The 112,835-nt window shown below is 70.9% G+C and carries 104 protein-coding genes, 5 tRNA genes, 3 pseudogenes and 1 riboswitch (1 of these 113 running past the window's edge); of the genes and pseudogenes, 78 read left to right on the forward strand and 34 right to left on the reverse strand.

Annotation, left to right across the window (positions count from 1 at the left end; translation table 11 throughout):
• Window positions 1–44: 44 nt before the first annotated feature.
• Window positions 45–365, reverse strand: coding sequence for a hypothetical protein (locus ACFTZC_RS22585; RefSeq protein ID WP_382892422.1), 321 nt, complete (start codon window positions 363–365; stop codon window positions 45–47).
• A 135-nt stretch (window positions 366–500) separates the two neighbouring features.
• Here ACFTZC_RS22585 and ACFTZC_RS22590 point away from each other — a divergent pair, with 135 nt between their 5' ends.
• Window positions 501–1,352: a helix-turn-helix domain-containing protein gene (locus ACFTZC_RS22590; protein WP_382892424.1), complete on the forward strand. Its 852-nt coding sequence runs from the start codon at window positions 501–503 to the stop codon at window positions 1,350–1,352.
• Window positions 1,353–1,364: 12 nt separating this feature from the next.
• A complete protein-coding gene (locus ACFTZC_RS22595) occupies window positions 1,365–1,565 on the forward strand; it encodes a DUF397 domain-containing protein (protein WP_382892426.1) in 201 nt (66 codons plus the stop codon).
• Window positions 1,566–1,584: 19 nt separating this feature from the next.
• Here ACFTZC_RS22595 and ACFTZC_RS22600 read toward each other — a convergent pair whose 3' ends face one another.
• From ACFTZC_RS22600 to ACFTZC_RS22610, 3 genes are read right to left on the reverse strand one after another with little or no spacing between them, the layout of a single operon-like run.
• A complete protein-coding gene (locus ACFTZC_RS22600; RefSeq protein ID WP_382892428.1) occupies window positions 1,585–2,253 on the reverse strand; it encodes a response regulator in 669 nt (222 codons plus the stop codon).
• Window positions 2,250–3,422 (reverse strand): sensor histidine kinase, encoded by a 1,173-nt coding sequence (locus ACFTZC_RS22605; protein WP_382892430.1) that lies wholly within the window; start codon window positions 3,420–3,422, stop codon window positions 2,250–2,252. Before ACFTZC_RS22605 ends, ACFTZC_RS22600 begins: the two co-directional genes overlap by 4 nt.
• A gap of 36 nt (window positions 3,423–3,458) precedes the next feature.
• Window positions 3,459–4,076 (reverse strand): hypothetical protein, encoded by a 618-nt coding sequence (locus ACFTZC_RS22610; RefSeq protein ID WP_382892432.1) that lies wholly within the window; start codon window positions 4,074–4,076, stop codon window positions 3,459–3,461.
• Between the two features lie 146 nt (window positions 4,077–4,222).
• On the opposite strand from ACFTZC_RS22610, the gene ACFTZC_RS22615 reads away from it, so the two are divergent.
• From ACFTZC_RS22615 to ACFTZC_RS22640, 6 genes are all read left to right on the forward strand, one after another.
• Window positions 4,223–4,942 (forward strand): HAD family hydrolase, encoded by a 720-nt coding sequence (locus ACFTZC_RS22615; protein ID WP_382892434.1) that lies wholly within the window; start codon window positions 4,223–4,225, stop codon window positions 4,940–4,942.
• Between the two features lie 88 nt (window positions 4,943–5,030).
• Window positions 5,031–5,102 (forward strand) — tRNA-Gln (locus ACFTZC_RS22620).
• Window positions 5,103–5,121: 19 nt separating this feature from the next.
• Window positions 5,122–5,194, forward strand: a tRNA-Glu gene (locus tag ACFTZC_RS22625).
• Window positions 5,195–5,255: 61 nt separating this feature from the next.
• Window positions 5,256–5,328: transfer RNA gene (locus ACFTZC_RS22630), tRNA-Glu, on the forward strand.
• Between the two features lie 20 nt (window positions 5,329–5,348).
• Window positions 5,349–5,420, forward strand: a tRNA-Gln gene (locus ACFTZC_RS22635).
• A 16-nt stretch (window positions 5,421–5,436) separates the two neighbouring features.
• Window positions 5,437–5,512: transfer RNA gene (locus ACFTZC_RS22640), tRNA-Glu, on the forward strand.
• Between the two features lie 89 nt (window positions 5,513–5,601).
• Here ACFTZC_RS22640 and ACFTZC_RS22645 read toward each other — a convergent pair.
• Entirely contained in the window at window positions 5,602–6,273 is a 672-nt protein-coding gene (locus ACFTZC_RS22645) for a MerR family transcriptional regulator (RefSeq protein ID WP_382892436.1), read from the reverse strand.
• 101 nt (window positions 6,274–6,374) lie between these two features.
• Here ACFTZC_RS22645 and ACFTZC_RS22650 point away from each other — a divergent pair, with 101 nt between their 5' ends.
• On the forward strand, window positions 6,375–6,857 hold the full coding sequence (locus ACFTZC_RS22650) for a DUF4188 domain-containing protein (protein WP_382892438.1): 483 nt from the start codon (window positions 6,375–6,377) through the stop codon (window positions 6,855–6,857).
• A gap of 123 nt (window positions 6,858–6,980) precedes the next feature.
• Here ACFTZC_RS22650 and ndgR read toward each other — a convergent pair whose 3' ends face one another.
• The gene (ndgR, locus tag ACFTZC_RS22655) at window positions 6,981–7,697 is read right to left on the reverse strand and encodes an IclR family transcriptional regulator NdgR (protein ID WP_329823068.1); all 717 of its coding nucleotides are present in this window, start codon (window positions 7,695–7,697) and stop codon (window positions 6,981–6,983) included.
• Window positions 7,698–7,906: 209 nt separating this feature from the next.
• Between ndgR and leuC the strand changes: the two genes are divergently transcribed.
• The 4 genes from leuC (at window position 7,907) to ACFTZC_RS22675 (ending at window position 11,093) form a co-directional block, all read left to right on the forward strand.
• On the forward strand, window positions 7,907–9,346 hold the full coding sequence (gene leuC, locus ACFTZC_RS22660; protein ID WP_382892442.1) for a 3-isopropylmalate dehydratase large subunit: 1,440 nt from the start codon (window positions 7,907–7,909) through the stop codon (window positions 9,344–9,346).
• Window positions 9,347–9,348: 2 nt separating this feature from the next.
• Entirely contained in the window at window positions 9,349–9,957 is a 609-nt protein-coding gene (gene leuD / locus ACFTZC_RS22665) for a 3-isopropylmalate dehydratase small subunit (RefSeq protein WP_382892444.1), read from the forward strand.
• Between the two features lie 104 nt (window positions 9,958–10,061).
• Entirely contained in the window at window positions 10,062–10,289 is a 228-nt protein-coding gene (locus ACFTZC_RS22670) for a hypothetical protein (protein WP_365812287.1), read from the forward strand.
• Between the two features lie 144 nt (window positions 10,290–10,433).
• Window positions 10,434–11,093, forward strand: coding sequence for an HU family DNA-binding protein (locus ACFTZC_RS22675; RefSeq protein WP_382892446.1), 660 nt, complete (start codon window positions 10,434–10,436; stop codon window positions 11,091–11,093).
• Between the two features lie 151 nt (window positions 11,094–11,244).
• Here the strand turns inward: ACFTZC_RS22675 and ACFTZC_RS22680 are convergent, their stop codons facing one another.
• Both ACFTZC_RS22680 and cofC read right to left on the reverse strand, forming a co-directional pair.
• Window positions 11,245–11,460, reverse strand: a complete 216-nt coding sequence (locus tag ACFTZC_RS22680; RefSeq protein ID WP_382892448.1) for a hypothetical protein — start codon at window positions 11,458–11,460, stop codon at window positions 11,245–11,247.
• A 31-nt stretch (window positions 11,461–11,491) separates the two neighbouring features.
• Window positions 11,492–12,286, reverse strand: coding sequence for a 2-phospho-L-lactate guanylyltransferase (cofC, locus tag ACFTZC_RS22685; protein ID WP_382892450.1), 795 nt, complete (start codon window positions 12,284–12,286; stop codon window positions 11,492–11,494).
• 252 nt (window positions 12,287–12,538) lie between these two features.
• Between cofC and ACFTZC_RS22690 the strand changes: the two genes are divergently transcribed.
• The 3 genes from ACFTZC_RS22690 to ACFTZC_RS22700 are packed head-to-tail and all read left to right on the forward strand — an operon-like array spanning window position 12,539 to window position 15,550.
• Window positions 12,539–13,285, forward strand: a complete 747-nt coding sequence (locus tag ACFTZC_RS22690; RefSeq protein WP_382892452.1) for a lysophospholipid acyltransferase family protein — start codon at window positions 12,539–12,541, stop codon at window positions 13,283–13,285.
• Window positions 13,282–14,283, forward strand: a complete 1,002-nt coding sequence (locus tag ACFTZC_RS22695) for an NAD(P)H-dependent glycerol-3-phosphate dehydrogenase (protein ID WP_382892454.1) — start codon at window positions 13,282–13,284, stop codon at window positions 14,281–14,283. Before ACFTZC_RS22690 ends, ACFTZC_RS22695 begins: the two co-directional genes overlap by 4 nt.
• 34 nt (window positions 14,284–14,317) lie before the next feature.
• Entirely contained in the window at window positions 14,318–15,550 is a 1,233-nt protein-coding gene (locus ACFTZC_RS22700) for a D-alanine--D-alanine ligase family protein (protein ID WP_382892456.1), read from the forward strand.
• A gap of 36 nt (window positions 15,551–15,586) precedes the next feature.
• Here ACFTZC_RS22700 and ACFTZC_RS22705 read toward each other — a convergent pair whose 3' ends face one another.
• Window positions 15,587–16,030 carry a DUF3515 domain-containing protein gene (locus ACFTZC_RS22705; RefSeq protein WP_382892668.1) on the reverse strand — a complete coding sequence of 148 codons (444 nt, stop codon included), beginning with the start codon at window positions 16,028–16,030 and terminating at the stop codon, window positions 15,587–15,589.
• 84 nt (window positions 16,031–16,114) lie between these two features.
• On the reverse strand, window positions 16,115–16,348 hold the full coding sequence (locus ACFTZC_RS22710) for an Lrp/AsnC ligand binding domain-containing protein (RefSeq protein ID WP_329823058.1): 234 nt from the start codon (window positions 16,346–16,348) through the stop codon (window positions 16,115–16,117).
• Between the two features lie 316 nt (window positions 16,349–16,664).
• Between ACFTZC_RS22710 and ACFTZC_RS22715 the strand changes: the two genes are divergently transcribed.
• The gene (locus ACFTZC_RS22715) at window positions 16,665–17,633 is read left to right on the forward strand and encodes a thiamine-phosphate kinase (RefSeq protein WP_365812275.1); all 969 of its coding nucleotides are present in this window, start codon (window positions 16,665–16,667) and stop codon (window positions 17,631–17,633) included.
• 10 nt (window positions 17,634–17,643) lie between these two features.
• Window positions 17,644–18,447, forward strand: a complete 804-nt coding sequence (gene thiD / locus ACFTZC_RS22720; RefSeq protein ID WP_382892459.1) for a bifunctional hydroxymethylpyrimidine kinase/phosphomethylpyrimidine kinase — start codon at window positions 17,644–17,646, stop codon at window positions 18,445–18,447.
• 134 nt (window positions 18,448–18,581) lie between these two features.
• On the opposite strand, the gene rpmB is transcribed toward thiD, so the two are convergent.
• A complete protein-coding gene (rpmB, locus tag ACFTZC_RS22725; RefSeq protein WP_028426177.1) occupies window positions 18,582–18,767 on the reverse strand; it encodes a 50S ribosomal protein L28 in 186 nt (61 codons plus the stop codon).
• A 215-nt stretch (window positions 18,768–18,982) separates the two neighbouring features.
• On the opposite strand from rpmB, the gene ACFTZC_RS22730 reads away from it, so the two are divergent.
• From ACFTZC_RS22730 to mutM, 9 genes are all read left to right on the forward strand, one after another.
• Window positions 18,983–20,653, forward strand: coding sequence for a DAK2 domain-containing protein (locus ACFTZC_RS22730; protein ID WP_382892461.1), 1,671 nt, complete (start codon window positions 18,983–18,985; stop codon window positions 20,651–20,653).
• Between the two features lie 81 nt (window positions 20,654–20,734).
• Complete coding sequence (recG, locus tag ACFTZC_RS22735; protein WP_382892463.1) at window positions 20,735–22,972, forward strand: ATP-dependent DNA helicase RecG; 2,238 nt, start codon at window positions 20,735–20,737, stop codon at window positions 22,970–22,972.
• Between the two features lie 146 nt (window positions 22,973–23,118).
• On the forward strand, window positions 23,119–23,703 hold the full coding sequence (gene rsmD, locus ACFTZC_RS22740; RefSeq protein ID WP_382892465.1) for a 16S rRNA (guanine(966)-N(2))-methyltransferase RsmD: 585 nt from the start codon (window positions 23,119–23,121) through the stop codon (window positions 23,701–23,703).
• A gap of 26 nt (window positions 23,704–23,729) precedes the next feature.
• Window positions 23,730–24,209 carry a pantetheine-phosphate adenylyltransferase gene (coaD, locus tag ACFTZC_RS22745; protein WP_365812483.1) on the forward strand — a complete coding sequence of 160 codons (480 nt, stop codon included), beginning with the start codon at window positions 23,730–23,732 and terminating at the stop codon, window positions 24,207–24,209.
• 99 nt (window positions 24,210–24,308) lie between these two features.
• Entirely contained in the window at window positions 24,309–25,568 is a 1,260-nt protein-coding gene (locus tag ACFTZC_RS22750; RefSeq protein ID WP_382892467.1) for an ATP synthase F0 subunit B, read from the forward strand.
• Window positions 25,569–25,729: 161 nt separating this feature from the next.
• Window positions 25,730–26,368 carry a YceD family protein gene (locus tag ACFTZC_RS22755; protein WP_382892670.1) on the forward strand — a complete coding sequence of 213 codons (639 nt, stop codon included), beginning with the start codon at window positions 25,730–25,732 and terminating at the stop codon, window positions 26,366–26,368.
• A gap of 2 nt (window positions 26,369–26,370) precedes the next feature.
• A complete protein-coding gene (rpmF, locus tag ACFTZC_RS22760) occupies window positions 26,371–26,544 on the forward strand; it encodes a 50S ribosomal protein L32 (RefSeq protein ID WP_053675094.1) in 174 nt (57 codons plus the stop codon).
• A 19-nt stretch (window positions 26,545–26,563) separates the two neighbouring features.
• Window positions 26,564–27,535, forward strand: coding sequence for a ribonuclease III (gene rnc, locus ACFTZC_RS22765; RefSeq protein ID WP_382892469.1), 972 nt, complete (start codon window positions 26,564–26,566; stop codon window positions 27,533–27,535).
• Window positions 27,536–27,683: 148 nt separating this feature from the next.
• On the forward strand, window positions 27,684–28,568 hold the full coding sequence (mutM, locus tag ACFTZC_RS22770; RefSeq protein WP_382892471.1) for a bifunctional DNA-formamidopyrimidine glycosylase/DNA-(apurinic or apyrimidinic site) lyase: 885 nt from the start codon (window positions 27,684–27,686) through the stop codon (window positions 28,566–28,568).
• On the opposite strand, the gene ACFTZC_RS22775 is transcribed toward mutM, so the two are convergent.
• Together ACFTZC_RS22775 and ACFTZC_RS22780 are read right to left on the reverse strand one after the other, a co-directional pair.
• Window positions 28,517–28,942 carry a winged helix-turn-helix transcriptional regulator gene (locus ACFTZC_RS22775; RefSeq protein WP_382892472.1) on the reverse strand — a complete coding sequence of 142 codons (426 nt, stop codon included), beginning with the start codon at window positions 28,940–28,942 and terminating at the stop codon, window positions 28,517–28,519. The genes mutM and ACFTZC_RS22775 overlap by 52 nt on opposite strands.
• A gap of 84 nt (window positions 28,943–29,026) precedes the next feature.
• Complete coding sequence (locus tag ACFTZC_RS22780) at window positions 29,027–29,965, reverse strand: CAP domain-containing protein (RefSeq protein WP_382892474.1); 939 nt, start codon at window positions 29,963–29,965, stop codon at window positions 29,027–29,029.
• 133 nt (window positions 29,966–30,098) lie between these two features.
• Between ACFTZC_RS22780 and ACFTZC_RS22785 the strand changes: the two genes are divergently transcribed.
• The 4 genes from ACFTZC_RS22785 (at window position 30,099) to ACFTZC_RS22800 (ending at window position 36,559) form a co-directional block, all read left to right on the forward strand.
• A complete protein-coding gene (locus ACFTZC_RS22785) occupies window positions 30,099–30,380 on the forward strand; it encodes an acylphosphatase (RefSeq protein WP_365812258.1) in 282 nt (93 codons plus the stop codon).
• A gap of 391 nt (window positions 30,381–30,771) precedes the next feature.
• Entirely contained in the window at window positions 30,772–30,990 is a 219-nt protein-coding gene (locus ACFTZC_RS22790) for a hypothetical protein (protein ID WP_365812256.1), read from the forward strand.
• Between the two features lie 199 nt (window positions 30,991–31,189).
• Window positions 31,190–34,894 (forward strand): chromosome segregation SMC family protein, encoded by a 3,705-nt coding sequence (locus ACFTZC_RS22795; protein ID WP_382892476.1) that lies wholly within the window; start codon window positions 31,190–31,192, stop codon window positions 34,892–34,894.
• 243 nt (window positions 34,895–35,137) lie between these two features.
• Window positions 35,138–36,559 carry a sugar porter family MFS transporter gene (locus ACFTZC_RS22800; protein WP_382892478.1) on the forward strand — a complete coding sequence of 474 codons (1,422 nt, stop codon included), beginning with the start codon at window positions 35,138–35,140 and terminating at the stop codon, window positions 36,557–36,559.
• A gap of 78 nt (window positions 36,560–36,637) precedes the next feature.
• Here ACFTZC_RS22800 and ACFTZC_RS22805 read toward each other — a convergent pair whose 3' ends face one another.
• Window positions 36,638–38,185, reverse strand: a complete 1,548-nt coding sequence (locus ACFTZC_RS22805) for a purine-cytosine permease family protein (protein WP_382892480.1) — start codon at window positions 38,183–38,185, stop codon at window positions 36,638–36,640.
• A 211-nt stretch (window positions 38,186–38,396) separates the two neighbouring features.
• On the opposite strand from ACFTZC_RS22805, the gene ftsY reads away from it, so the two are divergent.
• Window positions 38,397–39,605 carry a signal recognition particle-docking protein FtsY gene (ftsY, locus tag ACFTZC_RS22810; protein ID WP_382892482.1) on the forward strand — a complete coding sequence of 403 codons (1,209 nt, stop codon included), beginning with the start codon at window positions 38,397–38,399 and terminating at the stop codon, window positions 39,603–39,605.
• A 75-nt stretch (window positions 39,606–39,680) separates the two neighbouring features.
• On the opposite strand, the gene ACFTZC_RS22815 is transcribed toward ftsY, so the two are convergent.
• A complete protein-coding gene (locus ACFTZC_RS22815; RefSeq protein WP_382892484.1) occupies window positions 39,681–40,340 on the reverse strand; it encodes a bifunctional DNA primase/polymerase in 660 nt (219 codons plus the stop codon).
• Between the two features lie 428 nt (window positions 40,341–40,768).
• Between ACFTZC_RS22815 and ACFTZC_RS22820 the strand changes: the two genes are divergently transcribed.
• From ACFTZC_RS22820 to ffh, 5 genes are all read left to right on the forward strand, one after another.
• Window positions 40,769–42,247, forward strand: coding sequence for a hypothetical protein (locus ACFTZC_RS22820; protein WP_382892485.1), 1,479 nt, complete (start codon window positions 40,769–40,771; stop codon window positions 42,245–42,247).
• 481 nt (window positions 42,248–42,728) lie between these two features.
• Window positions 42,729–44,021, forward strand: a complete 1,293-nt coding sequence (locus ACFTZC_RS22825) for an ammonium transporter (RefSeq protein ID WP_382892487.1) — start codon at window positions 42,729–42,731, stop codon at window positions 44,019–44,021.
• A complete protein-coding gene (locus ACFTZC_RS22830; protein ID WP_365814097.1) occupies window positions 44,018–44,356 on the forward strand; it encodes a P-II family nitrogen regulator in 339 nt (112 codons plus the stop codon). Before ACFTZC_RS22825 ends, ACFTZC_RS22830 begins: the two co-directional genes overlap by 4 nt.
• A gap of 16 nt (window positions 44,357–44,372) precedes the next feature.
• A complete protein-coding gene (locus ACFTZC_RS22835; protein ID WP_382892489.1) occupies window positions 44,373–46,964 on the forward strand; it encodes a [protein-PII] uridylyltransferase in 2,592 nt (863 codons plus the stop codon).
• Between the two features lie 234 nt (window positions 46,965–47,198).
• Window positions 47,199–48,755 carry a signal recognition particle protein gene (ffh, locus tag ACFTZC_RS22840; protein ID WP_382892491.1) on the forward strand — a complete coding sequence of 519 codons (1,557 nt, stop codon included), beginning with the start codon at window positions 47,199–47,201 and terminating at the stop codon, window positions 48,753–48,755.
• A gap of 140 nt (window positions 48,756–48,895) precedes the next feature.
• Here ffh and ACFTZC_RS22845 read toward each other — a convergent pair whose 3' ends face one another.
• The 8 genes from ACFTZC_RS22845 to ACFTZC_RS22880 form a co-directional block, all read right to left on the reverse strand.
• Window positions 48,896–50,077 (reverse strand): alanine racemase, encoded by a 1,182-nt coding sequence (locus ACFTZC_RS22845; protein WP_382892493.1) that lies wholly within the window; start codon window positions 50,075–50,077, stop codon window positions 48,896–48,898.
• A 2-nt stretch (window positions 50,078–50,079) separates the two neighbouring features.
• Window positions 50,080–51,192, reverse strand: a complete 1,113-nt coding sequence (locus tag ACFTZC_RS22850; protein ID WP_382892495.1) for an aminotransferase class V-fold PLP-dependent enzyme — start codon at window positions 51,190–51,192, stop codon at window positions 50,080–50,082.
• Window position 51,193: 1 nt separating this feature from the next.
• Entirely contained in the window at window positions 51,194–52,192 is a 999-nt protein-coding gene (locus tag ACFTZC_RS22855; RefSeq protein ID WP_382892498.1) for a phosphotriesterase, read from the reverse strand.
• 49 nt (window positions 52,193–52,241) lie between these two features.
• On the reverse strand, window positions 52,242–53,612 hold the full coding sequence (locus ACFTZC_RS22860) for a YhfT family protein (RefSeq protein WP_382892499.1): 1,371 nt from the start codon (window positions 53,610–53,612) through the stop codon (window positions 52,242–52,244).
• 37 nt (window positions 53,613–53,649) lie between these two features.
• Window positions 53,650–54,006: a DUF2620 family protein gene (locus ACFTZC_RS22865; protein WP_382892501.1), complete on the reverse strand. Its 357-nt coding sequence runs from the start codon at window positions 54,004–54,006 to the stop codon at window positions 53,650–53,652.
• The gene (locus ACFTZC_RS22870; protein ID WP_382892503.1) at window positions 54,003–54,410 is read right to left on the reverse strand and encodes a transcriptional antiterminator; all 408 of its coding nucleotides are present in this window, start codon (window positions 54,408–54,410) and stop codon (window positions 54,003–54,005) included. Before ACFTZC_RS22870 ends, ACFTZC_RS22865 begins: the two co-directional genes overlap by 4 nt.
• A 111-nt stretch (window positions 54,411–54,521) precedes the next feature.
• Window positions 54,522–55,460, reverse strand: a complete 939-nt coding sequence (yhfZ, locus tag ACFTZC_RS22875) for a GntR family transcriptional regulator YhfZ (RefSeq protein WP_382892505.1) — start codon at window positions 55,458–55,460, stop codon at window positions 54,522–54,524.
• Between the two features lie 106 nt (window positions 55,461–55,566).
• Window positions 55,567–56,460 carry a class I SAM-dependent methyltransferase gene (locus ACFTZC_RS22880; protein WP_382892507.1) on the reverse strand — a complete coding sequence of 298 codons (894 nt, stop codon included), beginning with the start codon at window positions 56,458–56,460 and terminating at the stop codon, window positions 55,567–55,569.
• A 538-nt stretch (window positions 56,461–56,998) separates the two neighbouring features.
• Here ACFTZC_RS22880 and ACFTZC_RS22885 point away from each other — a divergent pair.
• The 17 genes and pseudogenes from ACFTZC_RS22885 to ACFTZC_RS22965 all read left to right on the forward strand — a co-directional run bounded on the left by ACFTZC_RS22885 (window position 56,999) and on the right by ACFTZC_RS22965 (window position 70,119).
• Window positions 56,999–57,592: a hypothetical protein gene (locus ACFTZC_RS22885; protein WP_365814109.1), complete on the forward strand. Its 594-nt coding sequence runs from the start codon at window positions 56,999–57,001 to the stop codon at window positions 57,590–57,592.
• A 268-nt stretch (window positions 57,593–57,860) separates the two neighbouring features.
• Window positions 57,861–58,301 (forward strand): 30S ribosomal protein S16, encoded by a 441-nt coding sequence (rpsP, locus tag ACFTZC_RS22890; RefSeq protein ID WP_365814110.1) that lies wholly within the window; start codon window positions 57,861–57,863, stop codon window positions 58,299–58,301.
• Window positions 58,302–58,303: 2 nt separating this feature from the next.
• Window positions 58,304–58,543 carry an RNA-binding protein gene (locus ACFTZC_RS22895; RefSeq protein WP_329823028.1) on the forward strand — a complete coding sequence of 80 codons (240 nt, stop codon included), beginning with the start codon at window positions 58,304–58,306 and terminating at the stop codon, window positions 58,541–58,543.
• Between the two features lie 186 nt (window positions 58,544–58,729).
• The gene (gene rimM, locus ACFTZC_RS22900) at window positions 58,730–59,287 is read left to right on the forward strand and encodes a ribosome maturation factor RimM (protein WP_382892510.1); all 558 of its coding nucleotides are present in this window, start codon (window positions 58,730–58,732) and stop codon (window positions 59,285–59,287) included.
• Window positions 59,284–60,105 (forward strand): tRNA (guanosine(37)-N1)-methyltransferase TrmD, encoded by an 822-nt coding sequence (gene trmD / locus ACFTZC_RS22905; RefSeq protein ID WP_382892512.1) that lies wholly within the window; start codon window positions 59,284–59,286, stop codon window positions 60,103–60,105. Before rimM ends, trmD begins: the two co-directional genes overlap by 4 nt.
• Before the next feature lie 128 nt (window positions 60,106–60,233).
• Window positions 60,234–60,584, forward strand: coding sequence for a 50S ribosomal protein L19 (gene rplS / locus ACFTZC_RS22910; protein WP_365814113.1), 351 nt, complete (start codon window positions 60,234–60,236; stop codon window positions 60,582–60,584).
• 94 nt (window positions 60,585–60,678) lie between these two features.
• Entirely contained in the window at window positions 60,679–61,473 is a 795-nt protein-coding gene (gene lepB / locus ACFTZC_RS22915; RefSeq protein WP_382892514.1) for a signal peptidase I, read from the forward strand.
• A pseudogene (gene lepB, locus ACFTZC_RS22920) lies at window positions 61,466–62,546 on the forward strand (signal peptidase I); the annotation flags it as partial. The gene lepB (ACFTZC_RS22915) and the pseudogene lepB (ACFTZC_RS22920), both read left to right, overlap by 8 nt.
• Window positions 62,452–63,372, forward strand: a complete 921-nt coding sequence (lepB, locus tag ACFTZC_RS22925; RefSeq protein ID WP_382892516.1) for a signal peptidase I — start codon at window positions 62,452–62,454, stop codon at window positions 63,370–63,372. The pseudogene lepB (ACFTZC_RS22920) and the gene lepB (ACFTZC_RS22925), both read left to right, overlap by 95 nt.
• A gap of 42 nt (window positions 63,373–63,414) precedes the next feature.
• Window positions 63,415–64,176, forward strand: a complete 762-nt coding sequence (gene lepB, locus ACFTZC_RS22930) for a signal peptidase I (RefSeq protein WP_382892518.1) — start codon at window positions 63,415–63,417, stop codon at window positions 64,174–64,176.
• On the forward strand, window positions 64,166–64,687 hold the full coding sequence (locus ACFTZC_RS22935) for an NUDIX hydrolase (RefSeq protein WP_382892520.1): 522 nt from the start codon (window positions 64,166–64,168) through the stop codon (window positions 64,685–64,687). Before lepB (ACFTZC_RS22930) ends, ACFTZC_RS22935 begins: the two co-directional genes overlap by 11 nt.
• 54 nt (window positions 64,688–64,741) lie before the next feature.
• The gene (locus tag ACFTZC_RS22940) at window positions 64,742–65,050 is read left to right on the forward strand and encodes a DUF2469 domain-containing protein (RefSeq protein WP_014675276.1); all 309 of its coding nucleotides are present in this window, start codon (window positions 64,742–64,744) and stop codon (window positions 65,048–65,050) included.
• A gap of 184 nt (window positions 65,051–65,234) precedes the next feature.
• Entirely contained in the window at window positions 65,235–65,612 is a 378-nt protein-coding gene (locus tag ACFTZC_RS22945) for a YraN family protein (protein ID WP_382892522.1), read from the forward strand.
• On the forward strand, window positions 65,612–67,237 hold the full coding sequence (locus ACFTZC_RS22950) for a YifB family Mg chelatase-like AAA ATPase (RefSeq protein WP_382892523.1): 1,626 nt from the start codon (window positions 65,612–65,614) through the stop codon (window positions 67,235–67,237). The genes ACFTZC_RS22945 and ACFTZC_RS22950 overlap by 1 nt, the downstream gene beginning before the upstream one ends.
• Complete coding sequence (dprA, locus tag ACFTZC_RS22955; protein ID WP_382892525.1) at window positions 67,234–68,409, forward strand: DNA-processing protein DprA; 1,176 nt, start codon at window positions 67,234–67,236, stop codon at window positions 68,407–68,409. Before ACFTZC_RS22950 ends, dprA begins: the two co-directional genes overlap by 4 nt.
• Before the next feature lie 254 nt (window positions 68,410–68,663).
• On the forward strand, window positions 68,664–69,500 hold the full coding sequence (gene whiG / locus ACFTZC_RS22960) for an RNA polymerase sigma factor WhiG (protein WP_382892527.1): 837 nt from the start codon (window positions 68,664–68,666) through the stop codon (window positions 69,498–69,500).
• Between the two features lie 79 nt (window positions 69,501–69,579).
• The gene (locus ACFTZC_RS22965; protein ID WP_382892672.1) at window positions 69,580–70,119 is read left to right on the forward strand and encodes a TetR/AcrR family transcriptional regulator; all 540 of its coding nucleotides are present in this window, start codon (window positions 69,580–69,582) and stop codon (window positions 70,117–70,119) included.
• Between the two features lie 427 nt (window positions 70,120–70,546).
• On the opposite strand, the pseudogene ACFTZC_RS22970 reads toward ACFTZC_RS22965, so the two are convergent.
• Window positions 70,547–71,149 (reverse strand): annotated as a pseudogene (locus tag ACFTZC_RS22970) (peptidoglycan DD-metalloendopeptidase family protein); the annotation flags it as partial.
• Window positions 71,150–71,394: 245 nt separating this feature from the next.
• Here ACFTZC_RS22970 and rpsB point away from each other — a divergent pair.
• The 10 genes and pseudogenes from rpsB to ACFTZC_RS23020 form a co-directional block, all read left to right on the forward strand.
• Window positions 71,395–72,294, forward strand: a complete 900-nt coding sequence (gene rpsB, locus ACFTZC_RS22975) for a 30S ribosomal protein S2 (protein ID WP_382892529.1) — start codon at window positions 71,395–71,397, stop codon at window positions 72,292–72,294.
• Window positions 72,295–72,387: 93 nt separating this feature from the next.
• A complete protein-coding gene (gene tsf, locus ACFTZC_RS22980; RefSeq protein WP_382892531.1) occupies window positions 72,388–73,224 on the forward strand; it encodes a translation elongation factor Ts in 837 nt (278 codons plus the stop codon).
• Between the two features lie 179 nt (window positions 73,225–73,403).
• Window positions 73,404–74,168: a UMP kinase gene (gene pyrH, locus ACFTZC_RS22985; RefSeq protein ID WP_382892533.1), complete on the forward strand. Its 765-nt coding sequence runs from the start codon at window positions 73,404–73,406 to the stop codon at window positions 74,166–74,168.
• 129 nt (window positions 74,169–74,297) lie between these two features.
• Window positions 74,298–74,855: a ribosome recycling factor gene (frr, locus tag ACFTZC_RS22990; protein WP_351393766.1), complete on the forward strand. Its 558-nt coding sequence runs from the start codon at window positions 74,298–74,300 to the stop codon at window positions 74,853–74,855.
• Window positions 74,855–75,922, forward strand: coding sequence for a phosphatidate cytidylyltransferase (locus ACFTZC_RS22995; protein WP_382892536.1), 1,068 nt, complete (start codon window positions 74,855–74,857; stop codon window positions 75,920–75,922). The genes frr and ACFTZC_RS22995 overlap by 1 nt, the downstream gene beginning before the upstream one ends.
• Window positions 75,923–76,137: 215 nt before the next feature.
• Window positions 76,138–77,244, forward strand: a complete 1,107-nt coding sequence (gene rlmN / locus ACFTZC_RS23000) for a 23S rRNA (adenine(2503)-C(2))-methyltransferase RlmN (protein WP_365814126.1) — start codon at window positions 76,138–76,140, stop codon at window positions 77,242–77,244.
• Window positions 77,245–77,283: 39 nt separating this feature from the next.
• A riboswitch (TPP riboswitch) is annotated at window positions 77,284–77,409 on the forward strand.
• A 90-nt stretch (window positions 77,410–77,499) separates the two neighbouring features.
• Window positions 77,500–78,624 (forward strand): thiamine ABC transporter substrate binding subunit, encoded by a 1,125-nt coding sequence (locus ACFTZC_RS23005; protein ID WP_382892538.1) that lies wholly within the window; start codon window positions 77,500–77,502, stop codon window positions 78,622–78,624.
• 170 nt (window positions 78,625–78,794) lie between these two features.
• Window positions 78,795–80,408, forward strand: a complete 1,614-nt coding sequence (locus tag ACFTZC_RS23010) for an ABC transporter permease (protein WP_382892674.1) — start codon at window positions 78,795–78,797, stop codon at window positions 80,406–80,408.
• Complete coding sequence (locus tag ACFTZC_RS23015) at window positions 80,408–81,499, forward strand: ABC transporter ATP-binding protein (RefSeq protein ID WP_382892540.1); 1,092 nt, start codon at window positions 80,408–80,410, stop codon at window positions 81,497–81,499. Before ACFTZC_RS23010 ends, ACFTZC_RS23015 begins: the two co-directional genes overlap by 1 nt.
• A gap of 45 nt (window positions 81,500–81,544) precedes the next feature.
• Window positions 81,545–81,790: pseudogene (locus tag ACFTZC_RS23020) on the forward strand (glycosyltransferase); the annotation flags it as partial.
• A gap of 18 nt (window positions 81,791–81,808) precedes the next feature.
• Here the strand turns inward: ACFTZC_RS23020 and ACFTZC_RS23025 are convergent.
• From ACFTZC_RS23025 to ACFTZC_RS23045, 5 genes are all read right to left on the reverse strand, one after another.
• On the reverse strand, window positions 81,809–82,936 hold the full coding sequence (locus tag ACFTZC_RS23025) for an LOG family protein (protein WP_382892542.1): 1,128 nt from the start codon (window positions 82,934–82,936) through the stop codon (window positions 81,809–81,811).
• Between the two features lie 331 nt (window positions 82,937–83,267).
• The gene (locus tag ACFTZC_RS23030) at window positions 83,268–84,653 is read right to left on the reverse strand and encodes a hypothetical protein (protein WP_382892544.1); all 1,386 of its coding nucleotides are present in this window, start codon (window positions 84,651–84,653) and stop codon (window positions 83,268–83,270) included.
• Window positions 84,635–85,363 carry an ABC transporter ATP-binding protein gene (locus ACFTZC_RS23035; RefSeq protein ID WP_382892546.1) on the reverse strand — a complete coding sequence of 243 codons (729 nt, stop codon included), beginning with the start codon at window positions 85,361–85,363 and terminating at the stop codon, window positions 84,635–84,637. Before ACFTZC_RS23035 ends, ACFTZC_RS23030 begins: the two co-directional genes overlap by 19 nt.
• A 294-nt stretch (window positions 85,364–85,657) precedes the next feature.
• Window positions 85,658–87,037, reverse strand: coding sequence for an aspartate aminotransferase family protein (locus tag ACFTZC_RS23040; protein WP_382892548.1), 1,380 nt, complete (start codon window positions 87,035–87,037; stop codon window positions 85,658–85,660).
• Window positions 87,022–87,573, reverse strand: a complete 552-nt coding sequence (locus ACFTZC_RS23045) for an Lrp/AsnC family transcriptional regulator (RefSeq protein ID WP_382892550.1) — start codon at window positions 87,571–87,573, stop codon at window positions 87,022–87,024. Before ACFTZC_RS23045 ends, ACFTZC_RS23040 begins: the two co-directional genes overlap by 16 nt.
• Before the next feature lie 179 nt (window positions 87,574–87,752).
• Here ACFTZC_RS23045 and ACFTZC_RS23050 point away from each other — a divergent pair, with 179 nt between their 5' ends.
• Complete coding sequence (locus ACFTZC_RS23050) at window positions 87,753–89,192, forward strand: gamma-aminobutyraldehyde dehydrogenase (RefSeq protein WP_382892552.1); 1,440 nt, start codon at window positions 87,753–87,755, stop codon at window positions 89,190–89,192.
• Between the two features lie 177 nt (window positions 89,193–89,369).
• The gene (locus tag ACFTZC_RS23055) at window positions 89,370–89,927 is read left to right on the forward strand and encodes an HXXEE domain-containing protein (protein WP_382892554.1); all 558 of its coding nucleotides are present in this window, start codon (window positions 89,370–89,372) and stop codon (window positions 89,925–89,927) included.
• Between the two features lie 190 nt (window positions 89,928–90,117).
• Here ACFTZC_RS23055 and ACFTZC_RS23060 read toward each other — a convergent pair whose 3' ends face one another.
• Both ACFTZC_RS23060 and ACFTZC_RS23065 read right to left on the reverse strand, forming a co-directional pair.
• Window positions 90,118–90,921, reverse strand: coding sequence for a glycerophosphodiester phosphodiesterase (locus ACFTZC_RS23060; RefSeq protein WP_382892676.1), 804 nt, complete (start codon window positions 90,919–90,921; stop codon window positions 90,118–90,120).
• A 17-nt stretch (window positions 90,922–90,938) separates the two neighbouring features.
• A complete protein-coding gene (locus tag ACFTZC_RS23065) occupies window positions 90,939–91,964 on the reverse strand; it encodes an adenosine deaminase (protein ID WP_382892556.1) in 1,026 nt (341 codons plus the stop codon).
• A gap of 190 nt (window positions 91,965–92,154) precedes the next feature.
• Between ACFTZC_RS23065 and ACFTZC_RS23070 the strand changes: the two genes are divergently transcribed.
• Window positions 92,155–92,931, forward strand: a complete 777-nt coding sequence (locus tag ACFTZC_RS23070; RefSeq protein ID WP_382892558.1) for a DUF4190 domain-containing protein — start codon at window positions 92,155–92,157, stop codon at window positions 92,929–92,931.
• Between the two features lie 240 nt (window positions 92,932–93,171).
• Here the strand turns inward: ACFTZC_RS23070 and ACFTZC_RS23075 are convergent, their stop codons facing one another.
• On the reverse strand, window positions 93,172–93,744 hold the full coding sequence (locus ACFTZC_RS23075; protein ID WP_382892678.1) for an NADAR family protein: 573 nt from the start codon (window positions 93,742–93,744) through the stop codon (window positions 93,172–93,174).
• A 273-nt stretch (window positions 93,745–94,017) separates the two neighbouring features.
• On the opposite strand from ACFTZC_RS23075, the gene ACFTZC_RS23080 reads away from it, so the two are divergent.
• From ACFTZC_RS23080 to ACFTZC_RS23110, 7 genes are all read left to right on the forward strand, one after another.
• Entirely contained in the window at window positions 94,018–95,538 is a 1,521-nt protein-coding gene (locus ACFTZC_RS23080; protein ID WP_382892560.1) for a gamma-aminobutyraldehyde dehydrogenase, read from the forward strand.
• A gap of 124 nt (window positions 95,539–95,662) precedes the next feature.
• Window positions 95,663–96,928 (forward strand): spermidine/putrescine ABC transporter substrate-binding protein, encoded by a 1,266-nt coding sequence (locus ACFTZC_RS23085; protein WP_382892562.1) that lies wholly within the window; start codon window positions 95,663–95,665, stop codon window positions 96,926–96,928.
• 218 nt (window positions 96,929–97,146) lie between these two features.
• The gene (locus ACFTZC_RS23090) at window positions 97,147–98,415 is read left to right on the forward strand and encodes an ABC transporter ATP-binding protein (RefSeq protein WP_382892564.1); all 1,269 of its coding nucleotides are present in this window, start codon (window positions 97,147–97,149) and stop codon (window positions 98,413–98,415) included.
• Window positions 98,412–99,356 (forward strand): ABC transporter permease, encoded by a 945-nt coding sequence (locus ACFTZC_RS23095; RefSeq protein ID WP_382892566.1) that lies wholly within the window; start codon window positions 98,412–98,414, stop codon window positions 99,354–99,356. Before ACFTZC_RS23090 ends, ACFTZC_RS23095 begins: the two co-directional genes overlap by 4 nt.
• Before the next feature lie 200 nt (window positions 99,357–99,556).
• Window positions 99,557–100,357: an ABC transporter permease gene (locus ACFTZC_RS23100; protein ID WP_382892569.1), complete on the forward strand. Its 801-nt coding sequence runs from the start codon at window positions 99,557–99,559 to the stop codon at window positions 100,355–100,357.
• Between the two features lie 88 nt (window positions 100,358–100,445).
• Complete coding sequence (locus ACFTZC_RS23105) at window positions 100,446–101,870, forward strand: NAD(P)/FAD-dependent oxidoreductase (protein ID WP_382892571.1); 1,425 nt, start codon at window positions 100,446–100,448, stop codon at window positions 101,868–101,870.
• A gap of 286 nt (window positions 101,871–102,156) precedes the next feature.
• On the forward strand, window positions 102,157–102,708 hold the full coding sequence (locus ACFTZC_RS23110; RefSeq protein WP_382892573.1) for a hypothetical protein: 552 nt from the start codon (window positions 102,157–102,159) through the stop codon (window positions 102,706–102,708).
• A gap of 55 nt (window positions 102,709–102,763) precedes the next feature.
• On the opposite strand, the gene ACFTZC_RS23115 is transcribed toward ACFTZC_RS23110, so the two are convergent.
• Entirely contained in the window at window positions 102,764–103,459 is a 696-nt protein-coding gene (locus tag ACFTZC_RS23115) for a phosphatase PAP2 family protein (RefSeq protein WP_382892575.1), read from the reverse strand.
• A 662-nt stretch (window positions 103,460–104,121) separates the two neighbouring features.
• Window positions 104,122–105,456, reverse strand: a complete 1,335-nt coding sequence (gene gabT / locus ACFTZC_RS23120; RefSeq protein WP_382892578.1) for a 4-aminobutyrate--2-oxoglutarate transaminase — start codon at window positions 105,454–105,456, stop codon at window positions 104,122–104,124.
• A gap of 278 nt (window positions 105,457–105,734) precedes the next feature.
• Here gabT and ACFTZC_RS23125 point away from each other — a divergent pair, with 278 nt between their 5' ends.
• From ACFTZC_RS23125 to ACFTZC_RS23140, 4 genes are all read left to right on the forward strand, one after another.
• Window positions 105,735–107,852, forward strand: a complete 2,118-nt coding sequence (locus ACFTZC_RS23125; protein ID WP_382892580.1) for an ATP-binding protein — start codon at window positions 105,735–105,737, stop codon at window positions 107,850–107,852.
• Window positions 107,853–108,085: 233 nt separating this feature from the next.
• Window positions 108,086–109,741 (forward strand): PucR family transcriptional regulator, encoded by a 1,656-nt coding sequence (locus ACFTZC_RS23130; protein ID WP_382892582.1) that lies wholly within the window; start codon window positions 108,086–108,088, stop codon window positions 109,739–109,741.
• A 342-nt stretch (window positions 109,742–110,083) separates the two neighbouring features.
• Window positions 110,084–111,529 (forward strand): aldehyde dehydrogenase family protein, encoded by a 1,446-nt coding sequence (locus ACFTZC_RS23135; RefSeq protein WP_382892584.1) that lies wholly within the window; start codon window positions 110,084–110,086, stop codon window positions 111,527–111,529.
• Between the two features lie 322 nt (window positions 111,530–111,851).
• Window positions 111,852–112,835, forward strand: partial view of an acyl-CoA dehydrogenase family protein gene (locus ACFTZC_RS23140; RefSeq protein ID WP_382892586.1) — the start only. It continues 1,026 nt past the right edge of the window; the window shows 984 of its 2,010 coding nt (coding positions 1–984); the start codon lies at window positions 111,852–111,854; its stop codon lies off the right edge, out of view.

The raw sequence follows: 112,835 nt of genomic DNA on the forward strand, positions 1-112,835 counted from the left end.
GCCCCGTACGTACGGGGCGGGCCGCCGGGCCCTCGCGCATGCCGTCACGGCTGCGGTGTCGGCGCCCCCGGCCACACGAGACTGCCGAAGCTCCCCGGGCGGCGCGAGACCCACGCGGCGGCGCGTTCGGGCGAGGCCAGGAACAGCGGGAGCCCGCCGTCAACGGTGGTGACCTGCGTACCCCCACCATCCGCGAAGGCGAGCCCCCACGCGGCGACCCGGGCGTCCAGCTCGCCGTCGGCGCAGGCGAACTCCTCGACGACGGCGAAGAGGCGGGGTGCGGTGGCGTCGACGAGCTCGCGGATCTCCTGGTCGAACCCTTCTGGACGATCAGGGCGGGGGAGGGGCGGGGATACGGTGTTCATGTGAAGTCTCCTATCCGTCGCAGCAGTTGGCGAGTGATAGGAATGTAGCCGGTCGGGGATAAAGTTATCCTCGATTGCGCGATACTTTTTCAACTTCACCTGTGTGGGTGACAGCTCGTATGGGGAGGGTGGCCAGTGGCGAGGGACATGCCGCCGACGCTGCGACAGCGGAGGCTGGGCGCCGAACTGCGCAAGCTGCGCGAGCGGGCCGGACTCAAGTCAACGGCCGCCGCTGCTCAAATCGGCATCCAGCAGGCCAGGTTGAGCATGATGGAAGCGGGCCGATACGCCGTGGGCGCGGACCGGGTGCGTGCGATAGCGCATACCTATGCCTGCGATGACGCCGAGCTGGTGGAGGCGCTGGCGGGCATGACGGGTGGCCGCGAGCGGGGGTGGTGGGACGAGTACCGCGAGTTGTTGTCCGCCTCACTGGTCGAGTGTGCCGAGCTTGAGAACGACGCCACCTCGCTGCGGGTGGCTGCCGTGATGAATGTGCCCGGCCTGCTCCAGACGGCTGCCCATGCCCGTGTTTCCTTCAAGCAGAGCGTTCCGTCGTTGCGCGCCCACGAACTTGAGCATCGGACGTCGTTCCGGATGAAGCGGCAGGCGGCTCTGTACGGAGAACCGGCGATGCGCTATACCGCGATCGTCCACGAAGCCGTGCTTCGACTTGGATTCGCGGGACCCGAGGTCTCGCGCGAGCAACTGCACCATCTCATCGAGATGGGCGAGCACGACAACGTAAGGGTCTTGGTCATCCCCTTCGGCCTCAGTGACTTCCCTGCTGCCGGCCAGCCCGTCACCTACGCAACCGGCTCTGTGCCGCAACTCGACACCGTCGTGTTGGACACCGATCATGGCTGTGACTTCCTCGACGGTGAGGCGCAGCTTGCGCGATACCGTACTGTGCTGGACCGCATGGAGAGCTGCTCCCTTCCGCCCGGGAAGTCCCGTGACTTCATCCGGCGTGTAGCCAAGAGCCTCTGAGGAAGATTGACCATGCCCCGCTACGAATGGCAGAAGTCCTCCTACAGCTCGGAGGGCGCCAACTGCGTCAACGTCGCCGCCGCCCCCGACGGAACGCTCCGCATCCGCGAGAGTGACGACCCCGACGTGCTCCTGTCGCTCGCGCCGGGGCAGCTGCGCGCGCTCCTGACAGCCGTCAAGGCCGACCGGTTGAGTGACCTGCCACGCCCGTGACCCCCGGTCGGCCGCCGCGCTACGGGGGCGTCGGGCTGCCCGGGAGCACCAGGCCGGTCTCGTAGGCGGCGATCACGGCCTGGACCCGGTCGCGGAGGCCGAGCTTGGTGAGGACGTTGCTGACATGCGTCTTCACCGTGTGCTCGCTCACCACCAGCGCCGCCGCGATCTCCGCGTTGGAGAGGCCGCCGCCGAGCAGCCGCATCGTCTCGCGCTCGCGGGCGGTGAGGACGTCCAGGCGTTCGGTCCGTGGCGGCGGCACGGCGGCGCCCGAGGTGAACGCCGCGATGAGGGAGCGGGTGACGGAGGGGGCGAGCAGCGAGTCGCCCGCCGCGACCACGCGCACCGCGTGCACGAGGTCGTCCCGCCGTACGTCCTTGAGCAGGAAGCCGCTCGCGCCCGCGTACAGGGCGTCGAAAAGATAGTCGTCCTGCCCCCAGGTGGTCAGCATGATCACCCGGGACCCGGTCCCGCCGCAGATGATCCGGGCCGCCTCGATGCCGTCCATCCCCGGCATCCGTATGTCGAGCAGGACGACATCGGGGCGGTGCGCGCGGGCGGCGCCGACCGCCTCGAAGCCGTCCCCGCTCTCCGCGACGACCTCGATGCCGGGTTGCGCCGCCAGGATCATGGCGAATCCGGCGCGTACCAACTCCTGGTCGTCGGCCACCACCACGCGGATCGTCATGCCCGCACCCCCATTTCCGGCGCGGCCAGGGGCAGCCGCGCCCTCACTTCGAATCCCGGGAGGCGGTCCTCCCGGGGCCCGGCCGTCGCGGTTCCGCCACAGGCGGCGGCCCGTTCACGGAGCCCGGTCAGGCCGTTCCCGCCCGACGGAAGGTTCTTCCCCGCGCCGCGGCCGTCGTCCACGACGCGTATCTCCAGTGTGTCGTCCCGCCAGCACAGCCGTACCTCGGCACGGTCGGCCCCGGCGTGCTTGACGACGTTGGTCAGCGCCTCCTGCACGATGCGGTACGCCGCCGCACCGCAGTCGGCGGGCACCGGACGCGGTTCGCCCTCGACGGTGCGGGTCACCGCCAGGCCGGCGCCCGCGACCTGGCGGGTGAGCGCGGGCAGATCATGGATCGTCGGCTGCGGGGCGCGGGGGCCGTCCTCGTCCTTGAGGACGGTCAGCATCCGGCGCAACTGGTCCAGCGCGTCACGGCCGGTGCCGGCGATCGCGCCGAACGCGGCCGAGGCACGCGCGGGGTCCGTGTCCAGCACGACCGGCCCGGCCTCGGCCTGGACGACCATCAGGCTGATCGAATGGGCCAGCACATCGTGCATGTCCCGGGCTATCCGGGCCCGTTCGCGTTCGGCGGCGCGCTCCTCGTCGATCCGGCGTTCGCGTTCGAGACGGGCGGCGCGTTCGGCCAGGGCGGCCGCTTCGGCACGGGCGCCGGCGGAAGCCCGGCCCAGCGCGTACGCGGTGACGTACAGGACGACGCCGCGCGCCGCGGTGTCGGGCGAGCCGACCGTGGCGAGGCCGATCGCGCAGATCGCCAGGAAGACCGGCACCCGTATCCGGAGCGGCGAGACGGACGCCACCCCGTACAGCGCGATGAGGGTTCCGTACCAGAGCGGCTGCCGGGCGAGCGGGGCGGCGAGATCGTAGAGCCCGGAGAACGTGGCGCAGACCAACAGGACCGCCACGGGCGCGCGTTTCCGCATCGCCAAGGGCAGCGACGCCCCGATCGTCACCGCGTATCCCCACCAGTGCCAGGGGCGTCCGTCGCCGCTCCGCAGGAACAGCAGGGGCGCCATCTGGGCGGCGGTCGTGACGAGGGCGAGCGTGATCTCCGGCCACCGTGAACCCGCCGGGCGGCGGAGCGCGAAGGGTACGGACGGCGCACGCATAGGGCCGGATTTTCGCACAGGGTGTCCGGCGGTCCCTCAACCGCGCGCCGCGGCGGGCGAGATGCCGCGGCGCGGGTGCGCGAGTCCGGCGTACAGCAACAGGCCGACCGCCGGCAGCGCGTCCAGCCCCAGGAGGGAGACCAGTACGGCGAGCACCACCGCGACCGCCCGCCACACGGGAACGGCCCGGACCACCGCCAGGTGGCAGTACAGGACGAGCAGACCGAGGTAGAGCAGCACGGGCCCCACCAGGTAGACGACGACATCCACCCCGGGGACGCTCCGCACACCGGCGAACATGCCCCGCATCGCCTCATGGTCGGCGGCGAGCGCCCCGACGACGAGGTCGACGGAGATCTGGACCACGGAGCAGACCGCGCCGACGAGGCCGACGACGGCCGTGACCGTGGCGAACGGCCCGCGGCCCGCCAGGCGGCGCAGTTCCAGAAGGACCGGAACGAAGAGGAGCAGCGCGGCGAGGAACGCGAGGTGACCCGTGGTCCAGGCCGGACCGGGGCCGCGCTCGCCGTCCAGGCCGTCCAGGAAGCGGGCGCTCGCGTAGACGATGACGAGGAGAGGGGCGGCGGTGAAGGCGACGGCTTTGTCCATGCCGTGGATCCTTGCCGCCGCGGTGGGCCCGGACATCGCCGACATGACCCATCTCCTCCCTCCCCCGGAGGAGGGAGACGCCGCGCGTTCCCGTCGGCCGCTCACCCGCGCTCCCGTCGGCCGCTCCCCCGACCGCGCGCCCGGAGTTGCCCTGACCGTCGCCATCCGCCCGCGCGCGGTACCGTCGGCGTATGGCGATCCGTGCCGTCCTCTGGGACATCGACGACACTCTCTTCGACTACACCAGCGCCGACCGCGCCGGCATGCAGCGGCATCTCGCCGCCGAGGGGCTGTCCGGCGGCGGTGAGAGCGTCGACCAGGTTCTCGGGCGGTGGCGGGAGATCACCGATGCCCAGTGGCTGCGGTTCGCCGCCGGGGAGACGGATTTTCTGGGGCAGCGGCGTGACCGGGTGCGGGCCTTCACCGGGGCCGGGCTGGACGACACCGAGGCCGACGCGTGGTTCGACCGGTACATCACGCACTACGAGGCCGCCTGGAGCCTGTTCCCCGACAGTCTCGCCGCGCTCGACCTGCTCGCCGCCGACTACCGGCAGGCCGTGCTCTCGAACTCGTCGATCATCGCCCAGGACCGGAAGCTGCGTGTCCTCGGCGTACGCGATCACTTCGAGGCCGTGCTCTGCGCCGCCGAGCTGGGGGTCTCCAAGCCCGACGCCGCCGCCTTCCACGCCGCCTGCGACGTCCTCGCGCTGGAGCCCGGCGAGGTGGCGTACGTCGGGAACGAGCCGGACATCGACGCCGGCGGGGCGACCGCCGCCGGGCTCGCCGGGGTCTGGCTGGACCGGGGCGGGATCGGCGGGCGTCCCGAGCTGGTGCGGATCACCGATCTCGGCCAGCTTCCCGCCGTACTGCGCGGGGATACTCGTTTTGGAGCGGTGTCCGCGATCGGGTAATGTTCTTCCTGCGCCGCCCGGGAAACCACAAGGTCCGACCGGGAAGCGCACGCCAGACAAGATCCCCCGCACGGGGGTTCAGCTTTGGTGGGCTATGGTGTAATTGGCAGCACGACGGTTTCTGGTTCCGTTAGTCTAGGTTCGAGTCCTGGTAGCCCAGCGCAGACTGTATCTGCAACGCCCCCGTTGTGTAGCGGCCTAGCACGCTGCCCTCTCACGGCAGTAGCGCCGGTTCGAATCCGGTCGGGGGTACAGATCCTTCTCGCCGACGTCTTCGGGTCGCACCCGGATACGTTGATGCAGGATCGCTAGGGCCCCCGTTGTGTAGCGGCCTAGCACGCTGCCCTCTCACGGCAGTAGCGCCGGTTCGAATCCGGTCGGGGGTACTGATTCTCAAGAATCACCATGGGCTATGGTGTAATTGGCAACACGACGGTTTCTGGTTCCGTTGTTCTAGGTTCGAGTCCTGGTAGCCCAGCTTGGCTCAGGGCCATGCCCCCGTTGTGTAGCGGCCTAGCACGCTGCCCTCTCACGGCAGTAGCGCCGGTTCGAATCCGGTCGGGGGTACCACAGCAGAACTGAGCCCGATGAAGACCCTCCCCTCGGGGAGGGTCTTTTCGTTGCCCCGGGCGTGCCCTCGGCCATGCCGCCTCCGGCCCTCAACCGCCGTCCCCGAAGCGCCGGTTGGACTCCTCCGCCTGCGCGAGCCGCCGCAGGCTCAGCAACACCGGTTCGTACAGCACCGTCCCCGCCACCGCCGCCTCGACCTGCCGGGTCCCCGGCTCGTACCGCTCGATCATGTCGAGGTCCACGGCGCCGAGTTGGCCGGCGGAACGCCCGTACGTGAGCAGGTCCTCCATGACGCACGGATACCCGCTCCGCTCCAGGGCGGCGAGGGCGCCGACCAGCATCCGGTACGCGGGGGAGTCGTCCCGCGCCGCGCAGCCGAAGGACCAGCCGAGCCGTTCCAGCAGTTCGAGCGCCTGTCGTTCGGCCGCCTCGTCCGCCGCGTCCCGGGCCGCCTCCGCCGCGTCGCCGGAGGGCCCGGCGGGGGAGCCGTCCGGGAGGGACCAGACCGCCGCGCCGATCCGGGTGTGCCGGTCGAGCGACTCGTCCTCCACCGCCACCAGGACCTCCCGCGCCGTCGCCACCGGCATCCGGCCCACCTGGATCAACGCCCTGACCAGCCGCAGCCTGCGCAGGTGCTCCTCGTCGTAGGCGGCCTGCGTGGCGTTGATCCGGCGGCCGGGCCGGAGCAGCCCCTCGCGCAAGTAGTACTTGATCGTGGCGGTGGGGACCCCGCTCCGCTCACTCAGCTCCGCCATGCGCATCCCGGTTGCACCTCCCGTTGGACAGTGGCACTATCCAATCATGGATAGTGGAGCTATCCAATCCAGCGGGACGTCATTCAGCGGTGAGCGAGGAGATCGGCATGGGTGCGAAAGTGATCGAGGGGCGGATGACCGCCGACGCGGGGCAGGGGATGGTCGTGTTCCTGATCGGGATGCGCGTCAACAACTTCCGCTCGCCGCGCGACTGGTGGCCGGTGGCCCGGGCCATGCCGAGGATGCGGAAGGAACTGCTGCGGGACCCCTCCAGCGGGCTCATCGCCTCCCGGTTCCTGATGGGCGGCCCGCGTCTCGTGTACGCCGTCCAGTACTGGGAGTCCAAGGAGAAACTGCTGGCGTACGCGGCGGCGCCGGACAAGGAGCACCGGCCGGCCTGGGCGGAGTTCAACCGCCGGGTGCGCGAGGGGCGGGGCGGTGTGGGGTTCTGGCACGAGACCTATGTGGTCCCCGCCGGCTCGTACGAGAGCATCTACGTCAACATGCCGGCATTCGGCCTGGGCGCGGCGGCCGGGGTGGTCCCGGTGGGCAGGCGCGGTGACCGCGCGGCCGACCGGCTCGCCTCGTAGCTCCGTGCCGCGTCCCCGACCGGGGATGGCCGGGAAGGTGATCGGGCGGGCCGCTGCGGCGCTGGAGCGGCCCTGGGGAGTGGAATGGCGAACGGGACGGTCGCCGTCCCGGTGGTGGGGGTGTCAGCTCGCGCGGCGCAGGGCCTCGCTCAGCCGCCCCGCCGCGTCTATCACGGCCTGGGCGTGCATCCGGCCCGGGTGACGCGTCAGACGCTCGATCGGTCCGGATACCGAGACGGCCGCGACCACCCGGTTCGACGGGCCCCGTACCGGCGCCGAGACCGAGGCCACGCCCGGCTCCCGCTCGCCGATCGACTGGGCCCAGCCCCTGCGCCGTACGCCCGAGAGCGCGGTCGCCGTGAAACGGGCCCCCTGGAGACCGCGGTGCAGCCGCTCCGGCTCCTCCCAGGCCATCAGGATCTGGGCCGACGAGCCCGCCTTCATGGTCAGGGTGGAGCCGACCGGGACGGTGTCCCGCAGCCCCGAGAGCCGCTCCGCCGCCGCCACACATATCCGCATGTCGCCCTGGCGGCGGTAGAGCTGCGCGCTCTCCCCGGTCAGGTCCCGCAGATGCGTGAGGACCGGTCCCGCCGTCGCCAGCAGGCGGTCCTCGCCCGCCGCCGCGGCCAGCTCGGCCAGCCGGGGGCCGAGAATGAACCGGCCCTGCATGTCCCTCGCCACCAGCCGGTGGTGTTCCAGAGCCACGGCCAGCCGGTGTGCCGTGGGTCGTGCGAGCCCGGTCGCCGCGACCAGCCCGGCGAGGGTGGCCGGACCGGACTCCAGGGCGCTCAATACCAGAGCCGCCTTGTCGAGTACGCCGACGCCGCTAGAGTTGTCCATGAAACGATACTCGCGTCTCACTCTGTGAAACGCAAGTTCAATTTTCCGGGGAAGTTGCCAACCTGTACGTACGGGCCCGCGGAACCGGGCCCGCGGGGTACGGACCCAGGACCAAGGGTTCCCCGCCGACGTCCGGTGCGTGGGGTACGGACGTGGGCCCACATATCTCTAGGAGTGCCGGCCACACGACGCCGGCCGGAGGGAAAGCGATGGGTAGGACACTCGCGGAGAAGGTCTGGGACGACCATGTCGTCCGGCGCGCGGAGGGCGAGCCCGACCTTCTCTTCATCGATCTGCACCTGCTGCACGAGGTGACCAGCCCCCAGGCGTTCGACGGCCTCCGCCAGAACGGCCGGCGGGTCCGGCGGCTCGACCTCACCATCGCGACCGAGGACCACAACACCCCGACCCTCGACATCGACAAGCCCATCGCGGACCCCGTCTCCCGCGTCCAGCTGGAGACCCTGCGCAAGAACTGCGCCGAGTTCGGCGTACGGCTGCACCCGCTGGGCGACGTCGAGCAGGGCGTCGTCCATGTCGTGGGCCCGCAGCTCGGCCTGACCCAGCCCGGCACCACCGTGGTCTGCGGCGACAGCCACACCTCCACCCACGGCGCCTTCGGCGCGCTCGCGTTCGGCATCGGCACCAGCCAGGTCGAGCACGTCCTCGCGACCCAGACGCTGCCGCTGGCCCGCCCCAAGACCATGGCCATCACGGTCGAGGGCGAACTGCCCGCCGACGTCACCGCCAAGGACCTGATCCTCGCGATCATCGCGAAGATCGGCACCGGCGGCGGCCAGGGCTACATCCTCGAATACCGCGGCTCCGCCATCGAGAAACTCTCGATGGAGTCCCGGATGACCATTTGCAACATGTCCATCGAGGCCGGCGCCAGGGCGGGCATGATCGCCCCGGACGCGACCACCTTCGACTACCTCAAGGGCCGCGACCACGCCCCCGAGGGTGCCGACTGGGACGAGGCCGTCGCGTACTGGCAGACGCTGCGCACCGACGACGACGCGGTCTTCGACGCCGAGGTCTTCATCAAGGCCGAGGAGCTGGCCCCGTTCGTCACCTGGGGCACCAACCCGGGCCAGGGCCTGCCCCTCTCCGCGCACGTCCCCGACCCGGCTTCGTACGAGGACGCCTCGGAGCGCCTCGCCGCCGAAAAGGCCCTGGAGTACATGGGGTTGACCGCCGGGCAGGCGCTGCGCGACATCAAGGTCGACACCGTCTTCGTGGGCTCCTGTACCAACGGCCGTATCGAGGACCTGCGCTCGGCCGCCACCCTCCTGGAGGGCCGCAAAGTCGCCGACGGCGTACGGATGCTGGTCGTTCCCGGCTCCGTACGGGTCGCCCTCCAGGCCGTCGCGGAGGGCCTGGACAAGGTGTTCACCGCCGCGGGTGCCGAATGGCGGCACGCGGGCTGCTCGATGTGTCTGGGCATGAACCCCGACCAACTCGCGCCCGGCGAGCGCTCCGCGTCCACGTCCAACCGCAACTTCGAGGGCAGGCAGGGCAAGGGCGGCCGGACGCATCTCGTCTCCCCCCAGGTCGCCGCCGCCACCGCCGTGCTGGGCCACCTGGCCTCGCCCGCCGATCTGTCCGACGCCGGTGCCGGCGACCGTACGCCCGCTGGAGCGCGATAACCATGGAAGCCTTCACCACCCACACCGGTCCCGCCGTCCCGCTGCGCCGCAGCAACGTCGACACCGACCAGATCATCCCCGCCCACTGGCTCAAGAAGGTCACCAGGGACGGGTTCGAGGACGGGCTGTTCGAGGCATGGCGCAAGGACCCGTCCTTCGTCCTCAACCGCCCCGAGTACGCCGGGGCCTCGGTCCTGGTCGCCGGACCCGACTTCGGCACGGGGTCGTCCCGGGAGCACGCCGTCTGGGCCTTGCAGAACTACGGCTTCAAGGCCGTCGTCTCCTCGCGGTTCGCGGACATCTTCCGGGGTAACTCGCTCAAGAACGGCCTGCTGACCGTCGTGCTGGAGCAGTCCGTCGTGGACGCGCTCTGGGAGATCACGGAGAGCGACCCCACGGCGGAGGTCACGGTCGACCTGGAGCAGCGCCAGGTCCGTGCGACCGCCCCCGACGGAGCAGCGCTTGTGGCCGATTTCGAGCTTGACGAGAACGCCCGCTGGCGGTTGCTGAACGGGCTCGACGACATCAGCCTCACCCTTCAGAACGAGTCCGACATCGCCGCGTACGAGGCCGCCAGGCCGTCCTTCAAACCCCGCACAATCGCTGCCTGATCAGCGCGTTTCCCCTACTGCACCCCCTGCCTCCAGGTAGGGGGTGCAGTTGCTTGTTGAGCCCCTGTCGGGCGACAACTCGCCCTAGATGGCACAATCGGCGCATGGAACGCGACAACCAACTCAAGCTCTACGGGTTAGTCGCCGAACAACTCAAAGATGCGCACGCGAAGGTGCGTGCACTGCAGGTCCCGGAGGGTGTGCGGCTTGCTCTCTCCCGGAAGCTGCTGGTCATCACGGCCGCGGCGAAACACGATCTCCCGGACGCGGCACGGCGTCTGGACCGCTTGATGAAGGACCTGGACGAGGGTCGTTTTCCGGAAGGTCCCTGACCCTCCGCGGAACTCCGCCGGGCCGACTTCGTTGCGGCACTAGGGTGATTAGCCCGTTTCGTGTTTGATTTGCGGTATATATCTGCCTAACGTGCGAAAAAGCTTGAACAGTTTCGTTCTGGCAATGCCTCCGAAGGGGAAGACGTGAACAAGGCGCAGCTCGTAGAAGCGATTGCGGACAAGGTCGGCGGTCGTCAGCAGGCCGCCGACGCGGTCGACGCGGTACTCGACGCGATCGTCCGCGCGGTGGTCGCCGGGGACCGGGTCTCGGTCACCGGCTTCGGTTCGTTCGAGAAGGTCGACCGCCCGGCGCGTTACGCCCGTAACCCGCAGACGGGCGAGCGCGTACGGGTCAAGAAGACCTCGGTGCCGCGGTTCCGCGCGGGCCAGGGATTCAAGGATCTCGTCAGCGGGTCGAAGAAGCTCCCGAAGAACGACGTGGCCGTCAAGAAGGCCCCCAAGGGCAGCCTCTCGGGCGGGGTTTCCGCTCGGACGACCGTCAAGGCCGCGGCCAAGAAGGCCACCGCCAAGAAGGCGGCCACGGCGGCGAAGAAGACCGCGGTCAAGAGGACCACGGCCGCCAAGACCACGGCGAAGAAGACCAGCGCCGCTGCGAAGAAGACCACGGCGAAGAAGACCACCGCCACGGCGAAGAAGACCGCCAAGAAGGCCACCGGCACCGCCAAGAAGGCCACCGCGAAGAAGACCGCGCCGGCCAAGAAGGCGACCGCCAAGAAGGCCCCGGCGCGCAAGGCCACCGCGCGCACCACCACGGCGAAGAAGGCCGTCGCCAGGAAGAAGTAGGCAGGAAGCGGTTCAGGGCCGTACGCGCCGGGCCGGGCTCCCCTCGGGGAGCCCGGCCCGCGGCGTTTACGCGGCGTACGGGGCGCTGTGGAGCGCCAAGGGGTGTTGCGGGGCGCTTTCCGCGCGGCGGACGCGGGAGCGGCGCGGAGGCTCAGAGCGTCTGGAGCGTCACCAGCGTGATGCGGAACGGCGCGCCCCCGGCCTCGCCCGTGCCCTCGGTCTCGATCCGTACGCGCTGTCCCACCCGGAGCAGCCGCAGCCCGCCCGCGTCGAAGGCCGCCGCGTCGAACTCCACCGGGGTGCCGTCGTCCAGCAGCACACTCCCGCAACGGGTCTCGGAATCGTATGTGTACGAGGTCGCCTGCATAGCCGCAGCGTATCGCCAGGGCCGCCGGTCCTCAGCAGCCAGGACCGGGCGCCGGGAGCGGCCCGCACGCCTCGCGCCCCCGGTTCTCCCCGTACGTCCGGCGCTCCCCGTCCCCGTACTCCGGGTTCGCCCCGTACGCCGCGTCCCTGCCGCGCCGCTCGTACCGCAGGGCCGTGCGCGGGCCGAGGCCCAGCTCCGCCGCCCGCAGCAGATCCTCGCCGGTATCGACATCCCGCCGTACGGAATCCACCCCGGCCAGAAGTATTTCCACCGCCCCCGTCGACATGTGTCCCATTCGGGACGGGCCGCCGAAAGCCGGATTCAATTCCACGCCGGGTCCCGCAGTCAGCAAAGTCGTACCGATTCCCGCGGCGTCCGTGAGAAAAGCGCGCGGAAAATCCTCCGCCGCGGCGAGGACGAGAGCCAGTTCCGCCGGGCGGAGCGCAGGCAGATCCGCGTTGAGCGCGGCCACCGCCGCCCGTGGCCGTACCGCCCTGACCGCCCGCGCCCCGTGCGCGAGCGCCGCGTTGAGGCCGTCCGCCGGGGTGTCCGGGACGATGCGCGCGCCCAGCGCGGAGAGCTCCGCCGCCGCGGTGGGGTCGTCGGTGACCACCGCGACCTCACGGACGACGGGGCAGGCCAGCGCCGCGGCCACGGTGTCCAGCGCGAACGCGAGGGCGAGCCGCGGGCGCAGCGCGTCGCCCGTCGCCGCGGCGAGCCTGCTCTTCGCGATCCGGAGGGGCTTGAGCGGAACCACCAGGGACCACGCGGCGGCCGGGCCGGTGCGCGTGGCGAACTCCTCGTCCATCTCCGCCTCTCCGTCCATCTCCGCGTCCGTCCCGGGGCGGTCCTCGCGCCCGGTTCCGGTGCCGTCCCCGGGAGGGCTCTCCCGCCCCGCACGGTGGCCCGCGTACAGCCCATGTGTATGCGCCCTCTATTGTGGCCCGGCACCGCGCGAGGCCACAGGGCCGGTCCCCCGACCGGGGCGTACGGTGTTCTCGACAGACCGGAGGAGCGGGGCCACACTTGACCCCCGGCAGCCGGGCAGGGGGCCCGGCGAGAAGAGGAAGGTGTTCGAGTGTCCCGCCGTAGAATCGGCTTCTGGTACCGCCTGGCGGCGGTCATCGCAAAACCGCCGCTGATCCTTCTCCTGAAGCGGGACTGGCGGGGTGCGGAGCACATTCCGGCCGACGGCGGATTCATCACCGCGGTGAACCACAATTCGCATCTCGACCCGTTCGCCTACGCCCACTTCCAGTACAACACCGGCCGTCTTCCGCGCTTCCTCGCCAAGGACGGCCTTTTCACCAAGGGATTCATCGGCGCCGTCATGCGCGGCACGGGGCAGATCCCCGTCTACCGCGAGACCAGCGACGCGCTGAGCGCCTTCCGCGCCGCCATCGACGCCGTCGAGCGGGGCGAGTGCGTGGCGTTCTACCCCGAGGGCACCCTGACCCGCGACCCCGACCTGTGGCCCATGAGCGCCAAGACCGGCGTCGCCCGGGTCGCCCTCCAGACCAAGTGCCCGGTCATCCCCGTCGCGCAGTGGGGCGCCAACCTCCTCCTCCCGCCGTACGCCACGAAACCCGACCTGTTCCCGCGCAAGACCCACCGGATCCTCGCCGGCCCGCCCGTCGACCTGTCGCGCTTCTACGACCGGGAGATCACCCCCGAATTGCTGCGCGAGGCCACCGAGGTCATCATGGCGGCGATCACGGAACTGCTGGCCGAGGTACGGGGCGAGCCGGTACCCGCCGTCTCGTACGACTACCGCAAGGCCAGGGAAGAACAGCGGCGCAAGGCCGCGGAAGAGGGGTCGAAGTGACGCGGGTCGCCGTCTTCGGAGCGGGTTCTTGGGGTACGGCGTTCGCCATGGTCCTCGCCGACGCGGGATGCGAGGTGACGATCTGGGGCCGCCGTCCCGAGATCGCCGACACCATCAACACCACCCGCGCCAACCCCGCCTACCTGCCGGGTTTCGAACTCCCGGAAGGGGTACGGGCCACCACCGACCCGGCCGAGGCCGCGCGCGGCGCCGAGTTCACGGTGCTCACGGTGCCCTCGCAGACGCTGCGCGGAAACCTCGCCCAGTGGGCCCCCGTACTGCCCTCCGACACCGTCCTCGTCTCCCTGATGAAGGGCGTCGAACTCGGCACGGCCAAGCGGATGAGCGAGGTGATCGAGGAGGTCGCCAAGGCGCCGGCCGAGCGCGTCGCCGTCATCACCGGCCCCAACCTGGCCAAGGAGATCGCGGGCCGGATGCCCGCCGCCGCCGTCGTGGCCTGCGTGGACGAGGCGGTCGCCCGGCGGCTCCAGGCCGCTTGCCACACCCCCTACTTCCGCCCGTACACCAACACCGACGTCGTCGGCTGCGAACTCGGCGGGGCCGTCAAGAACGTGATCGGTCTCGCCGTCGGCATCGCCGACGGGATGGGCCTCGGCGACAACTCCAAGGCGACCCTGATGACCCGGGGACTCGCCGAGACCACCCGGCTCGGCCTCGCCATGGGCGCCGACCCGCACACCTTCTCCGGACTCGCCGGAATGGGCGATCTCATCGCCACCTGTTCCTCGCCGCTCTCCCGCAACCACACCTTCGGCACCAACCTGGGCCGCGGCATGACCCTCCAGGAGACGATCGCGGTCACCGAACAGACCGCGGAGGGCGTCAAGTCCTGTGAATCCGTGCTGGATCTGGCGCGGCGCCACGATGTCGACATGCCGCTCACCGAAACCGTCGTGGACATCGTGCACAACGGGAAGCCGCCGCTCGTCGCGCTCAAAGAGCTGATGGCGCGCAGCGCCAAGCCCGAGCGACGCTGACTCGGGCGGTACCAGCAGGTACGCTCATCGCGATATGAGCAGCGAGAACTCCTCCCACAGCCCCGAGCGCAGCCTTGGGCACAGCCCGGAGCCCCGCCCAGAGCAGCCGCTCCGCAAGCCTCGCGTGGCCGTCGTCTTCGGCGGCCGCAGTTCCGAGCACGCCATCTCGGTGGTCACGGCCGGCGCCGTACTGCGGTCCATCGACCGTACGAAGTACGACGTCCTCCCGATCGGGATCACCACCGACGGCCGCTGGGCGCTCACCGCCGACGACCCGGAGCGGATGGGCATCGCCGACCGCGCCCTGCCGAGCGTCGAGCAGATCGCCGAGTCCACGGACGGCTCCGTCGTCCTCTCCGTCGACCCGGGCAGCCGCGAGGTCGTCTACAGCGAACCGGGCGCCGTGCCCAAGGTGCTGGGCGACGTCGACGTGGTCTTCCCGGTGCTGCACGGCCCGTACGGGGAGGACGGCACCCTCCAGGGGCTGCTGGAGCTCTCCGGGATCCCGTACGTCGGCGCGGGTGTCCTCGCCTCGGCCGTCGGCCAGGACAAGGAGTACATGAAGCGGGTGTTCACCTCCTTCGGGCTGCCCGTCGGCCCGTACGTGGTGATCCGGCCCCGCGAGTGGGAGCTGGTGCCCGACGGCGACGCCGGCGGGGACCGGGGCGGGGCGCCGGGCGCCGCCGCCCGGAAGAAGATCGTGGACTTCGCCGCCGAGCACGGCTGGCCGCTCTTCGTGAAGCCCGCGCGGGGCGGCTCCTCCATGGGCATCACCAAGGTCGACGACCTCTCGGGGCTCGACGAGGCGATCGCCGAGGCCCGCCGCCACGACCCCAAGATCCTGGTGGAGTCGCTGCTGCGCGGGCGCGAGATCGAGTGCGGCGTGCTGGAGTTCGAGGACGGTCCGCGCGCCAGCGTGCCGGCCGAGATCCCGCCGGTCACGGAGCACGACTTCTACGACTTCGAGGCCAAGTACATCGACTCGGCCGCCGGTCTGGTGCCCGCCCCCCTCACCCCGGAGGAGACCGCGGAGGTGCGGCGGCTCGCGGTGGCGGCGTTCGAGGCCACGTCCTGCGAGGGGCTGGTCCGCGCGGACTTCTTCCTCACCGAGGACGGCGAGTTCGTCATCAACGAGATCAACACGATGCCGGGCTTCACCCCCATCTCCATGTACCCGCGCATGTGGCAGGAGAGCGGCGTCGGCTACGCGGAGCTGGTGGACCTGCTCATCCAGGCGGCGCTGCGCCGCCCGACCGGCCTGCGCTGAGCGCGTCCGGCGCTCCTTCCGGGCACGGTCGCGGCACTAGAGGCTGGACGGGACCGTCTTCTCGACGGCCTCGGCCAGCCCCGCGAGCGGGGTGGAGTCATGGTTGAACCGCGAGTCCATCGTGACCTCCACATAGGTCCGGCGGTACGTCGTGGTGAACCGCGGCCCCGAGTCCCGCTCCTCCAGCATCCAGTTGACGCCGTCCGCGTCGATGCCCTGTGCCTGCGGATCGCTCATCTCCGCGGGCCGGGGCACTCCGCAGCGCAGTACGATCGCGCCGTCCCCCCACCCGGCGGTCAGTTCGGAGCTCGGCTCGGGATCGCCGCGGCCGAGGTCCGCGAGGGTGTCGGGCAGCTCCTTGTGCAGGGCGCGGCAGAGGGCCGCCTCCTGTCGGGAGGGGGTGGGAACCGTGACCGATGCCGCCGCGTCCGTGGAGGAGCAGCCCGCCGCCGCCGACAGAAGAACGGCGACGGCGGGCAGGCGGGCGAACGCACGGCCGGATAGCCTGCGGCTGGGAAGCGGGCGACGGGAACGTATCACCGGCCAAGCGTAGACGGGGGCGGTCTAGAGATGTACGACCGGGCAGGTCAGGGTGCGGGTGATGCCTTCTACTTGCTGGACCTTGGCGACGACCATGCGGCCGAGCTCATCGACGGTGTCCGCCTGAGCCCGCACGATCACGTCGTAAGGACCGGTGACGTCCTCGGCCTGGATCACTCCCGGAATCTTTGCGATGGTCTCGGCGACGGTCGTCGCCTTGCCCACCTCGGTCTGAATAAGGATGTACGCCTGTACCACGGAACCTCCAGGGCGGCCACGAGGATCATGTGGGGGAAAGAGACGCCACGGTATCGCGTCGCCGCGGGCCGCGGGGAGACCTGGGTGCCCGGTGGCGCCCGCGGGGTGGCGTACGGAAATCCACGTTGACGTGTGCGGGTGCCATGCGCGCGCGACGTACGGGGCGGGGCGCGGCCCACGCGCCGTGCCCCGTGGGCGTGGTCCGGCGTACGGCCGTGTTGACGTGCCCGATGACGATGTCGGCAGCAGTAGGGGACCGCGACCGCAGGCGCGGCCCGGCGAAGAGTGAAGAGAAGCGAAGAGAAGGGGAGACTCGGTGAAGGGAACCGTGGGCGAGTTGGGGGAGTTCGGGCTCATCAGAGAGCTGACGTCCCGACTCACCACCACCCCGGCGGTGCGGCTCGGGCCGGGCGACGACGCCGCGGTCGTGGCGGCCCCCGACCGCAGGGTCGTGGCGAGTACGGATCTGCTCCTCGAAGGGCGGCACTTCCGCCGCGACTGGTCGACCGCGTACGACGTGGGCCGCAAGGCCGCCGCGCAGAACCTCGCCGACATCGCGGCGATGGGCGCGGTGCCCACCGCGCTGCTGCTCGGTCTTGTCGTGCCGGCCGAACTGCCGGTCACCTGGCCCACCGAGCTGATGGACGGCATCCGGGACGAGTGCCAGGTCGCGGGGGCGGCCGTGGTCGGCGGCGACGTGGTGCGCGGCGACTCGATCACCATCGCGATCACCGCGCTGGGAGATCTGCGCAACCACGAGCCGGTGACCCGCTCCGGCGCCCGGCCCGGCGATGTCGTCGCCTACACCGGGTGGTTGGGCTGGTCGGCCGCGGGGCACGCGGTGCTCTCGCGGGGTTTCCGCTCGCCCCGCGCCTTCGTGGAGGCGCACCGCAGGCCCGAGCCGCCGTACCACGCGGGCCCGGCGGCGGCCGGACTCGGCGCCACCGCCATGACCGATGTCAGCGACGGTCTGGTCGCGGACCTCGGGCACATCGCGGAGGCGAGCCAGGTCCGTATCGACCTGCGCTCCGGTCTGATCGACATCCCCTCGCAGATGAACGACATCGGCCAGGCGGTCGGCGTCGATCCGCTCCAGTGGGTGCTGACCGGGGGAGAGGACCACGCGATCGTCGCGACGTTCCCCGCGGACGCGAAGCTCCCGGCGCGCTGGAAGGTGATCGGGGAGGTGCTCAATCCCTCCGCGCTGCCCCAGGTGACGGTCGACGGCGCCCCGTGGACCAGCAAGGGCGGCTGGGACCACTTCGGCGACATCGAGGACACGTAGATTCGTGGGCATGTCGAAAACCGCGTCCGCGCCGCCCCGTGTTCTCACCGTCGCCGGATCCGACTCCGGCGGCGGTGCGGGCATCCAGGCGGACCTCAAGACGATGCTGGCCCTCGGCGCGCACGGCATGAGCGTGCTCACCGCCGTCACGGCGCAGAACTCCCGGGGCGTCCAGGGCGCCTGGGACCTGCCGGTGGAGGCGGTGCGGGCGCAGTACCGCAGCGTCGTCGACGACATCGGGGTGCAGGCCGTGAAGACCGGCATGCTCTCCTCCGCCGTCCTCGTCGACGCCGTGGCGGAACTGCTCGCGGAGACCGGTGTCCCCGTGGTCGTCGACCCGGTCGGGGTCTCCAAGCACGGTGATCCACTGCTGGCCGCCTCGGCGCTGGACGGCGTACGGAACCGGCTGCTGCCGGCCGCGACGGTCGCCACCCCGAACCTGGACGAGGTGGCGCAGCTCACCGGCGTACGGGTGGCGGACGAGGCGGATCTGCGGCGTGCGGCCCACGCCGTCCTGGAGTTCGGGCCCCGCTGGGCCCTGATCAAGGGCGGGCATCTGCCGGGCGACGCGGTGGACCTGCTGACCGACGGCACCGAGGAGCACTGGCTGCGGGCGCCGCGCCACGACAACCGGCACACGCACGGCACGGGGTGCACCTACGCGTCGGCGATCGCCGCGGGGCTGGCCGGCGGGCAGGACGTGGTGGCGGCCGTCGGGGCGGCCAAGGAGTACGTGACGGGCGCGATCGCGCACGGCTTCGCGCTGGGCGCGGGGATCGGGCCGGTGGACCACGCCTGGCGCTTCCGGGGCTGAGCCACCGGGCCGACCGGAAAGGCGGCGCACCGACCTGGAAAGGCGGCGCACCGTCCGGACACGGCAAAGAGCCGGCCCACCGAGGTGGACCGGCTCTTCAAGGCAACCGCAGGGGCTGCGCTACGACGCAGGCGTCAGCGCGAGACCTTGCCGGCCTTGATGCACGATGTGCAGACATTGAGGCGCTTCGGCGTCCGACCGACCACGGCACGCACGCGCTGGATGTTCGGGTTCCAGCGACGGGGCGTACGGCGGTGCGAGTGGGAAATGCTGTTGCCGAAGCCCGGCCCCTTGCCACAGACGTCGCAGTTGGCAGCCACGGGTCACTCCAAAGACTTCAGATGCTCGTACAGAGAAATCCGGCGTGGCTGGATCAACGAAACGAATCAGAACGAATCGATGGCGTCGACGTCGCTTTACCGGGGGATTGGCCCGACTCTCATCGGGCAACCGCAGCAGCATACAACGACTGCCTCGGTAGCCGGAAACTATACCCTTCTCGCATCACCCCAGCCGACGGAGGAGGACCCCGCAGGTGCCGCAGACCCTCGACGCCGCAGCGGTGCGGAGCTGGTGCGCGCTGGCGCTGGAGGCCCTCGGCCGGGAGCGCGAGGAGATCGACGCGATCAATGTCTATCCGGTCGCGGACGGTGACACCGGCACCAACCTCTATCTGACCGTCGAGTCCGCCACGCAGGCGGTCGAGGCGGTGTTCGCCGCGCACGAGACGGGCGCCTCCGTGCCCGCTCCGGTGGACGCCGTACGGGCCATGGCGCACGGCGCGCTGATCGGCGCCCGGGGCAATTCCGGGACGATCCTGGCGCAGCTACTGCGCGGTATGGCCGAGGTGCTGGCGGACGCGGATGCGCTGGGTGAGGGGGACGGGGATCCGGGGAACGGCGGCCGTCGGCTGGCCCTGGCGCTGCGCCGCGCCGCAGCGCTGGCCCGCGAGGCCGTCGCGCACCCCGTGGAGGGCACGATCCTGAGCGTGGCGAGCGCCGCCGCGGACGCCGCGGGGACAGCGGCGCACACGGACGGCGCGCACGGCGCGCATGGCGCGGGGACGGCCGAGGCCGTACGGGCCGCGTACGCGGGCGCTCGCACCGCGCTCGACGCCACCACGGGCCAGCTCGACGTGCTCGGCCGCGCGGGCGTCGTCGACGCGGGCGGCCGGGGGCTCCTCACCGTGCTGGGCGCGCTGGTGCGCTGCCTCACGGGCGACGCGCCCGCGCCCTACCCGGCGGGCCACCGCCGCCGGGAGCACCCCGTCGGGGCGGACTCCGCCGCCGAGGCGTGCGAGGCGGAGGGCGGGCCCGCCTTCGAGGTGATCTATCTGCTGGAGGCGGACGACGCCGCCGTGGCCCGGCTGCGGGACCGGCTCGACGGGCTCGGGGACTCCCTGGTGATCGTCGGCGGCGACGGACTGTGGAACGTGCACGTCCATGTCGACGACGCCGGCGCCGCCGTGGAGGCGGGCGTCGAGGCGGGCCGTCCGTACCGCATCCGCATCACCCACTTCGTCGCCGCCGCGGAGGAGTCGCGCGTCCAGCGCGCCGTCGTCGCGGTCGTCCCCGGCGAGGGCCTCGCCGGGCTCTGCGCCGAGGCCGGCGCGACGACCGTCCTCGCGCGCCCCGGGGAGCCGCCCGCCAGCGGCGAACTGGTCGAGGCGATCCGGCGCGCGCACGCCCGCGAGGTGGTCCTCATGCCGAACGACGAGGCACTGCGGCACACCGCGGCCGCCGCGGCGGAGCAGGCCCGTACCGAAGGCGTACGCGTGGCCCTCATCCCGACCAGGGCCGCCGTCCAGGGGATCGCCGCGCTCGCCGTGCACCAGCCCGAGCGCCGCTTCGACGAGGACGTCGTCGCGATGACCAGCGCCGCCGGTGCCACCCGCTACGCCGAACTGGCCGTCGCGGAGCGTCAGTCCTGGACCATGGCGGGCATCTGCCAGGCCGGGGACGTCCTCGGCCTGATCGACGGGGACGTCGCGGTCATCGGCTCCGATCTCGCCGCCACGGCCGAGACGGTGCTCTCCCGGATGCTCTCCGCGGGCGGTGAACTCGTGACGCTCGTCCTCGGGGAGGACGTACCCGAGACGCTCGCCGCCCGCCTGGAGAGCTACGTACGCGAGGGGCACCTCGCCGTCGACACGGTGGTCTACCGGGGCGGCCGGCAGTCCGCGCCGCTCCTCGTCGGCGTGGAGTGACGCCGGGACCGGTCCCGGCGGCGCGGCCGTGACCTGCGGAAACCCGGGGGTGCGCGACGGCTGTCAGTGGTGTGGTGTGCAATGGATCGCGTGTCCGCGCTGGATGAACCACTCAAGAAGTCGCTCGGCCCCGCCACCGCGAAGGTGATGGCCGAACACCTCGGCCTGCACACGGTCGGTGACCTGCTCCACCACTACCCACGGCGGTACGAGGAGCGCGGCCAGCTCACCACGCTGGCCGAACTCCCGCTGGACGAGGACGTGACGGTGGTCGCGCAGGTCGCGGACTCCCGGATCCTGACGTTCAACCACGGCCGCGGTCAGCGCCTGGAGATCACCCTCACCGACGGCAGCGGCCGGCTCCAGCTCGTCTTCTTCGGCCGCGGGCTCCACAAGCCGCACAAGGAACTGCCGCCCGGCAGCCGCGGCATGTTCGCCGGCAAGGTCTCGGTCTTCAACCGCAAGCTCCAGCTCGCGCACCCCACGTACGTCCCGCTCGCGCCGGGGGCGGACTCCGGCGCGGTGGACGAGGACGCGAGCGCCGTGAACGCCTTCGCGGGCAAGCTGATCCCGATCTACCCGGCCTGCAAGGGGCTGGAGTCCTGGAAGATCACCAAAGCGGTGGACGCCGTCCTGCCGCGCGCCGTGGAGGCCGCCGACCCGCTGCCGCCCGCGCTGCGCGAGGGGCGCGGCTTCGTCCCGCTGCCGGAGGCGCTGCTCAAGGTCCACCGGCCCGAGACGAAGGCCGACATCGAGGACGCCCGGGCCCGGCTCAAGTGGGACGAGGCGTTCGTCCTCCAGGTCGCGCTGGCCCGGCGGCGGTACGCGGACACCCAGCTCCCGGCCGTCGCCCGCGAGCCGGTGGCGGGCGGACTGCTCGACACCTTCGACGCCGGACTGCCGTTCACGCTCACGGAGGGCCAGCGGAAGGTCACCGCCGAGATCTTCGCGGACCTCGCCACCGAACACCCCATGCACCGGCTGCTCCAGGGCGAGGTCGGCTCCGGCAAGACGCTCGTCGCGCTGCGCGCGATGCTCACGGTCGTGGACGCGGGCGGTCAGGCCGCGCTGCTGGCACCCACCGAGGTCCTCGCGCAGCAGCACCACCGGTCCATCACGGAGATGATGGGCGAGCTGGCCCAGGGAGGGATGCTGGGCGGCGCGGAGAACGCCACGAAGGTGGTGCTGCTCACCGGCTCCATGGGCACCGCCGGGCGCCGTCAGGCACTGCTCGACCTGGTCACCGGCGAGGCCGGGATGGTGATCGGTACGCACGCGCTGATCGAGGACAAGGTGCGCTTCCACGACCTGGGGCTGGTCGTCGTGGACGAGCAGCACCGCTTCGGCGTGGAGCAGCGCGACGCGCTGCGCTCCAAGGGCAAGCAGCCGCCGCATCTGCTGGTCATGACGGCCACCCCCATTCCCCGGACGGTCGCCATGACCGTCTTCGGCGACCTGGAGACCTCCGTCCTGGACCAGCTCCCGGCGGGGCGCTCGCCGATCGCCAGCCATGTCGTCCCCGCGCAGGACAAGCCGCACTTCCTGGCCCGCGCCTGGGAGCGGGTGCGCGAGGAGGTCGGCAAGGGGCACCAGGCGTACGTGGTCTGCCCCCGCATCGGCGACGACGAGGACGAGAAGAACGGCAAGGGCGGCAAGAAGAAGGCGTCCGCGGCCAAGGGGAAGGCCGCGGAGGACGCCGAGAAGCGGCCCCCGCTCGCGGTGCTGGAGGTCGCGGAGCAGCTGGTGGCGGGGCCGCTGGCCGGGCTCCGCGTCGAGGTCCTGCACGGCCGGATGCAGCCGGACGACAAGGACGCCGTGATGCGCCGCTTCGCCGCGGGCGAGGTGGACGTCCTGGTCGCGACGACCGTCATCGAGGTCGGGGTGAACGTCCCCAACGCCACGGCGATGGTGATCATGGACGCCGACCGGTTCGGCGTCTCCCAGCTCCACCAGTTGCGCGGCCGGGTCGGCCGTGGCGCGGCGCCCGGTCTCTGCCTCCTGGTCACCGACATGCCGGAGGCGAGCCCCGCCAGGGCCCGGCTCGGCGCGGTCGCCGCCACGCTCGACGGCTTCGAGCTGTCCCGGATCGACCTCGAACAGCGCCGCGAGGGCGATGTGCTGGGTCAGGCCCAGTCCGGGGTGCGGTCCTCGCTGCGGATGCTCGCCGTCATCGAGGACGAGGAGATCATCGCCGCCGCCCGCGAGGAGGCCGTGGCGGTGGTCGCCGCCGACCCGGAGCTGGCCTCCAGCCCCGAGCTGCGGACGGCGCTGGACGCGCTGCTGGACACGGAGCGCGAGCAGTTCCTCGACAAGGGCTGAGCGACGCCGGCCGACCGGACCGTACGCACCGGCAGGGCCCGGCCGGTGCGTACGCGGTCGCGTACGCAATATCGTGGAGTGCGAGCGGGCGTCCGCCGACAGCTCCGTCCGTCCCAGCCCTCCCACCAACCGAGGACCCGACACCCATGACCCGCGTGATCGCCGGTGCCGCCGGCGGACGCCGGCTCGCCGTCCCGCCCGGCACCGGCACCCGCCCCACCTCCGACCGGGCGCGTGAGGGCCTTTTCTCCACCTGGCAGGCGCTCCTCGGCACGCTGGAGGGCGTCCGGATCGCCGATCTGTACGCCGGGTCCGGCGCCGTCGGCCTCGAAGCGCTCTCGCGCGGCGCCGCGCACGCCCTGCTCGTCGAGGCCGACGGCCGCGCCGCCCGTACCGTCCGCGAGAACGTCGCCGCGCTCGGACTGCCCGGGGCCGAGGTCCGTACCGGCAAGGCGGAGCAGATCGTCACGGGGCCGGCCCCGGAGGACCCGTACGACCTGGTGTTCCTCGACCCGCCGTACGCCGTCACCGACGACGATCTTCGGGAGATCCTGCTCACACTGCGGACCGGGGGCTGGCTCGGCGACGATGCCGTCGCCACCGTTGAACGCAGCACCAGAGGCGGGGAATTCGGCTGGCCGGCAGGTTTCGTACCGCTGCGGTCCCGTCGCTACGGCGAGGGAACGCTTTGGTACGGTCGCGCCGCTTCTTGTGACGAAGACGCACCATGACCGGACCGGAGAGCGAGGGAGTTCAGTTGCGCCGCGCCGTCTGTCCGGGGTCCTTCGACCCCATCACCAATGGACATCTCGACATCATCGCCCGCGCCTCCAAGCTGTACGACGTCGTACACGTCGCGGTGATGATCAACCAGTCCAAAAAAGGGCTGTTCACGATCGAGGAACGGATCGAACTGATCCGGGAGGTCACCGCCGAGTTCGGCAACGTCGAGGTGGAGTCCTTCCACGGCCTTCTCGTGGACTTCTGCAAAGAGCGCGACATCCCGGCCATCGTCAAGGGCCTGCGGGCCGTCAGCGACTTCGACTACGAGTTGCAGATGGCCCAGATGAACAACGGGCTCTCGGGCGTCGAGACCCTGTTCGTCCCCACCAACCCCACGTACAGCTTCCTCTCCTCCTCCCTGGTGAAAGAGGTGGCCACCTGGGGCGGCGACGTCTCCCACCTGCTGCCCCCCGCCGTCCATACCGCGATCATGGAGCGCCTCGGCAGGAAGTGACGGACCTGACCGCCCGTCATCCGGTGTCGGACGGACGCGGACTGGCCGTACAGTCGTTGCGTCCGTCTCCAAACCGGCCGAAAGAGTGGCGAGCACACGGTGGACGTGCAGAAGAAGCTCGACGAGATCGTCGACACGGTGGGCAACGCCCGCTCGATGCCCATGTCGGCGTCCTGCGTGGTCAACCGGGCGGAGCTGCTCGCGCTGCTCGAAGAGGTGCGGGAGGCGCTGCCCGACTCGCTGGCCCAGGCCCAGGAGCTGATCGGCGGGCAGGAACAGCTCGCCGAACAGGCCCGCCAGGAGGCGGAGCGCATCATCGAGGGCGCGCACGCCCAGCGCTCCACCCTGATCTCGGACACCGCGGTCGCCCGCCGCTCCCAGGAGGAGGCCGACCGTATCCTCGCCGAGGCCCGCAAGGAGGCCGAGGAGATCCGCGCCGAGGCGGACGACTACGTCGACTCCAAGCTCGCCAACTTCGAGGTCGTCCTCACCAAGACCATCGGCTCCGTCGACCGGGGCCGGGAGAAGCTCCTCGGCCGCTCCCCGGGCTCCGGCGAGCCGGGGTACGCGGGCGGCGATGACGACGACGCCCCGGAGTACAGCGCCGACCCCGGCACCCTGATCCGCCGGGCCGACGAGTACGTCGACGCCAAGATCGGCGCCTTCGAGGCCGTACTGACCAAGACCCTCGAAGCGGTCGGCCGGGGCCGGCAGAAGCTGCACGGCCGTACGGAGTCCGACGAGCTGGGCGCGCACATGGCCGCCCAGGACGCGGCGGGCCCCCAGGCACGCCTCAGCGACGCCGACTACCTGGCCGATCTCGCCGGCACCCCGAGGGAGGCCCTCCAGGCGCCCGTGACGCCCCCGCAGCAGCCCATGGGTCCCACGGAGCCCGCTATGCCTGCCATGCCCCCTGTGCCCACTCAGCAGCCCTTCGCGGACCCCGCCTACGCGCAGCAGCCGGCCGCCGCGGCCTACCAGGACGGCGGCAGTGGTTACGGCACCTCCGGCGGCTACCAGGACCCGGCGTACCCGGCCGCGGAGCCCGGCTACGGGGCGGGCTACCAGCAGGACACGTACGGCTACCAGCAGGACCCGTACCCGTACCAGCAGCAGGGGTACGGCCAGGACCAGGGCCAGGGACAGCTCCAGGGCGCGCAGCAGGCCCAGGGGTACGACCCGAACTACGGCTGGCAGCAGCAGCAGCAGCAACAGCAGCAGCAGACGGACGGGCGCCCCGCGCTCCCGGCCCTGCCCGCCGCCCCCGCCGACCAGCAGGGCTCCCTCGACGAGACCAGCTTCTTCGACACGAGCATGATCGACATGGAGCAGCTCCGCCGTTACGAACAGGGCCGCTGACCCGGCCGGTCCTCCGGGACCGGCGGCAGCCCGATTGGGTCTACGGCGGCCGGTCCAGTACCCTGGTTCTTCGGCCGTGTGCATGTCCGCGGCTCAGGCTGCCCGCTTCGCTCAAGCGACGGTGGCGGCCCCCTCTTCACGATCCGAAAGCGGGAACGGCCCTGAACGCGCGCCTCGACCACCACAACCCCCTCGTGTTCGACACACACGAGCTGGGGCGGCGTCCTGGTGCGCTCCGGAAGCTGACCCGCTCGGCGCCCGCTCCGAAGGACTTCGGTATCGACGGGGTCATCGGAGCGCCCGAGGGCGCCCCGGTGGAGCTGGACCTCCGCATGGAGTCGGTCATGGAAGGGGTGCTCGTCACGGGCACCGCCCGTGTCACGGCCGAAGGGGAGTGCGTAAGGTGTCTGGAGCCGCTCGGCCAGGAAGTGGCGGCGGAATTCCAGGAGCTGTTCTCGTACCACGACACCGACGACCGGGGCCGCGTCCGCGCGGAGCCGGCCGACGATGCCGAGGACGACGAGGACACGCTCTTCATCGAGGACGGCCTGTTCGACCTCGAACCCGTGCTGCGTGATGCGGTGGTGCTCGCACTGCCGATGCAGCCGGTGTGCCGGGAGACCTGCTCCGGTCTGTGTTCCACATGTGGGATCAGGCTGGACGACAACCCGGACCACCACCACGACGCCGTCGACATCCGTTGGGCGGCATTGCAGGGACTCGCCGAGACCGTCAAGGACGGCGAGAAGGACAACATGGGCGGCGCCGAAGCGGGCGTCGACGAGAAGCAGGAGAAGTAGCCGTGGCTGTTCCGAAGCGGAAGATGTCGCGCAGCAACACGCGCCACCGCCGGTCGCAGTGGAAGGCTGCGGTCCCCAACCTGGTTTCGTGCGAGCGTTGCCAGGAGCCGAAGCTCCAGCACATCGCGTGCCCGAGCTGCGGCACCTACAACAAGCGCCAGGTCCTCGAGGTCTGAGCGGCTGGTGAGAGGCTCGATGTCTGAACTGTCCCCTGCCAAGAAGCAGACAGACACTGTCAGTACGGCCTCGTCCCACACGCTTCTGGAAGGGCGGCTCGGGTATCAGCTCGAGACCGCCCTTCTGGTGCGTGCGCTGACCCATCGCTCGTTCGCGTACGAGAACGGCGGTCTGCCCACCAACGAGCGGCTCGAATTCCTCGGGGACTCGGTGCTCGGCCTGGTGGTCACGGACACGCTGTACCGCATCCACCCCGACCTGCCCGAAGGCCAGCTGGCCAAGTTGCGGGCCGCGGTGGTCAACTCGCGTGCGCTGGCGGAAGTGGGCCGCGGCCTCCAACTCGGCTCCTTCATCCGGCTCGGCCGGGGCGAAGAGGGCACGGGGGGCCGGGACAAGGCGTCCATTCTCGCCGACACCCTTGAAGCGGTGATCGGCGCCGTCTATCTCGACCAGGGCCTCGACGCGGCGTCCGAGCTGGTGCACCGGCTCTTCGACCCGCTGATCGAGAAGTCCTCGAATCTCGGGGCGGGCCTGGACTGGAAGACCAGTCTCCAGGAGCTGACCGCGGCGGAGGCCCTCGGCGTGCCCGAGTACCTCGTCACGGAGTCGGGACCCGACCACGAGAAGACCTTCACTGCTGCCGCCCGCGTCGGTGGTGTCTCGTACGGCACCGGCACCGGCCGCAGCAAGAAGGAAGCGGAGCAGCAGGCGGCGGAGTCCGCCTGGCGCTCCATCCGGGCCTCGGCCGACGCACGGGAAGCGGCGGCGAAGTCCGGCGCGGAGTCCGGTGCTGAGTCCGGTACGGACGCCGGCACCGGAGCCGTTTCCGGTGCGGATGAACCGGCTGCCGCGGGTGCGCCCCTCGGCGACGGTGACGGCGCCGCGGCGGCCGTCGATGCCGCCCCGGCCTCGGACGCGGCTCCGGCGGATCAGGCACCGGCGGACCAGGCACCGGCGGATCCGGCCTCGGCGGAGGCGCCGACGTCCTGACCGTACGCCTGTCCGTACGTACGCTCCTTCACGGTGCGCCCCTCGTGTCGTCCGCGGCCCGAGGGGCGTCTCCCGTTCACCGCCCCCTTTCTTTCCTTCGTCTCTTTCCTTCGTCGCCTTTGCCGTTCCGTCGTTCCGAGGAGTCCCCGTGCCCGAGCTGCCCGAGGTCGAAGTCGTCCGGCGCGGACTCGAACGCTGGATCAGCGGCCGGACCGTCGCCGAGACCGAGGTGCTCCATCCGCGCGCGGTACGACGCCACCTCGCGGGCGGTACGGACTTCGCGGCGCGCCTCAAGGGACACACCATCGGTGTCGCGCGGCGCCGCGGCAAGTACCTGTGGCTGCCGCTCGCCGACACCGACGCCTCGATCCTCGGCCATCTCGGGATGAGCGGTCAGCTCCTCGTCCAGCCCGGGACCGCGCCCGACGAGAAGCACCTGCGGATCCGCGTCCGCTTCGCCGACGAGCTCGGCACCGAGCTGCGCTTCGTCGACCAGCGCACCTTCGGCGGCCTCTCGCTCCACGACAACACCCCCGACGGTCTCCCGGACGTCATCGCGCACATCGCCCGCGACCCGCTGGACCCCGCCTTCGACGAGGGGGCCTTCCTCACCGCGCTCAAGCTGCGCCGTACGACGGTCAAGCGCGCCCTGCTCGACCAGTCACTCATCAGCGGCGTCGGCAACATCTACGCGGACGAGGCGCTCTGGCGCGCCCGGCTCCATTACGAACGCCCCACCGCGACGCTGCCCCGGCCGCGCGCCGCCGAACTGCTCGGCCACGCGCGCGACGTGATGAACGCGGCGCTGTCCGTCGGCGGAACGAGCTTCGACAGTCTGTACGTCAATGTGAACGGCGAGTCCGGCTACTTCGACCGGTCGCTCGACGCGTACGGACGCGAGGGCGAGCCGTGCGGCCGCTGCGGGACCCCGATCCGCCGGCGCCCCTGGATGAACCGGTCCAGCTACTTCTGCCCGCGCTGTCAGCGGCCGCCGCGCGCCGTACCGGGCGCGGCGCCGCGCGCCGTGTCGTAACGCTCCCGCGCCGCGAGCACCTCGGGCATCCGCCCCTCCACCAGGTGGATGAGGTCGAACAGCCGTTCGGCGACGTCCCGCCCCAGCGGCGTCAGTTCGTAGTCCACCCGCGGCGGATTGACCGGCTGCGCGTCGCGGCGTACGAGGCCGTCCCGCTCCAGGGCGTGCAGGGTCTGGGAGAGCATTTTCTCGCTCACCCCGTCGACGCGGCGCCGCAGTTCGTTGAAGCGGCAGCCGCTCCGGTGGAGCGCGCCGAGGACGAGGCCGCCCCAGCGGCCCGTCACATGCTCCAGCGTGGAGCGCGAGGGGCACTGCCGCGCGAACACGTCGAAGGCGTACCCGCCGAGCTCGGCGTCAGCGGAAGAAGTGTCCATATCCACACCCTACTACCGGTAAGCGCCACCCAGTGGGTGGCGCTTACTCCTGGTGCGTGTCTTCTGGTGTGTGTACGAAAGGTCTCAGAAGCCGAAGTTCTGCGTCCACCAAGGGCCGCCGGAGCCGGTGTGCACCCCGACGCCGAGCCGGGTGTAGTCGCAGTTCAGGATGTTGGCGCGGTGGCCCTCGCTGTTCATCCAGGAGTCCATCACCGCCTCGGCGGTGGCCTGTCCCCGGGCTATGTTCTCGCCTCCGAGGTTCTTCACACCCGCCTGTTCCGCGCGGTCCCAGGGGGAGTCACCGTCGGGGTTCGTGTGGTCGAAGAAGCCGCGCGCCGCCATGTCCTCGCTGAACGCCTGGGCCAGCGCGTTCAGGCTCGCGTCGGACTTCAGGGCGGCGCAGCCGGCCTTGGCCCGCTCCTTGTTGACCAGCGAGAGCACGGCCGACGCGGCGGACGAGGGCGCCGCCTGGGGCTGCTCGGCCGCGCGGTCCGTGGACTGCGTCGGAGCCGGAGCCTTGTCCTCCTGGGCGGGTGACCCGGCGGAGCCCGCCGACCCGCCGGACTCCGTCTTCTTCGGCGGGGCCTCGGTTTTCGGCTTCGGCGGCGCCGGGGCGGTCGTCGCCTTGGTCGGGGAGGAGGAGGGGGTCGCGGGGGAGGACGAGGCCGACTTCTTGTCCGGTCCCGTCGTCCGCTCCGCGCTGCGGCTGGGCTCCACCGTCGCGTCCCGCGTCGGATCCGCGGACGTGCCGCCCTGCTGCTGGAGCTCGGGCGCGCCCTCGCTGCGGATCTGCTCACCGGTGGTGCCGCCGCCGCTCACCGAGAACTGCCCGCCGCCGGGCAGCAGTCCGGAGGCGACCGCGACAGCGCCGACCGCCATCGCCGCGGAGGCGCCGAGCAGTCCCGTACGGACGGGCTTGGTGACCCGGCCCTTGCGGCGCGGCGTGGCGCCGGGGCCGGCCGTGGGGCCCTCAGGGGATTCGACAGGTGCGCCGGGGGCGGCGGAGCGTCGGTGGCGTCCCATCTGTGGTGCCTTCCTCAGTTTCGACGGCAACGTTACTCACCCGTATGAGTGAGGCTCATTGCGACCGGACTGTACGGCATGGCCCGTGGGGGCGCCGGGCCCGCGGACCAATTGGCCGATTACTTTTGCGCGTATGAAAGAAGATGTACGACTCACTGCTTGGGTACGCGGCCGAGTACAAGGAGTTGGCTTCCGCTGGTTCACCAGGGCGAACGCACTGGAGATCGGAGGCCTCACCGGATTCGCCCTCAATCTGGACGACGGCAGGGTGCAGATCGTCGCGGAGGGGCCGCGTGACAATTGCCACCGCCTGCTGGAGTGGCTGCGCTCGGCCGACACACCCGGGAGAGTGGACGGAGTCACTGAGATCTGGGACACCCCGCGGGGCGGTTACGAGGGCTTCGCGATCCGGTGACGCGATGGCTCCGCCGGGCGGTCCGCATGGCCGGGACATGCCACCGGCATGGGTGACTCTCCGCGATGACCAGCGATGACCTGGTGGTTGCCAGGAGCGGCCCGCTGTGCGAGGCTGCCCGGTCAGTGACGGGCCGGGCGCGCCCCGGGGCTCCGCAGAGAGCCCCCGCCGCCCAGGCCACGGGCCCGCGCCGACGGGCCGCCCGCCGGTACGGGCTGTGATCGTGTTGACCGTCAAACTTTTTGGTGAGACTCTGGAATCCCCGCGCACCTTAGCTGTTTGGCAGTAAGAACCGCAGTGACGAACAAGCACTGCCAGGCACCGCGGGTGCGATTTCCCTCACGACCCACACCGCATTCGGTCGGTCACTCAGTGTGGAGGACCATTCATCATGGCAAAGGCGCTTCTCGGTTATGTCGGCGGTTCCGACCCGCGACTCCTCGCCGAGATGCGACGGCTTCAGCAGCGCGTCCAGGACCTCGAATCCGAGCTCGTACGGATCCAGTCCGAGAACGACGTGCTGAACGCCGCTGTCGCACAGCACCCCGGAGAGTCGCTGCTCAACGGCATGGACATTGACGTACCCCAGGCGGAGCCGGCGCTCACCTGACGGCAGCCCCCGTCGGGGCCGGGTGAGAAAGACTCTCGCAAGATATGCAAGGGACGCTTCGGCGTCCCTTCTTTCTTTCCATCTTCCCCTGTACGAAGCTTTGTTGGCGCTGCCACGCCTTTCTTAACGTCTGATGTGCCCTGCGCGTTCCACGGTGAAACCGCCGACGGACGATCCGGGGCGGGTAGAGTCCGGCGGCGTGCACCTCAAGGCCATGACCCTGCGCGGGTTCAAATCCTTCGCCTCCGCCACGACGCTGCGCTTCGAGCCGGGTATCACCTGCGTCGTGGGCCCGAACGGCTCCGGGAAATCCAATGTGGTGGACGCGCTCTCCTGGGTCATGGGGGAGCAAGGGGCGAAGTCGCTGCGCGGCGGCAAAATGGAGGATGTGATCTTCGCCGGCACGACCGGGCGCCCCGCGCTCGGCCGCGCGGAGGTCTCTCTCACGATCGACAACTCCGACGGAGCGCTGCCGATCGAGTACGCCGAGGTCACCGTTACGCGGATCATGTTCCGCAACGGCGGCAGCGAATACCAGCTCAATGGCGACACCTGCCGGTTGCTCGATATTCAGGAACTGCTCTCCGACTCCGGTATCGGCCGCGAGATGCACGTGATCGTCGGACAGGGCCAGCTCGACTCAGTACTCCACGCCGATCCGATGGGCCGCCGCGCATTCATCGAAGAAGCCGCCGGAGTGCTCAAGCACCGCAAGCGGAAAGAGAAGGCGCTGCGGAAGCTGGAGGCGATGAAGGCGAATCTCGCCCGCGTCCAGGACCTGACGGACGAGCTGCGCCGTCAGCTCAAGCCGCTCGGCCGGCAGGCGGCGGTCGCCCGGCGCGCCGCCGTCATCCAGGCCGACCTGCGCGACGCGCGGCTGCGGCTGCTCGCGGACGACCTGGTGCGGCTGCGCGAGGCGCTGCGCGCGGAGATCGCCGACGAGGCCGAACTGAAGAGCCGCAAGGAGGAAGCGGAGCGCAGGCTGAAGGCCGCGCTGAGCCGCGAGGCGGAGCTGGAGGAGGAGGTACGGCGACTCGCGCCGCGCCTCCGGAAGGCCCAGCAGACGTGGTACGAGCTGTCGCAGCTCGCCGAACGGGTGCGCGGCACCGTGTCGCTGGCCGAGGCGCGGGTCACCAGCGCCACCAGCGCCCCCGAGGAGGAGCGGCGCGGCCGTGACCCCGAGGACATGGAGCGCGAGGCCGCCCGGATCCGCGAGCAGGAGGCCGAACTGACCGCCGCGCTGGAGGCGGCCGAGCACGCGCGCGAGGACACCGTCGCCCACCGCGCCGAACTGGAACGGGAACTCGCCGCGGAGGAACGCCGCCTGCGGGACGCCGCCCGCGCCCTCGCGGACCGCCGCGAGGGCCTGGCCCGGCTGCACGGCCAGGTCACCGCGGCGCGCGGCCGGGCCGCCTCGGCCCAGGCGGAGATCGGCCGCCTCGCCGCGGCCAGGGACGAGGCACGGGAGCGCGCCGCCCTGGCGCAGGAGGAGTACGAGCAGCTCAAGGCCGAGGTCGACGGTCTCGACGCGGAGGACGACGCGCTCGCGGAGCGGTACGAGGACGCCCGGCGCGCGCTCTCCGACGCGGAGACGGCGCAGAGCGCGGCGCGCGACGCCGCGACCACGGCGGAGCGTGAGCGCGCGGCCCTGAGCGCCCGCCATGACGCCCTCGCCCTGGGGCTGCGCCGCAAGGACGGCACGGGGGCGCTGCTGGGCGCCCGCGACCGGGTGACCGGCCTGCTGGGGCCCGCCGCCGAACTGCTCACCGTCGTACCGGGGCAGGAGATCCCGGTCGCCGCGGCGCTGGGCGCGGCGGCCGACGCGATCGCGGTCAGCGGCCCCGCCGCCGCGGCGGAGGCCTTGCGGCTGCTGCGCGAGCGGGACGCGGGCCGCGCCGCGCTGCTGCTGGGCGCCGCGGCCCCGGCCGTTGCCGCCGCCCTCGCCCCCGCCCAGGCCACGCCGCCCGTACCGCCCGCGCCTCCGGCTCCGCCCGCCCCGTCCGCAGGTGTTCCCACGCAGAGCGGGGGCCCCGGTGCGGTGCCGGCGGGCGCGGTGCCCGGCCCCGCCGGCCCCGTACGGACCGCTGTGGCCGCGCCGTATGTCATCGATCTCGTCCAGGGACCCGTCGAGCTCATGGGCGCCGTACGCCGCCTCGTGCGCGACATGGTGGTCGTCGCGACCCTTGAGGACGCCGAGGAACTCGTCGCCGAGCGGCCCACGCTCACCGCCGTGACCGCCGAAGGGGATGTGCTCGGCGCGCACTTCGCGCACGGCGGCTCCGCGGGGGCGCCCAGTCTGCTGGAGGCGCAGGCCGCCGTCGACCAGGCCGCCGCCGAGCTGGCGGTGCTCGCCGTACGGTGCGAGGAACTGGCCGGGGCCCAGCGCGCCGCCACCGGACGCCGCGCCGAACACGCCGCGCTCGTGGAGGAGCTGGGGGAGCGCCGCCGGGCCGCCGACCGGGAGAAGTCCGCCGTGTCCGGGCGGCTCGGCCGGCTCTCCGGACAGGCACGCGCCGCCGCCGCGGAGGCCGAACGGGCCGCCGGGGCCGCCGCCGAGGCACAGGAGGCGCTGGAACGCGCCACGGAGCAGGCGGAGGAGCTGACGGAGCGGCTGCTCGTCGCGGAGGAGGAGTCCCCCTTCGGGGAGGGGCAGGAGGAGCCGGACACCTCCGTACGCGACCGGCTCGCCGCCGACGGGGCCAACGCCCGGCAGACCGAGATGGAGGCCAGGCTCCAGGTCCGTACCCACGAGGAGCGTGTGAAGGGGCTCGCGGGCCGGGCCGACGGCCTCGACCGGGCGGCGCGCGCCGAGCGCGAGGCGCGGGCCCGCGCGGAGCGGCGGCGCGCCCGGCTCCGTCACGAGGCCCGGACCGCCGCGGCGGTCGCGTCCGGCGCCCGGCAGCTGCTCGCGCACGTGGAGGTGTCCGTCGTCCGGGCCGAGGCGGAGCGCGCCGCGGCCGAGGAGGCCGGATCCGTACGCGACCGGGAGCTGACCGCCGAGCGGAACACCGGCCGCGACCTCAAGAGCGAGCTGGACAAGCTCACCGACTCGGTGCACCGGGGCGAGGTGCTCGGCGCCGAGAAGCGGTTGCGGATCGAGCAGCTGGAGGTGAAGGCGCTGGAGGAACTGGGCGTCGAGCCGGCCGGACTGATCGCCGAGTACGGTCCCGGCCAGCCTGTGCCGCCCTCGCCGGCGGCCGAGGGCGAGGAGCTGCCGGAGGACCCGGAGGACCCGCGGAACCGGCCCAGGCCCTACGCGCGGGCCGAGCAGGAGAAGCGGCTCAAGGCTGCCGAACGGGCGTATCAGCAGCTCGGGAAGGTGAATCCGCTGGCCCTTGAGGAGTTCGCCGCGCTGGAGGAGCGCCATCAGTTCCTCTCCGCGCAGCTCGAAGACCTGAAGAAGGCCAGGGCCGATCTGCTGGGCGTGGTGAAGGAGGTCGACGAGCGGGTGGAGCAGGTCTTCACCGAGGCGTTCCGGGACACCGCCGTCCAGTTCGAGGGCGTCTTCTCCCGGCTCTTCCCCGGCGGTGAGGGGCGGCTGATCCTGACGGACCCGGAGAACATGCTGACCACGGGCGTGGACGTGGAGGCCAGACCGCCGGGCAAGAAGGTCAAGCGGCTCTCGCTGCTCTCCGGCGGCGAACGGTCCCTGACGGCGGTGGCGCTGCTGGTGTCGATCTTCAAGGCGCGTCCGAGCCCGTTCTACGTGATGGACGAGGTCGAGGCGGCGCTCGACGACACCAATCTCCAGCGGCTGATCCGCATCATGCAGGAGCTCCAGGAGAGCTCGCAGCTCATCGTGATCACCCATCAGAAACGGACGATGGAGGTCGCCGACGCGCTCTACGGGGTGTCCATGCAGGGCGACGGGGTATCCAAAGTCATCAGCCAGCGGCTCCGCTGAGGGCATCGCCTTCACCGAGGCTCCGGCCACTTTCACATCTTGAAGATGAGGAGAGGGTGATTCACCGACTTTGTCGCACCGTGCCGCGCGTAACCCCCGCCCTGTCCATTCGAAAGGTGAAGGCATACGCTCTTTCGCGTTGCTTTTGCCTTCAAGTGGTGGCTGACGGGACGTTATGTCTCACTTGTAGGGCTCCCCCCACCCCACGCCCGGCGACGCAGCCGGGCGGCTTCAGGAGTACACGTGACCAGCACAGCGCAGGTTCCGCCGACAGGAGGCCGAGCGGCCCACCCCGAACATCTCGGCCATGTCATCTTCATCACGGCCGCCGCCGCGATGGGCGGCTTCCTCTTCGGCTACGACAGCTCGGTGATCAACGGCGCCGTCGAAGCCATCCGGGACCGGTACGACATCGGCTCCGCGGCCCTCGCCCAGGTCATCGCCATCGCACTGATCGGCTGTGCGATCGGGGCCGCCACAGCGGGCCGGATCGCCGACCGGATCGGCAGGATCCGCTGCATGCAGATCTCCGCCGTCCTCTTCACGATCAGCGCCGTCGGTTCCGCCCTGCCGTTCAACATCTACGATCTCGCGTTCTGGCGGATCATCGGCGGCTTCGCGATCGGCATGGCGTCGGTGATCGGCCCCGCGTACATCGCGGAGGTCTCCCCGGCGGCCTACCGCGGCCGGCTCGGCTCCTTCCAGCAGGCCGCGATCGTCATCGGCATCGCCGTCTCGCAGCTCGTCAACTTCGGCATCCTCCAGCTCGCCGACGGTGACCAGCGCGGCAAGCTGCTGGGCTTCGAGGCGTGGCAGTGGATGCTCGGTGTGATGGTCGTACCGGCATTGCTCTACGGTCTCCTCTCCTTCGCGATCCCCGAGTCCCCGCGCTTCCTGATCTCCGTCGGCCAGGTGGGCCGCGCCAAGGAGGTGCTCGCCGAGGTCGAGAGCAAGGGCGTCGATCTGAACGCGCGGATCACCGAGATCGAGCACGCGATGCGCCGCGAGCACAAGTCGACCTTCAAGGACCTGCTGGGCGGTGGCGGCTTCTTCTTCCTGCCCATCGTGTGGGTGGGGATCGGGCTCTCGGTCTTCCAGCAGCTCGTCGGCATCAACGTCGCCTTCTACTACTCGGCGACCCTCTGGCAGTCCGTCGGGATCAACCCGTCCAGCTCGTTCTTCTATTCGTTCACGACGTCGATCGTCAACATCATCGGCACCGTGATCGCGATGGTCCTGGTGGACCGGGTCGGCCGCAAGCCGCTCGCCCTCGTCGGCTCCGCCGGTATGGCCGTCGCGCTCGCCTGCGAGGCATGGGCGTTCTCCGCGCACCTGGTCAACGGCAAGCTGCCCAGCACCGAGGGCACCGTCGCCCTGATCGCGGCGCATGTGTTCGTGCTCTTCTTCGCGCTCTCCTGGGGTGTCATCGTCTGGGTCTTCCTCGGCGAGATGTTCCCGAACAGGATCCGCGCCGCCGCGCTCGGCGTCGCCGCCTCGGCGCAGTGGATCGCCAACTGGGCCATCACGGCGAGCTTCCCGAGCCTGGCCGACTGGAACCTTTCGGGTACGTACATCATTTACGCCTGCTTCGCCACGCTCTCCATTCCCTTCGTGATCCTTTTCGTGAAGGAGACGAAGGGCAAGACGCTGGAAGAGATGGGGTAGGACCTGTCGCGACACGCGGGGCTGCGGAACGGTTCCCGAGCCGACCCCGGCACCGTCCCCGCGTGAAGGCGGCGGAGGTCAGACGGGCAGCGTCGCCGACGCGGAGCCGGCCCCGTCCGTACCCGCCCCCGCTCGCTCGCCGGATCCGGCCCCGTCCGTCCTCGTCCTCGCCTCCGCCCCTGTGCGCTCACCGGCCCCGGCCCCGCTCTCCGCTTCCGCGGGCGCCGGGGTCTTCGCGTGCTCGCGCGGCAGCACCCCGTACAGCCCCGCCGCCACCAGGACTGTGACCACCCAGCCCAGGCCGTTCTCGCCGACCCAGGTCCCGGCGAGGGGGCTGGAGAACCACTCCACCGACGTGAAGAGCACCCCCACCACCAGCGCCGTACCCCAGGCGGCCATGGCCGACGGGGCGAAGCCGCCCCGGTACCAGTAGCCACTGGTGCGGGTCGTGTCCATCAGCGCCGTGGCGTCGTACGTACGCCGCCGCAGCATGTCCACGCCGAAGACGCCGATCCACGCGGAGAACGCCACCGCGAGCAGCGTGAGGAACGAGACGAACGAGCCGATGAAGCTCGTGGCGATCACCATCAGCAGGAAGCCGAGGACCAGGCTGATCACCGCGTTCACGCCGACCGCCCAGGCGCGGGGCACCCTGATCCCCAGGGTCTGCGCCGTGAACCCCGCCGAATACATCGACATCGAGTTGATCAGCACCATCCCCACCAGCGCGATCAGCAGATACGGCACGGAGATCCAGGTGGGCAGCAGTGCGCCGATGAAGGAGACGGGGTCCCGCGCCGTGGCCAGATCGGGGGCGCCCACCGCCATCACCGCGCCCATCAGCACCAGGGGCACCACGGTGATCCCCGCGCCGCCCACCGTCGTGCCGACCATCGCCCGGCCGGAGGCCGACCGGGGCAGATAACGGGTGAAGTCCGGGCCCGAGGGGACCCAGCTGAGGCCGCCCGCCGCGATCGTGCCGATGCCCGCGATCATCATCGCCGTCGGACCGGCCGGCTTGCCGAAGACCGCCGACCAGTCGGTTTCCGCGACGAGATGGACCAGCACCAGCACGCTGAACGCACCGAAGAGATACGCCGACCAGGTGCTGCAGATCCGCAGCGCCTTGATGCCCAGGCCCGAGACCAGGAAGGTCCCGGCGACGAAGAGCAGCAGCGTGACCACGACGAGCGGGGTGCTGCGCTTGATCCCGAAGAGCAGATCGAGCACCGTCAGCACGGCGTACGCCCCGGTCACCGCGTTGATCGTCTCCCACCCCCAGCGGGCGACCCAGATCAGCGACCCCGGGAAGAGGTTCCCGCGCTGGCCGAAGACCGCCCGGGAGAGCGCCATCCCGGGCGCTCCGCCGCGCTTGCCCGCGATGGAGATCAACCCGACCGTGCCGTACGAGACGAGGGGCGCCGCGACCCCGACGACCAGCGCCTGCCAGAAGTTGAGTCCGTTGAGGACGATCAGACCGGCGCCCATCGTGAGGAGCAGCACGCTGATGTTGGCGGCGACCCAGGTGGGGAAGAGTCCCCGCACGCGGCCGGTGCGCTCGGCGTCCGGGACGGGTTCCAGACCGCGGGTCTCCAGCGCGCCTTCGGGGGCGGAGGCGTGGGGCATGAACGGGCTCCGTACAGAGGTGGGGGCTCCTGGGGGTGTGGACTCCGGGCGAAACCGGAACCTCCACCATCGCGCGTTCGGGGTAAAACGTCCAAATCGTCACGAGGGTCTTCGTGCGAACCTCTGAAGTCATGGCCGGGGCGGATCACGCCGGGACGCGCCCCGGCGTGGCCGGGAGCCGCGCCTGGCCGTGGCCGATACTGGGAGAGTTATGGAAATCGTCATCCTTGTTGTAGTCATCGCCCTGGTCGCGGTCGGCGCGATCAGCGGGCTCGTGGTCGGCAGCCGCAAGAAGAAGCTGCCGCCCTCGGCACCGTCGAGCACGCCGACCATCACAGCCCCACCCGCCGAACCGCACGTCGGTGACGAGGCGGAGACACCGCGCGACGAATCGCGCCGCACGATCGAAGAGGTCGGGCTCCCCGACACCACCGGTGCGCCGGTCGCCGTCGAGGAGCCCGCCGGGGCGGTCGAGGCGCCCGCCATCGAGATCCCCGAGCCGTCGGCCGGCCGGCTGGTCCGGCTGCGCGCGCGGCTCGCCCGCTCGCAGAACTCCCTCGGCAAGGGACTGCTCACCCTGCTCTCCCGCGAGCACCTGGACGAGGAGACCTGGGAGGAGATCGAGGAGACCCTCCTCACCGCCGATGTCGGCGTCGCCCCGACCCAGGAGCTGGTCGAGCGGCTGCGCGAGCGCGTCCGGGTCCTGGGCACCCGCACCCCGGCGGAGCTGCGCACGCTGCTCAGGGAGGAGCTGCTGGTCCTCCTCGACCCCGCTCTCGACCGGGTGGTGAAGACGGAGAGCGGTCTGGAGACGCCCGGCGTCGTGATGGTCGTCGGGGTCAACGGCACCGGCAAGACCACGACCACGGGCAAGCTGGCGCGGGTGCTCGTCGCGGACGGCCGGTCGGTCGTCCTCGGCGCGGCGGACACGTTCCGCGCCGCCGCCGCCGACCAGCTCCAGACCTGGGGCGAGCGCGTCGGCGCGCGCACCGTACGGGGCCCCGAGGGCGGCGACCCGGCGTCGATCGCCTTCGACGCGGTCAAGGAGGGCATCGCGGAGGGCGCCGATGTCGTCCTCATCGACACGGCGGGGCGGCTGCACACGAAGACCGGCCTCATGGACGAGCTGGGCAAGGTCAAGCGCGTCGTGGAGAAGCACGGTCCGCTCGACGAGGTGCTGCTCGTCCTCGACGCGACGACCGGACAGAACGGCCTCGTGCAGGCGCGGGTCTTCGCGGAGGTCGTCGAGATCACGGGGATCGTGCTGACCAAGCTGGACGGTACGGCCAAGGGCGGCATCGTGATCGCGGTCCAGCGGGAGCTGGGCGTGCCGGTGAAGCTGGTGGGCCTGGGCGAGGGCCCGGACGATCTGGCGCCGTTCGAGCCGGGCGCCTTCGTCGACGCGCTGATCGGGGACTGACCGATCGGGGACTGATCCGGCCGATTCGCGGGCCGTACGGAACGGCGCGCCGCGCCCCGTACGGCCCGCCCGCCTCTACGGCGGTGGCATCGAGCGGTGGCAGATGTACGCCAGGGTGCCGAGCAGCAGCCGGGCCTGTGGGGGCGGTGCCGCCGTGTCCAGGGACGGTGCCCGCAGCCAGCGGACCGGGCCGAGACCCGCCAGGTCCGACGGCGGCGCCGTGACGTGCGCGCCGGCGCCCAGGCCGTGCAGATCCAGGTCCGCGTCGTCCCAGCCCATCCGGTAGAGCAGCTCGGGCAGCTCCGCCGCCGCGCCCGGCGCCACGAAGAAGTGGGCCCGGCCCGTCGGCGTGGCCAGCACCGGGCCCAGCGGGAGCCCCATCCGTTCCAGCCGTACCAGCGCGCGGCTGCCGGCCGGCTCCGCGACGTCGATGATGTCGAAGCCCCGGCCCACCGGGAGCAGCACCGCCGCGCCGGGCACCTCCGCCCATGCCTTGCCGGCGTCGTCCACCGTGGCGCCCGCCGGCACCTCGGGGCAGAAGTCGAGCGGGTGCGCGCCGGGCGCCGGGCACCGTGGGTCACCGCAGGAGCACTGTCCGCCCGAGGCCCGCGCGCCGGGCACGACGTCCCAGCCCCAGAGTCCGGTGTACTCCGCCACCGCGGTGCACTCTGTGGTGCGACCGCGGCGCCGCGAGCCGGACCGCATCTCCCGGATGCCGCCGATCGTGAAGCCCATGCCCCCTCCAACGGGTCGAACTCGCCGGTGGTTACGAGTCGCAGTCTGCCCGTGACGCTCCGTCGTCACTTAAGCCATTCGAGTGGCGCGAAGTGGCATTGGGGGTAGTGCGATCCGATTCGCGCGCCCCCATATGCATCCTTACGCCACCCCCTGAACGTCGTACGTCAAGTCAATCGCGCCCCGTGCGGGGCGCGTTCATTCGAAGGGGTGGCGAATGGTGGCGTTTGTGGAATCTCCCTCGCCGGACGGGTGATCGTAGGATTACTTTCGGTGCACGAACCTCGGGTAAGACAGTCTCGCGGGTATGCCAAGGGCAACTCGGTTTCCTGTTCGAAGGGGTGCAACTGCCGGACACGGAGCGGTCACCCACGGCATTCTGATAGCGGTTCGCGAGACAACGGCATTCGTCGGATGGGGGCTTTCCAGTGGGCGGCAGCGGCGCAGGCGGTACGGATACCGGCAAGCGTCCGAATGGGCAACTGAACTCGTGGTTCCTGCGCAGCGGCTGGTCGAAGGGCGAGCTGGCGCGCCAGGTCAACCGCCGCGCGCGCCAGATGGGCGCTCATCACATCAGCACGGACACCTCGCGCGTACGCCGCTGGCTCGACGGCGAGCAGCCGCGCGAGCCCATCCCTCGCATCCTCTCCGAGCTGTTCTCCGAGCGCTTCGGCGCCGCGGTGGCCGTCGAGGAGCTGGGACTGCGCTCCGCCCACCGCTCGCCCTCGGTGTCCGGGGTCGACCTGCCCTGGGCCGGCCCTCAGACCGTCGCGCTCATCAGTGAGTTCTCCCGCAGCGACCTGATGCTGGCGCGCCGCGGCTTCCTCGGTACGTCCCTGGGGCTGGCCGCCGGGCCCGCCCTCGTCGAGCCGATGCAGCGCTGGCTGGTGCCCGCCCCCGCCGCCGACCCGGGCGAGCCGGCCCCCGATCCCGTCGCCCCCTCCCGCGCCACCCGCCTCTCCGGCCCCGAGTTGGATCTGCTGGAGTCGACCACGGCCTGTTTCCGGCTGTGGGACGCCCAGTGCGGCGGCGGCCTGCGCCGCAAGGCGGTCGTCGGCCAGCTCCACGAGGTCACCGAACTCCTCCAGGAGCCGCAGCCCCGGGCGACCTCCCGGCGGCTCTTCCGGTGCGCGGCCGAGCTGGCGGAGCTGGCCGGCTGGATGAGCTACGACATGGGCCTCCACCCCAACGCCCAGAAGTACTTCGTGCTGGCCCTGCACGCCGCCAAGGAGGCCGGGGACAAGCCGCTCGGCTCGTACATCCTCTCCTCCATGAGCCGCCAGATGATCCACCTGGGCCGGCCCGACGACGCGCTCGAACTCATCCATCTCGCGCAGTACGGGAGCAGGGACAGCGCCACCCCCAGGACTCAGGCGATGCTGTATGCGATGGAGGCCAGGGCGTACGCCAACATGGGGCAGCCGAGCAAGACCAAGCGCGCCGTGAGAATGGCCGAGGACACCTTCTCCGACGCCGGGCTCGACGGCGGACCGGAGCCCGACTGGATCGGCTTCTTCTCCGAGGCCGAGCTCAACGGGGAGAACGCCCACTCGTACCGCGATCTGGCCTATGTCGCCGGCCGCAGCCCCACCTACGCCTCCCTCGCCGAGCCCGTCATGCGGCGCGCCGTGGAACTCTTCGCCAAGGACGACGACCACCAGCGGTCGTACGCGCTGAACCTGATCGGCATGGCCACCGTCCACCTCCTCAACCGCGAGCCCGAGCAGGCCACGGCCCTGGCGGAGAAGGCCCTCGACGTCGCCCGCAGCGTGCGCTCGGAGCGGGTCAACACCCGGCTGCGCAAGACGCTCGACACCGCCGCCCGGGACTTCGGCGACGTCGCCGAGGTCGTCGATCTCACCGAAGTGCTCGCCAAAAAGCTGCCCGAGTCCGCGGAGGCCGTCTGAACCGCGGGCCTACCCCGGTCGTGGGCGTCCCATCCCGGTCGTACACAGCCGCCCCGCCGTACACCGCCTGACGCCGTACACAGCCCGACCGCGCCCCACCCGGCCCGACGCCGGACCCGGCCCGATCCCGCCGTACCCGGCCCGCCCCAGCTCCGGCCGCGGCAACCACCCCGTACAGCCCGACACGGCTCCCCCGCCGCCAGGACAGCAGGGTGGGTGCCGCGGCCGGTCCCCGCCGTCCGCGAGAAGCCCCGAGCGGACCGTGACACGCCCGCGGGATGTCCGCGGAGGATATCCGCGGCCACCTGACGAGAGGCGCCGGTTCATCGGGGCGTAACACGCGGGACGCCTTCGTCACCACCGCGAAACATCGAGCGGCACTGGCTGAAACCGCGCTGCGTCAATCTCCTGAGCACAGTCGGCCCCATACCCGCTTGAGCATCCGCACGGGCCGTATCCGACCCACGAGGAGACGCTGGCCTTGAATGGCGCAGATACCGCATTCGTACTGATCAGTGCCGCGCTCGTCATGCTGATGACGCCCGGCCTGGCATTCTTCTACGGCGGCATGGTGCGGGTGAAGAGCGCCCTCAACATGCTCATGATGTCCCTGATCTCGCTGGGGATCGTCAGCGTGCTGTGGGTCCTCTACGGATACTCACTGGCTTTCGGTGACGACATCGGCGGCGGTCTCCTGGGCAACTTCGACCACATCGGGTTCCAGGGCATTTCGGTCGACACCCTGACCGGGGGCAAGGAAGGCATCCCCGTCTTCGCCTTCGCGCTTTTCCAGCTGATGTTCGCCGTCCTCACCCCCGCGCTGATGAGCGGCGCGCTCGCCGACCGCGTGAAGTTCAGCGCCTGGGCGCTCTTCATCACGCTCTGGGTGACCGTGGTGTACTTCCCGATCGCGCACTGGGTCTGGCAGTCCGACGGCTGGCTCTTCAAGCTGGGTGTGATCGACTTCGCCGGCGGTACGGCGGTCCACATCAACGCCGGTGTCGGCGCGCTCGCCGCGGTCCTCGTCGTCGGCAAGCGCATCGGCTTCAAGAAGGACCCGATGCGGCCGCACAGCCTGCCGCTCGTCGTCCTCGGCATGGCCCTGCTGTGGTTCGGCTGGTTCGGCTTCAACGCCGGCTCCGCGCTCGCCGCCAACGGCACCTCCGCGATCATGGCCTTCAACACGCAGATCGCCACCGGCGCCGCCATGCTCGGCTGGCTGATCTACGAGCGGATCCGGCACGGCGCGTTCACCACGCTGGGCGCCGCCTCCGGCGCCGTCGCGGGCCTCGTCGCCATCACCCCGTCCGGCGCGAACGTCAGCCCCTTCGGCGCGATCCTCATCGGCCTCGTCGCCGGTCTCGTCTGCTCCTGGGCCGTCAGCCTCAAGTTCAAGCTGGGTTACGACGACTCCCTCGACGTGGTCGGCGTCCACCTGGTCGGCGGGGTCATCGGCACCCTCCTCGTCGGCCTCCTCGCGGTCGACGGCGTCGGCGGCCTCACGCAGCTCGGCAAGCAGGCCACCGGGGCCTTCTCCGTGATGGCGTACTCCTTCGTGGTTTCCTGGATCCTCGCCAAGATCGTCGATGTCACCATCGGTTTCCGGGCCTCCGAGGACGACGAGACCAGCGGTGTCGACATGGCGTACCACGCGGAGTCGGCGTACGACTACAGCGCGGTCGGCGGCTCCCCGTCCGGCCGCAGCAGCGTCGCCGCCCCGCACCACGACGAGACCCACGCCGCCGCGGCGAAGACCAAGAAGGTGGACGCATGAAGCTCATCACCGCAGTCGTGAAGCCACACCGGCTGGACGAGATCAAGGAAGCCCTCCAGGGCTTCGGCGTCCAGGGCCTCACGGTCACGGAGGCCAGCGGATACGGCCGGCAGCGCGGCCACACCGAGGTCTACCGGGGTGCGGAGTACACCGTCGACCTCGTACCGAAGATCCGTATCGAGGTACTGGTCGAGGACGACGACGCCGAACAGCTCATCGACGTCGTGGTGAAGGCCGCCCGCACCGGCAAGATCGGTGACGGGAAGGTATGGAGCGTTCCGGTCGACACGGCGGTCCGGGTCCGGACCGGCGAGCGCGGCCCGGACGCCCTCTAGAGACGGGAACGACTGGGTGACGAGCGTCGAAGAGACCACCGAAAAGGCAGACTCGGGACCCAGCGGCTATGCGGCGGCCCGGCTGCGCCTCCTCCAGGAGAAGGCGCGGCCAGGGCCGCCGCGCCGTACCGCCCTCGCCCGCCTGACCGACGACTGGCTCAACGCGCTCTTCACCGCTGCCGCCCGGGAGACCGGGGTGCGCGGCGCGGCGCTCGTCGCCGTCGGCGGCTACGGACGGGGCGAACTCTCCCCCCGCAGCGATCTCGACCTGCTGCTCCTGCACGACGGCAAGGCCTCCGCACCGGCGGTCGCCGCCCTCGCCGACCGCGTCTGGTACCCCGTCTGGGACCTCGGACTCGCCCTCGACCACTCCGTACGCACCCCCGCCGAGGCGCGCAGGACCGCCGCCGAGGACCTCAAGGTGCAGCTCGGCCTGCTCGACGCCCGGCACGTCGCCGGAGACCTCGGTCTGGTCACCGGAGTGCGCACCGCGATCCTCGCCGACTGGCGCAACACCGCGCCCAAGCGCCTCCCCCAACTCGACGACCTGTGCCGGGAACGGGCCGAGCGCCAGGGCGAGCTCCAGTTCCTTCTGGAACCCGACCTCAAGGAGGCCAGGGGCGGACTGCGCGACGCCACCGCGCTGCGCGCCGTCGCCGCCTCCTGGCTCGCCGACGCGCCCCGCGAGGGCCTCGGCGAGGCCCGCCGGACGCTGCTCGACGCCCGCGACGCCCTGCACCTGACCACCGGACGCGCCACCGACCGGCTCGCCCTCCAGGAACAGGACGCCGTCGCCGCCGAACTCGGGCTGCTCGACGCCGACGCCCTGCTGCGCCAGGTGTACGAGGCCGCGCGCACCGTCTCGTACGCCTCCGACGTCACCTGGCGCGAGGTCAACCGCGTGCTGCGGTCCCGCTCCGTACGCCCCAAGCTGCGCGCCATGCTGGGCGGCAGGCCCGCCCCGGACCGCACCCCGCTCGCCGAGGGTGTCGTCGAGCAGGACGGCGAGGTCGTCCTCGCCCGCACCGCCCGGCCCGAACGCGACGCCGTGCTGCCCCTGCGGGCCGCGGCCGCCGCCGCACAGGCCGGCCTGCCGATCTCCCTGCACGCCGTACGCCGCCTCGCCCGCGCCGTCAAACCCCTGCCGGTGCCCTGGCCGGCCGAGGCCCGCGAGGAGCTCGTCACCCTGCTCGGCGCCGGCGAGCCGACCGTCCCCGTCTGGGAGGCGCTCGAAGCCGAAGGGCTCATCACCCAGCTCCTGCCCGACTGGGAGCGGGTACGGTGCCGGCCCCAGCGCAACCCCGTCCACACCTGGACCGTCGACCGCCACCTGGTCGAAGCCGCCGTCCGGGCGTCCTCCCTCACCCGCCGCGTCGGCCGTCCCGACCTGCTGCTCGTCTGCGCCCTGCTGCACGACATCGGCAAGGGCTGGCCCGGCGACCACTCGGTGGCCGGCGAGGTCATCGCCCGTGACGTGGCGGCCCGGATCGGCTTCGACCGCGAGGACGTCGCCGTCATCGCCACCGTCGTACGCCACCACCTGCTGCTCATCGACACCGCGACCCGGCGCGACCTGGACGACCCGGCGACCGTCAGCTCCGTCGCCGACCGCGTCGGCTCGCTCGCCACGCTGGAGCTCCTGCACGCGCTCACCGAGGCCGACGCGCTCGCCACCGGCCCCGCAGCCTGGTCGTCGTGGCGCTCCTCCCTCGTCGCCGACCTGGTCGCGCGCGTCGCGGCCGTGCTCGCGGGCGACGACCCGGCGGAGCCCGAGCCGGCCGCGCCCAGCGCGGAGCAGGAACGCCTCGCCGTGGAGGCGCTGCGCACCGGGGGCCCCGTACTGGCCCTGCGCGCGCGGCCCGACGCCCCGCGCCCCGAGTCCGCGCGGCCGGAGTCCGCGGAGGGCGGGGCCGTGCGGGACGGGGCCTCGCGGGACGGGTGGGAGGACGGGCCGGAGGACGGCGCGCCGGAACCGGTCGGCGTCGAGCTGCTCATCGCCCTGCCCGACCGGCCCGGCGTGCTGCCCGCGGCGGCCGGTGTGCTCGCGCTGCACCGGCTCACCGTACGCGCCGCCGAACTGCGCGCCGTCGAACTTCCGGCCGGACTGGGTGACCCGCCCGGCGAACCCGGGGACGGAGCGGGCCGCGGACCGGGCGCGGGGGCAGGGCCGGAGCGGAGCGTCGGCGTCCTGCTGCTGAGCTGGCGCGTCGCCGCGGCGTACGGCTCGCTGCCGCAGGCCGCCCGGCTCCGCGCCGACCTCGTACGGGCGCTGGACGGCTCCCTGGACATCCCGGCCAAACTCGCCGAGCGGGAGGCCGCCTACCCGCGCCGCCGTGGCGTCAAGGCCCCGCCGCCCCGGGTGACGGTGGCACCGACCGCTTCCCGGCACGCGACCGTCATCGAGGTACGGGCCCAGGACGCACCGGGGCTGCTCCACCGCATCGGCCGCGCCCTGGACGACGCGCGGGTGATGGTGCGCAGCGCCCATGTGTCCACACTGGGCGCCAACGCCGTCGACGCCTTCTACGTCACCTCGGACCGTGGACGCCCGTTGACGGCGGAGGCCGCGGCCGAACTGGCACGCGCGGTGGAGGCCGCGCTGCGCTGAGGCACGCCACGTACCGCCGAGGATGCCGCCGGGGATGCCAGGGCCTCCCCGGCGGTGACGATTCCGGCCGCCGGGTGGCATCCGGCCGTACGGGGCGCGTACGCCTCCCGTACGGCCGGGCCACCCAGGGGGCAGACCCCACCGCGCGAGGCCGGATACCCTGGGGGACGGTCTGTCCTTCACCGTGCGGGACAGCCCCCTCATCCGCTCCCGACCTGAGGATCCGCGACCGCCGTGTTCGACACTCTCTCCGACCGCCTCGCAGCCACGTTCAAGAGCCTCCGGGGCAAAGGGCGCCTCAGCCCGGAGGACATCGACGCCACGGCCCGCGAGATCCGTATCGCCCTGCTCGAAGCCGACGTGGCGCTGCCCGTCGTCCGCGCCTTCATCGCCAAGGTCAAGGAGCGCGCGGCCGGAGCCGAGGTCTCCCAGGCACTGAACCCGGCACAGCAGGTCGTCAAGATCGTCAACGAGGAACTGGTCGGCATCCTCGGCGGTGAGACCCGCGTCCTGCGCTTCGCGAAGCAGCCGCCGACCGTGATCATGCTGGCGGGTCTGCAAGGCGCCGGTAAGACCACCCTGGCCGGAAAGCTCGGTCTCTGGCTCAAGGGCCAGGGCCACACCCCGCTGCTCGTGGCCTGTGACCTCCAGCGTCCCAACGCCGTCACCCAGCTCTCCGTCGTCGCCGACCGCGCGGGCGTCGCGGTGTACGCGCCGGAGCCGGGCAACGGCGTCGGCGACCCGGTCAAGGTCGCCAGGGACTCGGTCGAGTACGCGAGGACCAAGCAGCACGACGTGGTCATCGTCGACACCGCGGGGCGCCTCGGTATCGACGAGGAGCTGATGAAGCAGGCCGCGGACATCCGCGACGCCGTCAGCCCCGACGAGGTCCTCTTCGTCGTGGACGCGATGATCGGCCAGGACGCCGTCAACACCGCGGAGGCGTTCCGCGACGGCGTCGGCTTCGACGGTGTGGTGCTCTCCAAGCTCGACGGCGACGCCCGCGGCGGTGCGGCCCTCTCCATCGCGCATGTCACCGGCAAGCAGATCATGTTCGCCTCCAACGGCGAGAAGCTCGACGAGTTCGACGCGTTCCACCCCGACCGGATGGCGTCCCGCATCCTCGACATGGGTGACCTGCTCACCCTCATCGAGCAGGCGGAGAAGACGTTCAGCCAGGCCGAGGCCGAGAAGATGGCCTCCAAGCTGGCGAGCAGCAAGGGCGGGAAGGACTTCACGCTCGACGACTTCCTGGCGCAGATGGAGCAGGTCAGGAAGATGGGCTCCATCTCCAAGCTGCTCGGCATGCTGCCAGGGATGGGGCAGATCAAGGACCAGATCAACAACATCGACGAGAAGGACGTGGACCGCACGGCCGCGATCATCAAGTCGATGACCCCGGCCGAGCGCCAGGACCCGGTCATCATCAACGGCTCGCGGCGGGCCCGTATCGCCCGGGGTTCCGGTGTCGAGGTCAGCGCGGTGAAGAACCTCGTGGAGCGATTCTTCGACGCGCGAAAGATGATGTCGAAGATGGCGCAGGGCGGCGGCATGCCGGGCATGCCGGGCGTCCCGGGCATGGGCGGCGGCCCCGGCCGTACGAAGAAGAAGGCCAAGCAGGCCAAGGGCAAGCAGCGCTCCGGCAACCCGATGAAGCGCAAGGCCGATGAGCAGGCGGCGCTGGCGCGGCGCGAGGAGGCGGCGCAGTCGGGCAGCGCGTTCGGACTGCCCGCCGGCGGCCAGGACAAGAACTTCGAACTGCCTGACGAGTTCAAGAAGTTCATGGGCTAGCCGTCCGTGTACGGAGGGTGGTGGGGTCCCGGCGGTGCCCGGCGCACCACCACCGCCCAAGCCGTCGGTGACGGTCGTGCTCATGACGGCCCTGCTGGGGGCGTCCTTGCCCCGGACGCTCTTGCTCACGACGGTCCTGTTCATAAGGCGGCTCCTCCCAGGGCCCGGCCCCGTGCGTCGTACAGCCCCGTCAGCCGGGGCTTTCCGTCGCTGAGACCGGTGACGACCGCGACGGTCGAGCGCGTGACGAAGATCTGCGTACGGAACGCCAGGACGGCGGTGTCCCCGACTCCGACCCCGCCCGATCCCGGGGCGGGCGGATCCAGCAACCGGTAGTAGTCGATGTACTCCGCGGGGACATCGCCCACCCGGAGGCGCAGCCCCGTGCGGGACAGCAGGGCGGAGCGGACACCGCCTCTGGCGTAGAACCCGCCACCGAAGAGCGCGGGCCGGCCGTCCGCGAGCGTGTGGGCGACCTCGGTGACGTACACATAGGCGGGCCGTTCCGGCCGGTGTGGATCCGCCGCGTGCAGTGGCGTGGTGCCGGTGAGGGCGTGGCCCGGCTCACCGTGAGTGGCGCCCAGCCGGGCCAGCAGGGGCAGCGTCGCCATGGAGGTCGCGCCCGGGGCACTGAGGCCCAGCCCCTGATGACCGCGTGCGGTCAGCACCTCACGGGCGTCGAGGGCGTGCCCGAAGCCGTCGGTCGGCGCGGGCCGTCCCGTGTCCGGGTCGCACACCACGCAGGGGAACGCCGTCACCCCGGCGATCCGGACCGACGGCAGCCGCTCGACCGCGGCGGCGAAGCCGTCCAGGGCGGCCGGCGGTACGCCGCCCTCCTGGCCCGGATGGCCGGACCCGGCCGCCGCCTCGATCCGTACGAACACGTCCTGGACGAGGCCGAGCCGGCCCGCCGCCTCCGAGACGGCCCGCGCGTTGGCGAGGTCGAAGACCGTGACCGCCTCGGGCCGCCAGGCCAGCATCTCGGGCAACGCGCGACGCGGGATCTGCACGAGATGGCCCAGGTTGCCCGCCCGGGCTCCCGCCGCGTGCAGCGTCCTGGCCTCGTCGGGGTCGATCGCGGCGAACCGGGGGATGTGCCGGGAGACCGCCCGGACCAGCGCGGGATTGCGGCCGAACTGTTTGGCCACGAACCAGAGCGAGAGCCCCAGCCGCTCCGCCTCGGCCGCCAGCAGCGCCGCGTTGCCCTCCACGGCGTCGGCGTCCAGGACGTAGGTGTCGGGCGGGACGGCGCCCGAGGCGTGCAGCGCGGTCGCCGCGTCGACGAGCGCGGGGTTGCGGGTGAGGACGGTGTCCAGGAACACGGTCAGCCCTTCAGATCGTGCAGCGAGCGGCGGAGGATCTCGATCACCAGGTCCGCGCCCGCCCGCATGGGGTTGATCCGTACGGTCCAGTCGGCGAGTTCGGGTGCGTCGTCGAGCGACGAGGCGGACATCCGGTGGACGAGCGGGGCGATCTCGTAGCGGGAGTCGGAACCCACGGGATACGGCGCGGCTCCGTACCGCGCGGCGACGGCGGGCAGTTGACGGGCCACGGGGCGGTCGAGCCGTACCAGCAGGCAGCGGTCCTGCGCGTTGGCGATCCGTACCTCCGCGACACCCGGCACCTCGCCGGCGCCGAGGCGTGCCGCGACCTCGGCGGACACCAGGGACTGAAGTGCCCACATGACAGGCACGTGGGTGAGGGCACGCAGCGCTTCCAGTGCCTGGGAGCCCTGGACCTGGCCGCCGCCCGAGTAGTTGTCGGCGCGGACCCGGCCGACGAGATCGCGGGCGCCGACGACGGCGCCCACGCCCTCCGGACCGTGCAGCTTGAAGAGGGAGAAACACGAGGCGTCCGCGCCGAGCTGGACGCCGCAGGCGGGCACCCGCAGTACCGCGTAGTTGTCGTCGACGACGGTACGCACCCCCGCGGCGCGGCAGGCTGCCAGGACCTCGCCCGGGGCGTAGGAGTCCCCGAGCCGCTGTCTGCTGTGCTGGACGAACGCCCAGGTGAGGCCGGTGGTCGTCAAGGCCTGCCGCAGGGCCGTACGGTCGTTGAAGTCGGCCTCGGTGGTACGGGCACCGAGTCCGCGCAGGGTGACGGCCGTCGTCCGGTAGGCCGGAGCCCGGTGGATCAGCAGTGGATCGCCGGGGGAGACGGCCGCCTGGAGCGCGGCCCGGATTGCGCCGGTACCGGCCCCCTGCACCAGCGCGGCCTCCTCGGCGCCGAACCAGTCGGCGAGAACGGCTTCGACCCGTGCTGTAGTACGGGGCCGGCCGAGCCCGGTGACTACACCGGCGTCCGCCTCGAAGAGCTGGGGTCCCTCGAAGTGGGCGGCGGTGTGCTCCAGCAGCCGGAACTGGAGCCGGACGGCGTCCTCCAGCGCGATCGTGGGCAGCGGGAAGGTCCGGGGAAGCGGTGGAGGCGGCGGAGGCATCTCAGATCTCCTCGGTGGCGGTGGCGGTGGCGGTGTCCGTGCCGGCGCCGGTCAGGAAACGCAGCGGGTTGCGGCGTGTCATCAGGTCGATCAGGTCGTCGTCCACGCCCGCCGCGCGCGCTGCCGGCAGGAAGGAGCGGAAGAGATGCCCGTACCCCTGGCCGCCCTCCGCCGTCAGATAGCCGTGGCGGGAGATGTCGCAGCTCAGCAGGGCCCGGTCGGCGTGCCCCGCCTCCAGCAGGGCCAGCAGCAGCCGTAAGCGGGTGTCGTCGCTCTGGTAGCGCTCCTTGCCGACGGTGTCGAACGCGACGTACGCGCCGCTTGCCGCGAGCTCACGGTGGGTTCCCGGATCGTCCAGCAGGTCCTGGTGGCCGATCGAGATCCGGTACGGGGGAAGCCCCGTACCGGCGAGCAGCTCCAGCTGGGCGAGCCCGCCGCGGCCGAACTGGGCGTGGGTGGCGAGCGACAGACCGGTGGCGCGCGCGGCATGGGCCGAGGCGAGCAGCGCCCGGCTCTCGCGCCCGCTCGGCCGGTCGCCGTGGCTGCCGATCTCCCCGAGCACGCCGGGTCGGACACCGCTCCCTCCGATGCCCTCCTCGATCTCCCGCACCAGGATCTCCGTGAGCTGCTCGACGCTCGCCTCCGCCGTCTCCCAGGGGTGGAACGGCTCGTAGTACCAGCCGGTGGCGGCGACCACGGCGACGCAGGACTCCTCGGCGATACGCGCCAGGGCGCGCGGATCGCGGCCCATGCCCCGGCAGGTCAGCTCGATGACGAGGGCGAGCCCGAACTCGGCCGACAACGCGGCCAGTTCGGCGACGACCGCGGACCGGTGGCGCCCGGCGTCGAGCACGGCGCCGCCGTCGCCCGCATGGTCGAGATCGAGCACGAGATGCTCATGGGCGAGCACCGGACCGCGCACGGCGGAGGCGGGCAGCGGCCCGGTGACCGTGGTGAGGCACGGGGCGTTGGAGGACGAATCGAGGAGCGGGGAGCGCATGGGTATCTGTGCCTTCCAGACGGGACCGTCCGCGCCGGGACGCCGGCGGTCAGCTCTTCAGCGGTGTGAACAGGTCGAGCCAGTGGAGGACGTTGAGCAGGGCGCCGCCGACGACGACCGCGGCGGGCGCCGCCGCCATCCGCACCACCGGTCTGCCCATCGCCTCGTTGAGGAGGTAGAGCCCGCCGACGACGAGGATCGCCGGTCCGCCGCCCATCACGTGCGCCGCGAGCAGGGAGCCGAAGAGGATGGCCAGCCCCAGCGTCTCCGTGATCGCGGCCCGCAGATGCTCGGAGGAGTCGCGCACGCTCGGGAGCTTGCCGAGGACCCTTCCGATGGAGGAGAGCGCCAGCACTTCGAGCGCGAAGACCACGGCACCGGCAACCGCCGCGAGGAACGGGTTCGGCAGCACATAGCCGAGGGGATACACGAGCGTGAATCCGGCTGTGCCGTACGCGCCGGAGGCGAGCGCGGTCGTCGCGATCAGCGGTATGAAGCCGAACATCCGGTAGAAGTCGACCTGGGCGGCCTCGCTGTACTGGCCCTTGGCGATCAGGAAGCTGGTGGCCTCCCCGCCGCCGAATATGTGCATCTGCGCCAGGACGCAGACCCCGGCGCCCAGCACCATGAAGAGCGGCAGATGGCGGCGCAGCCGCAGGGCGCTGCCGCTGAAGAGGGAGGCCATCGGGTCGTTCCCGGAGTCTTCCCGAGGCTGTCCCTGGGCCGGAGCCTGCGCCTGCCCCAGCTCCCGCTCCCGTTGCTGTTCCTGCTTCCGCTGGAGCAGGTCCTTCCTGACGGCGAACGCGATGAGCAGCAGCACTCCCGCCGCCATCGCGAGGGAACCCGCGAAGATCTTCGGCCAGAGCTTCATCGTCATGAGGACCAGGGCCAGTTCCAGCGCGGCGGCGAGGCCGCCGCGCAGCCGTCCGAACTGCCGGGTGATGGCGAGCACCGGAAAGAGCGTGAAGAGGAAGAGGATCGGCGTCGACATCTGTTGCATAGCGGTCAGGAAGTCGACGGGCAGATCGTGCGCCAGGTCGTTGGCGCCGCCGAGACCGAAGACGACCACGGCGCCCCAGGCGCCGCCCAGCAGCGGCGCTGCCCACTTCCGGGGCGCGAGGATGCCCAGGATGTCGGTGGGAAGGAAGAGCAGCCAGGGGTTGAGGACACCACTGGCGAGGGCCATCGGCGCACCGAGGCCGAAGATGAAGCCCGCGGAGAGTCCGAAGGACACCGCGGTGGTGGCGGAACGCTTGGCACGTCCCTGGATGAAGTCGAGCATGAAGGGACGTACGCCGTCGTTGAAGACGGCCAGCGCCAGGTGCGAGACGAAGGCGGTCAGCGCGCAGAGCGCTATGACGAACAGTTGCTGCGTCAGCGTGAGATCCAGACGCGTACTGGCTGCGAGGACGGTGTGCACAGGGTGGTCTCCTCCGCGGTCCGGCAGGTCGTCGGGGTCAGCCGTGCGCGGCGATCACGTGGGCCATGAGCGGGGCGACCACGTCGATCCGGTCGAGGGCGAATCCGAAGACCTTCCTGCCGTCCGAGAGCAGCGCGGCCACCTGTTCCCGCGTGGGTACGGAGCGGCCGAAGGTGTGGCAGACGGGGCTGCCCAGTAACCCGACGAGAAGGCCGAGCGAGGCACCGGCCCCTGTGTGACAGGTGCCCAGGTAGTAGTGCGCCTGGCCGGCCCGGAGCTTCATGGCGGCGTCCATGTCGTTGGAGACCGTGATCTCCAGGCCGTCGAGGCCGAGCCGGGAGAGGGTGTCCGCGACCTCGGTCTTCCCGATGCCGCCGGTGAGGATCTTCGTCATGACGGGGTCCTTCGCTGTGACGAGTGGTGTCGGGCAGGTGAGTTCTGGGCCAGCACGGCGAGATGCAGGCCCAGGAAGTTGACTTCGGAGCTGGGCAGCGGGGCGCCGAGTGCCTGTTCGGCCCGTATCGCCACCGCACGTGCTCTGGCGACCGCCTCGGGATGTCCGGCCAGTTCGGCCGCGACCTGTTGGTCGGTGGCGAAGGCCGCGACCTGCTCGCCGTTCAGCAGCCGGGTGAGCGCCGCCATCAGGTGGCTGGTGAGCAGCCCCGCCGTGTCCTCGGTGACGGTGAGACCCTCGGCGGCCAGGGTGTCCAGCTCGGCCGCGACGAACGCGACGACCTCGGGATCTGCCTGGCCGGTCTCGCGGAAAAGCCGGATGCGCAGGGCCAGTTGACTGTCCATGGAGCCCCTTTCGTACACAATCCAAATAAATCCAGTAACCAGAATTTTGTATATTGAAGCGGGTGTGATGCGGCGTGGTGGGTGCACTCGTCGGACTCGGGGCGGCTGGGGTCAGTACGAAGGGGTGCGCTCTCCCCGCAGTACCTCGGCCTGGAGGGTGGTGACGACGGACAGGTCGAGCGATCCGCGTACGGCGCCGAGTGCCCCGGCCCCTTCCGCTCTGCCGATGATCGCCGCGCTGGAGTTGCGCAGGGACAGGTCGCGGGTGACCTCGTCGCCGAGTGGCAGGACGTCCACGCCTGTGCCGAGCAGGCCCCACGCTTCGTCCAGGTTCCAGACGGTGGCGTCCGCGCCGTCATGCTCGAACAGCTCACGGAGTTGCATGTGCGAGGCTTCGATCCACTTGATGTCGTCCCGCCCCGCGAACGTGTGCTCCGCGAGTATGCGCTGGTCCTCCGAGGTGTGGTCGACCGCCACGCGCAGCCCCGGGCTCGCCAGGTCCGAGCCGTGCCGCAGCAGTATGCCGTGCGCACCGGCATAGGTGATCGGGCCGAGGTCCGCGACGAGTTCGACCGGATACTCCTCGATCAGCCGGTCGGCCGCGAAGCGGGAGAGCACCACGAGATCGACCTTGCCTTCGAGCAGTGTGGTGGTGCGGGCGCCGGCGCCACGCATGAAGGTGATCGCGAAAGGCGCCCCCGCCTCCTCGAAGGCGGAGCGCAGTCCGGTGGCCAGCCCCTCGTAACGACGGGAGTACGGCAGGGGCATGGCGGCGAGCAGGGTGCCGAGCCCGGAGAGCCGCCAGAGTATCGAGCGGTCGGACCGGACGAGGAACGTGCCGAGGTGGCCCCGCGCCGTCGTCTCGATGGCTTCGGCGTCCTCCAGGAGCTGGAGCGCCGCCTGCACCGTGCCGTTCCCCACGCCCAGCTCCACGGCGAAGTCCCGGACGCGCGGAAGCCGGGTGTCCGGCTCGTGGTTCAGCAGGAGAACCGCGAGCTGCCGGGCCGCGAGGCCGTTGCGGGTCAGGAAGCGCTCGTCGAAGTCTGTCACGGAAACGACAGTAAACAGGATTCTGGATATTGGCAAGGCTTCCGCTGTGCCCTGGCGTCTCTACGCCATTTCGCGTCTCGCGGCGAGCCGTCGTCACCGCCCGCCGTCAGGGCGTGCGGGCGATCAGATACCGGAAGACGTTCGGCATCCAGACCGTGCCGTCCCGCCGCAGATGCGGATGGAGCGCCTCGCCGATCTCCTTCTCCACCTGCCGCTGGTCCGTCGCCCGGATCGCGCCGTCGAACACCCCGGTCGACAGCAGTCCGCGCACCGCGCTCTCCTGGTCCGCGTACCCGAACGGGCAGGCCACCCGCCCCGAACCGTCCGGTTTCAGCCCGGCTCGCGCCGCGACGTCCTCCAGATCGTCCCGGTGTGCGGGGCGCCGGGCACCTTTGCGCAGCCGGTCGGCCAGTCGGCCCGCGACCCGCAGCACCGCGTCCGTCGCGCAGCGCTCCGGCGGACCCCAGCCGGCCAGCACCACCGGAGTGCCGTGCCCGGCCAGCGGTATGGCTGTTCTGAGGGCGGGATCGAGCCCTTTCGCGTCACCCGCCACGGAGCCGATCGGCTGAAAGGCGGTGATCAGGTCGTACCCGGTCCGGTCCGGCCCCGTCGCGGCGTCGGCCATGCGATCGGCGGGGAGCAGCGTCCCGCTCCCTGTGCCGTCCGGCCGGCGCGGAGCTCCGCCCCGTCCGTCCTCCGTGAGCAGCCGCTCGCGGGCCAGGGCCAGCCGCTCCCGGTCCGCCTCGACACCGGTCACCCGTGCGCCCCGTGCGGTGGCCAGCAGCAGCGCGAGCCCGGAGCCGCAGCCGAGACCGAGCACCCGGGTCCCGGCGCGGACCTCCAGACGCTCGTACACCGCTTCGTAGAGCGGCACCAGCATCCGCTCCTGGATCTCGGCCCAGTCGCGGGCGCGCGTGCGGGCTTCGGACGGCGCCGGGTGCGCCGGGTCCGCGGTCGTGCCCGAAGGGAGCTGAGTGTGCTGGGCGAGCGTACGTGTCATGGATAGCGCCCCAATCCGCCGAGAGGTCGTTCGTACCCTGATTGACAGCCCCCCTGTACGTGCGAGCACACATCCCCCGTATGTCAGGGAACTCCCCATCCGTGCCCACGTCCAGTGGGTGACGGGCAAAGCGTGCGTGCCCCGGGCGTACGCCCCCGCGTGGATGGCCGATTCCTTTTCCCGGCTCCGGAACGGGTACCAGGATCTGAGCAGGACGGTCGAGCGGGCCGACGGTGGAGCGGCGCGCGGTCCGGCCCCGATTGAGCCATTCGGGGCAGTAGGGCCCTGCGGGGGCGGTGCGGGAAGAAGGTGCCCGTCCCGGTACTCTCGCCGTCGTGCGTGGGGGTAGACGTAGATCGTCTACGCGTCGATGCGTATCCGACGCTACGTACCACCTTGGTGCGAGCTGTGAGCCTTCTCCGCAGATCGGCGCACCCGCCCTCGTCAGGACGCATCAACGGCAACTGACGGGTACGTGCAAATTATTTGTGATGCCCCGTAATGGAACCCGGGAGGGATCCGGCTCGTTGTTCACGACGTGAGCACGACACCACCTGTTCTCGCCGCAGAGCTGGCACAGGCGTGGGCCGACATTCAGCGGTCCCACCCCGAGCTGCCGGATCTTGCCGCGCCAGAGTCCCTGATCGGAGAGTCGTCGTCCGCCTGCGGCGCCGAGCTCTCTTTCGAACGACTGCTTCACGAAGCGGTCCACGGCATCGCCGCGGCCAGAGGTGTCCGCGACACCTCCCGCGCGGGCCGCTACCACAACCGCCGATTCCTTGCGATCGCCGAGGAGATGGGCCTCGACCATCCCGAGGAGCCGCATCCCAGCAGTGGGTTCTCCCTGGTCTCGCTCAGCCCCGAGGCGAAGCGCCGATACCGCCCCACCATCGAGCGGCTCCAGCGCGCCCTCAAGGCGCACACGGTCGCGACGGCCGCCGACACCAAGCGCAGTTTCCGCGGCCCGGCCGCCCGGCACGGCTCGTCCGGCGGCGGCGTGCGGGTCAAAGCGGTCTGCGACTGCGGCCGGAACGTACGCGTCGTCCCATCGGTCCTCGCCCAGGCCCCGATCGTCTGCGGCGGCTGCGGCAAACCCTTCCGGATTCCGGAAGTGGTCGCCGCCGCGAGCTAGACCCTGTCCCCGGCGGCCACGCGCCGCCGCGGGCCGACGGCTCGTACCGCGGCACGGCCCCGTTCACACACGGGGCCGGAGCCGTACGCCGTACCCCGGCCGGGTCACCCCCGGCGCCGGGGTGTGGCAGAATGGCCAGCCGTACTCGACAGTCGCACAGGACCCCTCTCTCCTCCGGCTGACGCGTCCATCGGGCAGATCGGGTACCGCAACCCCACGCGGCATCCCGCTGTGCCCAACCACGTCAAGACCAGGAGACACCACTCCAGTGGCAGTCAAGATCAAGCTGAAGCGTCTGGGCAAGATCCGTTCGCCTCACTACCGCATCATCGTCGCCGACTCCCGTACCCGCCGTGACGGCCGGGCCATCGAGGAGATCGGTCTGTACCACCCGGTGCAGAACCCCTCGCGCATCGAGGTCGACTCGGACCGCGCGCGTTACTGGCTGTCCGTCGGCGCCCAGCCGACCGAGCCGGTTCTCGCGATCCTCAAGCTCACCGGCGACTGGCAGGCGCACAAGGGCCTCCCGGCCCCCGCGCCGCTCCTCCAGCCGGAGCCGAAGGCCGACAAGCGCGCCCTCTTCGAGGCCGCTGCCAAGGACGCCGGCGACGAGCCCAAGGGCGAGGCCATCACGCAGAAGGCCAAGAAGTCCGACAAGAAGGCCGACGAGGCCGAGTCCTCGGCCGCCGCCGAGTCGACCGGAGCCTGAGCATGCTCGAGGAGGCTCTCGAGCACCTCGTGAAGGGCATTGTCGACAACCCGGACGAAGTGCAGGTCGCCTCGCGCAATCTGCGTCGCGGCCGGGTGCTGGAGGTCCGGGTGCACCCGGACGACCTCGGCAAGGTGATCGGCCGCAACGGCCGCACCGCGCGTGCTCTGCGGACGGTCGTGGGCGCCCTCGGCGGCCGTGGCATCCGCGTCGACCTCGTCGACGTGGACCAGGTCCGCTGACACACCAGAACAGCCGGCACGGGCCGGGAAGGGCCACGGCCCTTCCCGGCCCGTGCTGTTCAGCCCCGCGCTGTGCGGCCCCGTGCTGTTCCGTAGTGACACAACCATCAATTGAGCAAGCACAACGGTGAGCGACCACCTCCGCGGGAGCGCCGGCGGCTCAGCCACACAAAGGGTGGATCGGCAGTGCAGTTGGTAGTCGGGCGGATCGGCCGCGCCCACGGCATCAAGGGTGAGGTCACCGTCGAGGTGCGTACGGACGAGCCCGAGATGAGGCTCGGCCCCGGTGCCGTCCTCGCCACGGAACCGGCCTCGGCGGGGCCCCTGACCATCGAGGCGGGCCGCGTGCACAGCGGCAGGCTGCTGCTGCGTTTCGCGGGCGTACGCGACCGTACGGGCGCCGAGGCGCTCCGTAACGTCCTGCTGATCGCCGAGGTCGACCCGGAGGAACTTCCCGAGGACCCGGAGGAGTTCTACGACCATCAGCTGATGGACCTGGATGTCGTCCTGGCCGACGGTACGGAGGTCGGCCGGATCACCGAGATCTCGCATCTGCCCTCGCAGGACCTGTTCATCGTGGAACGCCCCGACGGCAGCGAGGTGATGATCCCCTTCGTCGAGGAGATCGTCACCGAGATCGACCTGGCGGAGCAGCGGGCCGTGATCGACCCGCCGCCCGGGCTGATCGACGACCGCGCGGAGATCGTGCCCGGCGGGTCCGGTGGAGAGGCCGAGGACCGATGAGGATCGATGTCGTCACGATCTTCCCGGAGTACCTGGAGCCGCTGAACGTCTCACTCGTCGGCAAGGCCCGGGCACGCGGACGCCTCGACGTGCACGTGCGCGACCTGCGTGAGTGGACGTACGACCGGCACAACACGGTCGACGACACCCCCTACGGCGGCGGTCCGGGCATGGTCATGAAGACCGGTCCCTGGGGTGACGCCCTCGACGAGACGCTCGCCGACGGCTACGAGGCGGGCGCGTACGGCCCCGTCCTGGTCGTTCCCACGCCCAGCGGCCGCCCCTTCACCCAGAAGCTCGCCGTGGAGCTCTCGGAGCGTCCCTGGCTGCTCTTCGCACCCGCCCGCTACGAGGGCATCGACCGCCGGGTCGTCGACGAGTACGCGACGCGGATCCCCGTGGTCGAGGTGTCCATCGGCGACTACGTGCTGGCCGGCGGCGAGGCCGCGGTCCTGGTGATCACGGAGGCCGTGGCCCGGCTGCTGCCCGGCGTCCTCGGCAACGCCGAGTCGCACCGCGACGACTCGTTCGCCCCCGGCGCCATGGCCGACCTGCTGGAGGGCCCCGTCTACACCAAGCCGCCCGAGTGGCGCGGACGCGGCATCCCGGACGTCCTGCTCAGCGGCCACCACGGGAAGATCGCGCGGTGGCGCCGCGACGAGGCGTTCCGCCGTACGGCGCTCAACCGGCCCGATCTGATCGAGCGGTGCGACCCCGCGGCCTTCGACAAGAAGGACCGCGAGACGCTCTCCATCCTCGGTTGGGCGCCGGAGCCCGGTGGCCGATTTTGGCGCAGGCCCGGCGACGTGGAAGAATAGGCCGCTGCTGTACGTCCGGCGTGCGCCCCTGCCACAGGGGGACCGACGCCCGCCCGACGCGAACGGCACTCAACACTCTCCCGATCATCCGCTGATGACCTGTGGCATCAGCGAGGAAGCAGACCTTCATGGCCAGCCTGCTCGACTCCGTCGACGCCGCGTCGCTCCGCAGCGACCTCCCCGCCTTCCGCCCCGGTGACACGGTCAACGTGCACGTACGGGTCATCGAGGGCAACCGCTCCCGTATCCAGCAGTTCAAGGGTGTCGTCATCCGCCGCCAGGGTTCGGGCGTCCGCGAGACCTTCACGGTCCGCAAGGTCTCGTTCTCCGTCGGCGTCGAGCGCACCTTCCCGGTGCACAGCCCGATCTTCGAGAAGATCGAGCTGGTCAGCCGCGGTGACGTCCGCCGCGCCAAGCTGTACTACCTCCGTGAGCTGCGCGGCAAGGCCGCGAAGATCAAGGAGAAGCGCGACCGCTGAGCCCTCACGGCCGCGAGCGGGATACTTCTCACGCCCGCGGCCGGGCCTCTTCTCACGCCAGGTGTACAGGGCCGCCGGATAAGATCTGGCCCCGATGGACACCGAAGCACAGCACGAGAAGCGCGACCGCTCTTCCGACACCCCCGCGGGGGCGGAAGAGCGGCCGCGCTTCTCGCGTTCTCCCTGGTTCGCCAGGGACGAGGGTGCCAGGGGGAGTTCATGGCTCTCCTGGCGCCGTACGGGGCTTCTCGGCCTGGTCTGCACGGTCTTCCTGCTGCTCTTCAGCACGTTCGTGCTCCAGCCGTTTCTGATCCCCAGTGGCTCGATGGAGCCCACCCTCCATGTCGGAGACCGCGTGCTCGTCAACAAGTTGGCGTACCGTTTCGGTACTGAGCCGCAGCGTGGTGACGTGATCGTCTTCGACGGCACCGGGTCCTTCGTACAGGAGCCGGCCCGTGAGAACCCCGTCACCGGGCTGCTGCACGGGGCGGCCGCGGCCCTCGGACTCGCCGAGCCCGCCGAGACCGATTTCGTCAAGCGCGTGGTCGGTGTGGGGGGTGACCGTGTGGTCTGCTGCGACAAGGGGGGCAGGGTCGAAGTGAACGGCCGGGCCGTCGACGAGCGGTATCTGCACGCCGGTGACGCACCCTCCCGCGTGCCCTTCGACATCGTCGTGCCCGAGGGAACCCTGTGGGTGATGGGCGATCATCGCAGTAATTCGCGTGACTCCCGGGATCATCTCGGAGAGCCGGGAGGCGGGATGGTGCCCGTGGAGAGAGTGATCGGCAGGGCGGACTGGATCGGCTGGCCCATAGGCCGCTGGTCGGGCCTGGAGTCCACTGACGCCTTCACGGAGGTTCCGGGGCCGGGGAGCGGTGCCCATGGGTAAGCGCGGACGCCCGGCGAATCACGGGTACGACACCAGGCTGCCGACCGGCTCCCGGCCCACCACGGGACGGGCGCTGCCGGGCCGGGCGGAGCGGCGCAAGCTCGCCAAGAAGGTGAAGCGGCGGCGCAGCCGCTCCGCGGCCAAGGAGATTCCGCTGCTGATCACGGTGGCGCTGCTGATCGCCGTCGTCCTCAAGACGTTCCTGGTGCAGGCCTTCGTGATCCCCTCGGGATCCATGGAGCAGACGATCAGGATCAGCGACCGGGTACTGGTGGACAAGCTCACCCCCTGGTTCGGGTCCAAGCCGCAGCGGGGCGATGTCGTGGTCTTCAAGGACCCCGGCAACTGGCTCCAGGACGAGCAACCCCCACCGGACAACTCCCCGGTGGTGGTCAAGCAGCTCAAGGAAGGGCTGTCCGCCATCGGACTGCTGCCGTCGGCCGACGACAAGGACCTGATCAAGCGCGTCGTCGCGGTGGGCGGCGACACCGTCAAGTGCTGTGACGTCAACGGCAAGGTGACGGTCAACGGCATGCCCCTCACCGAGCAGTACCTGAATCCCGGCAACGCGCCCTCGACCATCCCCTTCGAGGTGCAGGTCCCCGCGGGGCGCATCTTCGTCATGGGCGATCACCGTTCCAATTCGGCCGATTCACGTTTCCATCTGCAGGAGGAGTACAACGGGACGGTCTCCGAGGCGGGAGTCGTGGGCCGCGCAGTGGTCATCGCCTGGCCGCTCGACCACTGGAGCGGGCTGGAGCAGCGGTCGACCTTCGCTTCCGTACCCGACGCGCGTGCCGCGCCGACGACGGCGACGGGGCCGTCGAATAGTCTGTCGTCCCAGGATCGAAACGGATTGGTCCGGCTCCCGACCCCTGCGGAACTCCCGCTCGTTATGGGAGTGGTGGGCCTGTCCCTCCTCCGGGGCAGGCGATCACACAGAGTATTCGCGCGGAGTAAGGAGTGGATGTGGGGGATGTGGCGGTCGGCGCACGATCCGGACACGACGATCCCGAGGAGGGACGCGAGCAGCTCGCCGAGTCGCCCGAAGCCGTGACGGACAAGCCGGCGGAGCAGCGGGGCGACAGCGGGGACGGGCCGGACGGAGACGGTGCGACGGCGCCGAGGAAGCCGCGTTCCTTCTGGAAGGAACTGCCCCTGTTGATCGGGATCGCGCTTCTGTTGGCCTTCCTGATCAAGGCTTTTCTGGTCCAGGCGTTCTCGATCCCCTCGGACTCGATGCAGGACACCCTGCAGCGCGGTGACCGGGTGCTGGTGGACAAGCTCACGCCGTGGTTCGGTGCCGAACCGCAGCGCGGCGAGGTGGTCGTCTTCAACGACCCGGGCGGCTGGCTGGACGGCGCCGAGACCCCCGAGCCGAACGCGGTGCAGTGGTTCCTCGGCCAGATCGGCCTGATGCCTTCTTCCGACGAGAAGGACCTGATCAAGCGGGTCATCGCGGTCGGCGGCGACACGGTGGAGTGCAAAAAGGGTGGAAAGGTCCATGTCAACGGCCTGGCGTTGAACGAGACGGACTACATCTACCCCGGCAACACCCCGTGCGACGACGAGCCGTTCGGCCCGATCAAGGTGCCCAAGGACAGCATCTGGGTGATGGGCGACCACCGGCAGAATTCGCTGGACTCCCGCTATCACCAGGAGCTTCCCGGCAACGGCACGGTCCTGAACGAGGACGTCGTGGGCCGCGCGGTCGTCGTCGCCTGGCCGGTCACCCGCTGGTCCCTGCTGCCGGTGCCCGACACGTTCGACCAGTCGGGGCTGAGCGCCGCGGCCTCCGTCGCGACGGCCGCCACACCGGGGGCGCTCGCTCTGGCCGGAGCCGTGCCGATCGTGTTGTGGCGCAGAAGGAGGCTGACCCGCCGGAGTACCGCCGGGTAGGGTGCCGTCCCAGATCGTTCTCCGAACGGGGGGAGTGCTGGGATGAGCACAACAGAACGTAGGAACAGCGGCCACGGCCGGCTCGGCAGCGTGCTGTCGGGGCTGGCCGTGGCCGTCGGCTGTGTGCTCTTTCTCGGAGGGTTCGTCTGGGCCGCGGTCGAATACCGGCCCTACACCGTGCCCACCAATTCGATGGACCCGACCGTGAAGTCGGGGGACCGGGTGCTGGCCCAGCGGATCTCCGGTGGCGACGTGCGCCGCGGCGACGTGGTCGTCTTCAGGGACTCCGAGTGGGGCGACCTGCCGATGGTCAAGCGCGTGGTCGGCGTCGGAGGCGACACGGTCGCCTGTTGCGACGCCTCCGGCCGGCTGACGGTCAACGGCAAACCGGTCGAGGAACCGTACGTGCAGGGCATGCTCGGCGGACGCGCCTCCACGACCGACTTCGACGCGACCGTGCCCGAGGGACAGCTCTTCCTGCTCGGCGATGAGCGCAGCGGCTCGCTGGACTCCCGCGTACACCTCCAGGACCCCACCCAGGGCTCGGTACCGCGCACGGCCGTGGACGCGCGCGTGGACGCCGTGGCGTGGCCGCTGGGCGGCATGATCGGCCGGCCCGCGGCCTTCGCGGCGCTGCCGGGCGGCGTGTCCGCGCCCGGGCCGCTGGAACCGCTGGTCGCGGCCGTGGTGGGCGGCACGCTGCTGATCTTCGGCGGTGCGGCGTATGTGCCGGTGGTGCGGTGGATCTCGCGGCGCCGCCGGAGCGAGCCCCGTGGCGAGGGGGCGTCCGCACATGCCGTCTGACGGACGGCCCGGGGTGAAGGCGGACACGCGCCCGGTCAGGAAGGTGGCGCGGGTGGTGCTGCTCGACCCCGATGACCGCATCCTGCTGCTGCACGGGTACGAGCCGGGCCATCCCGACCAGCAATGGTGGTTCACGCCCGGCGGTGGCCTGGAGGGCGGCGAGAGCCGGGAGGAGGCCGCGCTGCGCGAGCTGGCCGAGGAGACGGGGATCACACAGGTGGAGCTGGGGCCCGTGCTCTGGCGCAGGGTCTGCTCCTTCCCGTTCGACGGCCGCCGCTGGGATCAGGACGAGTGGTACTTCCTGGCACGTACGGCGCAGACCGAGGCCGCCCTCGGTGACCTCACCGACCTGGAGCGACGCAGCGTCGCGGGGCTGAGGTGGTGGACCTCCGCCGAACTGTCGGCGGCGCGTGAGACGGTGTATCCGACCAGGCTCGCCGAGCTGCTGCGCACGCTGCTCGACGAGGGTCCCCCGGGCACGCCGGTGGACCTCGCGCCCGAGCACGTCTAGCGGCGCGGGGGCCGGAGCACAATAGGGGCACGTACGGCTGAAGGGGAACATGCCATGAGCGCCGAGGACCTCGAAAAGTACGAGACCGAGATGGAGCTGAAGCTCTACCGGGAGTACCGCGATGTCGTCGGTCTGTTCAAATACGTGATCGAGACCGAGCGTCGTTTCTATCTCACCAACGATTACGAGATGCAGGTGCACTCGGTTCAGGGCGAGGTCTTTTTCGAGGTCACGATGGCGGATGCGTGGGTCTGGGATATGTACCGGCCGGCCAGGTTCGTCAAACAGGTACGGGTGCTCACGTTCAAGGATGTGAATATCGAGGAGCTGAACAAGAGCGATCTCGAACTGCCCGGCGGCTGAGACGCGCGATTCGTCCGGTCGGCGGCACTGCTTCGCACCGTGCCGTCCCGCTTTGTCCGGGGCTGATCATTCGGAACCGATCACTCTGACGGGTGAGCGAGTTATCCACATCCGATAGGTTTTCCACCAAGATCCACTCATATCGGGAGATCGCGTCAGAGTCGGTGCCGGAGGTGGTGCCGAGATGAACGCGACGGGGGCACTCGGAAGGTACGGCGAGAATCTGGCGGCGCGGCGGCTGGTCGCGGCGGGGATGATCGTGCTGGCCCGCAACTGGCGGTGCGGCAGGACGGGCGAGATCGACATCGTCGCCCGGGACAGCGACACGCGGGGCCGGGAGACGCTGGTCGTCTGTGAGGTGAAGACACGCAGGGCGGGTTCGTTCGAACATCCGATGGCGGCGGTCACACCGGAGAAGGCAGACCGGCTGCGGCGGCTGGCCGCCTGCTGGCTGGACCGTCACGGCGGTCCACCGCCCGGCGGCGTACGGATCGACCTGATCGGTGTGGTGCTGCCCCGGCGGGGCGCCCCCGAGGTCGAGCACGCGCGGGGGGTGGCCTGATGGGGTTCGCACGCGCGTGTTCGGTCGCGCTGGTGGGTGTCGAGGGCGTGGTCGTCGAGGTCCAGGCCGATCTGGAGCCAGGTGTGGCCGCCTTCACCCTGGTCGGGCTCCCGGACAAGAGCCTGGTGGAGAGCCGTGACCGGGTAAGGGCCGCCGTCGTCAATTCCGGCGCGGAGTGGCCGCAGAAGAAGCTCACGGTCGGGCTCAGCCCCGCCTCGGTACCGAAGGGCGGCAGCGGCTTCGACCTCGCCGTGGCCTGCTCCGTACTCGGCGCGGCCGAGCGCATCGATCCCAAGGCCATCGCGGACCTGGTGCTCATCGGAGAGCTGGGCCTGGACGGGCGGGTCCGGCCCGTGCGCGGAGTCCTGCCCGCGGTGCTCGCCGCGGCGGAGGCCGGGTACCACCAGGTCGTCGTCCCCGAGCAGACCGCGGGAGAGGCCTCACTGGTGCCGGGAGTCTCCGTCCTCGGCGTACGGAGCCTGCGCCAGCTCATCGCCGTACTGACCGGCGAGGCGGTCCCGGAAGAGCCGCAGGAGCCCCGGCAGGACCGTCCTGACCCCATGCTGGCCGGGCTCATGATGCCGGGAGCCGGAGTGGGCACCGGTCTCGCCGCGAGCGGGCCGGGTGGCGGGCACCGGCCGGACCTCGCGGACGTGGCGGGCCAGGCCGCGGCCCGCACGGCGCTGGAGGTGGCCGCGGCCGGCGGGCATCATCTGCTGCTCCAGGGGCCGCCGGGCGCGGGCAAGACCATGCTCGCGGAACGGCTGCCCGCCGTTCTGCCGCCGCTGACCAGACAGGAATCCCTGGAGGTCACCGCGGTCCACTCGGTCGCGGGCATCCTCCCGCCGGGCGAACCGCTCGTCCACACACCCCCGTACTGCGCACCGCACCACTCGGCGACCATGCAGTCACTGGTCGGCGGCGGGAACGGACTGCCACGCCCCGGCGCGGTCTCGCTGGCGCACCGAGGGGTGCTTTTTCTGGACGAAGCGCCGGAATTCTCCGGGCGGGCGCTGGACGCCCTGCGGCAGCCCCTGGAGTCGGGCCATGTGGTTGTGGCGCGCAGCGCGGGGGTGGTGCGGCTGCCGGCGCGCTTCCTGATGGTGCTCGCGGCCAACCCGTGCCCTTGCGGCCGGCACACCTTGAACGGCGCGGGATGCGAGTGTCCGCCCTCGGCGATCCGCCGCTATCAGTCGCGCCTCTCCGGGCCACTGCTCGACCGGGTCGACCTGCGGGTGAACGTTCAGCCGGTCACCCGGGCGGATCTGCTGGGGCAGGGCGGCCGGGGCGAGTCGACCGCCGCGGTCGCGGCGCGGGTGCAGGAGGCCAGAGCGCGGTCGGCGGCGCGGCTGGACACGACGCCCTGGTCGGTCAACAGTGAGGTCCCGGGCCATGAGCTGAGAACCCGCTGGCCGGTCTCCCCCGGGGCGCTGGCCGCCGCGGAACGGGACCTGGAACGCGGACTGCTCACTGCCCGCGGCATCGACCGGATCCTGAGAGTCGCCTGGACGGTCGCGGACCTCGCCGGGTGCGACCGGCCGGAAGCCCACCACGTGGACCTCGCCCTGGAACTGCGCACCGGCATCGCCCGAGGCGCCGGCGCCGTGACGGGAGGCACCTCATGACGCCCGTCAGCCCCCAGGAGCGGCTGGCGCGCGCCGCACTCACCCGGATCCTCGAACCGGGAGACGAACAGGGCGGCCGCTGGCTGCGCACCTGGGGCGCCGTGGGGCTGCTCGACCTGCTCTCGTCACCGGCCGGAGCCCGGGACGCCGCGCGCCGGCAGCTCACGGGAGCCACCGAGCGCCGGCTCGACGGCTACCGCGCCAGGGCGGCGCGGGCCGTCCCCGAGCGCGATCTCTCGGCGATCACCGCGGCCGGCGGCCGGTTCGTCTGCCCCGGTGACGCGGAGTGGCCCAGCCAGCTCGACGACCTCGGCGCGGCCCGGCCCATCGGCCTGTGGATCCGCGGACGACCGGATCTGCGGATCTGGTCCCTGCGCTCCGTCGCCGTCGTCGGCGCCCGCGCATGTACTCCGTACGGGGCACATATGGCGGCGAGTCTCGGCTCCGGTCTTGCCGAGCGCGGCTGGGTGGTGACCTCGGGCGCCGCGTTCGGTGTCGACGGCGCGGCCCACCGCGGCGCCCTGGCGGCCGACGGGGCGACCGTGGCCGTCCTCGCCTGCGGCGTCGACGTGGTCTACCCGCCGGGCCACGCCGAACTCGTCGGCCGGATCGCTGAACAGGGCCTGGTCATCGGCGAATTGCCACCGGGCGACCATCCGACCCGCAGCAGATTCGTGCTGCGCAACCGCGTCATCGCCGCGCTCACCAGAGGCACCGTCGTGGTGGAGGCGGAGTACCGCAGCGGCTCGCTGGTCACGGCGCGCTGCGCCCAACGGCTGGGGCGGTTCACGATGGGGGTTCCGGGACCCGTCACCAGCGGGCTCTCGGCGGGCGTGCACGAACTGCTGCGCGGTGAGGGCGTGCTGGTCACGGACGCTGCCGAAGTGGCCGAACTCGTCGGGGACATCGGGGAGCTGGCTCCGGCGCGCCGGGGCCCGGTACTCCCCAGGGATCTGCTCGATCCGGTCAGTGCGCGGGTCCTGGAGGCCTTGCCGGGACGGAGGTCCGCCGAGGGGCGGGAGATCGCTCGGGACGCGGGCACGACGACGGACGAGGCACTCGGCAGGCTGTACGAACTCCACTCGTTGGGGTTCGTCGAACGGCACGGCGACCGGTGGCAGTTGGCCTCCCGGTCCACACCGGAGACCGCCGCGCGGCGAGGCGGTGCTTGACCGGGGGCATTCGGGTGAAAAGGTGAGAGGGATGATCCTCGTACCGCTCTCGGTGACCCCCGTCAGGCCGGCGCCCGGACAGATCCTGGCGGGGTCGGCATCCGATCGAATGTGTGGCCGACGGCATTCACCGGCGCGGGCCCGGCCATCCGCTCCTCGCGCAGCGCGACGCTTCAGTCACGCTACGCTCGCCTGGAATCAGGTCCAGCGAGATGTCCCCCCGCACTTCACGGCAGAACGGCTCAAGGCGACGCATGCCCCAGCACACCTCCGGGTCTGACCGCGCGGCAGCGCCCCCGGCTGCCCGGAGCGCCGTGCGTTCCCCCGCACCCTCGTCTCTCGACGAGTTGTGGCGGTCGTACAAGACCACGGGCGACGGCCGGCTGCGCGAGCAGCTCATCCTGCACTACTCGCCGCTGGTGAAATATGTCGCGGGCCGGGTCAGTGTCGGGCTGCCCGCCAACGTCGAGCAGGCGGACTTCGTCTCCTCCGGGGTCTTCGGGCTCATCGACGCGATCGAGAAGTTCGACATCGAGCGGTCGATCAAGTTCGAGACCTACGCGATCACCCGGATCCGCGGGGCCATGATCGACGAACTCCGGGCGCTGGACTGGATCCCGCGGTCCGTGCGGCAGAAGGCGCGAGCTGTTGAGCGTGCCTACGCCACCCTGGAAGCCCAGCTCAGGCGCACCCCCTCCGAGGGCGAGGTGGCTGCCGAGATGGGGATCGCCCTGGAGGAACTGCACGCGGTTTTCAGCCAGTTGTCCCTGGCGAACGTCGTGGCATTGGAGGAACTGCTCCACGTCGGCGGTGAGGGCGGCGAGCGGCTCAGCCTCATGGACACCCTGGAGGACACCGCCGCCGACAATCCGGTGGAGGTCGCCGAGGACCGTGAGCTGAGACGGTTGCTGGCGCGCGCGATCAACACCCTCCCCGACCGGGAGAAAACCGTGGTCACGCTCTACTACTACGAGGGCCTGACCCTCGCCGAGATCGGCAATGTGCTCGGCGTGACCGAGAGCAGGGTCAGCCAGATCCACACAAAATCCGTCCTCCAGCTGCGGGCCAAGCTGGCCGACGTCGGACGCTGAGGCTGTGCCGCCGCGGCCTCATCCGTAAAGTGGAGGCGTGCCCAGGATTCGAGCGGCCTCCGTGGCCGAGCACCGGACCATGCAACGCGGCGCCCTGCTGGACGCCGCGCGCTCCCTCCTGTCCGAAGGCGGTACGGAAGCGCTGACCTTCCCCGCCCTCGCCGAGCGCACGGGCCTCGCCAGGTCCTCGGTCTACGAGTACTTCCGCTCGCGCGCCGCCGTCGTCGAGGAACTGTGTGCCGTCGACTTCCCGGTCTGGGCGGCGGAGGTCGAGGCGGCCCTGGCCGGCGCGGACACCCCCGAGGCCAAGATCGAGGCGTACGTACGGCAGCAACTCGCCCTGGTCGGTGACCGGCGCCACCGCGCGGTCGTCGCCATCTCCGCGAGCGAACTGGACGCCGGAGCCCGGGAGAAGATCCGCGCCGCGCACGGCGGCCTGGTCGCCATGATCGTCGAAGCCCTGGCCGAACTGGGCCATGAGCAGCCACGGCTGGCCGCGATGCTGCTCCAGGGCGTGGTGGACGCGGCGGTTCGCCGCATCGAACTCGGCGCGGCCGAGGCGCCCCCGGAGATCGCCGAGGCCGCGGTCTCCATGGCGCTGCGCGGCGTACGGGGCTGAACCCGGCGAGCGCGCGGTGCCGGCGTACGGCGCGGCGGATGCTCGCCGCCGTATGCGTGAGCCGTACATGGCGGGGCGCGGGCTCACCTCCATCGCCGGGCGGACGGTGGTGCCCCCGACGACGTGCCCCGACCGCCACCGCCACTGCCAGCAGGGTCAGCGCGCACAGCCCGTACATCGGGTACGGCCCGTAGGAGGCGCCGTACGCACCGACCGGGACCGACTCCCCGGCCGACCGTGCGGGCCGCGTCGGACGCGGTGTTCCGGCCGCGGTCCGGACCGTCGACGCGGGCGGTTCCGGCACTCCCCGCACCGGCAGCAGCCGAGCAGGGCCCCGGCGGAGCAGGCTCGGGGGCAGCAGCGACAGCGGGTCCAGATAGGTCTCACCCCGAAGCAGCCCCCAGTGAAGGCAGGTCGTCGGGCAGTGGGAAGGACCGGCCGCCAGCACTCCGACCACCTGGCCGGCCACGACCTGGTCGCCCTTCTTGACCAGCGGATCCACCGGTTCGTAGGTGGTACGCAGCGCTGGGTCGCCCGTGCCCGGCAGGGTGATCGAGACCACCCCGCGCCCCGCCACCGGGCCCGCGAAGGAGACCTGCCCCGACGCCGCCGCCCGAACCGGGGCACCCGCGGACGCCGCGAGGTCCACGCCGCGGTGACCGGGCCCGTACCCCGTGGCCGGAGGCTGCCAGCCGCGCAGCACGGTGGGGCGCGTCCCCACCGGCCAGGACCGGCGGCCGTCGGGAACGTCGGAGGAAACGCCGGGCGGAACACCGTGCGGCACATCGACGGGCGGCCCGGTCGGGGAAGGTGTCCCGGCCGGAGCGGGTGCCGAGGCGGGTGAGGCGGGAGCGGCCCAGACCAGCCCCACGACGAGTGAGAGCGCCAGCGTGAGGGCAGGGGCGAAGGAGGGCTTGAGGACATGCGCGCCGGCGCGGGAGAGCAGGCGCGGGAACAGCGGACGGCGTGTGGCGCGACGAGTGATCATGCGATACACGGTGGACCCGAGCGGCCCGACCGCGCTGATCATGAACCAGATCTGTGGACAACTGACCGGTTGTGGATAACGCCGTCACCCGAGGGTGCGAAGGTCCCGTACACTTCATGTGGCGATCCGGGTCACCGGGTCGACTTCGCACGCCCCGTCATCGGCCTCTTCGCGCCGGTGCCAGCGCTTCTCGGTCTCGGACTGTCCCGTGGCACAGCGCAATCGGGGCGTCAGGCGCGACTGCCGTCCGGCGGACGCGACAACCGAGTACCTCAAGGAGTACGGCCATGGCCGTCGTCACGATGCGGGAGCTGCTGGAAAGCGGCGTCCACTTCGGTCACCAGACCCGTCGCTGGAACCCGAAGATGAAGCGTTTCATCTTCACGGAGCGCAACGGCATCTACATCATCGACCTGCTCCAGTCGCTGTCGTACATCGACCGCGCCTACGAGTTCGTCAAGGAGACCGTCGCCCACGGCGGTTCCATCATGTTCGTCGGTACGAAGAAGCAGGCGCAGGAAGCCATCGCCGAGCAGGCGACGCGCGTGGGCATGCCCTACGTCAACCAGCGCTGGCTGGGCGGCATGCTGACCAACTTCTCCACCGTCTACAAGCGCCTCCAGCGTCTGAAGGAGCTTGAGCAGATCGACTTCGAGGACGTGGCCGCCTCCGGCCTCACCAAGAAGGAGCTGCTGGTTCTCTCCCGCGAGAAGGCCAAGCTGGAGAAGACCCTCGGTGGTATCCGTGAGATGCAGAAGGTGCCCAGCGCCGTCTGGATCGTCGACACCAAGAAGGAGCACATCGCCGTCGGTGAGGCGCGCAAGCTCCACATCCCGGTCGTCGCGATCCTCGACACCAACTGCGACCCCGACGAGGTCGACTACAAGATCCCGGGCAACGACGACGCGATCCGCTCCGTCACCCTGCTCACCCGCGTGATCGCCGACGCTGTCGCCGAGGGCCTCATCGCCCGCTCGGGCGTCGCCACCGGTGACTCGAAGCCGGGCGAGAAGGCCGCCGGCGAGCCCCTCGCCGAGTGGGAGCGCGACCTGCTCGAGGGCGAGAAGAAGGACGACGCCGAGAAGCCGGCCGAGGCCGCTGCCGCTCCGGCCGCCGAGGCCGAGGCCGAGAAGCCGGCTGAGACGCCCGCCGCCGACACCCCGGCCGCGGACACCGAGCAGGCCTGACCCTCACCAGGTTCGGCAGTTGACGGCGGGGGCCCATCGGCCCCCGCCGTTCACCCGTAGATCTTTCAGACCTTCGAAAGAGAATTACAGATCATGGCGAACTTCACCGCCGCTGACGTCAAGAAGCTCCGCGAGCTCACCGGCGCCGGCATGATGGACTGCAAGAAGGCCCTGGAAGAGGCCGACGGCAGTGTCGACAAGGCCGTCGAGACGCTCCGCGTCAAGGGTCAGAAGGGCGTCGCCAAGCGCGAGGGCCGTTCGGCCGAGAACGGCGCCGTCATCTCTCTCATCTCCGACGACAAGACCTCCGGCGTCCTTCTCGAGCTGAAGTGCGAGACGGACTTCGTCGCCAAGGGCGACAAGTTCCAGGCCGTCGCCAACACGCTCGCCGCCCACGTCGCCGCGACGTCCCCGGCCGACCTGGCCACGCTGCTCGCCTCCGAGATCGAGGCCGGCAAGACCGTCCAGGCGTACGTGGACGAGGCGAACGCGAACCTGGGCGAGAAGATCGTCCTGGACCGCTTCGCGCAGTTCACCGGCGGTTACGTGGCCGCGTACATGCACCGCACCATGCCCGACCTCCCGCCGCAGGTCGGCGTTCTGGTCGAGCTGGACAAGGAAGACGCCCAGGTCGCCAAGGACGTCGCGCAGCACATCGCGGCCTTCGCGCCGAAGTACCTCAACCGCGACGAGGTCCCGGCCGAGACGGTCGAGAAGGAGCGCCGCGTCGCCGAGGCCACCTCGCGCGAGGAGGGCAAGCCCGAGGCCGCCCTTCCGAAGATCATCGAGGGTCGCGTCAACGGCTTCTTCAAGGAGAACGTCGTTCTGGAGCAGGCTTTCGCGAAGGACAACAAGAAGTCCGTCCAGAAGATTCTGGACGAGGCCGGCGTCACCCTGAAGCGCTTCTCGCGCATCAAGGTCGGCGTCTGAGTCCGTACGCGATCAACCAAAGACCCCGATAGGGTCGGAGGCAGTCGCTCGCGTGTGCCTGACGGCATTACTTCGCAGGCGGCCGGGCGACCGCAGATCTGACGAGGAGGCCATTGCCGCACAGGGAACCGTAAGGACCCCGGCAATGGCCTTCTTCGTATGTGCACGAGGAGATCTCCATGGAACAGGCCGACAAGAGCGTCGAGAAGAGCGACGACGGCAAGAAGCGACGCTTCATGCTGAAGCTGTCCGGTGAGGCGTTCGCCGGCGGAGGGGCGCTCGGAGTCGACCCCGACGTCGTCCACGCCATCGCCCGCGAGATCGCCGCCGTCGTCCGCGACGGCGCCCAGATCGCGGTCGTCCTGGGCGGCGGAAACTTCTTCCGCGGCGCCGAACTCCAGCAGCGCGGCATGGACCGGGCCCGCTCCGACTACATGGGCATGCTCGGTACGGTCATGAACTGTCTGGCTCTCCAGGACTTCCTGGAGAAGGAAGGCATCGACTCCCGCGTGCAGACGGCCATCACCATGGGCCAGGTCGCGGAGCCGTACATCCCGCTGCGCGCCGTACGCCACCTGGAGAAGGGCCGCGTGGTCATCTTCGGCGCGGGTATGGGCATGCCGTACTTCTCCACCGACACCACAGCCGCCCAGCGCGCCCTGGAGATCGACGCCCAGGCGCTGCTGATGGGCAAGAACGGCGTGGACGGGGTGTACGACTCCGACCCCAAGACCAACCCCGACGCGGTCAAGTTCGACGCGCTCGAATACAGCGAGGTCATCGCCGGGGACCTGCGTGTCGCCGACATGACCGCGATCACGCTGTGCCAGGACAACCGGTTGCCGATCCTTGTCTTCGAATTGCTGAAGGAAGGCAATATCGCGCGCGCGGTCAAGGGTGAGAAGATCGGCACACTCGTGAGCGACCAGGGCACCCGGAGCTGATCCCGGGCTGCCCCGCACGGGGAGGATGGACAAAGCCCTGCCGGTCGGACACCGTGCAGGACAAGACGCGACGCAGGTTCCGCCGGCCGGCAAGCATGCCGGGCCCACCAAGACACGCAGGAGCAAGTGGTGATCGAAGAGACCCTCCTCGAGGCCGAGGAGAAGATGGAGAAGGCCGTCCTGGTCGCCAAAGACGACTTCGCCGCGATCCGCACCGGGCGTGCGCATCCGGCGATGTTCAACAAGATCGTGGCGGACTACTACGGTGCCCTCACCCCGATCAACCAGCTCGCCTCGTTCGCCGTACCCGAGGCGCGGATGGCTGTGGTGACCCCGTTCGACAAGAGCGCGCTGCGCAACATCGAGCAGGCCATCCGGGACTCCGACCTCGGCGTCAACCCGAGCAACGACGGCAACATCATCCGGGTGGTGTTCCCCGAGCTGACCCAGGACCGCCGCAAGGAGTTCATCAAGGTCGCCAAGACCAAGGCGGAGGACTCGAGGATCTCGATCCGCGCCGTACGCCGCAAGGCCAAGGAGACGATCGACAAGCTGATCAAGGACGGCGAGGTCGGCGAGGACGAGGGACGCCGCGCCGAGAAGGAGCTCGACGACACCACCGCGAAGTACGTCGCACAGGTGGACGAGCTGCTCAAGCACAAGGAAGCCGAGCTGCTCGAGGTCTGATGAACGACTCTTCCCGGGGGGCCTCGCCGACAGCCGGTTACTGGGGACCGACCGACCAGGGGGCCGCCCCGGCGGGTCCCGCATACGATGAGCATCCCGCACAGCAGACTCGGCCCATGCCCATCGTGCCCGACGAACCCGCGAACGGCGGGGACCAGAATGACGACCGGGGGGCTGCTCGGCCGGGCGGCCCCCTGTTCCGTGACGAGACTCCGCAGGAGCCCATGGCCGTCCCCCCGCCGTCCCCGCCGAAGAAGCGGGCCGGTCGTGATCTGCGTGCGGCCATAGGGGTCGGTGTCGGGCTCGGCGCGGTGGTCGCCGCGTCGCTCTTCATCGTCAAGGCCGTGTTCGTCGGCGTCATCGCGATCGCCGTGGTCGTGGGGCTGTGGGAGCTCACCTCACGGCTCGACGAGAAGAAGGGCATCAAGGCACCACTCGTGCCGCTGGCGGTGGGTGGCGCCGCGATGGTCGTCGCCGGATACGCGCGCGGCGCGGAGGGCGCCTGGGTCGCGATGGCCCTCACCGCGCTCGCCGTGCTGATCTGGCGGATGACGGAGCCGCCCGAGGGTTACCTCAAGGACGTCACCGCAGGGGTCTTCGCCGCGTTCTACGTACCGTTCCTGGCGACCTTCGTCGCGATGATGCTCACGGCGGGAGACGGCTCGCAGCGCGTGCTGATGTTCCTCGTGCTGACCGTCGTCAGCGACACCGGCGCGTACGCCGTCGGCTGGCGCTTCGGTACGCACAAGCTCGCGCCGCGCATCAGCCCCGGCAAGACCTGGGAGGGGCTCGGCGGCGCCGTCACCTTCGCGATGGTGGCCGGCGCGCTCCTGATGGAGTTCCTGATCGACGGCGGTGCCTGGTGGCAGGGGCTGCTGATCGGTCTGGCCGTCGCGGCCAGCGCCACGCTCGGCGACCTCGGCGAGTCCATGATCAAGCGCGACCTGGGGATCAAGGACATGGGCACGCTGCTGCCGGGGCACGGCGGGATCATGGACCGGCTGGACTCGCTGCTGCCCACGGCGCCGGTGGTCTGGCTGCTTCTGGTGCTCTTCGTGGGGTCCTGACGGGCAGGGCCCCGGCAGAGCACAGGGGGCTTCCTGTCAAGGCACACGGGCGGCTGTGGCCGGTACGGCACCGGGCGCCCAGTACGGGGCGCCGGCGGTCGTGGAGCGCGCAGCAGAGGAGGGGGTACGTCGCCCACGGGGCGGCGGCCCCCTTTCCCATGTCACCGCATACGGGGAACGGGCCACGGGGCGCCGTCTGCGACACTGGACGGACCATGCCTGCACCCGGAGAACTCACTTTCGTCGCGCCGCGCGGAGCCAAGAAGCCCCCGCGGCATCTCGCCGACCTCACCCCCGCCGAGCGCCGCGAGGCCGTCGCCGCCATCGGAGAGAAGGCGTTCCGCGCCAAGCAACTGTCGCAGCACTACTTCGCGCGCTACGCGCACGACCCCGAGCAGTGGACCGACATCCCGGCCGCCGCGCGGCAGAAACTCGCGACGGAACTGCTGCCCGACCTGATGTCGGTGGTGCGGCACATCTCGTGCGACGACGACACGACCCGTAAGACGCTCTGGCGGCTGCACGACGGCACCCTCGTCGAGTCCGTGCTGATGCGCTATCCCGACCGGGTCACCATGTGCATCTCGTCGCAGGCAGGCTGCGGGATGAACTGCCCCTTCTGCGCGACCGGCCAGGCCGGTCTGGACCGGAACCTGTCCACCGCGGAGATCGTCCACCAGATCGTCGACGGGATGCGTGCCCTGCGCGACGGTGAGGTCGCCGGCGGCCCTGCGAGACTCTCCAACATCGTCTTCATGGGCATGGGCGAGCCGCTCGCCAACTACAAGCGCGTCGTCGGCGCGATCCGCCGACTCACCGATCCTGAGCCGGACGGTCTGGGTATCTCGCAGCGAGGGATCACCGTCTCGACGGTCGGGTTGGTGCCCGCGATGCTGCGCTTCGCCGACGAGGGCTTCAAGTGCCGGCTCGCGGTCTCCCTGCACGCTCCCGACGACGAACTGCGCGACACCCTGGTGCCGGTCAACACACGCTGGAAGGTGCGGGAGGTGCTGGACGCCGCGTGGGAGTACGCGGAGAAGTCCGGCCGCCGGATCTCCATCGAGTACGCCCTGATTCGCGACATCAACGACCAGGCGTGGCGGGGCGACCGGCTCGGCAGGCTCCTCAAGGGCAAGAGGGTGCACGTCAACCTGATCCCGCTCAACCCCACTCCCGGCTCGAAGTGGACGGCGTCGCGCCCGGAGGACGAGAAGAAGTTCGTCGAGGCGATCGCGGCACACGGCGTACCGGTGACCGTACGCGACACACGGGGCCAGGAGATCGACGGTGCGTGCGGACAGTTGGCCGCCACGGAGCGCTAGTGCGGCCTGGGGGTAACCTTGGCCCGAAACACATTGCATATTTTCCGACAGGGGAGCGCCACAGCGCTGAGAGTGCGGCACATGTCCGTGAGAACGGGCAGCGGCCGCAGACCCTCTGAACCTTGCCCAGGTCATTCTGGGTAGGAAGTTCGGACATCACTCAAGCTGTTGCGCCCTGCCCGGGGACCGGTCCGCGCCAGCGGCCCGCCCCGGGTGGGGCCGCGTCTTCTCCTGGACATCCCAGGAGGAAAACCAGTGGGTACCATCCGTATCCGTACCGGCGCCAGAAGCGCGGCGTCCGCCGCGATCGCCGCGGCGATCGGCGTCGCCACCCTTGCCGCGTGCGGCGGCTCCGACGGCTCCGCGTCGTCCGGCGACGGGGGGAGCGACGGTACGAAGTCCAAGACCGTCACCCTTGTCAGTCACGACTCGTTCAACGCCTCCCCCGCGGTGCTGAAAGAGTTCACCAAGGAGACCGGCTACACCGTCAAGGTCCTGAAGAGCGGTGACGCCGGCGAAGCACTCAACAAGGAGATCCTCACCAAGGGATCACCCCAGGGCGACGTGTTCTTCGGCGTCGACAACACCCTGCTCTCCCGCGCACTCGACAATGGCCTGTTCACTCCGTACGAGGCAAAGGGCCTGGACCGTGTCGACGCGAGCGCGCGGCTCGACAAGGAGAAGCACCGGGTGACACCGGTCGACACCGGCGACATCTGCGTCAACTATGACAAGAAGTACTTCGCGGACAAGAAGCTCGCGCCGCCGCAGTCCTTCGACGACCTGATCAAGCCCCAGTACAAGAACCTCCTCGTCACCGAGAACGCCGCGACGTCCTCGCCCGGTCTCGGCTTCCTCCTGGGCACCGTCGCGCGCTACGGGGAGGAGGGCTGGCAGGACTACTGGAAGAAGCTCAAGGCCAACGGAGTCCAGGTCGTCGACGGCTGGGAGCAGGCGTACAACGAGAGCTTCTCCGGCTCCGCGGGCGGCGAGAAGGCCAAGGGCGACCGGCCGCTGGTCGTCTCGTACGCCTCCAGCCCGCCCGTAGAGGTGCTGTACGCGAAGCCGCAGCCCCAGCAGGCCCCTACGGGGGTCGCCACCGGGACCTGCTTCCGGCAGACCGAGTTCGCCGGGCTGCTCGACGGCGCGAAGAACGAGGCCGGTGGCAAGGCGCTGCTGGACTTCCTGATCAGTGAGAAGTTCCAGGCGGACATGCCGCTGAACATGTTTGTCAATCCGGTGGCCAAGGGCGTCGCTCTCCCCGAGCTCTTCACGAAGTTCGGCGCGACGGTCGACCGGCCCGAGACCGTGGCGCCCGACCGGATCGCCGCCAACCGTGAGCAGTGGATCCAGTCGTGGTCGGCACTCGTAGTGAAGTAACCACCGAGGACGAGGGCTGGGCCGTGGAGGACGGCCGGACCCGGCGGGGCGTCCTGCGACGACGGGGCGGCGAACAGGGCGACGTACGGGGCGGTCTGTTGACCTCTTCGCGGTGCCGGGAGCGGCGGGCGCGGCGGCGCGGGCACGGAGGCGCCGTACGCCTCGCTCTCATGGCCGGGCCCGTCGCTTTCTTCGCCGTCTTCTTCGCCTACCCCGTGGCCGCGATCGTCGGGCGCGGCTTCACGACGGACGGTGCGTGGCAGTTCGGCCGCGTCGGCGACGTACTGAGCCGCCCCGACATCCTCGGCGTCCTCTGGTTCACCACATGGCAGGCGCTCGCCTCCACCGTGCTCACCCTGCTGATCGCCCTGCCGGGCGCCTATGTCTTCGCGCGCTTCGCCTTCCCGGGCAAGCAGCTTCTGCGCGCCGTGGTCACCGTGCCGTTCGTGCTGCCCACTGTCGTCGTCGGCACCGCCTTCCTGGCGCTGCTCGGACGCGGTGGACTCCTCGACGAACTGTGGGGCGTACGGCTCGACACCACTGTCTGGGCGATCCTGCTCGCTCATGTCTTCTTCAACTACGCGGTGGTCGTACGCACCGTGGGCGGCCTGTGGTCGCAGCTCGACCCGCGCCAGGAGGAGGCCGCGCGCGTACTGGGCGCCGGGCGTCTCGCGGCGTGGTGGCGCGTGACGCTGCCCGCGCTCGCTCCGGCCGTCGCGGCCGCCGCGCTGATGGTCTTCCTCTTCACCTTCACCTCTTTTGGCGTCGTGCAGATTCTCGGTGGCCCCGGCTTCGCCACCCTTGAGGTCGAGATCTACCGGCAGACCGCGCAACTCCTCGATCTGCCCACCGCCGCCGTGCTGACGCTGGTGCAGTTCGCGGCGGTCGGCGTGATCCTCGCCGTTCACGCCGGAACCGTACGGAGGCGGGAGACCGCCCTCAGGCTCGTCGACCCCGAGCAGACCGCGCGTCGACCGCGCGGCGCCGGGCAGTGGGTGCTGCTGGGCGGCGTACTCGCGACGGTCGCACTGCTGATCCTGCTGCCGCTGGCGGTGCTCGTAGAGCGCTCCCTCGACGGCCCTGGCGGCTACGGCTTCGCCTACTACCGGGCGCTCGCCTCGGTGGACGCGAGCGGCGGCACCTTCCTCGTGCCGCCGCTGGAGGCCATCTGGAACTCGCTGCGGTACGCGCTGGTCGCCACGGCCATCGCGGTGGTGGTCGGCGGCCTGGCCGCAGCCGCGCTGACCCGCCGCGCCGGACGCCTCGTACGGGGCTTCGACGCGCTGCTGATGCTGCCGCTCGGCGTCTCCGCCGTGACCGTCGGCTTCGGCTTCCTGATCACGCTCGACAAGCCGCCGCTGGATCTGCGGGCCTCATGGATCCTGGTGCCGCTCGCCCAGGCGCTGGTGGGCGTTCCCTTCGTCGTACGGACCATGCTGCCGGTGCTCCGTGCGGTGGACGGGCGGCTGCGCGAGGCGGCAGCCGTCCTCGGAGCGTCCCCGCTGCGGGCCTGGCGGGAGGTCGATCTGCCGCTGGTACGGCGGGCCACGCTCGTGGCGGCAGGGTTCGCCTTCGCCGTCTCGCTCGGTGAGTTCGGCGCGACGGTCTTTATCGCGCGCCCCGACCGGCCGACGCTCCCGGTGGCCGTGGCACGGCTGCTGGGCCGACCCGGCGAGCTCAACTACGGGCAGGCGATGGCGCTGTCCACGGTTCTGATGGTGGTGTGCGCCGTGTCGCTGCTGGCGCTGGAACGTATCCGTACCGACCGCGCGGGAGAGTTCTGATGTCCTTGCTGACCCTGTCGGACGTCACGGTACGGTTCGGCACCGCGGCGCACGCCGCGCTCGACGCGGTCGATCTGGAGATCGCCGAACACGAGATCGTCTGCGTTCTCGGGCCGAGCGGCAGTGGCAAGTCGACCCTGCTGCGCGTCGTGGCCGGTCTCCAGGCACCGGACGGGGGGCGAGTGTCCCTCGACGGTGCCGACCAGACCGGCGTGCCGGTGCACCGGCGTGGCGTCGGCCTGATGTTCCAGGACCACCAGCTCTTCCCGCAGCGCGACGTGGCGGGCAACATCGCCTTCGGCCTGCGGATGCGCGGCGCGTCACGCGACGAGCAGGCCCGGCGGGTCGAGGAACTGCTCGGACTCGTGGGCCTGCCAGGGGCCGGACGGCGGGCCGTCGCGGCACTCTCGGGCGGCGAGCAGCAACGGGTCGCCCTGGCCCGGGCGCTCGCGCCGCGGCCGCGGCTGCTGATGCTGGACGAGCCGCTCGGCCAGTTGGACCGGAGCCTGCGCGAGCGTCTCGTCGTCGAACTGCGCGGCCTCTTCGGACGGCTGGGGACGACGGTACTCGCCGTCACTCATGACCAGGGAGAGGCGTTCGCGCTCGCCGACCGCGTCGTGGTGATGCGCGACGGCCGTATCGCGCAGAGCGGCAGACCACTGGAGGTCTGGCAGCGGCCAGCCTCCGCGTTCGTGGCACGGTTCCTCGGCTTCGACAACATCGTGAGCGCGACCGTGGGCGACGGGGCCGCGGACACGGCGTGGGGCAGGATCCCGGTGCCGGACGGATCCGCGCAGGGAGAACGGCTGCTGCTGGTGCGCCCGGCCGGGGTACGACTGGTCGACGCGACGCAGGGCCTGCGCTGCACTGTCGAGGCCCGTACCTTCCGGGGCAGCAGCGTCGCCGTGCTGCTGCGCCCCGAACGGGGCGAGGACGGATCCGTCCTGGAGGCCGAGTGCGGGCTGCACGCCGCTCCCGCGGAGGGCGCCACGGTGGGGGTCGTCTTCATCCGCGAGGATGTGGTGGTCCTGGAAGAGCGGGAGGAGCACCCCGTACCGGAGGAGCGCTCCGTGCCAGGGATCCACGCGTAGAGCAGGCGCGCCCCCTACGGGGCGCGCGGGGCATGAAGGCCGCAGGAGGCAGCGGCGGCGGGACTGCCGGTGCCGACCGGCGACTCGGGCGGCGCGGCCGACGCAGTGCGCGACGGCGAGACGGGACACGTCGTGGACGGTCGTCGCGTCGGGGAAGTGGCCGACCGGCTCGTACGACTGCTCCGTGACCCCGAGACCGCCCGTGAGACGGGACCGAAGGGCCACGACCGGGTTCGGACGGAGGGGGACCGGGTCCGTTCGTACGAGCGACTTGCCGCTCTCCTGGGGTGAACCGACGGCGCCCTGCCCTCAGCTGGCGGAGAGCCTGGCGAGCGCCGCGGGGGCCTCGTCCACCGAGTCGACGAGTGTGATCCGAGCTTCCATCGGGCGTTCCTTCGCCAGTGCTTGGAGCAGCGGCCACGTCGGGAAGCGCTCGGTCCAGTGGGCGCGGTCGACCAGGACCATCGGGGTCGGTTCGCCGCGCGACTCGTAGTAGTTCGGCGTCGCGTTGTCGAAGATCTCCTGGACGGTGCCCGCCGCGCCGGGCAGGAACACCACGCCCGCGTTGGAACGGGCCAACAGGCCGTCCTCACGGGTCGCGTTGGCGAAGTACTTCGCGATGTGGCCCGCGAAGGCATTGGGCGGCTCGTGTCCGTAGAACCAGGTGGGGATGCCGATGGAGTCCTCGCCCTTCGGCCAGCGCGCCCTGACGTCGAAGGCGGCCCGCGCCCACGCCGAGACCGAGGGAGCGAACGACGGCACCTCGGAGAGCACTTCTAGAGCCTTGTCCAGCATCTCGTCCGGGTGCGAGGCGGCGTACGCGCCGAGGTTCGCGGCCTCCATGGCGCCGGGGCCGCCACCGGTGGCCACGGTCAGTCCCGTACGAGTGAGGGCGCGGCCCAAGCGCGCCGCGCCGGCGTACGCGTCGGTGCCCCGCGCCATGGCGTGGCCTCCCATGACGCCGACGACGCGCGCGCCGGTGACGAGTTCGTCCAGGGCGTCCGAGATCGCGTCGTCGTGCACCGAGCGCAGCATGGACGCGAATATGTCGCCGTCGGCCTTGGTCCGCTGGAACCAGGCGTAGGCACGGGCGTCGGGCGTGGCCTCGTAGCCGCCCCCCGTGAGGCCCTCGAAGAGCTGGTCGGGGGAGTACAGGAACCCTCGATAGGGATCGAACGGCAGGTTGGGCACGGGCGGGAAGACCATGGCACCGTCGGCGCGCACCTTCTCCGCGGCGTCGGGCTCCATGGGGCAGCCGAGGAAGACGGCATCGGTGGTGTCGGTACGGAGAAGCTCCGGCGTACGGGCCGTCAGATCGACGGACTGCACCCGGTATCCGCGGAGCGTCCCCGCGGCATGTACGGTGCGGTCGAACTCGTCGAGGGACTCGATCTCGCGGTCCTGGCGGTACGCGGTGGGCTGCTCGTCGTTCGACATGGGCTCACGATAGGGGATCCCTTCGAGCCCGGTCCGGGAGGCCGGTGAGATGGCTGCCGAGGCGAGCCCGGCGAGACGGTGCGGTGCGACGGGGCGGGATCGTGGACGCACCGTGGGTCCGTGCGCGCCGTACGGGGCGGCGTCGCGGAGTGCTCGGCCGCACCGTACGCCGCGGTGGGCGGCGCGTTCCCGCGGGCCGGCCCTGGCGGCAAGGGCGCCGCCCCTGCCGCCGGGGTACGTGTTGGTCGGCTGCCCCCCCACTTCTCTCGCGCCGTCGACTACCCCCGCACAGCCCGCGCCCCGTGGCGCGGCGTGTCCGTCGGCTTTGCTCCTATCTGGACAGCGGAATCGCGGCGAGCGTCGCCACGGCCCAGGTCAAGGGCGTGAAGACCGCGACCACCGCGGCCGTTCTCACCATCACCGTCGTGCGGAGCAGTGAGGCCGGCGTACCCGCGAGGCGGAGGTTCTCGGTGACAGATGCCCGCGCCTGCCGTGCTTCCAAGGTCGCGATCAGCACAGTGGCCGCCGTACACCCGATGACAAGGGTCGCGCCGAGAGCGGTGAGCGGACCGAAGGGGCGCTCGTCGGCGGGGCCGTACAGGGACGCCGCGGCGAACGTACCCGACAGCACGGCGCACAGCACACCCAATGGGCGGCCGATACTTCGGGACTCCGCCATCAGGATCCGTCCCGCGAGCAGCCGGAGCGCGCCGGGGCGCATGACCTGGAGCAGCCAGCCGCAGAGGTACATCACGCCTGGACCTGCCAGCGCCAGGCCGACGGCGGTCAGTGACCAGCCTGCCAGGACCGCGGCGGGGCTGCCGTCGAACTGACCGGGCAGTGGCATCGCGGAGCCGCCTCCGTCCCGGCTCGCGTACGTCTCGACCGCGAGGCCGACCGCCGTGAGCGCGACGCCCCAGGGCAGCCCGCTCGGCGCGGTCGCGGGATAGGGCGCAGCGACGAGCGGGGGCACCGTCATGGGCGCCGGTGCGGACACCGGCGCTGACGTGGACGCAGGCACTGGGGAGGTCGACGAGGTGGACGTGGACGTGAGTACCGCTACGGAGCCGTCCGCGGCGGGTGAGACACCATCCGCGTCCGGTGTGTCCGGGACGGAGACGGAGACGGCCACGGGGGAGGCCCCGTCGCCGGCACCTGCCCCTGCTCGGACTCTCGGAGCGACCCGTACAGCCCCTGCGGCCTTCGCCTCGACGTATCCGCGGCGCCGTAGCACGAGAGCCGTCGCCACGACCGCCACGACCGGAGTGGCCCCCAGCAGGGTGAACACCGCGCCGAGTGGCAGCGGCCGCCCCGCGGCCAGCAGTTCCGCCGCTTCGCCGTCGAAGGGCATGCCCGTCAGATCGCCGCGCAGATGCAGGAAGAGCAGCAGTGCCACCGAGCTGCCCAGTGTGCAGGAGATCGCTGTGGACGTCGCCGCCAGTACCGTGAGCCGCGCCGGGCCGAGGCCCACCGCGGACAGCCCCGACCGTGCGCGGGTGCGCGGCTCGGCACGCGCCACCGCCACGGCCAACTGCACCGCCGCCGCGAGCGGGATCAGACACCAGACCAGCCGGATCGGCGACCCCGCAGGGTGGCCCATCGCCCAACCGAGTGTGCACAGCAACAGGAAGCCGACACCCGCCGACGCCGCGACGACCAGCAGCCGTCGGAACAGGACGAGGGGGTGCGTGCCGCGGCCTAGACGGAGAGCGAGCACGCCGCCCGGCCTTCCGCCTCGGACGATCGCGGCGAGTTGTCGCGCCGTCCGTCGATCAGGGTGACCGTGCGGTCGGCGACCGTCGCGATCTCCGCGTCCAGAGTGGCGAGGACAACGGTGATCTGGTGCGAACGCGCCGCAGTGGTCAGCGTACGGAGCACCTGTGCCCGGTCCGTACGGTGCAGCGGCGCGGTCGGCTCGTCGGCGAAGACGACCGAGGGCTCCGTGACCAGGGCACGCGCGACGGCGACACGCTGCTGCTGGGCCCGGAAGAGGGCGTACGGCCGCTTGCGGGCGCAGGCGCCGACATCGAGGCGCTCCAGCCACTCCAGCGCGGCGGTCTTGGCGGCACGGTGCGGCGTACCGCGCATCAGCAGGGGCAGGGCCGCGTTCTCCCACGAGGTCAGTTCGGGAACGAGAGCCGGCTCGGGGCCGATCCACCCGAAGCGGTCGCGGCGCAGCCGCTCCCGCAGCACCGGGCTCATGGTGTGGACCGGCGAGCTGTTGAACCAGACCTCGCCCTCCTGCGGGACCAGTTGCCCCGACAGGCACTGGAGCAGCGTCGTCTTGCCGCTGCCGCGCGGACCGTTCACGGCGAGGATCTCGCCCTCGCGCACGCCGAGTGAGACCCCGTCGAGGGCGGGTGATCCGTTGTGGGAGTGGTTCAGGGAACGCGCCCAGAGCACGTCGTTGTCCGGCGGGGCCACCATGGCGTACACCTCGTGTTCTGATCGGATGTGGGTGCGCCTCGGCGCTTCCCTGCCATCCGTCGTCCGGCGGAACGAGGACGGCGACGATCGGTCATGGGGCACGCTAGGTTTTCGGGCCGGGGAGTGCGGACAGCACAGGCCCAGGTGGCGCCCTATCTCACCCGAAAGGGGGCACACCCGGCTGCTTGTTCGAAGCTGTACGGGTTGTATGGCGCCGTACGGGGCGAGCGCGGTGAGCACGGCGGACAAGGCTCCCGGGTACCTCCTGCTCCGGGTGGGCCCCGTGCCGTCCGCTCAGAGCTTCGTCCACGCCTCCGTGAGTACGGACCGGAGGATGCCCTCGATCTCGTCGAACGTGGACTGGTCGGAGATCAGTGGCGGCGCGAGCTGCACCACGGGGTCACCCCGGTCGTCGGCGCGGCAGTACAGCCCGCTGTCGTACAGCTTCTTGGAGAGGAAGCCGTACAGGACACGCTCCGTCTCCTCGTCCGTGAACGTCTCCTTCGTGGCCTTGTCCTTCACCAGTTCGATGCCGTAGAAGAAGCCGTTGCCGCGGACGTCGCCCACAATGGGCAGGTCGTGGAGCTTCTTCAATGTGCCGAAGAACGCGCCCTCGTTGTCGAGCACATGCCGATTGAGGCCCTCCCGCTCGAAGATGTCGAGGTTGGCGAGGCCGACCGCCGCCGAGACCGGGTGACCGCCGAACGTATAGCCGTGCAGGAACGTGTTGTCGCCCTGGTAGAACGGCTCGGCGAGCCGGTCGGAGACGATGCAGGCGCCGATCGGGGAGTAGCCCGACGTCATCCCCTTGGCGCAGGTGATCATGTCGGGTATGTAGTCGAACTTGTCGCAGGCGAACATCGTGCCGAGCCGGCCGAAGGCACAGATGACCTCGTCGGAGACGAGCAGGACGTCGTACCGGTCACAGATCTCGCGAACCCGCTGGAAGTAGCCGGGCGGCGGGGGGAAGCAGCCACCCGCGTTCTGCACCGGCTCCAAGAAGACCGCCGCGACCGTCTCGGGCCCTTCGAAGAGGATCTCCTGCTCGATCTGGTCGGCCGCCCAGCGTCCGAACGCCTCCGGATCGTCCCCGTACAGCGGGGCGCGGTAGATGTTGGTGTTCGCGACCTTGTGCGCGCCCGGGACGAGCGGCTCGAACGGTGCCTTCAGGGCGGGCAGTCCGGTGATGGACAGTGCCCCCTGCGGCGTGCCGTGGTAGGCGACGGCGCGCGAGATGACCTTGTACTTGGTCGGCTTGCCCGTCAGCCTGAAGTACTGCTTGGCCAGCTTCCACGCGGTCTCGACCGCCTCGCCGCCGCCCGTGGTGAAGAAGACCTTGTTGAGATCGCCGGGGGCGTAGTGGGCGAGCCGTTCGGCGAGTTCGACGGCCTTCGGGTGGGCGTACGACCACACCGGGAAGAAGCCCAGGTCCTGGCCCTGCTTGTAGGCGGCCTCGGCCAGTTCGTGCCGGCCGTGGCCGGCGTTGACCACGAAGAGCCCCGAGAGCCCGTCCAGGTAGCGCTTGCCCTGGTCGTCGTAGATGTAGGTGCCCTCGCCCCGCACGATGGTGGGCACGGGTGCGTTCTCGTACGACGACATGCGGGTGAAGTGCATCCACAGATGGTCGTACGCGGTCTTGGAGAGGTCCTTGCTCACGGCTATCGGGTTCCCCACATGTAGGTCTGCTTCTTCAGCTTCAGATAGACGAAGCTCTCGGTGGAGCGCACGCCGGGGAGTGCGCGGATCCGCTTGCTGATCACTTCCAGCAGGTGGTCGTCGTCCTCGCAGACGATCTCCACCATCAGGTCGAAGGAGCCCGCGGTCATCACCACGTACTCGCATTCCGGCATCTCCGAGAGCGCGTCCGCGACGGTGTCCAGGTCGCCCTCGACATTGATGCCGACCATTGCCTGGCGCCGGAAGCCGACGGTGAGCGGGTCGGTGACCGCGACGATCTGCATCACTCCCTGATCGAGCAGCTTCTGAACGCGCTGGCGTACGGCCGCCTCGGAGAGGCCGACCGCCTTGCCGATCGCGGCGTACGGGCGGCGTCCGTCCTGCTGAAGCTGTTCGATGATCGCGAGCGAAACGGAGTCGATCGACGGCGAGGAACCGTTCCCGGTCCTGGGCTCCGGCCCGGAGTGTGCCTGTGGGGTTGTCCGGGAGTCCGTCTTCGATTTTTTTCTGGAGTCTGTGCTACGGCTGGCCACGCGATTCACTGTGCACCGCGAGTCGCCCGTATCGCAACCCCGGATCGATGAAATTCGTTGTTCAAGAGGTTCAATCTCACCGAATCCGAAGATGCGGGGGGTCGGGTCTGTTGAAAGCGTCGATCGAGCGATTAGGGTGGGTGTCTCACCCATCGGACATCTGACAGGGAGGGGTGGCAGTGACCACCGAGCTGCGCCGGCTGCGTAACTACATCAACGGGGAGTTCCGGGACGCCGCTGACGGGCGGACCATCGAGGTGATCGACCCGACCACGGGCGACGCGTACGCCACGTCCCCGCTCTCGGGGAAGGCCGATGTCGACGCAGCCATGGAGGCCGCTGCCGCCGCCTTCCCGGCCTGGCGGGACACCACACCGGCCGAGCGTCAGAAGGTCCTGCTGAAGATCGCGGACGCCTTCGAGGAGCGCGCGGAGGACCTGATCGCCGCCGAGTCCGAGAACACGGGCAAGCCGATCGAGCTCACCCGCACCGAAGAGATCCCGCCGATGGTGGACCAGATCCGCTTCTTCGCGGGCGCCGCCCGCATGCTCGAAGGCCGGTCGGCCGGGGAGTACATGGACGGTTTCACCTCCATCGTGCGGCGTGAGCCGGTCGGTGTCTGCGCGCAGGTCGCGCCGTGGAACTACCCGATGATGATGGCCGTGTGGAAGTTCGCGCCGGCGCTCGCCGCGGGCAACACCGTCGTGCTCAAGCCGTCGGACACCACCCCCGCGTCGACGGTGCTGATGGCCGAGATCATCGGTGCCATCGTCCCCAAGGGTGTCTTCAACGTCATCTGCGGCGACCGCGACAGCGGCCGCGCCATGGTCGAGCACCCGACGCCCGCGATGGCCTCCATCACCGGCTCCGTACGGGCGGGGATGCAGGTCGCCGAGTCGGCGGCCAAGGACGTCAAGCGGGTCCATCTGGAGCTGGGCGGCAAGGCGCCGGTCGTCGTCTTCGAGGACGTCGACCTGGCGAAGGCCGTCGAGGACATCGCGGTGGCGGGGTACTTCAACGCGGGGCAGGACTGTACGGCGGCTACGCGGGTTCTCGTCCACGAGTCGATCCACGACGAGTTCGTGACGGCGCTGGCGAAGGCGGCGGCCGACACGAAGACGGGCACGCCGGACGACGAGGACGTGCTCTACGGGCCGCTCAACAACGCCCAGCAGCTTCAGCAGGTCTCCGGCTTCATCGAGCGGCTGCCGGCGCACGCGCGGGTCGAGGCGGGTGGCCACCGGGTCGGCGAGAAGGGCTACTTCTACGCCCCGACCGTCGTCTCCGGCCTCAAGCAGGACGACGAGATCATCCAGAACGAGGTGTTCGGCCCGGTCATCACCGTCCAGTCCTTCACGGACGAGGCGCAGGCTCTGCAGTACGCCAACGGTGTGGAGTTCGCCCTGGCCTCGTCCGTGTGGACGAAGGATCACGCGCGGGCGATGCGGATGTCGAAGGCTCTGGATTTCGGCTGCGTGTGGATCAACACGCACATTCCGTTGGTCGCGGAGATGCCGCACGGAGGCTTCAAGAAGTCGGGTTACGGCAAGGACCTCTCGGCATACGGCTTCGACGACTACACGCGCATCAAGCACGTGATGACGTCGCTGGACGGCTGACCCTCTCCACAATGGGTTGCGGGACGCCGGCCCGGCGCGGGCGTCCCGCGCGGCGGATGGGCTCGGGCGCGTCGCGTACGTGGTGTGTCCGTCCCTCCTTCGCGCCGTACGGGGGGACGGGGGAGGAGGCGCGGGTGAACTTCCGTATACGAGCTGACGTTTGCGGCAGACTTGGCGGTGATCAGCGACAGTGACCGCACAGATGTCAGCGCCGCCGTCACCTTGGGGCTCCTTGTCGCGTGGATGGTGCACGACGCGGAGGAACTGGCTACGGGGCCCGGCTGGGTCCGGGCGAATCTGCCTGCCCTGCGCGAGCGCTTCCCTGCCGTTCCGGAGCGCCTCTGGCACGCGCTCGGGTCGGTCGACGAGCACGAGTTCGCAGGGGCCGTGGGAGTGATGGGCACGATCGTCGCTGCCGCCGCCGTGACAGGGCGGCGCACCGGCGGGCGGTCCGGTTTCTATCAGGGTGCGTTGGACGGCTTCGGCCTGCACGGGCTCGTCCATATCGCCCAGGCGGTGGCCGTACGCGGTTACACCCCCGGATCCGTCACCTCGCCGCTGCTCGTCGTACCGTTCACGCTCTGGGCGCGGGGGAGGCTGCGGTGCGCCGGCATCCTCAGGCCCACTCGGGCACGCGACGTGGCGGCCGGGCTGGCGCTGGCCGCAGGCGCCACCGTGTTCTCGCACTCCGTCGCGCGGCACGTTGTCGGCGGAAGGTGGCGCCCGCTCTGCTGAGTGGCGCGTTCGCCGACGGAGCCCGCGGCGTACGCCACGCCCGCGCCGTACGCCGCGCAGGTTCTGTAGTGCGCCCGCCCCGTACGCTGCGTGGGCGCCGTGCGGCGAGGGCCCCGTACGCCGCGTCGGCCGAGGGCGCCGCGTGCGCCGTTACGGCGCGTGCGTGCACTTTCAAGCCAGCCGTTCCTGTTCAGCGGCGGACGGCTCCCGGTGTGCCGTGCGTCCCGCGGAGCAGGTCGGACAGTACGTCGATGCGGTTCGTGGTGATCGAGTCTGCCCCGCGTTCGATCAGTCTGCGCATGCTGCGCCGCGTGTCCACGGTCCAGGCGGAGACCAGCAGCCCGTCCCGGTGGTTCCGGTCCGCCAGCTCACGGCTGACCAGTGCGAAGCGGTAGTTGAGCCAGCGCGGCCGAACCGCCGCGAGCAGTGCGGGGCGTGGCGGTGCGAGGGTCGTCCACGTCATCGCGATCTCGGCCTGCGGGTCGGCGGCGCGCACCGCGAGCATGGTGTCCGGACCGGCGCAGTAGTACACACGGTCCGCGGCGCCGCACTCTCGTACGGCGCCGACGACCGTACGTACGGACGCTGCGGTGGCCCCCGGCAGATCGATCATGAGCCGGCCTTCCGCCGCACCGTCCGGGCCCCGTTCCGGCCCCCGGTGGACGTCGTGCGCCCCGTCCGGGGGCGGGAGGAGTGCCTCGCGCAAGGTCGGTACCTGTCCGCGCGTCAGCTCGCGCAACTCGTCGTACGTCACCTCGGCCAGCCGCCGGTCATGGCCCCATAGCCGAGCCAACGTGGCGTCGTGCAGCAGTACGGGTACTGCGTCCCGCGTGAGCCGCACGTCGATCTCGACCGCGTCCGCGCCCCGTTGCCGCGCGGAACGGACCGAGAGAAGGGTGTTCTCCCGTTCGCGGTACGGGTCGCCACGATGCCCCACGGCGACGACCCTCCGCCCCGTACCCGCTCCGTGGCCACGACCGCCGCCGTCACTCATCGCGCCGTCACCCATGGTCAGTGCGCGAGCCACTGGGCGGTGTAGGTGTCGATCTCCTCGGCGAGCCGCTTCTTGCCGGCCGCGTCGAGGAACGACGCCTCGACCCCGTTCTTCGCGAGATCCGCGATACCGCGCTCGTCCAGGCCGAGCAGCCGCGCCGCGACTCCGTACTCCTTGTTCAGGTCGGTGCCGAACATGGGCGGGTCGTCGCTGTTGACCGTCACCAGCACGCCCGCCGACACCATCGCCCTGATGGGATGCTCTTCGAGATCCGCGACGGCGCGGGTGGCGATGTTGGAGGTGGGGCACACCTCCAGCGGGATCCGGTGCTCGGCGAGGTACGCGAGCAGCTCCGGATCCTGGACGGAGCTGGTGCCGTGGCCGATGCGCTCGGCGCGCAGTTCACGCAACGCGTCCCAGACGGTCTCGGGTCCCGTCGTCTCGCCGGCGTGCGGTACAGAGCGCAGCCCCGCCGCGATCGCCCGGTCGAAGTAGGGCTTGAACTGCGGCCTGGGCACACCGATCTCCGGGCCGCCCAGGCCGAAGCCGACCAGCCCCTCCGGGCGCAGGTCCACCGCGAGCCGGGTGGTCTCCTCGGCCGCCTTCAGCCCTGCTTCTCCGGGGATGTCGAAGATCCAGCGCAGTACGACGCCCAGCTCGGCCTCGGCGGCCTTCCGCGCGTCCTCGATGGCTTCCATGAAGGCGTGGTCCGGGATGCCGCGGCTCGTCGAACTGAACGGTGTGATCGTCAGCTCGGCGTAGCGGATGTTCTGCCGGGCCATGTCGCGGGCGACCTCGAAGGTCAGCAGCCGCACATCCTCCGGCGTCCGGATCAGATCGACGACGGAGAGATAGACGTCGATGAAGTGGCCGAAGTCGGTGAAGGTGAAGAAGTCGACGAGCGCACCGGGGTCGGTGGGTACGGTGGAGTCCGGGTGCCGGGATGCGAGTTCGGCGACGATGCGCGGCGACGCGGAGCCGACATGGTGGACGTGGAGCTCGGCCTTGGGCAGACCGGCGATGAAGGCGCTCGGATCGGTCATCGTGATCCTCCAGGGATGGGGCGGTACGGGGCGGGTACCGGCGGTTACGGGTACGGGAAGCGCGGCTTCGCCGGGGCCGCCCTGCGGGCCGCCTGCCGGACGGTTTCCGGGGCAGGGGCCATCGTAGGCCGGGCCGGTTCCGCGCGGTACGGAGGCCGTAGCATGACGGAATGACGAGTGGGGGAGGCCCATGTCAGACAAGAGCGAGCGGCCGTCAGGTGGCTACGAGCCGAGCGATCCCTGGGCGCCGCCGGAGCGCGGGGGACCGCTGGACAAGGCGTCGTCCGGGCAGTCGCACACTCCACAGGGCTCGCAGGCGCCGCCGTCCGCCGGATCCGTGCACGACCAGCCGACGGTCACCGGGATGCCGGCCGCCGGACCGGTCTCCGGCGGGAACGCCGGGCCCGGCGCGGGCACAGGACCGGGCGCGGGACCGGGTGCGGGTGGGGGCGCCGTACCACCGCCGCCGACCGCTCCAGGAGGACCTGCCAGGCCCACCCCGGGGCCGTACGGCTACCCCGGTGCCCAGGAGCCGAGCGCCTCGTACGGGGGCGGTGCGGGGGCGGGCACGGGCTCCGGGTACGGCTATCCCGGCTACCCCAGCGGTGCGTATCCCGGTTACGGCCAGACCGGCTGGCAGCACGGATCGTCGAACGGCATGGGGATCACGGCGCTCGTGCTCGGGATCCTCGCCGTTGTGACCTTCTGCTTCTGGGGTCTCGGCATCATCCTCGGCGTGCTGGCCCTGATCTTCGGGTTCGTGGGCCGTGGACGTGCCCAGCGCGGCGAGGCGAACAACGCGGGGATGGCCTTGGCGGGCATCATCCTCGGCGCGATCGGCACCTTGATCAGCGCCGCCTTCCTCGGCTTCCTGATCTGGGCGCTCGTGAAGGGCGAGGAGTTCTCCGAGACCACGGAGGATCCTTTCGCCACCTCGCTCGTCGTCGGCGCCGCGTCCCACCGTTAGGCCTGTTGGTCCCGACAGGCCCACGGGTCTACGGGTCTACGGGGCGGTGCTACGGGGCTCACGACAGGGCTACGGGGCCGAAGTGCGGGTTCTGTCAGACCTGCTGCCGGTCCCGATGGATCTGGGGCCCTTCCCACCGCCCCGAGCTTCGGCTCGGACCTCAGACCTCGGGCCTGGACGGGACCCGAGGTTTCCTCAAGGCGGGGCGGGAAGCGCGGCGTACCGCCCGCGCTCCGGCCCTCACCGCCGGTCCGCGCTGAGCCGGTCGCGCGCCTCCATGAGCGCGAACCCCAGGAGATTGAGCCCACGCCAGCGCGCCGGGTCCGCCGCCCGTTCGTCGTCCGAGGCGAGCCCGATGCCCCAGATCCGGTCCATCGGGCTGGCCTCGACGAGAACCCGCTCGCCCGTGGTCAGCAGATAGGCGCGCAGCGCCGCGTCCTGCCCGAATTTGTGGACGCTGCCCGCCACCACGATTCCGTACCGCTCGCGCTCCCAGACGGTCTGGTCGAAGTCGCGCACCAGCCGCCCCGCCTTCTTGGCAAGTGCCGGATTCGCGGCGGACAGAGCCGCGTGCTCGGCCTTCTCGTCCCCGAAGAGCCGGGCCTTGTTCGCCATCATCCAGTGCTCGGCCGTCGCGTACTCGACCCCGTCGGCCGTGAACGGAGAGGGCCACCACTGGCTCAGACAGCTCGGACCGAGCGCGCTGTCCCGCCGTGGGGAGTGCCCCCAGAAGTGCAGATACTTGACAGCCTCGCCGCCCTTGACCCGCTCGGCCAACTCGGTTGCGGTGCGTACGGAACTCCCCGATTTCATCCCCATGCCCGTGAGTCTGCCAGCCGCCACTGACAAGGCCCGTCGGCCGGCTCGCACAGCAACCGGCAGTGCGCGTCGCATGGGACCGGAATTCGTATGGCGCAGGTTCGGATACGGTGCACCGCCGACCGATTCCGTCGCGTAACCAAAAGGCAACAACGGAATCCCTTGTTGAGATGAATGTGCTCTGTCAGGATCTGCACTCAAATCAAGCCGGGACAACAGTTCGTACAAGGGTCGGCGCTTCCGTCGGCCGGGACATCGGAGAGCGTCATGGGCAACCGCTTCCAGGTGCGGGACCGTTTCGCGGACGGCGCGCAGTTCATCGGCGGGCGGTCGTGGCCGGGCACCTCGGGACGTACGCACGCCGTCGTGGACCCGGCGACCGGCGAGGATGTGTACACGTACGAACTGGCCGGCCCGGCGGACGTGGACGCCGCCGTCGCCGCGGCGCGTGACGCCTTCCCCGACTGGGCCGGCACCACACCCGGTGAGCGCTCCGACGCCCTGCACCGGCTCGCGGACGTCCTCGCCGCCCAGGCCGACGACCTCGCGTACGCCGAATCGCTTCAGTGCGGCAAGCCGATCAAGCTCTCCACCGAGTTCGACGTCCCCGGAACCGTCGACAACACCGCCTTCTTCGCGGGCGCCGCACGCCGCCTCGACGGCGCCTCGGCCGGTGAGTACAGCGGCGGCCACACCTCCTCCGTACGCCGCGAGCCGATCGGCGTCGTCGGCTCCGTCGCACCATGGAACTACCCGCTCCAGATGGCCGCCTGGAAGATCCTCCCCGCTGTCGCGGCGGGGAACACGGTCGTCCTGAAGCCCGCCGAACTCACCCCCTTCACCTCACTGATGTTCGCGCGCGCCGCCCAGGAGGCCGGACTGCCCGACGGTGTGATCAACATCGTCACCGGTGCCGGCGCCGACGCGGGCGAACGCCTTGTCGGGCACCCCGATGTCGCCATGACCTCGTTCACCGGCTCCACCGCCGTCGGGCGGCGCGTCGCGGGGATCGCCACCGCCGCCGTACCGGTCAAGCGACTCCACCTCGAACTCGGCGGCAAGGCGCCCTTTCTCGTCTTCGACGACGCGGACCTGGAGGCCGCCGTCCACGGCGCCGTCGCCGCGTCGCTCATCAACGCCGGGCAGGACTGTACGGCTGCCACCCGTGCGTACGTCCAACGCCCGCTGTACGACGCCTTCGTCAGCGGTGTCGCCGACCTCATGGCGAGTGTCCGGCTCGGTGACCCGTTCGACGAGGCGACCGACCTCGGACCGCTCATCTCCCACGCCCACCGCGACCGCGTCGCGGGCTTCGTCGACCGGGCCCGCGGCTACGCCCGCGTCGTCACCGGCGGGGAGTCGCCGGGCGGCGACTGGAAGAACGGCGCCTACTACCGCCCCACACTCGTCACCGACGCCGCGCAGAACAGCGAGATCGTGCAGTCCGAGGTCTTCGGCCCCGTCCTCGTCGTGCTTCCCTTCGACTCCGACGGCGAAGGGATCCGGCTCGCCAATGACACGCCGTACGGTCTCGCGGCCTCAGCGTGGAGCCGCGACGTCTACCGCACCGGCCGCGCGGTGCGTGAGATCAGGGCCGGATGTGTGTGGGTCAACGACCACATCCCGATCATCAGCGAGATGCCCCACGGCGGCTATAAGGCCAGCGGGTTCGGCAAGGACATGTCCGCGTACTCCTTCGACGAGTACACGCAGCTCAAGCATGTGATGTACGACAACACGGCGGTGGTCAGGAAGGACTGGCACCGCACCGTCTTCGGCGACCGGTAGCGCCGCTCTCCCTGGCGCCCCGTACGGGGCGGTGACCCCGTACGGGGTGGTGAGCGCTGGGCCGGGTGGCCGCCCCTTACACGAAGCAGAAGCCGTCGAACCGTTCAGCCGAAGGGCACAGTGCATGGATCAGAGGGAGCAGACGGAGCCGTACGAGCCCGGCCGCCCGTCCGCGGCACAGTGGGCCGCGATACGTCGCACCATGACCAGCGGGAGGGGCGTCCTCACCCGCCGCTCGATGCTGCGGGCCACCGGGGCCGGTGGCCTCGCGCTCGGTGGGCTCGCCGGACTGGGCGGTTGCGGTATCCCTCCGGCCAAGCGGGAGGGAGCGGGGCCCGCCTCCACCGACCACTCGGCAGAGGAGAAGCGGGTCGTCTTCTCCAACTGGACCGAGTACATGGACGTCAGCGATGACGAGAAGCACTATCCGACCCTTGAGGCGTTCACGAAGCGCACCGGGATCAGGGTCAAGTACACCGCTGACATCAACGACAATGTCGAGTTCTTCGGCAAGATCCAGCCCCAGCTCGCGGCCGGCCAGGACACCGGCCGCGATCTCATCTGCGTCACCGACTGGCTGGCCGCCCGCATCATCAGGCTCGGCTGGGCGCAGAAACTCGACCCTTCCCACCTGCCGAACGCGTTCGCGAACCTCTCGGAGCCGTTCCGTTCGCCCGACTGGGACCCGGGCCGTGCCTATACGTACCCCTGGACCGGGATCCCGACCGTCATCGCCTACAACGCCAGGGCGACCGCCGGGCGCACCGTCGACTCGGTCTCCCAGCTCCTGGACGACCCGAAGCTCAAGGGGCGTGTGGCCTTCCTCTCCGAGATGCGCGACACCGTCGGGATGACCCTTCTGGATCTCGGCAAGGACCCTGCGGCCTTCACCGACGACGACTTCGACGCCGCCCTCGCCCGGATCCAGAAGGCCGTCGACCGGAGGCAGATACGCCGCTTCACCGGTAACGACTACACCGCGGACCTCGACAAGGGCGACATCGCGGCGTGCGTCGCCTGGGCGGGGGACATCGTCCAGCTCCAGAACGACAACCCGGACATCAAATTCGCCATCCCGCGGGCCGGCTACATGCTGTCCAGCGACAACCTGCTCGTCCCGGCCGAAGCGCGGCACAAGGCCAACGCCGAGCAGCTCATCGACCACTACTACCGGCCTCCGATCGCAGCCCGGCTCGCCGCGTACATCAATTACGTCTGTCCGGTCGACGGAGTGCGCGCCGAGCTGTCCAGAATTGACAAATCGATGGCTGACAACACCCTCATCCTCCCGGACGCGGCGATGGCCGCCGCTTCGCACGCCTTCCGTTCCCTCAGCGCGAAGGAAGAGACGGCGTACGAGCAGAAGTTCGCGAAACTCATCGGCGCCTAGGGCCGTACACGCCGCACCGTACGCCGCGGAGTGAAGTGAGGCGCCGTGAAGTGCAGTGGGGTGCTGGACGGAGTGGGGCGCTGAGTCAGGGCCCGATCTGAACGACAGGCCTTACGCCCCGCCTTGTACGCCCTTGCCCCCGCTGCTCCCTACGCCCCGTCGAGCTCCGCGCAGTACGCCCTGTCCGTCCACCTCTCTCATCCCCGGGACCGTGACCCATGACAGAGACCGCATCCACCAGCCGGGGCGGCGGCGATGTCCGCCTGACCGGGATCAGCAAGACGTACGGCTCCTTCCGGGCCGTGCGGCCGCTCGATCTCACCGTGCCGCAAGGTTCCTTTTTCGCCCTTCTCGGCGCGTCGGGCTGCGGCAAGACCACCACCCTGCGGATGATCGCCGGCCTGGAGGAACCCACCTCCGGGACGGTCTTCCTGGGCGACACGGACGTTACGGGGCTCCCTCCGTACAAGCGCCCCGTCAACACCGTGTTCCAGAGCTACGCGCTCTTCCCGCACCTCGACATCTACGAGAACGTCGCGTTCGGGCTGCGCCGTCGCGGTATCAGGTCCGTTCGCAAACAGGTCGCTGACATGCTCGACCTCGTCCAGCTCGGCGATCACGCCAGGCGCAAACCGCACCAGCTCTCCGGCGGACAGCAGCAGCGCGTCGCGGTGGCCCGCGCGCTGATCAATCATCCGCGGGTCCTCCTCCTCGACGAGCCGCTCGGCGCGCTCGACCTCAAGCTGCGCCGTCAGATGCAGTTGGAGCTCAAACGCATCCAGACCGAGGTCGGCATCACGTTCATCCATGTCACCCACGACCAGGAGGAGGCCATGACGATGGCCGACACCGTCGCGGTGATGAACGCGGGGAGGGTCGAGCAACTCGGCAGCCCCGCCGACCTGTACGAGAACCCGCAGACCACGTTTGTCGCCAACTTCCTCGGTACGTCCAACCTCATAGAGGCCGAGATCGGCGCCGTACGGGGCGAGGAGGTGGCGGTCACGGCGGGTGGCACCAGGCTTGTGCTCCCGCGCAGCCGGTGCTCCGCGCCGGCCACACGGGGCGGCAGACTGCTGGTCGGCGTACGCCCCGAGAAGATCTCTCTGACCCATGCGGACGACGCCGACTCGATCCCCGAGGGACGCAACCGCGTATCCGGCCGGATCGCCGATTCGAGCTTCATCGGCGTCTCCACGCAGTACGTGGTCGACAGCGTGGTCTGCCCCGGGCTGGAGGTGTACGCGCAGAACATCGAACGCGACGGCCGGCTCGCCCCCGGCGCCGACGTCGTCCTGCACTGGAACCCGGCGCACACATTCGGCCTGGACGCCGCACAGTCGCCCCTGGCCGGGACAACGGGCGACGAGGGCGTCAGCGCAGCCGATGGCGTCAGCACGGCCCGCGACGGCGTCAGCACGGCCCGCGACGGGGGCGCCACGCGCCCAGGTGCCGATACGCCCGCTCCCCGAGGGGAAAGCGCATGACCGCCAAGGCAGTCCCGCCCGGTGCCCCCACTCCGCCGTCCGCCGCGGAGCCGGGACCCACTGTGGGCAGGCCCGCCACGCGCCGGCGCCTCGTTCCGTACTGGCTGCTCCTGCCCGGCATTCTCTGGCTGCTGGTCTTCTTCGCGCTGCCGATGGTCTACCAGGCATCGACGTCTGTGCAGACCGGATCCTTGGAGGAGGGATTCCAGGTCACGTGGCACTTCCCGACGTACTGGGACGCACTTCGCGAGTACTCGCCGCAGTTCGTCCGCTCACTGCTGTACGCGGGCACCGCAACGCTCCTGTGTCTGCTGCTCGGGTACCCCCTCGCCTACCTCATCGCCTTCAGGGCGGGCCGCTGGCGCCATCTGCTGCTGGTCCTGGTCATCGCGCCGTTCTTCACCAGCTTCCTGATCCGTACGCTCGCCTGGAAGACGATCCTGGCCGACGGCGGCGCCGTGGTCGGCGTACTGGACACCTTGCACGTCCTCGACGTGACCAGTTGGCTGGGCTGGACCGAGGGCAACCGTGTCCTCGCGACGCCCATGGCAGTGGTCTGCGGTCTGACGTACAACTTCCTTCCCTTCATGATCCTGCCGCTGTACACGTCACTGGAACGCATCGACGGCAGGCTGCACGAGGCCGCCGGGGACCTGTACGCCAGGCCGCTGACGACCTTTCGGACGGTCACGTTCCCGCTCTCCATGCCCGGTGTCGTCTCCGGCACGCTGCTCACCTTCATCCCCGCCAGTGGGGACTACGTCAACGCGGAACTGCTCGGTTCGACCGACACCAAGATGGTCGGCAGCGTCATCCAGACGCAGTTCCTGCGTGTCCTCGACTACCCGACGGCCGCCGCGCTCTCTTTCATCCTCATGGCGGTCGTCCTGCTGATGGTCACTTTCTACATCCGCCGAGCCGGGACGGAGGACCTGGTCTGATGAGTCCGAAGAGTTCGAAGGGCGTGAGGGCCTCGGAGGCGTCCGGCTCGACTGGTTCGACGGGGGAGGCTGGGCCCGCGGGGGTGACGGACCCTGCGCGGCGTACGGGGCGTACAGGGCGTACGCGGCGTACGGGGCCTTCGGAGCCGCCGGAGCCCGTGGCGCCCATGGGCGGTGCTCCGGGGGATGTCGTCACTGCTATGACGCGCTGGGTACGGCGCAATCTCGTCGTCATTGCGGGTGTGCTGACGCTCGGCTACCTGGTCGTCCCCAATGTCGTCGTGATGGTCTTCTCCTTCAACAAGCCGAACGGCCGCTTCAACTACGCGTGGCAGCGGTTCTCTTTGGACGCGTGGAAGGATCCGTGCGGCGTCGCCGACCTGTGCGGCTCGCTGTCGCTGTCACTCCGGATCGCCGCCTGGGCGACCCTTGGTGCCACCGTCCTCGGCACCATGATCGCCTTCGCCCTGGTCCGCTACCGCTTCCGGGCGCGGGGGGCGATCAACTCGCTGATCTTTCTGCCGATGGCGATGCCCGAAGTGGTGATGGCTGCCTCCCTGCTGACGCTCTTCCTCAACTTGGGTGCGCAACTCGGATTCTGGACGATTTTGATCGCTCACATCATGTTCTGCCTCAGCTTTGTCGTGACCGCCGTCAAGGCACGCGTCATGTCGATGGACCCGCGCCTCGAAGAAGCGGCGCGCGATCTCTACGCCGGGCCCGTACAGACCTTCGTACGGGTGACCCTGCCGATCGCCGCGCCGGGTATCGCGGCGGGAACACTGCTCGCCTTCGCGCTTTCCTTCGACGACTTCATCATCACCAACTTCAACGCCGGTTCGACGGTGACCTTCCCGATGTTTGTCTGGGGCTCCGCGCAACGCGGCACACCGGTGCAGATCAATGTCATCGGCACCGCGATGTTCATCCTTGCCGTACTGGTGGTGGTCATCGGCCAGATGGTCAGCAACCGACGGAAGAAGACCACCGCGACGGCCTGAGCCGCCTCGGAGCCGGGCCGACTGTGGGGCAGTCCGCGCCGCCCGGAACAGTTCGAGCAGCTCGATCGATTCGAAGGAGTTGGCAGGCATGGCCGTCAGTCCCGGAGCCGTGCGCTCCGCCGCCGCGGCGTCCCTCGCCGGGGCGCGCCCCGTACCGTACTGGCTGGACGCCCCGGACCGGCCCGCCGCACGCCCCGCCCTCGCCGGCGACGAGCTGTGCGACCTGCTGGTCGTCGGCGGCGGCTACAGCGGCCTGTGGACCGCCCTCCTGGCCAAGGAGCGGGCCCCGGACCGCGACGTCGTCCTGATCGAGGGCCACGAGGTCGGCTGGGCCGCCTCGGGCCGCAACGGCGGCTTCTGTTCAGCCTCCCTCACACACGGTTTCGCCAACGGGCTCAGCCGCTGGCCCGGTGAACTGCGGAAGCTGGAGGACTTGGGCGGGCGCAACCTCGACGCCATCGAGACGGCCGTCGCGCGCTACGCCATCGACTGCGCCTTCGAGCGAACCGGCGAGATCGACGTTGCCACGGAGCCGTACCAGCTCGCCGGGCTCCGTGAGCTGTACGAGGAGCGGACGCGGCTCGGCGGCGGAAGGTTCGAACTCCTCGACCGGGACGCGGTGCGCGCCGAGGTCGACTCGCCGACCTTCCTGGGCGGCCTGTGGGACCGGCACGGCGCCGCCATGCTGGACCCGGCACGGCTCGCCTGGGGGCTCAAACGCGCCTGCGTGGCGCTGGGCGTACGCATCTACGAGAACACCCGCGGCCTGGCACTGGCCCGGTACGGTGCGGGAATGGCCGTGCGTACTCCGTACGGACGGGTCTTCGCCCGGCGCGTAGCGCTCGGCACCAACGTCTTCCCGTCATTGGTCAGACGGGCACGCCCGTACACCGTTCCGGTCTACGACTACGCGTTGATGACGGAGCCACTGACGCCGCGGCAACGGGGCGCGGTCGGTTGGCGGAACCGCCAGGGGCTGGCGGACAGTGCGAACCAGTTCCACTACTTCAGGATCACCGCCGACCACCGCGTCCTGTGGGGCGGTTACGACGCGATCTACCCGTACGGCGGCAGGCTCGGGGCGGAGAACGAGCACCGTCCGGAGACCTACCTCAAACTGGCCGCCCACTTCTTCCGCTGTTTCCCGCAGTTGAAGGGCGTACGTTTCAGCCACGCGTGGGGCGGTGCGATCGACACATGCTCGCGGTTCTCGGCATTCTTCGGCACGGCGTACGGCGGCCGGGTGGCGTACGCCGCGGGCTACACCGGGCTGGGGGTCGGCGCGACACGCTTCGGCGGTGACGTGATGCTCGACCTCCTCGCGGGGGAGCGGACGGAGCGCACCGAACTGGCCATGGTCCGCGACAAACCACTGCCGTTCCCGCCCGAGCCGGTCGCCTGGGCCGGAATCGGCCTGACCCGGTGGTCACTGGCGCGCGCGGACGCGCACGACGGCCGGCGCAACATCTGGCTGCGGGCGATGGACCGGTTCGGACTGGGCTTCGACAGCTGATCCGGAGACGCGGGCGGGGCGGGTGGGAGCGGGGCGGGTTCGGGGTGAGGCGGGCCGGGCCCGGCGGGCGGTACGGGGCGTACGGACACGGGCGCCGTACGGTCGGACACTGGGGCGCCGTACGGTGCGGCAGATCAGGGCAGGGGCACGCGTGCCTCCTTCCCCTGCCGGAACCTGTGAGCCGGATCACCGGAAGCTGGTGAACCGAACCCGCGTAATCCATCGGGCCCACCGCCGTCCCTCTTGTGGACAGACTGTCCAACAACACGGATGGGAGGCCGGGCGGATGACTGGCTCGGGTGCAAAGAGCGCGGCGGACTGGCTGGCATCAGTGGCACCGGATCCCGACGCCTGCCGGTGGGAATGGGAGCGCAGCCCGCACGGGGTGGCTCTCCTTCCGGCCGGCCGGCGCTGGGACGTACTGATCCTTCCGGGCGACCTCGGCTACCCGACGCTCGACGTGCTGACCAGGCTCGTCGACCGCCCCGGCCCGGTACTCGCCGACTTCGGTGACGGCCGGATGGGTTTCTTCGTACCGCCGGGGACGGTCGCGCGCTGGATCGGCACGGGGGTACGGGGCGCGGGACGGGGCACCTGGATCGTCGTTCCGTACCCGGGCCGGGCGAATGGAGGGGTGCGTTGGCTGATCCCGCCGGACGGTGCGGGGACTCTCACGGACGCGGCGCTGCTGGAACTGGCCATGCACGAGGCGGCGGCAGGGATGGCGCGTGGACGGGGAGAGTGCGAGGAGGACAACGGATACCCGGAGGGAGACGGATACGAGGACAGCCTTGGGTGTGAGGGCGGCAACAGGTGTGAAGGCGGCGCAGGCCGCTGAAGAGTGTGTGCCCGGCCTGAGCGGTCCTCACCGCCTCGGCCGGGACCGTTCACACTCAGCCGGAACCTTCGCGCTCGACGGAACCTTCGCGCTCGACGGAACCTTCACGACCGCCCGGAAGCTTCGGCGCCGCGCGGCGTTCGGAGCGGGGCGCCGCAGGGCCGGAGCCTTCGCCGGTGTCGCATTCGGTGTCACCCTCGCCGTCACGTTCGCGTTCATCTGTGGATGCGTACTCGCGATGTGCGTATGCGTACTCGCGTAGACGGAACCTGCGGACGGCCGCCTCCATGAGGAGAAGCAGCATGCCGCACAGCGCGAGGCTCCCGAGGACGTCCACAGGCCAGTGATAGCCGCGCAGTACGAGGCCCACGCCCGTCGCGAGGGTGAGCAGCGCGGCGACGGGCAACGTCCTGCCCCGCCCGGCGTACGGCGCGAGGAGCAGCGCGGCGCCGCCGTACGCGACCATCGCCGTCGCCGTGTGCCCGGACGGGTAGTAGCCGGTCGCGTCCGTGAGCGGGCCCGGCCGGTCGATCCACATCTTGAGCGGTACGACCAGGGCCGGGACAGCCGCCATCGCGATGATCGCCGCCAGTGGCCTCGCCCGTTGCCCGCGCCGGAGCGCCTCACCGAGCGCGAGGGCCAGGACGGGCAGAGCGACCGGCATGCCGCCGAGGTCGGAGAGGAACTGCGTCAGGGGCTCGGGCCCTTCGCCCGCGAGCGCGAGGCCGAGCCGCTCGTCGGCGGTGCGCAACGGTCCGGCGGCGGCTGTCTGCCATGTGAAGAGCGCGAAGAGGACGGCGCACAGAGCGAATGTCGCGAATGCGCGGCCGGAGAAAAGAGGCGGCCGCCCGGGAACAGGGGGGGTTGTTCCGGGGCGGCCGTCAGGACCGGTGTACCGCACGCCCCGGGGGGTTTGGGGCGGGCGGCCATCCGATCGGTGAGGAGATCCAGAGCCAGAAGCTCCAGTGGTGTGCGCGAAGGCACGACCAAAGCGACGCTGGGGATGCCCCGCATTGGTGTCGCCCACAGTTCGCTGTGCAGTCCCCTGTGAGCGGGGTGTTTCTCTCATCTGGCAAAACCGTACGTCAGGGTCCGGGGCTCCGACAGCCGGAACCCCATCCCGCCATGGGCCCCGCACACCTTCTTCACAGGCCCCGACCGGTGTGATGGCCCCGGTCGCACCGCGTGAGCGACGGCAACGACGCGTGACGCCGCTGGTGATCCGTGATGCGGCGTAACGGGGCATAAGGTCGCGTAAAGGCCCCGTGCCGGGCGGTGCGACGCAGTATGAAGGCCCCGAGGGCGTGCCCGTAGACACGCACAAGGGCCCGCCCGGAGACGCACACAAAGGCGCGCCCGAAGACACGCCTGGTGTGCCAGGAAGGGCCCGGCGGGTTCCGGGCGCCGGAGGGCTCAGAGAGCGGCGAGTGCCCGCTCGATGATGTCCAGGCCCTCGTTCAGCAGTTCCTCGCCGATCACCAGGGGAGGCAGGAAGCGCAGGACGTTGCCGTACGTGCCACAGGTGAGGACCAGCAGCCCCTCCGCGTGGCACGCCTTGGCGAGCGCCGCCGTCGACTGCGGGTCCGGCTCCTTGGTGTCGCGGTCCTTCACCAACTCGATCGCGATCATCGCGCCGCGCCCGCGGACGTCGCCGATGACGTCGTACTTCTCCCGCAGCGTGGCGAGGCGGCCCTTCATGACCGCGTCGATGCGGCGTGCCTTCGCGTTGAGGTCCAGCTCCTTCATCGTCTCGATGGAACCGAGTGCGGCGGCGCAGGCCACCGGGTTTCCCCCGTACGTCCCACCGAGGCCGCCCGCGTGCGCGGCGTCCATGATCTCGGCGCGGCCGGTGACGGCGGCGAGCGGCAGGCCGCCCGCGATCCCCTTCGCGGTGGTGATCAGATCGGGGACGACGCCCTCGTCCTCGCACGCGAACCACTGGCCGGTGCGGCAGAAGCCCGACTGGATCTCGTCCGCCACGAACACGATGCCGTTCTCGCGTGCGAACCGCTCCAGGGCGGGCAGGAAGCCCTTCGCCGGCTCGATGAAGCCACCCTCGCCGAGGACAGGCTCGATGATGATCGCCGCGACGTTCTCGGCGCCGATCTGCTTACTGATCTGGTCGATGGCCTGGGCGGACGCCTCCTCGCCGCAGTGCTCGGGGCCGGTCGGCCAGCGGTAGCCGTAGGCGACCGGTACCCGGTAGACCTCCGGCGCGAAGGGGCCGAAGCCGTTCTTGTACGGCATGTTCTTGGCGGTCAGGGCCATGGTGAGGTTCGTACGGCCGTGATAGCCGTGGTCGAACACGACGACCGCCTGGCGCTTGGTGTACGCGCGTGCGATCTTGACCGCGTTCTCCACCGCCTCGGCGCCCGAGTTGAAGAGGGCCGACTTCTTGGCGTGGTCGCCCGGCGTCAGCTCGGCGAGCTGCTCGCAGACCGCCACGTACCCCTCGTACGGCGTGACCATGAAACAGGTATGGGTGAAGTCCGAGAGCTGCGCGGTGGCGCGGCGTACGACGGCCTCGGCGCTGGCGCCGACCGAGGTCACGGCGATACCGGAACCGAAGTCGATCAGCCGGTTGCCGTCCACGTCCTCGACGATGCCGCCACCGGCGCGCACGGCGAAGACGGGCAGTACGGACCCGACACCCGCGGCGACCGCGGCGCTGCGGCGGGTCTGCAGTTCCCGCGACTTGGGTCCGGGGATGTCGGTGACGACGAGGCGCTCCTGCGGAATGGCGGTCATGCGGGGCTCCTGGGGTATTCCGGGTCTTTCTCCGCAGGCTAGGGGCGGGAGAGGGAAGCAGGCATGCTCCGATCGGGAGTGGTGGGGGTGTGTCGTTGTCCGTGGCGGACATAGTGGCCTGGTTCCGCGCCGTACGGGGCGCTGCCCCAGGGCGCAGAGTACGGACAACGGCGCCCCGTGGACGGGCCGGTGGCGGTGGGCCACCCACCCGATGCCCCGCGGTGGCAATACATTGAGCGGGTACAACAGGGCGGACCGCGCAGGGGGCAGGAGTTCACATGGGCAGCGACGGCACGCACGACGCACGGGGCACACACGCCGCCCCCGTACCGCGGCCGGCGGGGCCGCCGCCCATACCGTCCTCGGCGCCGCTCGAATCCGCCCCGCCCCCCGCACCGGGGCACGCGCCGCGCTCCGGTCCGACCCTGGCGGAGTGGCTGCGCGTCCCGCGCGTCGCCGACGCACCGGGAACCTGGGCATACGGTCACCGGGCCCGGCCCGCGGAGGAACCGGAACTGACGCCGCTGCGGCAACTCGTGAGCGGGGCGCTGATCTCGTTTCTGGCGGGTCTGCTGCTCTGGTCCTTGGTGTCGAACGGCTATCTCGGAGGTTTCTGGCTCTGGCCTCTCCTCTTGGTCACACCTGACTCCTGGCCCGGAACGCAGACCGGTGAGACCGCTGCACAGATCTACATCGTGGTGGTGATCGGCGGTGCGATGGCCTTCGCTTTCGGCCGCCTCGGCCGCTGGCCCGAACTGGCGCGGCGCATGTTCGGCCGGGTCCCCGGCGCAGCTCCCCGGGAGGATGCCCCGCCGCCCCCGGAACCCGAGGACGACCTCGCCGAGTGGCCCGAGCTGCGCACCGCGGGGCAGGGGGACATCGCCGCGCGCCTCGCGTCCGAGGTACGGGGCGGGCGGATGAACGACGTCGACTACGCCCGGATCCGCCGCGCGTGGCACTCCGTACGGGCCGACCCGTCACGGCTGACGGCGTTCGCCGAGGCCGTACGGGGCGACGGCGCGGGCGCCTGCGTCCATCCCTCGGGCAAGCGCGACCTGCCCGTCCGCGCGGCCCGGCACGATCTGCTGGTACGGCAGGTCAGGCTCGGTACCGTCCACGACGGCGAGCGCAACCCGTACCCGCGCAGGGGAACGGGACTCGCGCTGGATCCGGTTCTGCTGGGCACCTCACTGCTCGCCGTGGGCCCGCCCGGCGCCGGAAAGACCCACGCCCTGGTGCGCCCCGTCGTCGAGTCGCTGTCCCTTCAGGCGCTCGCCGGGCAGGCCGCCGTGATCGCCGTCTGTGCCACCGGCACACAGCTCGGGCCGGACAGCGGCTACGACGTCGTCGTCCGGCTCGGCGACCCCGAATCGGTGTACGACCTCGACCTGTACGGCGGCGCCAACGACCCGGACGAGGCCGCTGTCGTCCTCGCGGAGGGCCTCGTGGGCGATCTGGCGGACACGGACAGCCGCCGGGCCTCCACGGCCCTCGCGCAGCTCCTGGGGCCCTTCCGTGCCGCGCACGGCCGCCTTCCCGCCGTACCGGAGCTGCGTGAGCTGCTCGACGGCGAGCCCGCCGCGCTCGCCGCACTGCGGGAGGCGCTCGACGCCGGGGGGCATTCCGCCATGCGCCGTGAGCTCGACACCCGCGAGCGGCAGTCCGGAGCCTCCGGAGACCTGGGGCGGGCGCTCGCCGACCGGGTCGCCCTGCTCGACCGACCCGCCTTCGCCGGGTTCTTCGACACCAGAGGGAGGACCCGGCCGTTCTCCCTGCGCACCCTGGAGCACCCGCTGCGTGTCCGCATCGACCTGCCGGAGCGGGGGCACGCCGAGGCGTCGCGGATGCTGGCCAGGATCATCCTCGCCCAGTTCACGGCGAACGCCGCGACCCGCGCCGACCGGTCGCTCTTCGCCTGTCTCGTCCTGGACGACGCCACCCGCACCCTCACTCCCGAGACCCTGCGCGGCGTGCAGCGCCTCCGTTCGGTCAACGCGGGCGCGTTGCTCACGCTGCGCACTCTCGACGACGTGCCCGAGGCTCTGCACACCGCGCTGCTCGGTGCTGTCGGCTGCCGGATGGCCTTCTCCGGCATCACCACCTGGGACGGTAAGCGCTTCGCCGAGGCATGGGGTACCGAGTGGGTGGAGACCCGCGACGTCACCCAGCGCACCGTCTTCGCGGACCAGCCGCTGACCCGGGCCATCCATGCCTTCCGCAAGCTGGTCACCGGCAAAGCGGTGACCACGGATGCCGTGACCGTACGGAAGGTCGAGCGTGAGCGATGGTCGGCCTCCGAACTGGCGCACTCGGTGCCGGCGGGCCACGCTGTGCTCTCCCTGCGGACAGTGAGCGGCGAGCATACGCCGCCCCTCCTGGTCGACCTTCGGAGCTGAGCACAGGGTGCGGGTGCGGGCGAGGGCGAGGCGCCCCCTTGCCATCAGGATGCCTGTACTTCGTACAGGCTGGCAGAATTGAAGTCAGCCGTTGGTACAAGACGGCAAAATGACAAGTAGCCCCTCCATGGGCCAGACAGTCACGTCCTTGGGGCCGACGCTCACGGCACACTCCTGATGGGCTCGTGTCCGTCGCCCTGCCCGTCCGCTGCCGAAGGCCCTACGGTTCCACCATGCCGCCCACCCTCGCCTCACTTGTCCAGCACTCGGCGCTCCATCTCACCGTGCGCGCGGGGGAGGACCGGCTGAGTACGCCGGTCCGCTGGGTGCACGCCAGCGAGCTGGCCGACCCCGTGCCGTACATGGAGGGCGGCGAACTGCTCCTCATCACGGCGACGACCCTGGACGCCGCGGATCCCGGCGCGATGCGGCAGTACGTACGGCGGCTCGCGGACGCCGGGGTGGCCGGGCTCGGCTTCGCCGTCGGCGTGAACTACGAGGACGTCCCCGAGGCTCTCGTCGGGGCGGCGCGCGAGGTGGGGCTGCCGCTGCTGGCCGTGCCGCGGCGTACCCCGTTCCTCGCCATCAGCAAGGCGGTCTCGGCGGCGCTCGCGGCCGACCAGTACCGCGCCGTGACCGCGGGCTTCGAGGTCCAGCGTGAACTGACCCGCGCGGCGCTCTCCGAGGGCCCCGCCGCACTGCTGGAGCGGCTCGCGGCGCATGTGAACGGCTGGGCGGCGCTGTACGACGCGTCCGGCGCCGTCGTCGCCGCCGCGCCCGAGTGGGCGGCGCGGCGCGCCGCCCGGCTGACGGCCGAGGTCGAGCGGCTGCGCGAGCGCCCCGCACCCGCGAGCGCGGTGGTCGGCGGGGCGGACGCGGGCGACGCCGCGGGCGACGCGGAAGACCGCGTCGAACTCCAGTCGCTCGGCACGGGCAGGCGCGTCCGCGGCGCCCTCGCGGTCGGTACGGGGGCGGCGCTGGGCACCGCGGAACGGTACGCGGTGCACTCGGCGGTCGCGCTCTTGACCCTGACAACGGAGCGTTCACGCGCCCTCCAGGCGGCCGAACAGCGGCTCGGCGCCGCGGTGCTCCGCATGCTGCTCTCCGGGCAACCGGACCATGCGCGAACGGTGGCGGGCGAGCTGTACGGGGGACTGCTCGACGCGCCCTTCCGGCTGCTGATCGCGGAATCCGCGGCGGGCACGGGGGGCGTCGCCGCCCCGCACGGGGCCACCGACACCGATCATCCGATCCAGGTACTGACGGACGCCATCGAGGCGGTGGCCTCACGAGGGGGCGAGGCAGTGCTCCTGGTCCCGGACGGCGAGGACCGCCTCGCGGTGGTGTCCCCCGACGCCGGGGCGGTGGTCGCCTCCATGGCGAGGTACGCGCTGTTGGAGGCGGAGGTGGCCGGCGTCGTCATCGGCCTCTCCGCGCCGACGGGGCCGATCGCGACGGCCGGGGCGTACAAACAGGCCGAGCAGGCGCTGTCGGTGGCCCGGCGGCGCGGCAGGGCACTCGTCGAGCACGAGGAACTGGCGGCGGGCTCGATCCTGCCCCTGCTGGCCGACGACGCGGTACGCGCCTTCGCCGAGGGGATGCTGCGGGCGCTGCGCGACCACGACGCGAAGGGGCGCGGCGATCTGGTGGCGTCGCTGCGCGCCTGGCTGTCCCGCCACGGTCAGTGGGACGCCGCGGCGGCAGATCTGGGTGTGCACCGCCATACGCTCCGCTACCGCATGCGCCGGGTGGAGGAGATCCTGGGCCGCTCCCTGGACGACCCGGACGTACGGATGGAGCTCTGGCTGGCGCTGAAGACGACAGCCGCCTCGGGGCCGACGCCGCCGCCGGCCTCCGTGACCCCGGAGACCCGGGAACAGCGGCAGTAGCGGGGCTGGCGGGGGCTGGCGAGGCCTGCAAGGGCGCGGTGGCGGGGGCGAGGAAGCGGAGGGCGCGGAGGGCGTGGGGGCGCGGAGTACGGTCCCGGCCTGATGCCAGGGGCGAGCCGCAACCTTCGGGACCGACGCCGTACTCCCCTCGACCGTTGCCGCACTCACCTCGCTGACAGAAGAACGGCGCTCCGTTCCGCCGCCTGTCTTTACTCGACGTGCGTATGACATTGCGTAGCACAGCCTTGTGCGTACCACTCCACCACGGACAATCCGCCGCATGCCTCCGCACCCCTACCGTGGGACGTACACGCCGTCTCTTCGGAAGGGCCCGGACTCGCAATGACTTCCACCCACGCTTTCTGGCTCGCCGGCCGCCAGGCCACCGGTGAGGACACCCTCGACGTCACCTCCCCTTGGGACGGCCGCCTCGTGGGAACCGTCTCCGTACCGACCGACGCGCAGGTCGAGGAGGCCGTCGCCGCCGCGCACGCCGTGGTCGACGAGTTCGCCGCGACGCCCGCGCATGTCCGGGCCGCCGCCCTCGACCATGTGTCACGCCGTCTCGTCGAGCGCACCGAGGAGATCGCCCGGCTGATCTCCGCCGAGAACGGCAAGCCCCTGAAGTGGGCCCGGGGCGAGGTCGGCCGCGCCGTGTCCGTTTTCCGGTTCGCCGCTGAGGAGGCACGCCGCTTCAACGCCGGGGACGCCCAGCGGCTCGACACCGACGCGGGCGGTACCGGCCGCCTCGCCCTGACCCGCCGCTTCCCTCGCGGTGCTGTTCTCGGTATCGCGCCGTTCAACTTCCCGCTCAACCTCTGCGCGCACAAGATCGCCCCGGCCATCGCCGCCGGCGCCCCGATCGTCCTCAAGCCCGCCCCCGCGACGCCGCTCTCCGGCCTCCTCCTCGGCGAACTGCTCGCGGAGACCGACCTCCCCGCCGGTGCCTGGTCCGTCCTGCCCGTGCCCAACGTCCGGATGCCCGCCCTGGTACGGGACGAGCGGCTGCCGGTGATCTCCTTCACCGGTTCGGACAAGGTCGGCTACGCGATCATGGACTCCGTGCCGCGCAAACACTGCACCCTCGAACTCGGCGGCAACGGCGCGGCCGTCGTTCTCGCCGACTACGCGAGTGACCAGGACCTCGACTGGGCCGCGGCGCGGATCGCCACGTTCTCGAACTACCAGGGCGGCCAGTCCTGCATCTCCGTGCAGCGCGTGATCGCGGACGCCACTGTGTACGAGCGCCTCGTCCCCCGCATCGTCGCCGCCGTCGAGGCCCAGGTCACCGGCGACCCCGAGGACGACGCGACCGATGTGGGCCCCCTCGTCAGCGAGGACGCCGCCAAGCGTGTCGAATCATGGGTCGACGAGGCGGTACGGGCGGGCGCGCAGCTCCTCACCGGCGGCAAGCGCGATGGTGCGAGCTACGCGCCCACAGTCCTGGCCGAGGTCCCCGAGGACACCACCCTCGCCTGCGAGGAGGTCTTCGGCCCCGTCCTCACCCTCCGTCGCGTCGAGAGCGAAACGGAGGCGTTCGAGCGCGTGAACGACTCGAAGTACGGCCTCCAGGCCGGCGTGTTCACCAATGACCTGAAGGCCGCGTTCCGCGCCCACCGTGCCCTGGAGGTCGGCGGTGTGGTTGTCGGTGACGTCCCGTCGTACCGCGCGGACCAGATGCCGTACGGCGGTGCCAAGCAGTCCGGCGTCGGCCGCGAGGGTGTGCGGTACGCGATGGACGACTACACGTACGAGCGCGTCCTCGTCCTCACGGGCCTGGACCTGTAGGCGCGCCTGTACGCCCCGTGACGCGCCGTGGGGCCCCGCGTGGCCCCACGGGCCCCGAACCACTTCGCAGACGGGACGGGCCGGGACGGGGCGGCTATCGGGGCGGCTACGGGGCGCGGCGCACCGTGGCCGCCACCCGCACCGCGTGCCCCACGACTGGTGCGGGTGGCGGGAATCGGGTAGATACGGACGAGTAGCAAGAGTCGATATGGGCAGCAGTCGCCATATCGACACTGTCGTCGGTATGTCGGCACCGCCCCGTACCGGCTCGCACCGCCAGGCACCGCCATTGGCCCCGACTCCGCGGCGAGGTGAGTTCCTCATGTCCGCCCCATCCGCACCCTCAGCAGCTTCTACGCCACAGGAACCTCAGAAGTCACAGAAAACTCAGGCATCGCAGGGACCGCACGGAAAGCCCAAGGTCTCCGAGCGTGAGGCGCGGCAGGTCGCCGAGGCCGCCCGTGAGCAGGGCTGGCGCAAGCCCAGCTTCGCGAAGGAGATGTTTCTCGGCCGCTTCCGCCTCGACCTCATCCATCCGCACCCGGTCCCGGCCCCCGAGGACGTCAGACGCGGCGAGGAGTTCCTCGCGAGGCTGCGCACCTTCTGCGAGACGCGCATCGACGGTGCGCTGATCGAGCGCGACGCCAGGATCCCCGACGAGGTCCTCAACGGCCTCAAGGAACTGGGCGCGCTCGGTATGAAGATCGACGTCAAGTACGGAGGGCTCGGCCTCACCCAGGTGTACTACAACAAGGCCTTGGTGCTCGTCGGCTCCGCCAGCCCCGCCGTCGGCGCGCTGCTCTCCGCTCATCAGTCGATCGGCGTACCGCAGCCCCTCAAGATTTTCGGCACCCAGGAGCAGAAGGAACTCTTCCTGCCGCGTCTGGCCCGTACCGACATCTCGGCGTTCCTGCTCACCGAACCCGACGTGGGCTCCGACCCCGCCCGGCTGGCGACGACCGCCGTGCCCGACGGCGACGCGTACGTCCTCGACGGTGTGAAGCTGTGGACGACCAACGGTGTCGTGGCCGATCTGCTCGTCGTGATGGCCCGCGTTCCCGAGGAGGAGGGCCGCAAGGGCGGTATCACCGCGTTCGTCGTCGAGGCTGACTCCCCGGGCATCACGGTCGAGCACCGCAACGCGTTCATGGGGTTGCGCGGGCTGGAGAACGGCGTCACCCGCTTCCACCGGGTCTGCGTCCCCGCCGCGAACCGTATCGGCCCCGAGGGCGCCGGTCTCAAGATCGCGCTCACCACGCTCAATACCGGGCGCCTCTCCTTGCCCGCGATGTGCGTGGGCGCCGGC

Origin of the sequence: Streptomyces sp. NPDC056987, from assembly GCF_042673865.1 — a bacterium.
In the GTDB taxonomy this organism is placed as follows: domain Bacteria; phylum Actinomycetota; class Actinomycetes; order Streptomycetales; family Streptomycetaceae; genus Streptomyces.

Excerpts from the sequence above, each read along its gene's own strand:
- ACFTZC_RS22850 (WP_382892495.1), bottom strand. The coding sequence starts at position 51,192 with ATGCCTCCGCCGCCTCCACCGCTTCCCCGGACCTTCCCGCTGCCCACG.
- ndgR (WP_329823068.1), bottom strand. The coding sequence starts at position 7,697 with ATGGACAACTCTAGCGGCGTCGGCGTACTCGACAAGGCGGCTCTGGTA.
- ACFTZC_RS23135 (WP_382892584.1), top strand. The coding sequence starts at position 110,084 with ATGACTTCCACCCACGCTTTCTGGCTCGCCGGCCGCCAGGCCACCGGT.
- ACFTZC_RS23075 (WP_382892678.1), bottom strand. The coding sequence starts at position 93,744 with ATGAAATCGGGGAGTTCCGTACGCACCGCAACCGAGTTGGCCGAGCGG.
- ACFTZC_RS22965 (WP_382892672.1), top strand. The coding sequence starts at position 69,580 with ATGCAACGCGGCGCCCTGCTGGACGCCGCGCGCTCCCTCCTGTCCGAA.
- ACFTZC_RS22895 (WP_329823028.1), top strand. The coding sequence starts at position 58,304 with ATGCTCGAGGAGGCTCTCGAGCACCTCGTGAAGGGCATTGTCGACAAC.
- ACFTZC_RS22780 (WP_382892474.1), bottom strand. The coding sequence starts at position 29,965 with ATGGGACGCCACCGACGCTCCGCCGCCCCCGGCGCACCTGTCGAATCC.
- ACFTZC_RS23105 (WP_382892571.1), top strand. The coding sequence starts at position 100,446 with ATGGCCGTCAGTCCCGGAGCCGTGCGCTCCGCCGCCGCGGCGTCCCTC.
- tsf (WP_382892531.1), top strand. The coding sequence starts at position 72,388 with ATGGCGAACTTCACCGCCGCTGACGTCAAGAAGCTCCGCGAGCTCACC.
- ACFTZC_RS23015 (WP_382892540.1), top strand. The coding sequence starts at position 80,408 with ATGTCCTTGCTGACCCTGTCGGACGTCACGGTACGGTTCGGCACCGCG.
- pyrH (WP_382892533.1), top strand. The coding sequence starts at position 73,404 with ATGGAACAGGCCGACAAGAGCGTCGAGAAGAGCGACGACGGCAAGAAG.
- dprA (WP_382892525.1), top strand. The coding sequence starts at position 67,234 with ATGACGCCCGTCAGCCCCCAGGAGCGGCTGGCGCGCGCCGCACTCACC.
- ACFTZC_RS22855 (WP_382892498.1), bottom strand. The coding sequence starts at position 52,192 with ATGCGCTCCCCGCTCCTCGATTCGTCCTCCAACGCCCCGTGCCTCACC.
- ACFTZC_RS22865 (WP_382892501.1), bottom strand. The coding sequence starts at position 54,006 with ATGACGAAGATCCTCACCGGCGGCATCGGGAAGACCGAGGTCGCGGAC.
- ACFTZC_RS23025 (WP_382892542.1), bottom strand. The coding sequence starts at position 82,936 with ATGTCGAACGACGAGCAGCCCACCGCGTACCGCCAGGACCGCGAGATC.
- ACFTZC_RS23070 (WP_382892558.1), top strand. The coding sequence starts at position 92,155 with ATGTCAGACAAGAGCGAGCGGCCGTCAGGTGGCTACGAGCCGAGCGAT.
- ACFTZC_RS23010 (WP_382892674.1), top strand. The coding sequence starts at position 78,795 with ATGGCCGGGCCCGTCGCTTTCTTCGCCGTCTTCTTCGCCTACCCCGTG.
- whiG (WP_382892527.1), top strand. The coding sequence starts at position 68,664 with ATGCCCCAGCACACCTCCGGGTCTGACCGCGCGGCAGCGCCCCCGGCT.
- thiD (WP_382892459.1), top strand. The coding sequence starts at position 17,644 with ATGTCGAAAACCGCGTCCGCGCCGCCCCGTGTTCTCACCGTCGCCGGA.
- ACFTZC_RS22935 (WP_382892520.1), top strand. The coding sequence starts at position 64,166 with ATGCCGTCTGACGGACGGCCCGGGGTGAAGGCGGACACGCGCCCGGTC.
- ACFTZC_RS22785 (WP_365812258.1), top strand. The coding sequence starts at position 30,099 with ATGAAAGAAGATGTACGACTCACTGCTTGGGTACGCGGCCGAGTACAA.
- ACFTZC_RS22775 (WP_382892472.1), bottom strand. The coding sequence starts at position 28,942 with ATGGACACTTCTTCCGCTGACGCCGAGCTCGGCGGGTACGCCTTCGAC.
- cofC (WP_382892450.1), bottom strand. The coding sequence starts at position 12,286 with ATGGACGGAGAGGCGGAGATGGACGAGGAGTTCGCCACGCGCACCGGC.
- ACFTZC_RS23080 (WP_382892560.1), top strand. The coding sequence starts at position 94,018 with ATGGGCAACCGCTTCCAGGTGCGGGACCGTTTCGCGGACGGCGCGCAG.
- ACFTZC_RS23065 (WP_382892556.1), bottom strand. The coding sequence starts at position 91,964 with ATGACCGATCCGAGCGCCTTCATCGCCGGTCTGCCCAAGGCCGAGCTC.
- gabT (WP_382892578.1), bottom strand. The coding sequence starts at position 105,456 with ATGACCGCCATTCCGCAGGAGCGCCTCGTCGTCACCGACATCCCCGGA.
- ACFTZC_RS22645 (WP_382892436.1), bottom strand. The coding sequence starts at position 6,273 with ATGCGCATGGCGGAGCTGAGTGAGCGGAGCGGGGTCCCCACCGCCACG.
- trmD (WP_382892512.1), top strand. The coding sequence starts at position 59,284 with ATGAGGATCGATGTCGTCACGATCTTCCCGGAGTACCTGGAGCCGCTG.
- ACFTZC_RS22805 (WP_382892480.1), bottom strand. The coding sequence starts at position 38,185 with ATGCCCCACGCCTCCGCCCCCGAAGGCGCGCTGGAGACCCGCGGTCTG.
- rpsB (WP_382892529.1), top strand. The coding sequence starts at position 71,395 with ATGGCCGTCGTCACGATGCGGGAGCTGCTGGAAAGCGGCGTCCACTTC.
- ACFTZC_RS22595 (WP_382892426.1), top strand. The coding sequence starts at position 1,365 with ATGCCCCGCTACGAATGGCAGAAGTCCTCCTACAGCTCGGAGGGCGCC.
- rnc (WP_382892469.1), top strand. The coding sequence starts at position 26,564 with ATGTCTGAACTGTCCCCTGCCAAGAAGCAGACAGACACTGTCAGTACG.
- ACFTZC_RS23110 (WP_382892573.1), top strand. The coding sequence starts at position 102,157 with ATGACTGGCTCGGGTGCAAAGAGCGCGGCGGACTGGCTGGCATCAGTG.
- ACFTZC_RS22670 (WP_365812287.1), top strand. The coding sequence starts at position 10,062 with ATGGAACGCGACAACCAACTCAAGCTCTACGGGTTAGTCGCCGAACAA.
- lepB (WP_382892518.1), top strand. The coding sequence starts at position 63,415 with ATGAGCACAACAGAACGTAGGAACAGCGGCCACGGCCGGCTCGGCAGC.
- ACFTZC_RS23090 (WP_382892564.1), top strand. The coding sequence starts at position 97,147 with ATGACAGAGACCGCATCCACCAGCCGGGGCGGCGGCGATGTCCGCCTG.
- ACFTZC_RS22605 (WP_382892430.1), bottom strand. The coding sequence starts at position 3,422 with ATGCGTGCGCCGTCCGTACCCTTCGCGCTCCGCCGCCCGGCGGGTTCA.
- ACFTZC_RS22790 (WP_365812256.1), top strand. The coding sequence starts at position 30,772 with ATGGCAAAGGCGCTTCTCGGTTATGTCGGCGGTTCCGACCCGCGACTC.
- leuD (WP_382892444.1), top strand. The coding sequence starts at position 9,349 with ATGGAAGCCTTCACCACCCACACCGGTCCCGCCGTCCCGCTGCGCCGC.
- leuC (WP_382892442.1), top strand. The coding sequence starts at position 7,907 with ATGGGTAGGACACTCGCGGAGAAGGTCTGGGACGACCATGTCGTCCGG.
- rplS (WP_365814113.1), top strand. The coding sequence starts at position 60,234 with ATGGCCAGCCTGCTCGACTCCGTCGACGCCGCGTCGCTCCGCAGCGAC.
- ACFTZC_RS22700 (WP_382892456.1), top strand. The coding sequence starts at position 14,318 with ATGAGCAGCGAGAACTCCTCCCACAGCCCCGAGCGCAGCCTTGGGCAC.
- ACFTZC_RS22650 (WP_382892438.1), top strand. The coding sequence starts at position 6,375 with ATGGGTGCGAAAGTGATCGAGGGGCGGATGACCGCCGACGCGGGGCAG.
- ACFTZC_RS22995 (WP_382892536.1), top strand. The coding sequence starts at position 74,855 with ATGAACGACTCTTCCCGGGGGGCCTCGCCGACAGCCGGTTACTGGGGA.
- ACFTZC_RS22940 (WP_014675276.1), top strand. The coding sequence starts at position 64,742 with ATGAGCGCCGAGGACCTCGAAAAGTACGAGACCGAGATGGAGCTGAAG.
- ACFTZC_RS23095 (WP_382892566.1), top strand. The coding sequence starts at position 98,412 with ATGACCGCCAAGGCAGTCCCGCCCGGTGCCCCCACTCCGCCGTCCGCC.
- rlmN (WP_365814126.1), top strand. The coding sequence starts at position 76,138 with ATGCCTGCACCCGGAGAACTCACTTTCGTCGCGCCGCGCGGAGCCAAG.
- ACFTZC_RS23125 (WP_382892580.1), top strand. The coding sequence starts at position 105,735 with ATGGGCAGCGACGGCACGCACGACGCACGGGGCACACACGCCGCCCCC.
- recG (WP_382892463.1), top strand. The coding sequence starts at position 20,735 with ATGGATCGCGTGTCCGCGCTGGATGAACCACTCAAGAAGTCGCTCGGC.
- ACFTZC_RS22680 (WP_382892448.1), bottom strand. The coding sequence starts at position 11,460 with ATGCAGGCGACCTCGTACACATACGATTCCGAGACCCGTTGCGGGAGT.
- ACFTZC_RS22600 (WP_382892428.1), bottom strand. The coding sequence starts at position 2,253 with ATGACGATCCGCGTGGTGGTGGCCGACGACCAGGAGTTGGTACGCGCC.
- ACFTZC_RS22950 (WP_382892523.1), top strand. The coding sequence starts at position 65,612 with ATGGGGTTCGCACGCGCGTGTTCGGTCGCGCTGGTGGGTGTCGAGGGC.
- ACFTZC_RS22830 (WP_365814097.1), top strand. The coding sequence starts at position 44,018 with ATGAAGCTCATCACCGCAGTCGTGAAGCCACACCGGCTGGACGAGATC.
- ACFTZC_RS22615 (WP_382892434.1), top strand. The coding sequence starts at position 4,223 with ATGGCGATCCGTGCCGTCCTCTGGGACATCGACGACACTCTCTTCGAC.
- rsmD (WP_382892465.1), top strand. The coding sequence starts at position 23,119 with ATGACCCGCGTGATCGCCGGTGCCGCCGGCGGACGCCGGCTCGCCGTC.
- ACFTZC_RS23100 (WP_382892569.1), top strand. The coding sequence starts at position 99,557 with ATGACGCGCTGGGTACGGCGCAATCTCGTCGTCATTGCGGGTGTGCTG.
- ftsY (WP_382892482.1), top strand. The coding sequence starts at position 38,397 with ATGGAAATCGTCATCCTTGTTGTAGTCATCGCCCTGGTCGCGGTCGGC.
- ACFTZC_RS22880 (WP_382892507.1), bottom strand. The coding sequence starts at position 56,460 with ATGACACGTACGCTCGCCCAGCACACTCAGCTCCCTTCGGGCACGACC.
- ACFTZC_RS23035 (WP_382892546.1), bottom strand. The coding sequence starts at position 85,363 with ATGGTGGCCCCGCCGGACAACGACGTGCTCTGGGCGCGTTCCCTGAAC.
- ACFTZC_RS22945 (WP_382892522.1), top strand. The coding sequence starts at position 65,235 with ATGAACGCGACGGGGGCACTCGGAAGGTACGGCGAGAATCTGGCGGCG.
- ACFTZC_RS23130 (WP_382892582.1), top strand. The coding sequence starts at position 108,086 with ATGCCGCCCACCCTCGCCTCACTTGTCCAGCACTCGGCGCTCCATCTC.
- ACFTZC_RS22815 (WP_382892484.1), bottom strand. The coding sequence starts at position 40,340 with ATGGGCTTCACGATCGGCGGCATCCGGGAGATGCGGTCCGGCTCGCGG.
- ACFTZC_RS23060 (WP_382892676.1), bottom strand. The coding sequence starts at position 90,921 with ATGAGTGACGGCGGCGGTCGTGGCCACGGAGCGGGTACGGGGCGGAGG.
- lepB (WP_382892514.1), top strand. The coding sequence starts at position 60,679 with ATGGACACCGAAGCACAGCACGAGAAGCGCGACCGCTCTTCCGACACC.
- ACFTZC_RS22585 (WP_382892422.1), bottom strand. The coding sequence starts at position 365 with ATGAACACCGTATCCCCGCCCCTCCCCCGCCCTGATCGTCCAGAAGGG.
- ACFTZC_RS22870 (WP_382892503.1), bottom strand. The coding sequence starts at position 54,410 with ATGGACAGTCAACTGGCCCTGCGCATCCGGCTTTTCCGCGAGACCGGC.
- ACFTZC_RS23085 (WP_382892562.1), top strand. The coding sequence starts at position 95,663 with ATGGATCAGAGGGAGCAGACGGAGCCGTACGAGCCCGGCCGCCCGTCC.
- ACFTZC_RS22610 (WP_382892432.1), bottom strand. The coding sequence starts at position 4,076 with ATGTCGGCGATGTCCGGGCCCACCGCGGCGGCAAGGATCCACGGCATG.